Annotated in this window: 97 protein-coding genes and 1 riboswitch (1 of these 98 running past the window's edge); of the genes, 25 read left to right on the top strand and 72 right to left on the bottom strand. The window is 68.5% G+C overall.

Going from position 1 to position 115343, the window contains the following annotated elements:
* From EJJ38_RS04790 to EJJ38_RS04765, 6 genes are all read right to left on the bottom strand, one after another.
* On the bottom strand, positions 1 to 538 hold the 5' portion of the coding sequence (locus EJJ38_RS04790) for a branched-chain amino acid ABC transporter permease (protein WP_127088987.1). It extends 437 nt beyond the left edge of the window; the window shows 538 of its 975 coding nt (coding positions 1-538); its start codon is at positions 536 to 538; its stop codon lies off the left edge, out of view.
* A gap of 1 nt (position 539) precedes the next feature.
* The gene (locus tag EJJ38_RS04785) at positions 540 to 1445 is read right to left on the bottom strand and encodes a branched-chain amino acid ABC transporter permease (RefSeq protein ID WP_127088986.1); all 906 of its coding nucleotides are present in this window, start codon (positions 1443 to 1445) and stop codon (positions 540 to 542) included.
* 63 nt (positions 1446 to 1508) lie between these two features.
* On the bottom strand, positions 1509 to 2804 hold the full coding sequence (locus EJJ38_RS04780; RefSeq protein ID WP_245454114.1) for an ABC transporter substrate-binding protein: 1296 nt from the start codon (positions 2802 to 2804) through the stop codon (positions 1509 to 1511).
* A 130-nt stretch (positions 2805 to 2934) separates the two neighbouring features.
* Complete coding sequence (locus tag EJJ38_RS04775) at positions 2935 to 3912, bottom strand: LysR family transcriptional regulator (protein ID WP_127088984.1); 978 nt, start codon at positions 3910 to 3912, stop codon at positions 2935 to 2937.
* 63 nt (positions 3913 to 3975) lie between these two features.
* Positions 3976 to 4668: a class I SAM-dependent methyltransferase gene (locus tag EJJ38_RS04770; RefSeq protein WP_127088983.1), complete on the bottom strand. Its 693-nt coding sequence runs from the start codon at positions 4666 to 4668 to the stop codon at positions 3976 to 3978.
* Positions 4669 to 4676: 8 nt separating this feature from the next.
* A complete protein-coding gene (locus tag EJJ38_RS04765) occupies positions 4677 to 5819 on the bottom strand; it encodes a CaiB/BaiF CoA transferase family protein (protein ID WP_127088982.1) in 1143 nt (380 codons plus the stop codon).
* Positions 5820 to 6177: 358 nt separating this feature from the next.
* Between EJJ38_RS04765 and EJJ38_RS04760 the strand changes: the two genes are divergently transcribed.
* The 6 genes from EJJ38_RS04760 to EJJ38_RS04735 all read left to right on the top strand — a co-directional run bounded on the left by EJJ38_RS04760 (position 6178) and on the right by EJJ38_RS04735 (position 12752).
* The gene (locus tag EJJ38_RS04760; RefSeq protein ID WP_127088981.1) at positions 6178 to 7533 is read left to right on the top strand and encodes an MmgE/PrpD family protein; all 1356 of its coding nucleotides are present in this window, start codon (positions 6178 to 6180) and stop codon (positions 7531 to 7533) included.
* A gap of 55 nt (positions 7534 to 7588) precedes the next feature.
* Complete coding sequence (locus tag EJJ38_RS04755; protein ID WP_127088980.1) at positions 7589 to 8752, top strand: acyl-CoA dehydrogenase family protein; 1164 nt, start codon at positions 7589 to 7591, stop codon at positions 8750 to 8752.
* 15 nt (positions 8753 to 8767) lie between these two features.
* The gene (locus EJJ38_RS04750) at positions 8768 to 9616 is read left to right on the top strand and encodes an HTD2 family dehydratase (RefSeq protein WP_127088979.1); all 849 of its coding nucleotides are present in this window, start codon (positions 8768 to 8770) and stop codon (positions 9614 to 9616) included.
* The gene (locus tag EJJ38_RS04745) at positions 9610 to 10404 is read left to right on the top strand and encodes an HpcH/HpaI aldolase/citrate lyase family protein (protein WP_245454113.1); all 795 of its coding nucleotides are present in this window, start codon (positions 9610 to 9612) and stop codon (positions 10402 to 10404) included. Before EJJ38_RS04750 ends, EJJ38_RS04745 begins: the two co-directional genes overlap by 7 nt.
* A 240-nt stretch (positions 10405 to 10644) precedes the next feature.
* Complete coding sequence (serA, locus tag EJJ38_RS04740) at positions 10645 to 11913, top strand: phosphoglycerate dehydrogenase (protein WP_245454111.1); 1269 nt, start codon at positions 10645 to 10647, stop codon at positions 11911 to 11913.
* Between the two features lie 170 nt (positions 11914 to 12083).
* On the top strand, positions 12084 to 12752 hold the full coding sequence (locus tag EJJ38_RS04735; protein WP_127088977.1) for a TenA family protein: 669 nt from the start codon (positions 12084 to 12086) through the stop codon (positions 12750 to 12752).
* Between the two features lie 4 nt (positions 12753 to 12756).
* On the opposite strand, the gene EJJ38_RS04730 is transcribed toward EJJ38_RS04735, so the two are convergent.
* From EJJ38_RS04730 to wecB, 11 genes are all read right to left on the bottom strand, one after another.
* Positions 12757 to 13251: an RES family NAD+ phosphorylase gene (locus tag EJJ38_RS04730; RefSeq protein ID WP_127088976.1), complete on the bottom strand. Its 495-nt coding sequence runs from the start codon at positions 13249 to 13251 to the stop codon at positions 12757 to 12759.
* Between the two features lie 11 nt (positions 13252 to 13262).
* Complete coding sequence (locus EJJ38_RS04725; protein ID WP_127088975.1) at positions 13263 to 13613, bottom strand: antitoxin Xre/MbcA/ParS toxin-binding domain-containing protein; 351 nt, start codon at positions 13611 to 13613, stop codon at positions 13263 to 13265.
* Between the two features lie 76 nt (positions 13614 to 13689).
* Entirely contained in the window at positions 13690 to 14406 is a 717-nt protein-coding gene (locus tag EJJ38_RS04720) for a DUF6925 family protein (protein WP_127088974.1), read from the bottom strand.
* A complete protein-coding gene (locus EJJ38_RS04715) occupies positions 14403 to 15173 on the bottom strand; it encodes an ABC transporter ATP-binding protein (protein WP_127088973.1) in 771 nt (256 codons plus the stop codon). Before EJJ38_RS04715 ends, EJJ38_RS04720 begins: the two co-directional genes overlap by 4 nt.
* Positions 15170 to 16180, bottom strand: a complete 1011-nt coding sequence (locus EJJ38_RS04710) for a FecCD family ABC transporter permease (RefSeq protein ID WP_127088972.1) — start codon at positions 16178 to 16180, stop codon at positions 15170 to 15172. Before EJJ38_RS04710 ends, EJJ38_RS04715 begins: the two co-directional genes overlap by 4 nt.
* On the bottom strand, positions 16177 to 17043 hold the full coding sequence (locus EJJ38_RS04705) for an ABC transporter substrate-binding protein (RefSeq protein WP_127088971.1): 867 nt from the start codon (positions 17041 to 17043) through the stop codon (positions 16177 to 16179). Before EJJ38_RS04705 ends, EJJ38_RS04710 begins: the two co-directional genes overlap by 4 nt.
* A 7-nt stretch (positions 17044 to 17050) precedes the next feature.
* Positions 17051 to 19039 (bottom strand): TonB-dependent receptor plug domain-containing protein, encoded by a 1989-nt coding sequence (locus EJJ38_RS04700; RefSeq protein ID WP_127088970.1) that lies wholly within the window; start codon positions 19037 to 19039, stop codon positions 17051 to 17053.
* A 104-nt stretch (positions 19040 to 19143) separates the two neighbouring features.
* A riboswitch (cobalamin riboswitch) is annotated at positions 19144 to 19351 on the bottom strand.
* A gap of 50 nt (positions 19352 to 19401) precedes the next feature.
* A complete protein-coding gene (locus EJJ38_RS04695; RefSeq protein ID WP_127088969.1) occupies positions 19402 to 29121 on the bottom strand; it encodes an autotransporter outer membrane beta-barrel domain-containing protein in 9720 nt (3239 codons plus the stop codon).
* A gap of 152 nt (positions 29122 to 29273) precedes the next feature.
* Positions 29274 to 31382 (bottom strand): glycosyl transferase family protein, encoded by a 2109-nt coding sequence (locus EJJ38_RS04690; RefSeq protein WP_127088968.1) that lies wholly within the window; start codon positions 31380 to 31382, stop codon positions 29274 to 29276.
* Between the two features lie 52 nt (positions 31383 to 31434).
* Complete coding sequence (locus EJJ38_RS04685) at positions 31435 to 33681, bottom strand: hypothetical protein (RefSeq protein ID WP_127088967.1); 2247 nt, start codon at positions 33679 to 33681, stop codon at positions 31435 to 31437.
* A gap of 89 nt (positions 33682 to 33770) precedes the next feature.
* Complete coding sequence (gene wecB, locus EJJ38_RS04680) at positions 33771 to 34943, bottom strand: non-hydrolyzing UDP-N-acetylglucosamine 2-epimerase (protein WP_127088966.1); 1173 nt, start codon at positions 34941 to 34943, stop codon at positions 33771 to 33773.
* Between the two features lie 74 nt (positions 34944 to 35017).
* Between wecB and EJJ38_RS04675 the strand changes: the two genes are divergently transcribed.
* Positions 35018 to 36055 (top strand): DUF4434 domain-containing protein, encoded by a 1038-nt coding sequence (locus tag EJJ38_RS04675; RefSeq protein WP_127088965.1) that lies wholly within the window; start codon positions 35018 to 35020, stop codon positions 36053 to 36055.
* Here the strand turns inward: EJJ38_RS04675 and EJJ38_RS04670 are convergent.
* The 19 genes from EJJ38_RS04670 to EJJ38_RS04580 all read right to left on the bottom strand — a co-directional run bounded on the left by EJJ38_RS04670 (position 36049) and on the right by EJJ38_RS04580 (position 58392).
* Entirely contained in the window at positions 36049 to 38217 is a 2169-nt protein-coding gene (locus EJJ38_RS04670) for an NfrA family protein (RefSeq protein ID WP_164738409.1), read from the bottom strand. The genes EJJ38_RS04675 and EJJ38_RS04670 overlap by 7 nt on opposite strands.
* 193 nt (positions 38218 to 38410) lie before the next feature.
* On the bottom strand, positions 38411 to 39220 hold the full coding sequence (locus EJJ38_RS04665; protein WP_127088963.1) for an SDR family NAD(P)-dependent oxidoreductase: 810 nt from the start codon (positions 39218 to 39220) through the stop codon (positions 38411 to 38413).
* Between the two features lie 93 nt (positions 39221 to 39313).
* The gene (locus EJJ38_RS04660; RefSeq protein WP_245454110.1) at positions 39314 to 40306 is read right to left on the bottom strand and encodes a Bug family tripartite tricarboxylate transporter substrate binding protein; all 993 of its coding nucleotides are present in this window, start codon (positions 40304 to 40306) and stop codon (positions 39314 to 39316) included.
* A gap of 53 nt (positions 40307 to 40359) precedes the next feature.
* Positions 40360 to 41073, bottom strand: coding sequence for an SDR family NAD(P)-dependent oxidoreductase (locus EJJ38_RS04655; protein ID WP_127088962.1), 714 nt, complete (start codon positions 41071 to 41073; stop codon positions 40360 to 40362).
* 3 nt (positions 41074 to 41076) lie between these two features.
* Positions 41077 to 41859, bottom strand: coding sequence for a citryl-CoA lyase (locus EJJ38_RS04650; RefSeq protein ID WP_205666104.1), 783 nt, complete (start codon positions 41857 to 41859; stop codon positions 41077 to 41079).
* Positions 41856 to 43394: a class I adenylate-forming enzyme family protein gene (locus EJJ38_RS04645; RefSeq protein ID WP_127088961.1), complete on the bottom strand. Its 1539-nt coding sequence runs from the start codon at positions 43392 to 43394 to the stop codon at positions 41856 to 41858. The genes EJJ38_RS04650 and EJJ38_RS04645 overlap by 4 nt, the downstream gene beginning before the upstream one ends.
* Complete coding sequence (locus tag EJJ38_RS04640; protein ID WP_164738408.1) at positions 43394 to 44191, bottom strand: IclR family transcriptional regulator; 798 nt, start codon at positions 44189 to 44191, stop codon at positions 43394 to 43396. Before EJJ38_RS04640 ends, EJJ38_RS04645 begins: the two co-directional genes overlap by 1 nt.
* A gap of 283 nt (positions 44192 to 44474) precedes the next feature.
* Positions 44475 to 45263 carry a FadR/GntR family transcriptional regulator gene (locus EJJ38_RS04635; protein ID WP_127088959.1) on the bottom strand — a complete coding sequence of 263 codons (789 nt, stop codon included), beginning with the start codon at positions 45261 to 45263 and terminating at the stop codon, positions 44475 to 44477.
* Positions 45264 to 45380: 117 nt separating this feature from the next.
* On the bottom strand, positions 45381 to 46961 hold the full coding sequence (locus EJJ38_RS04630; protein ID WP_127088958.1) for a class I adenylate-forming enzyme family protein: 1581 nt from the start codon (positions 46959 to 46961) through the stop codon (positions 45381 to 45383).
* 52 nt (positions 46962 to 47013) lie between these two features.
* Positions 47014 to 47889, bottom strand: coding sequence for a MaoC/PaaZ C-terminal domain-containing protein (locus tag EJJ38_RS04625; RefSeq protein ID WP_127088957.1), 876 nt, complete (start codon positions 47887 to 47889; stop codon positions 47014 to 47016).
* On the bottom strand, positions 47886 to 48857 hold the full coding sequence (locus EJJ38_RS04620; RefSeq protein ID WP_164738407.1) for an NADPH:quinone oxidoreductase family protein: 972 nt from the start codon (positions 48855 to 48857) through the stop codon (positions 47886 to 47888). The genes EJJ38_RS04625 and EJJ38_RS04620 overlap by 4 nt, the downstream gene beginning before the upstream one ends.
* Positions 48858 to 48892: 35 nt before the next feature.
* Positions 48893 to 50152: an acyl-CoA dehydrogenase family protein gene (locus tag EJJ38_RS04615; RefSeq protein ID WP_127088955.1), complete on the bottom strand. Its 1260-nt coding sequence runs from the start codon at positions 50150 to 50152 to the stop codon at positions 48893 to 48895.
* A 39-nt stretch (positions 50153 to 50191) separates the two neighbouring features.
* The gene (locus EJJ38_RS04610) at positions 50192 to 51262 is read right to left on the bottom strand and encodes a phosphotransferase family protein (protein WP_127088954.1); all 1071 of its coding nucleotides are present in this window, start codon (positions 51260 to 51262) and stop codon (positions 50192 to 50194) included.
* A 73-nt stretch (positions 51263 to 51335) separates the two neighbouring features.
* Positions 51336 to 52547 (bottom strand): ABC transporter substrate-binding protein, encoded by a 1212-nt coding sequence (locus EJJ38_RS04605; protein ID WP_127088953.1) that lies wholly within the window; start codon positions 52545 to 52547, stop codon positions 51336 to 51338.
* A gap of 589 nt (positions 52548 to 53136) precedes the next feature.
* Positions 53137 to 54531 (bottom strand): dihydrolipoyl dehydrogenase, encoded by a 1395-nt coding sequence (gene lpdA / locus EJJ38_RS04600; protein WP_127088952.1) that lies wholly within the window; start codon positions 54529 to 54531, stop codon positions 53137 to 53139.
* Between the two features lie 3 nt (positions 54532 to 54534).
* A complete protein-coding gene (locus EJJ38_RS04595) occupies positions 54535 to 55800 on the bottom strand; it encodes a dihydrolipoamide acetyltransferase family protein (protein WP_127088951.1) in 1266 nt (421 codons plus the stop codon).
* A gap of 2 nt (positions 55801 to 55802) precedes the next feature.
* The gene (locus EJJ38_RS04590; RefSeq protein WP_127088950.1) at positions 55803 to 56816 is read right to left on the bottom strand and encodes an alpha-ketoacid dehydrogenase subunit beta; all 1014 of its coding nucleotides are present in this window, start codon (positions 56814 to 56816) and stop codon (positions 55803 to 55805) included.
* A 1-nt stretch (position 56817) separates the two neighbouring features.
* Entirely contained in the window at positions 56818 to 58062 is a 1245-nt protein-coding gene (locus EJJ38_RS04585) for a thiamine pyrophosphate-dependent enzyme (RefSeq protein WP_127088949.1), read from the bottom strand.
* Positions 58063 to 58107: 45 nt separating this feature from the next.
* The gene (locus EJJ38_RS04580; protein ID WP_127088948.1) at positions 58108 to 58392 is read right to left on the bottom strand and encodes a hypothetical protein; all 285 of its coding nucleotides are present in this window, start codon (positions 58390 to 58392) and stop codon (positions 58108 to 58110) included.
* Positions 58393 to 58565: 173 nt separating this feature from the next.
* Here EJJ38_RS04580 and EJJ38_RS04575 point away from each other — a divergent pair, with 173 nt between their 5' ends.
* From EJJ38_RS04575 to EJJ38_RS04555, 5 genes are all read left to right on the top strand, one after another.
* Entirely contained in the window at positions 58566 to 59036 is a 471-nt protein-coding gene (locus EJJ38_RS04575; protein ID WP_127088947.1) for an Lrp/AsnC family transcriptional regulator, read from the top strand.
* A 180-nt stretch (positions 59037 to 59216) separates the two neighbouring features.
* Positions 59217 to 60776, top strand: coding sequence for an acetate--CoA ligase (locus EJJ38_RS04570; protein ID WP_127088946.1), 1560 nt, complete (start codon positions 59217 to 59219; stop codon positions 60774 to 60776).
* Positions 60777 to 60814: 38 nt separating this feature from the next.
* Complete coding sequence (locus EJJ38_RS04565) at positions 60815 to 61972, top strand: FAS1-like dehydratase domain-containing protein (RefSeq protein ID WP_127088945.1); 1158 nt, start codon at positions 60815 to 60817, stop codon at positions 61970 to 61972.
* 301 nt (positions 61973 to 62273) lie between these two features.
* Complete coding sequence (locus EJJ38_RS04560; protein ID WP_127088944.1) at positions 62274 to 63239, top strand: Bug family tripartite tricarboxylate transporter substrate binding protein; 966 nt, start codon at positions 62274 to 62276, stop codon at positions 63237 to 63239.
* Positions 63240 to 63250: 11 nt separating this feature from the next.
* Positions 63251 to 64534, top strand: coding sequence for a CaiB/BaiF CoA transferase family protein (locus EJJ38_RS04555; protein ID WP_205666103.1), 1284 nt, complete (start codon positions 63251 to 63253; stop codon positions 64532 to 64534).
* A gap of 9 nt (positions 64535 to 64543) precedes the next feature.
* On the opposite strand, the gene EJJ38_RS04550 is transcribed toward EJJ38_RS04555, so the two are convergent.
* The 12 genes from EJJ38_RS04550 to EJJ38_RS04495 all read right to left on the bottom strand — a co-directional run bounded on the left by EJJ38_RS04550 (position 64544) and on the right by EJJ38_RS04495 (position 78315).
* On the bottom strand, positions 64544 to 65359 hold the full coding sequence (locus tag EJJ38_RS04550; RefSeq protein ID WP_245454109.1) for an IclR family transcriptional regulator: 816 nt from the start codon (positions 65357 to 65359) through the stop codon (positions 64544 to 64546).
* Positions 65360 to 65422: 63 nt separating this feature from the next.
* Complete coding sequence (locus EJJ38_RS04545) at positions 65423 to 66508, bottom strand: glycerol dehydrogenase (protein WP_127088943.1); 1086 nt, start codon at positions 66506 to 66508, stop codon at positions 65423 to 65425.
* Positions 66505 to 67281: an SDR family NAD(P)-dependent oxidoreductase gene (locus tag EJJ38_RS04540; protein ID WP_127088942.1), complete on the bottom strand. Its 777-nt coding sequence runs from the start codon at positions 67279 to 67281 to the stop codon at positions 66505 to 66507. Before EJJ38_RS04540 ends, EJJ38_RS04545 begins: the two co-directional genes overlap by 4 nt.
* A gap of 34 nt (positions 67282 to 67315) precedes the next feature.
* Positions 67316 to 68155: a carbohydrate ABC transporter permease gene (locus EJJ38_RS04535; RefSeq protein ID WP_127088941.1), complete on the bottom strand. Its 840-nt coding sequence runs from the start codon at positions 68153 to 68155 to the stop codon at positions 67316 to 67318.
* Positions 68156 to 68160: 5 nt separating this feature from the next.
* Positions 68161 to 69021: a carbohydrate ABC transporter permease gene (locus EJJ38_RS04530; RefSeq protein WP_127088940.1), complete on the bottom strand. Its 861-nt coding sequence runs from the start codon at positions 69019 to 69021 to the stop codon at positions 68161 to 68163.
* An 89-nt stretch (positions 69022 to 69110) separates the two neighbouring features.
* Positions 69111 to 70439 (bottom strand): ABC transporter substrate-binding protein, encoded by a 1329-nt coding sequence (locus tag EJJ38_RS04525; RefSeq protein ID WP_127088939.1) that lies wholly within the window; start codon positions 70437 to 70439, stop codon positions 69111 to 69113.
* A 64-nt stretch (positions 70440 to 70503) separates the two neighbouring features.
* Positions 70504 to 71598: an ABC transporter ATP-binding protein gene (locus tag EJJ38_RS04520; protein ID WP_127088938.1), complete on the bottom strand. Its 1095-nt coding sequence runs from the start codon at positions 71596 to 71598 to the stop codon at positions 70504 to 70506.
* Positions 71599 to 71635: 37 nt separating this feature from the next.
* Positions 71636 to 73150: a xylulokinase gene (gene xylB / locus EJJ38_RS04515; RefSeq protein WP_245454108.1), complete on the bottom strand. Its 1515-nt coding sequence runs from the start codon at positions 73148 to 73150 to the stop codon at positions 71636 to 71638.
* Between the two features lie 35 nt (positions 73151 to 73185).
* Positions 73186 to 74679 carry an FAD-binding oxidoreductase gene (locus tag EJJ38_RS04510; RefSeq protein ID WP_127088936.1) on the bottom strand — a complete coding sequence of 498 codons (1494 nt, stop codon included), beginning with the start codon at positions 74677 to 74679 and terminating at the stop codon, positions 73186 to 73188.
* A gap of 122 nt (positions 74680 to 74801) precedes the next feature.
* Positions 74802 to 75806 (bottom strand): LacI family DNA-binding transcriptional regulator, encoded by a 1005-nt coding sequence (locus EJJ38_RS04505; protein WP_127088935.1) that lies wholly within the window; start codon positions 75804 to 75806, stop codon positions 74802 to 74804.
* 82 nt (positions 75807 to 75888) lie between these two features.
* Complete coding sequence (gene ggt / locus EJJ38_RS04500; RefSeq protein WP_127088934.1) at positions 75889 to 77481, bottom strand: gamma-glutamyltransferase; 1593 nt, start codon at positions 77479 to 77481, stop codon at positions 75889 to 75891.
* A gap of 93 nt (positions 77482 to 77574) precedes the next feature.
* On the bottom strand, positions 77575 to 78315 hold the full coding sequence (locus tag EJJ38_RS04495; RefSeq protein ID WP_127088933.1) for a FadR/GntR family transcriptional regulator: 741 nt from the start codon (positions 78313 to 78315) through the stop codon (positions 77575 to 77577).
* 391 nt (positions 78316 to 78706) lie between these two features.
* Between EJJ38_RS04495 and EJJ38_RS04490 the strand changes: the two genes are divergently transcribed.
* Positions 78707 to 79690: a Bug family tripartite tricarboxylate transporter substrate binding protein gene (locus tag EJJ38_RS04490; protein WP_127088932.1), complete on the top strand. Its 984-nt coding sequence runs from the start codon at positions 78707 to 78709 to the stop codon at positions 79688 to 79690.
* A gap of 212 nt (positions 79691 to 79902) precedes the next feature.
* Positions 79903 to 80829, top strand: coding sequence for an MBL fold metallo-hydrolase (locus tag EJJ38_RS04485; protein ID WP_127088931.1), 927 nt, complete (start codon positions 79903 to 79905; stop codon positions 80827 to 80829).
* Between the two features lie 36 nt (positions 80830 to 80865).
* On the opposite strand, the gene EJJ38_RS04480 is transcribed toward EJJ38_RS04485, so the two are convergent.
* The 11 genes from EJJ38_RS04480 to EJJ38_RS04430 all read right to left on the bottom strand — a co-directional run bounded on the left by EJJ38_RS04480 (position 80866) and on the right by EJJ38_RS04430 (position 92692).
* Complete coding sequence (locus tag EJJ38_RS04480; protein WP_127088930.1) at positions 80866 to 81162, bottom strand: cupin domain-containing protein; 297 nt, start codon at positions 81160 to 81162, stop codon at positions 80866 to 80868.
* A gap of 83 nt (positions 81163 to 81245) precedes the next feature.
* Positions 81246 to 82043 carry an alpha/beta fold hydrolase gene (locus tag EJJ38_RS04475; protein ID WP_164738405.1) on the bottom strand — a complete coding sequence of 266 codons (798 nt, stop codon included), beginning with the start codon at positions 82041 to 82043 and terminating at the stop codon, positions 81246 to 81248.
* Positions 82036 to 83556: a class I adenylate-forming enzyme family protein gene (locus tag EJJ38_RS04470; protein ID WP_164738404.1), complete on the bottom strand. Its 1521-nt coding sequence runs from the start codon at positions 83554 to 83556 to the stop codon at positions 82036 to 82038. Before EJJ38_RS04470 ends, EJJ38_RS04475 begins: the two co-directional genes overlap by 8 nt.
* Before the next feature lies 1 nt (position 83557).
* Positions 83558 to 84757 (bottom strand): acyl-CoA dehydrogenase family protein, encoded by a 1200-nt coding sequence (locus tag EJJ38_RS04465; protein WP_127088927.1) that lies wholly within the window; start codon positions 84755 to 84757, stop codon positions 83558 to 83560.
* On the bottom strand, positions 84754 to 86037 hold the full coding sequence (locus tag EJJ38_RS04460; protein ID WP_127088926.1) for a TRAP transporter large permease: 1284 nt from the start codon (positions 86035 to 86037) through the stop codon (positions 84754 to 84756). Before EJJ38_RS04460 ends, EJJ38_RS04465 begins: the two co-directional genes overlap by 4 nt.
* Position 86038: 1 nt before the next feature.
* Positions 86039 to 86587, bottom strand: coding sequence for a TRAP transporter small permease (locus tag EJJ38_RS04455; protein WP_127088925.1), 549 nt, complete (start codon positions 86585 to 86587; stop codon positions 86039 to 86041).
* Positions 86588 to 86595: 8 nt separating this feature from the next.
* Positions 86596 to 87594 (bottom strand): TRAP transporter substrate-binding protein, encoded by a 999-nt coding sequence (locus tag EJJ38_RS04450; RefSeq protein ID WP_127088924.1) that lies wholly within the window; start codon positions 87592 to 87594, stop codon positions 86596 to 86598.
* A gap of 52 nt (positions 87595 to 87646) precedes the next feature.
* Positions 87647 to 88126: a MaoC/PaaZ C-terminal domain-containing protein gene (locus tag EJJ38_RS04445; RefSeq protein ID WP_127088923.1), complete on the bottom strand. Its 480-nt coding sequence runs from the start codon at positions 88124 to 88126 to the stop codon at positions 87647 to 87649.
* A gap of 143 nt (positions 88127 to 88269) precedes the next feature.
* Entirely contained in the window at positions 88270 to 89016 is a 747-nt protein-coding gene (locus EJJ38_RS04440; RefSeq protein ID WP_127088922.1) for an IclR family transcriptional regulator, read from the bottom strand.
* A gap of 194 nt (positions 89017 to 89210) precedes the next feature.
* Positions 89211 to 91244 (bottom strand): putative bifunctional diguanylate cyclase/phosphodiesterase, encoded by a 2034-nt coding sequence (locus EJJ38_RS04435; RefSeq protein ID WP_127088921.1) that lies wholly within the window; start codon positions 91242 to 91244, stop codon positions 89211 to 89213.
* Positions 91245 to 91486: 242 nt separating this feature from the next.
* Entirely contained in the window at positions 91487 to 92692 is a 1206-nt protein-coding gene (locus tag EJJ38_RS04430) for a CaiB/BaiF CoA transferase family protein (RefSeq protein WP_127088920.1), read from the bottom strand.
* A gap of 180 nt (positions 92693 to 92872) precedes the next feature.
* On the opposite strand from EJJ38_RS04430, the gene EJJ38_RS04425 reads away from it, so the two are divergent.
* On the top strand, positions 92873 to 93586 hold the full coding sequence (locus EJJ38_RS04425; protein ID WP_245454107.1) for an enoyl-CoA hydratase/isomerase family protein: 714 nt from the start codon (positions 92873 to 92875) through the stop codon (positions 93584 to 93586).
* A 2-nt stretch (positions 93587 to 93588) separates the two neighbouring features.
* Here EJJ38_RS04425 and EJJ38_RS04420 read toward each other — a convergent pair whose 3' ends face one another.
* Positions 93589 to 94350 carry an IclR family transcriptional regulator gene (locus EJJ38_RS04420; RefSeq protein ID WP_164738403.1) on the bottom strand — a complete coding sequence of 254 codons (762 nt, stop codon included), beginning with the start codon at positions 94348 to 94350 and terminating at the stop codon, positions 93589 to 93591.
* Positions 94351 to 94460: 110 nt separating this feature from the next.
* Between EJJ38_RS04420 and EJJ38_RS04415 the strand changes: the two genes are divergently transcribed.
* Positions 94461 to 95642 (top strand): acetyl-CoA C-acyltransferase, encoded by a 1182-nt coding sequence (locus tag EJJ38_RS04415; protein ID WP_127088918.1) that lies wholly within the window; start codon positions 94461 to 94463, stop codon positions 95640 to 95642.
* Between the two features lie 28 nt (positions 95643 to 95670).
* The gene (locus EJJ38_RS04410) at positions 95671 to 96432 is read left to right on the top strand and encodes an SDR family NAD(P)-dependent oxidoreductase (protein ID WP_127088917.1); all 762 of its coding nucleotides are present in this window, start codon (positions 95671 to 95673) and stop codon (positions 96430 to 96432) included.
* 21 nt (positions 96433 to 96453) lie between these two features.
* Here EJJ38_RS04410 and EJJ38_RS04405 read toward each other — a convergent pair whose 3' ends face one another.
* Complete coding sequence (locus EJJ38_RS04405) at positions 96454 to 97314, bottom strand: IclR family transcriptional regulator (protein ID WP_127088916.1); 861 nt, start codon at positions 97312 to 97314, stop codon at positions 96454 to 96456.
* Between the two features lie 143 nt (positions 97315 to 97457).
* On the opposite strand from EJJ38_RS04405, the gene EJJ38_RS04400 reads away from it, so the two are divergent.
* The 3 genes from EJJ38_RS04400 to EJJ38_RS04390 all read left to right on the top strand — a co-directional run bounded on the left by EJJ38_RS04400 (position 97458) and on the right by EJJ38_RS04390 (position 100974).
* Complete coding sequence (locus EJJ38_RS04400; protein ID WP_127088915.1) at positions 97458 to 98453, top strand: Bug family tripartite tricarboxylate transporter substrate binding protein; 996 nt, start codon at positions 97458 to 97460, stop codon at positions 98451 to 98453.
* Positions 98454 to 98638: 185 nt separating this feature from the next.
* Positions 98639 to 99724, top strand: a complete 1086-nt coding sequence (locus EJJ38_RS04395; protein WP_164738402.1) for a 3-hydroxyacyl-CoA dehydrogenase family protein — start codon at positions 98639 to 98641, stop codon at positions 99722 to 99724.
* A 65-nt stretch (positions 99725 to 99789) separates the two neighbouring features.
* Entirely contained in the window at positions 99790 to 100974 is a 1185-nt protein-coding gene (locus EJJ38_RS04390) for an acetyl-CoA C-acyltransferase family protein (protein WP_127088913.1), read from the top strand.
* 96 nt (positions 100975 to 101070) lie between these two features.
* Here EJJ38_RS04390 and arsC read toward each other — a convergent pair whose 3' ends face one another.
* The 5 genes from arsC to EJJ38_RS04365 all read right to left on the bottom strand — a co-directional run bounded on the left by arsC (position 101071) and on the right by EJJ38_RS04365 (position 104853).
* Positions 101071 to 101478, bottom strand: coding sequence for an arsenate reductase (glutaredoxin) (gene arsC / locus EJJ38_RS04385; protein ID WP_127088912.1), 408 nt, complete (start codon positions 101476 to 101478; stop codon positions 101071 to 101073).
* Positions 101475 to 102194, bottom strand: a complete 720-nt coding sequence (locus tag EJJ38_RS04380) for an aquaporin (RefSeq protein ID WP_127088911.1) — start codon at positions 102192 to 102194, stop codon at positions 101475 to 101477. Before EJJ38_RS04380 ends, arsC begins: the two co-directional genes overlap by 4 nt.
* Positions 102191 to 102553 carry an ArsR/SmtB family transcription factor gene (locus tag EJJ38_RS04375; RefSeq protein WP_127088910.1) on the bottom strand — a complete coding sequence of 121 codons (363 nt, stop codon included), beginning with the start codon at positions 102551 to 102553 and terminating at the stop codon, positions 102191 to 102193. The genes EJJ38_RS04380 and EJJ38_RS04375 overlap by 4 nt, the downstream gene beginning before the upstream one ends.
* 75 nt (positions 102554 to 102628) lie before the next feature.
* Positions 102629 to 103771, bottom strand: a complete 1143-nt coding sequence (locus EJJ38_RS04370) for an acyl-CoA dehydrogenase family protein (RefSeq protein WP_127088909.1) — start codon at positions 103769 to 103771, stop codon at positions 102629 to 102631.
* A 17-nt stretch (positions 103772 to 103788) separates the two neighbouring features.
* Positions 103789 to 104853, bottom strand: coding sequence for an acyl-CoA dehydrogenase family protein (locus EJJ38_RS04365; protein WP_127088908.1), 1065 nt, complete (start codon positions 104851 to 104853; stop codon positions 103789 to 103791).
* A 150-nt stretch (positions 104854 to 105003) separates the two neighbouring features.
* On the opposite strand from EJJ38_RS04365, the gene EJJ38_RS04360 reads away from it, so the two are divergent.
* Positions 105004 to 105816 carry a helix-turn-helix domain-containing protein gene (locus EJJ38_RS04360; RefSeq protein WP_127088907.1) on the top strand — a complete coding sequence of 271 codons (813 nt, stop codon included), beginning with the start codon at positions 105004 to 105006 and terminating at the stop codon, positions 105814 to 105816.
* 59 nt (positions 105817 to 105875) lie between these two features.
* Here the strand turns inward: EJJ38_RS04360 and EJJ38_RS04355 are convergent, their stop codons facing one another.
* From EJJ38_RS04355 to EJJ38_RS04330, 6 genes are all read right to left on the bottom strand, one after another.
* Positions 105876 to 106163, bottom strand: a complete 288-nt coding sequence (locus EJJ38_RS04355) for a DUF1330 domain-containing protein (RefSeq protein ID WP_127088906.1) — start codon at positions 106161 to 106163, stop codon at positions 105876 to 105878.
* Between the two features lie 161 nt (positions 106164 to 106324).
* The gene (locus EJJ38_RS04350) at positions 106325 to 107488 is read right to left on the bottom strand and encodes an ABC transporter substrate-binding protein (protein WP_127088999.1); all 1164 of its coding nucleotides are present in this window, start codon (positions 107486 to 107488) and stop codon (positions 106325 to 106327) included.
* 68 nt (positions 107489 to 107556) lie between these two features.
* Positions 107557 to 108330: an SDR family NAD(P)-dependent oxidoreductase gene (locus tag EJJ38_RS04345; protein ID WP_164738401.1), complete on the bottom strand. Its 774-nt coding sequence runs from the start codon at positions 108328 to 108330 to the stop codon at positions 107557 to 107559.
* A 113-nt stretch (positions 108331 to 108443) separates the two neighbouring features.
* Positions 108444 to 109880: an aldehyde dehydrogenase family protein gene (locus EJJ38_RS04340; RefSeq protein ID WP_127088904.1), complete on the bottom strand. Its 1437-nt coding sequence runs from the start codon at positions 109878 to 109880 to the stop codon at positions 108444 to 108446.
* A complete protein-coding gene (locus tag EJJ38_RS04335; RefSeq protein WP_127088903.1) occupies positions 109877 to 110377 on the bottom strand; it encodes a MaoC family dehydratase in 501 nt (166 codons plus the stop codon). The genes EJJ38_RS04340 and EJJ38_RS04335 overlap by 4 nt, the downstream gene beginning before the upstream one ends.
* Positions 110374 to 111597 (bottom strand): CaiB/BaiF CoA transferase family protein, encoded by a 1224-nt coding sequence (locus tag EJJ38_RS04330; RefSeq protein WP_127088902.1) that lies wholly within the window; start codon positions 111595 to 111597, stop codon positions 110374 to 110376. The genes EJJ38_RS04335 and EJJ38_RS04330 overlap by 4 nt, the downstream gene beginning before the upstream one ends.
* Before the next feature lie 99 nt (positions 111598 to 111696).
* Between EJJ38_RS04330 and EJJ38_RS04325 the strand changes: the two genes are divergently transcribed.
* From EJJ38_RS04325 to EJJ38_RS04310, 4 genes are all read left to right on the top strand, one after another.
* On the top strand, positions 111697 to 112602 hold the full coding sequence (locus EJJ38_RS04325; protein ID WP_127088901.1) for a LysR substrate-binding domain-containing protein: 906 nt from the start codon (positions 111697 to 111699) through the stop codon (positions 112600 to 112602).
* Positions 112603 to 112727: 125 nt separating this feature from the next.
* Positions 112728 to 113966 (top strand): CaiB/BaiF CoA transferase family protein, encoded by a 1239-nt coding sequence (locus tag EJJ38_RS04320; protein ID WP_127088900.1) that lies wholly within the window; start codon positions 112728 to 112730, stop codon positions 113964 to 113966.
* Positions 113967 to 114127: 161 nt separating this feature from the next.
* Positions 114128 to 114733, top strand: a complete 606-nt coding sequence (locus EJJ38_RS04315; RefSeq protein ID WP_127088899.1) for a bifunctional transcriptional activator/DNA repair enzyme AdaA — start codon at positions 114128 to 114130, stop codon at positions 114731 to 114733.
* The gene (locus tag EJJ38_RS04310; RefSeq protein ID WP_127088898.1) at positions 114730 to 115200 is read left to right on the top strand and encodes a PaaI family thioesterase; all 471 of its coding nucleotides are present in this window, start codon (positions 114730 to 114732) and stop codon (positions 115198 to 115200) included. Before EJJ38_RS04315 ends, EJJ38_RS04310 begins: the two co-directional genes overlap by 4 nt.
* Positions 115201 to 115343 lie beyond the last annotated feature (143 nt).

Here is a 115343-nt window from a genome sequence, read left to right as displayed (position 1 = left end):
GCGGGCTGCGCAGGTAGCGCCACACGAGATAGGCGGCGAGGAAGGCCATGGCGAAGGTCGAGTAGTAGAGCACCATGTCGAACTGCGCCCGGTCGAACGTGAAGCCGAACGCCGTGGGGCGGCGGATGCGCAGGCCGTCTGAGCCGCCCGTGAGGTGGAAGAACTTCTCCAGGATGGAATAGAGCACCATGGAGAAGGCAAGGTTCAGCATGCCGAAGAAGATGTAGCGGTAGCGAACCACGAACAGCCCCACCAGCAGGCCGAGCACCGCCGAGGTGACGACGCTGGCGGCGAGCAGGAGCGCGAGGTCTCCGCCGCCCATGCTGCGGCCGAGGAAGGCGACCGTATAGGCGCCGGTGGCGAAGAACATGCCGTGGCCGAAGGACACCTGCCCCGCCTGGAGCAGGAGCAGGAGACCCAGCACCGCCACGCTCTTGGCGAAGACGATGGCGAGGAAGGTCTGCGAGGAGGCGGCGAACAGCGGCACCGCCGCGAGAACCGCCACCAGCAGGACGAGAAGGATTGCGCGCAGGGCCATGTCAGATCTTCCGCAGCTGAGGCGCGCCGAACAGGCCGCTGGGACGGAAGATGAGCACCCCCACCATGAGGATATAGGGCACGAGAACCTCGAATTCGGGAGCGAGATAGACAGCCAGGGAGCGGCCGAGACCGATCATGAGCGCGGCGACGGCGGCACCCTCGATCTGGCCGAGGCCGGCGGTGGCGGCCACCGCGAAGGACAGGACGATCATCTCGGCGCCCATGCCGGGCATGAGCGAGGTGGTGGGCGCGGCGAGCGCCCCGCCCAGCGCCGCCAGCGTGGCGCCTGCGATGAAGGTGACGAAGTAGACCTTCTGGGCGTCGATGCCGATGGCGCTCGCCGCCTCCCGGTCCTCGGTCACGGCGAGGATCTGCGCGCCCGCCGCCGTGTGGCGCAGGAAGTAGCGCAGGCCCAGCAGCACGATCACCGCCAGCGCCGGCAGGAACAGCGTCTGGTAGGCGGTGTAGCTGATGCCGAACAGCGAGATGTTGCCCAGGAGCTGGAGCGGCTCGGACATGAAATAGGGCTGCACGCCCCAGATCAGCCGCTGCACATTCTCCAGGATCATGAAGATGGCGAAGGTGACGAGGATCTGGAGCACCTGCTCCTTGTCGTAGATGCGCTGGAGCAGCAGCTTCTCCATGAGCCCGCCCAGCACCGCGCCGATGAAGATCGCCGCCACGAACAGGGCCGGGAAGGTCAGCCAGGGGCTGAAGCCCGCCTTGGTCAGGAAGATTCCCGCGCTCACGGCCGTATAGGCGCCCAGCGCATAGAAGCTGCCATGGGCGATGTTGAGCACGCCCAGCACGCCGAAGATGAAGGTCAGCCCCACGGCGACGAGGAAGACCAGGGAGGCATAGGCCACGCCGTCGCAGACGGCGAGCACGATGGTGTCGAAGGACATGGGTTCAGCTTCCGATGCGGGCGCGGCGACATGGCCGCGCCCGTTGGGTCCGCGGGTCGGGGATCAGTCGGCGTGCTTGAAGGTATCGACCTTGATGTTGAGGATGTCGGGCTTCAGCCCGCTGATCCACGCCTCGGACTTCTCGCCCACCGCCGGCATGATCTTGGAGGCCGGGAAGATCATCATGTTGTCCAGCACGTCGAAATTATACTTCGGGGTGCGGATGGTGGTGCCCACCAGCTGGTCCTCGATGCCCTGGCCATCGGCCCGGATCTCGATGGGGCGGCCGAGCGCCTGGAAGGTCAGGCCCGGCATGGCCTTCGCCACCTGCTCATGGCTCGGCCACTTGCCGCCATTGGCCGTCACCGCCTTGGCATAGACCGCCTCCAGCGCGGAGAAGGCCTGGGCCATGTGGAACACCGGATAGATGGGATAGGCGCCGGTCTTCTGCTTGAAGGCGTCCATGAAGGTGCGGAACTTGGCGTCGCCGATGCGCTCGGGATGCAGGAAGTAATGGTCGCCGCGACCGCCCACGATCACGCCCTCGGGCAGGTCGTTGCCCAGGCGCTGGAGGGAGGATTCCGCCAGCGGCAGAACGAACTGCGAGGACTTGAACAGGCCGCGCTGGTTGGCCTGGCGCACGAAGGTGTCGAGGTCGCCGCCCCAGGAGGTGGAGAGGATCACGTCCGGCTTCAGCGCCAGCAGGCGCGAGACCTCGGTGGAGAAGTCGGCGGCGCCGAACTTGGGGAAGAACTCCGCCACGACCTTCACGTCGGGCTTCAGCACCTTGAGGGCCTGGGAGAAGATGGCCCAGCTGTCACGGCCCCAGGCATAATCCTGGTTCACCACGGCGATGGTCTTGAAGTCCGGCTTCACCTTCAGCAGGTACAGGAGCGGCGCCATCACTTCGGGGGTGGCGTTGGCCTGGGTGCGGAACACGTAATTATACTTGTCGTCTTCGAGGATGCGCTGGGTGCCGCAATCCCACATGAAGTTGACGACCTTCAGGTCCTCGGCGAGCGGGGCGATCTTGTTGCACACGCCGGAGGAGATGGAGGCGAACATCACGTCCACCTTCTGGTCCTGCACGAGGCGGCGATACTCGGTCATCAGGGTCTCGATGCCGGCGCCTTCGTCCACGAAGAACAGCTTCACCGGCACGCCCTGCACGCCGCCGCGCGCATTGATCTCGGACGCGAACATCTCGGCCGCGTCGCGGGCAGGTATACCAAATACAGACGCAGCACCGGATGTGTAAGTGGTGATTCCGATGCGCAGTTCCGCAGGCTTTTCTTGAGCCAATGCAGGAAATAGTCCGAGCAGCGACAGGCCCGCTGCCGCTGCCAAGCGACGTAGCATCATCGGTTTTCCTCCCAATTCGGTCTTGCGACCGCAATTCTTTCTTCCCGGTTTGGGAACCGGCGCATCTTGGTTTCCTGACCCTCCATCTCAAAAGACTATTTTAGCCTGGACGTCATAGCGAAAAACTCTATCGCACTGCACCATCTTCTTCGGCGATGGCTTCGTCCTGGCCGGGCGCGAGGCGGGCGGGCCATGCGCCCTCGCGCACCAGCCGGATGAGCATCACATGGGCCAGCTTCTCGATGGCCCGGACCGCGTTGGAGAGCGGGCGCGAGGAGGGGCGCACCAGGAACAAATCGCGGGACAGGACCGGCTTGCCCATGGGCCATTCGCGCAGGAGCCCCTGCTCCACCTCGGGCCGAATCGCCGCGCCGGGCAGGATCGAATAGCCAAGCCCGCCCGCCACCAGCAGCTTGATCTGCCCGTAGGTGTCGATGTCGATCACCGTGTTGAGATAGGCACTCTCCGACAAGGCCCGCTCCTCGATGAGATCGCGCAGGCCATGGCCAAGGCTGGGCAGGATAAGGGTGAGGCCCGCCGCATCGGAGAAGGAGACCGGCCCCTCCGGCGGGTGGGGCCGGTCCATGGGGGCGGCGGGGCCGAGCAGGCACAGATCCTCGGAGAGCACATGGCGCGCCTCCAGCGTGCGGTCGGAGACCGAGCGATAGAGGATGCCGAGGTCGATCTTGCCTTCGCGCAGCCAGTCGAGAACGAAGCCGCTCATGGCCTCCGCCACGCGCAGCTTGATCTTGGGATAGCGCCGCCGCGCCTCGCTGAGCAGCGGCACGCAGAGCATCTGGCTGACGGTGCCGGGCATGCCGAAGCGCACCTCGCCCTCCGGCTCCACCTGGCCGAGGCGCACCGCCTCGCGCGCCACCTCCATCTGGCCCAGCATGAGGCGCGCATGGCGCACCAGCGTCTCGCCCGCCTCGGTGGGGCGCACGCCCTGGGGGCTGCGGAACAGCAGTTCCACCCCGAGGTCGATCTCCATGTTGCGCACATGCTGGCTCAGCGCGGGCTGAGCCACGCGCAGCCGATAGGCCGCCTTGGAGAAGGACCCCTCCTCCACGATGGTCACGAAATACCGAAGCTGCCGCAGGTCCATAACCGGACGCACCCTCCCATAGACGTTTTGTCTATAGTCGAGCGCAGGTTGTCCGGCAAAAAGTTATGAGGGCGCAGTTCCCCGCTTCAGCAGCAATGCGGTGTGGGGCTGGTTGAGCCGGATGGCGCCGTCCTCAAGCGTGCCCCAGCGGGCCATGAGGGCGGCCACCTCCGGCGCCACCGCGCGCGCCACCGGCGCTCGCGCGGGGTCCACGGACACCACCTTGGCGAGGAACGCCTCCACGTCCGGGAAGCGCCGCACATCGTCATAGGTCAGGGACGCCGCGATGTGCATCTCCCCCGCCTCCATCGCCGCCGCGAGGGCGGCGAGCGCGGCGGCGCGGATGACGGTTTCATCCTCCACCGGCCGCATGGCCTCGAAGAAGGCCCCCTCCGCCAACGGCTCGATGATCAGAACCGGGCCGCGCGAGACCCGCAGCGCCTCGTGCAGCGCCCTGCCCATGGCGTCGAGCGGCACATGGTGGAAGGAATTGACGAAGATCGCCGCATCGAACGCGCCGTCTTCAAAGGGCAATGCCTCGCCCCCCGCCGCCTCGAAACGCGCGCCCGGCAGCGCGGCGCGGGCCGCCGCCACCGCCTCGGGCGCCGGATCGACGCCGCTCATGCGCGCCCCCTCCGCCGCCAGCCGCCCCGTGAGCACGCCGCCACCGCAGCCGATATCGAGAAGGCTGCGCCCCTCCAGCGGCCCGAGCCATTCGCGGATCACATCCAGCGCGGTGCCCGCGGGCCGTGCCATGGGCGCGCTCACTCTGAGGCTGCGAGGGCGGGCGCGAATTCCGCGCGCACCGCCGCTGTCTGGGCGCCCAGCGCGGGCACCGGCCCGAACTGGGGAAGGGTGTGGTTCACCAGCGCGCCGGGCGCGAGAATCCGCGCGGGGCCTGTGGGCGTGTCCACGGTCACATAGCGATTCTGGGGGTGCTGGGCCACGTCATCCATGGTGCTCACGCGACCATAGGCGATGCGCCCCTTCTCCAGCCGCGCCACCATCTCGTCGCGCGGATGGGCGCCGAACACCCCGTTGACGATGACATCCAGCGCCGCCCGGTTGGCCACCCGCGCGCTATTGCCGGCGAAGCGCACATCCGCCGCCACGGAGGCATCGCCCAGCACGTCGGCGCAGAAATTGGCCCATTCCCGCTCGTTCTGGATGGAGAAGAGCACCGCCTTCCCGTCCGCGCAGACATAGGCGCCGTAGGGGGCGATGGTGGGATGGTTGAGGCCCGCCCGGTCCGGCACCTTGCCGCCATAGGCGTACTGGAGATAGGGCACGTTCATCCAGTCCGACAGCGCATGATAGAGCGACACGGAGATGTGCCGCCCCTCCCCCGTGCGCTCGCGCCCGATGAGCGCCTGGAGCACCGCCTGGAAGGCCGTCATGCCCGCCGCGATGTCGCACACCGACACGCCGACGCGCGCGGGGCCTTCCGCATTGCCGGTGATGGAGGACAGGCCGCTCTCCGCCTGTACGAGAAGGTCATAGGCCTTCAGGTCGCGATACGGGCCTTCATCGCCATAGCCAGAGATGGAGCAGGTGATGAGGCGTGGATTGCGGCGGCGCAATTCGTCCGGAGCGAAGCCGAGCCGGTCGATGACGCCGGGGGCGAGATTCTGGATGAAGACGTCCGCCTGCTCCAGCATGGCGCCCAGCAGCGCCGCGTCGGCCGCGTCCTTCAGGTCCAGGCAGATGGATTCCTTGCCCCGGTTGAGCCACACGAAATAGGCGCTCTCGCCATGCACGAGGGAATCGTAGTTGCGCGCGAAATCGCCCTCCGGCCGCTCCACCTTGATGACGCGGGCGCCCGCGTCCGCAAGCCGCCCGGACACATAGGGCGCGGCCACCGCCTGCTCGACCGAAACCACGAACAGGCCTTCAAGATCATGTTGCATCTGGGCGACGTCCCCTGCGCTCTTCCCGCTCCCGGCCACCGGCATGGTGCGTGCCGGACTCCCGGAAATTATCGTTCCGGTGCAAGGTCGCCGCGCGCGGATCAGAATACAAATATAAGTGAAGCCTAGGTGGCATATGGGAATGTTATGGCGCCCGCCCGACCCGCGCCATAACTCAAGCCTCTGCGGGCCAGCGCAAAACGGTATTTCTGCTTTCCCCCCTTTGCTGCCAGTGTGAGCCTCCCTTTCTCCCGGCGGGAGACGGGCGCCTCCGCGCGGCCGCTCGGCTTTGCCCGTGCGCCGGAGCACCGCCCGCTCCGCTCCCGCCGAATGCCACGCACGCGGTGAGGTATTTGGAATGACGGACGAAACGCGCACGCTGGCCGCCTATGCGGCCGGGCTTCGCCTGGAGCATGTGCCCGCCGAGGTGGTGGCGCGGGCCGAGCGGCTGATCCTCGACTTCGTGGGCAATGTGGCGCGCGGCGGGGCCGAGGCGGAATCCTCCCCGGCCCTGCGCGCCTTGGTGAAGAAGGCCGGTTTCGACGGGCCCGGTCCCTGCACCGTCATCGGCGATACCCGCACCTATGCCCCCGCCGCCGCTGCTTTGCTGAACGGCGCCTTCGGCCATTCGCTGGATTTCGACGACACCCACGCGGAAAGCTCGCTCCACCCGAGCGCGCCCGTGGTCTCCGCCGCCTTCGCCGCCGCGCAGATGACCGGGGCGGACAGCGCCGACGTGGTGGCCGCCATCATCGCCGGCTATGAGGTGTGCTGCCGGCTCGGCGTCGCGCTCGATCCCGCCAAGCATTACGGGCGCGGCTTCCACCCCACCGCCACGGCGGGCACGTTCGGCGCGGCGGCGGCGGCCGGGCGCGTCATGGGGCTGGATGCGGATGCCATCGCCTGCGCCTATGGCGTCGCGGGCAGCCAGGCAGCGGGCTCGCTGCAGTTCCTGGTGAACGGCGCGTGGAACAAGCGCTACCAGGTGGGCGCGGCCGCCATGAACGGCCTCATGGCCGCGCTGCTGGCCGCCGAAGGCTTCAAGGGCGCCGCGCAGGCCATCGAAGGCGTGCACGGCTTCTTGAAGGGCTATTCGGACGACGTGGACATGGCGCTCGCGGTGCGCGACCTTGGCACCGTCTACGAGACCATGAAGATCGGCCTGAAGCCCTATCCCTCCTGCCGCTACACCCACGCCGCCCTCGACGGCCTTCTCGCCATGCGCACGCGCAACGGCCTGTCCGGCGCCGATATCGAGAAGGTGGAGATCGGCCTTCACCCCAACGGCATCACGCTCACGGGCGCACCCATCGATGAGAAGCGCCGGGCGCGCACGGTGGTGGCGGGGCAGTTCTCCATGCCCTTCACCGCCGCCGTGGCGCTGGACCAGGGCAGCTTCGGCTGGGACGATTACCGGCGCCTGGGCGATGCCGCCCTGGACGCGCTGGCGGACCGGGTGGAGGTGACCGCCGATCCACGCCTGGAAGACCGGCCCCATCCCTTCGGCGCGCTGCTGCGTGTCACCACCGCGAAGGGCGTGTTCGAGGCTGATATTCCCGACCCGTCCGGCGAGCCGGAAACCTTCCCGGACGATGCGGCGCTCACCGGCAAGTTCATGACGCTTGCCACCCCCGTCATGGGCGAGGCGCAGGCCCGCGCCCTCGGCGCGCAGATGCTCGCCCTCTCCACGGCCAAGCGCTTCGCGCTCGCCTGAGCCCGCCCGCACAGCGGCGAACGACAGAACGAAAAGACCCAAGGACCCCAGGATTATGCAGACCGTCGGAAGCGACCAGTTCCAGGACATCCGCGATGCGGTGCGCGCGCTGTGCGCCGAGTTCCCCGCCGAATATCACCGCAAGGTGGACGAGGAGCGCGGCTATCCGGAAGCCTTCGTGGACGCCCTCACCAAGGCGGGCTGGATGGCGGCCCTGATCCCCGAGGAATATGGCGGCTCGGGCCTGGGGCTCACGGAAGCCTCCGTGATCATGGAGGAGATCAACCGGGCGGGCGGCAATTCCGGCGCCTGCCATGGCCAGATGTACAATATGAACACGCTGGTGCGGCACGGCTCGGAAGCGCAGCGGCAGAAATACCTGCCGCGGATCGCCGCCGGCGAACTGCGCCTGCAGTCCATGGGCGTCACCGAGCCCACCACCGGCACCGACACCACCAAGATCAAGACCACGGCGGTGAAGAAGGGCGACCGCTACGTCATCAACGGCCAAAAGGTGTGGATCAGCCGCGTCCAGCACTCGGACCTCATGATCCTGCTGGCCCGCACCACGCCCCTGGCGGACGTGAAGAAGAAGTCCGAGGGCCTGTCCATCTTCATCGTGGACATCCAGGAGGCCATGAAGAGCGGGATGACGGTGCGCCCCATCCTCAACATGGTGAACCACGAGACCAACGAGCTGTTCTTCGACAATCTGGAAATCCCCGCCGAGAACCTCATCGGCGAGGAAGGCCAGGGCTTCAAATATATCCTCACCGGCCTCAATGCGGAGCGCACGCTCATCGCGGCGGAATGCATCGGCGACGGCTATTGGTTCATCGACAAGGTGACCGCCTATACCAAGGAGCGCACCGTGTTCGGCCGCCCCATCGGCCAGAACCAGGGCGTGCAATTCCCCATCGCGGAAGCCTTCATCGAGGTGGAGGCGGCGAACCTCATGCGGTTCGAGGCCTGCCGCCTCTATGACGCGCACCAGCCCTGCGGCACACAGGCCAACATGGCGAAATATCTCGCGGCCAAGGCCTCCTGGGAGGCGGCGAATGCCTGCCTGCAATTCCACGGCGGCTTCGGCTTCGCCTGCGAATATGACGTGGAGCGCAAGTTCCGCGAGACGCGGCTCTATCAGGTGGCGCCCATCTCCACGAACCTGATCCTCTCCTATGTGGCCGAGCATGTGCTCGGCCTGCCGCGCTCCTTCTGACGGGGACCTTTGCACATGAGCGAGCCCGAACGGCTGGACATCGACCATCTGCGCGGCTGGATCGGCCGGGAAGAGGTGGCGAGCGAGGTGCTGACGCCCGAGAAGGTGCGCCAGTTCCGCGCCACCTTCGACGCGGCGCCCGGCGCGCCGCAGCCGGGCGAGGCCGCGCCCCGCCTGATCCATTGGTGCCTCGCCCAGCCGGTGGCGCTCATGAGCGCATTGGGGCCGGACGGGCATCCCGCGCGCGGCGGCTTCCTGCCGCCCGTGCCCCTGCCCCGCCGCATGTGGGCGGGCGGGCATCTGGATTTCCACGACGATGTCCGCGTGGGCGACGTGGTGCAGCGCGCCTCGCGCATCGAGAGCGTGGAGGTGAAGGAGGGCCGCACGGGCACCTTGTGCTTCGTCACGGTGCTCCACCGCATCTCCGCCGAGGGCCGCCCCCTCCTCACCGAGCGGCAGGACATCGTCTATCGCGGGCTCGACGGCGCGCCCGCCAAGGCCGCCCCGGAACCCGCCCCGGCGGGTGCGCATGTGCGCGAAGTGGATGCCTCCGCCCCGCTCCTGTTCCGCTATTCCGCGCTGACCTTCAACGGCCACCGCATCCATTATGATTATCCTTATGTGACGCAGGTGGAGGGATATCCGGGCCTCATCGTCCATGGCCCCCTGCAGGCGACGTTGCTGCTGCGCCATGCGGCGGAGATCCACGGCGCCCCGCCCGCCCGCTTCTCCTTCCGGGGCCTCTCGCCTTTGTTCGACAACGCGCCCGTTTTGCTGAATGCGGACGCGACGGAGGTGGGCCTGAAGCTCTGGACCTCCAGGCCGAGCGGCCCGTTCGGCATGATGGCGGAGGCAGGCTGGTGAGCGCGCTCGCATTCATCGTTCCCCTGTTCGTCCCCGGCGACCGGCCGGAACGCTTCGCCAAGGCCGCCGCCGCCGCGCCCGACGCGGTGATCCTCGACCTGGAGGACGCCGTCGCCCCCGCCGCCAAGGACGCCGCCCGCGACGCGCTGCGCACGGACTTCACCGACCTGCCCGTGCTGGTGCGCGTGAATGCCGCCGGCACGCCGTGGCACGCGGCGGACCTTGCCGCCGTGGCGCGGCTGAAGCCCGCCGCCCTCCTCCTGCCCAAGGCGGAGACAACCGCCACGCTGGATGCCGTCGCCGCCGCCATCGGGCCGCATATCCCACTGGTGGCCCTGGTGGAGAGCGCACTGGGCCTTGCCAATGCCCGTGCGCTGGCCGCCCATCCGGCGGTAACGCGCGTGGCGTTCGGCTCCGTGGACTTCTGCGCGGACCTCGGCTGCGCCCATGTGCGCGAGGCGCTGCTCGCCGCCCGTTCGGAACTGGTGCTCGCCTCCCGCCTCGCCGGTATCGCCGCTCCGATCGACGGCGTGACCACACGCATCGACGACGGGGCCGAGGCCACCGACGATGCGCGCTATGCCCGGGACCTGGGCTTCACCGGCAAGCTGGCCATCCACCCCCGGCAGATCGCCCCCATCCGCGCGGGCTTCCGCCCCTCGGAGGCGGACATCGCCTGGGCCGAGCGGGTGCTGGCCAGCGGCGAGGGCGCCGCCGCCGTGGACGGCGCCATGGTGGACGAGCCGGTGCGCATCCGCGCCCGCGCCATCCTCGCCGCCCGCGCCTGACGGGCAAACCCGCGCGGCGCGCCTGTCCGGGCAAGGTGTTGCGCGCGAACATGACGCTGGGGCAACAGAGCCCCCGCCCGCCCGCATGCCACCCGCGCGTCGGCATGCCTGGACGTCGGCTGCAAAAACGCTAATTTCGCGCCGCCCCCGGGCCGTGGAATCCGGGGGCAGGATCAGCCGCAGCGGCTGGGCCGGGAAATCCCGTCCTGCCGCCATTCATCGCCGAAGGACGTCGGTATCGTGCACCACAGCCACATCCATGCGCCGCACCTCTCGCTCGCCAAGGACAAGATCCGGGTGCTGCTGCTCGAAGGCGTCAATGACAGCGCCGTCGAGCTGATGACGAACGCGGGCTACACCAACCTCACCCGGCTGCCCAAGGCGCTGGACGGCGAGGCGCTGAAGGAAGCGGTGAAGGGCGTCCATATCCTGGGCATCCGCTCGCGCACCCACATCACCCAGGAAGTCCTGGAGGCCGCCGACCGGCTGATCGCCATTGGCTGCTTCAGCGTGGGCACCAACCAGGTGGAACTGGACCCGTGCCGGGTGCACGGCATCCCGGTGTTCAACGCCCCCTTCTCCAACACGCGCAGCGTGGCGGAACTGGTGATCGGCGAGATCGTGATGATGCTGCGCCGCGTCATCACCCGCTCCAACGCCGCCCATGAGGGCCGCTGGGACAAGTCCGCCAACAACAGCCACGAAGTGCGCGGCAAGACGCTGGGCATCGTGGGCTACGGCAATATCGGCTCGCAGCTCTCGAACCTGGCCGAGGCCATGGGCATGCGGGTGCTCTATTACGATCACACCGACAAGCTGCGCCACGGCAATACCGAGGCCACCACCTCGCTCTACGATCTGCTGGGGCAGAGCGACGTGGTCACCCTGCACGTTCCGGAAACCGCCGCCACCCACAACATGATCGGCGCCGACGAGATCGCCGCCATGAAGGACGGCGCCTATTTCATCAACAATGCGCGCGGCACGGTGGTGGACCTCGACGCGCTGGCCGATGCGCTGAAGTCCGGCAAGCTGCGCGGCGCGTCCGTGGACGTGTTCCCCGTGGAGCCCGGCTCCAACAACGAGCGCTTCGTCTCGCCCCTCCAGGGCCTCGACAACGTCATCCTCACCCCGCATATCGGCGGCTCCACCGAGGAGGCGCAGGAGCGCATCGGCGCCGAGGTGGCCCGCAAGCTGGTGGATTACAGCGACACCGGCTCCACCATGGGCGCGGTGAACTTCCCGCAGGTCCAGCTTCCCGCCCGCCCCCTGGGCACGCGCTTCATCCATGTCCAGCGCAACGTGCCGGGCATGCTGGGGCGGCTCAACGAGGTTCTGGCGCGCCATTCGGTGAACATCGCCGCGCAGTATTTCGAATCCTATGGGGACGTGGGCTACGTGGTTCTGGACGCCGACGCCTCGGCGGCGGACACCCAGGCCGTGCTCTCGGACATCCGGGCGCTGGACGGCACCATCCGCGCCCGCCTGCTCTACGAATACAAGCTCTGAGCCTTTCGGCGCGGTGGCCTTAGAGTGTTTCAGCCTTTCATGGAGACGCTGAAACACTCTATCTCTTTGTTTTTTACGCATTTCCTTCACGCGAACCGCTTCACACTTCGCTCGGAAATGCTCTAGGTCCGCCGCGCTGGCCTTGAAGACATCTGCTCCCGGAGGGGTCCATGGACGTGTTCGACCGGCTCAAGGCCGCCCGCACCGAGGACTGGGCCGATTATGTGGACCATCCCTTCGTGCGCGCGCTCGGCGACGGCACGCTGCCGGAAGCTGCCTTCCGCGCCTATCTCGTCCAGGACTATCTGTTCCTCATCCAGTTCGCCCGCGCCTATGCGCTGGCCGCCTATAAGAGCCGCACCCTGGCCGACATCCGCGCGGCGCAGGATGGGCTGGCCGCCATTCTCAGCGAGACCGAGCTGCATGTGCGCCTGTGCGCCCGCTGGGGCCTGACGCGCGCGCAGATGGACGCCGCGCACGAGCATCAGGCCACCGTCGCCTATACCCGCTTCGTGCTGGATTGCGGCGCGGCGGGCGACCTCTTGGACCTGCATGTGGCGCTGGCGCCCTGCGTGGTCGGCTATGCGGAAATCGGCCGCGCGCTGGCCGCTAAAATCCCCGGCGGGCTCGACACCCACCCCTATCGCGACTGGATCGGGGAATATGCGGGAGACGGCTATCAGCAGGTGGCCCAGGCCGCCCGGCGCCATCTGGACCATCTCGCCGCCCGCGCCATGACCGAAAGCCGCTTCGCGGACCTCGCGTCTCTTTTCGGCGCCGCCTCCCGCCTGGAGGCCGACTTCTGGCAGATGGGCCTCGATCTGGCGGCGAAAGACTGACGCCTCACCGTGTCAGGCGCCCTTCGTCATCCACCAGAATGAGCTGATGCGGCGCGGCTCCCCAGGCCCATAGGACGAGGTTCACATCCTCCGGCCGCGCGCCACGCGCGAAGCTGGGCACGCGGAGGCCGTGATACCCCTCGCTCATGAGGCGGCGGGCAAGAGCCTGCGTGCGCGCCTCGCCCTTGTTCCGCATCTGGTCGCGCCAGGTAGAATCGGCGAGATCGGCGGGCGTCATGCCTACTGAATGCAGTACCTGCGGATCACAGCCATCCAGCACGGCGGCGATGTCCGCGTCGTAGCAGACCAAAGTGGTGGGCTGGAGATCGCCCACCTGATTGGCCTCCCGGATCGCCGTGAGAATGGAGAGCGACGTATAGAGCGCGGGCACGCCCTTCGGATTGAAGCGCCCGCCATAAAGCGCCGCGCCTTGCCCCGACAAGGGCTCGCGCGCATGGACTGGATTGAGGGCCCGATAGAGCTTGCCCCGATAGCGCATGCCGGACCGCCTCAGGCGTGGATGCCCGCATCCACCGCGTCGATATAGTCCAGCACCTCGTCCGCCCGCCCCGCCCGTACCAGCAGCATGGCGGTCTGGCCGGAGAAGCCGGGCAGCGGCTCGGAGCGGTACCAGGCATAGGCAAGCAGGGTAGAGCCGAAGCGCGGCTCCACCTTGTTGATGATCTCCACCATCTCGCGCAGGCGCCTTTGGGTGCGGTCCGAGCGCACCCTATCCTTGCGCTGCACCGCATCGCGCCCAAGACCGGCGGTGCGGGCGATCTCCTCGCTGGTGGTGCGGAAGGCGTCGGCCATCTTGCGCGGCGCGAACAGGCCCTGATCCGCATATTGCGCGAGTCTCATGACCTTCTCCTTTCCCGATAACCACAAAATCTGACGCAATATAGCGCCAGATGATGCGGCACTCAAGATTGTCTCCTCACGCCCGCCCCATCCCGCCATCATGGGGCGGATGGATGGAGAGGCAGGGGACCAGTCCTTCGGGGATGGGAATGCTCGCCGCATGGGTGCGCCGGTGGGCGAGGAGCTTGGGGAGCACATGGGTGTGCGGCCCGTCGGGGCTGCGGCCGTCCGGCGGGGGAATGGGCTGGTAGACTTCGATGCGCCCCAGCGCCGACATGAAGACCCGGTGCGGCTGGTGGGCGATCACGGCGCCCATGAGGCCGGGGGCCGCGAACATGTCCTGCCCCTCCACCGCCCGCAGCGCGGCGATGAGGTCCGGCACGCCGGTGCGCACGCAGGCTTCCACGGCGCCAAGGCCGATGCCCAGGTCGAACAGCACATGGCCCCGCTCCGCTTCGCGCAGAGCGTCCCCGTCCGGCCCCAGCTCGGTGATGACGGCACGCCCCGCCCGTGCCGCCTGGATCTGCGGCAGGCAGCAGGCGAGTGCGCGCACGCGCCGGGCCTCGTGGCGCGAGGGCATCTCGTAATCGATGAGGACCGCATCGGGATGCGCGGCGATGCGCAGGCCGCCCCGCTCCGTCACCACGTCGAGCCGCCCCTCGCCCTCGGCGATATCCACCGGCTCGTCCGGCGCCCGCACGAATTCCGCGATGCCGCCGAACACGCCGAGGCTCCATCCCGTGCGCGGGTCCAGCGCGGCCAACCGCAGGCGCATAAAGGGGGTGTCGGTCATGGCTTGTGCTCCGCATCGCTCCGGCGCCAGGGCAGGATGAAGGGTTCGCCCTGGCGCGTCCCGGTCTCCACCGTCACGCCATAGGCATCGCGCACCCGCTCCGGCGCGAGGACCAGATCGGGAGCGCCCTCCGCCACGGCGCGGCCGCCTTTCATGAGAAGCAGACGGTCGCAGAAGCGGGCGGCGAGGGTCAGGTCGTGGAGCACGGTGATCACCGTCGCCCCGCCCCGGGCCGCGTCGCGCAGCGCTTCCATGACTTGCAATTGATGGTAGGGGTCGAGGGCCGCCACAGGCTCGTCCGCCAGAAGCACCGGCGCCTCCACCGCCAAAGCCCGCGCCAGCAGGACCCGCGCCCGCTCCCCGCCGGAGAGCGAGCCGGTGGTGCGCCCGCGCAAGGGAAGCACGTCCGCCGCCGCCATGGCCCGTTCGGCGGCGGCATCCACCTCGGCCGGGCCGTGCGGCAGGCGGCCGAGCGCCACCACCTCCTCCACTTTCATGGGCCAGTGGATGCGCCCGTTCTGGGCGAGATAGGACACCGCCCGCCCGAATGTCCGCCGGTCCAGGGCCGCCGCCGGTCGTCCGTCATAGGTGACCACACCCGCCGCCACCGGATCGAGCCCGCACAGGGCCCGCAAGAGGCTCGTCTTGCCCGCGCCGTTGGGGCCGATCAGCCCCAGCATCGCGCCCGGCCGGGCGGTGAGGGAAAGGTCCCGCACCACGATGGCGTCGCCCCGGCGCAGCGTCAGGTCTTGGGCGGCGAGGATCATTCCCCCTCCATCTTCAGGCGCCGCAGAAGCAGGAGGAAGAAGGGCGCGCCCAGGAGCGCCGTGACCACGCCGAGCTTCAGCTCCGGCCGCGTGGGAATGAGCCGCACGAGGATATCAGCCCCCAGCGTCAGCGCCGCCCCGGCGAGGCCGCTCACCAGAAGCAGGCGGCCCGGCCGGTGCCCCACCAGGGGCCGCATGAGATGGGGCACCACCAGCCCCACGAAGCCGATGGCCCCCGCCACCGCAACGCTCGCCCCCACCGCCGCCGCAGCGCCCCCCACCACCAGAAGGCGGGTGCGCGGAAGCGAGAAGCCGAGGCTCTGCGCCGTGTCCTCGCCCAAGGTGAGCGCGTCCATGGCCCGGCTGGTGGCGAGCACCAGGATCCAGCCCAGCACCATGAATGGCAGGGTCAGGGCCACATGCTGGAGGCTGCGATCGGAGAGCGAGCCCATGAGCCAGAAGACCACTTCCAGCGCTGCATAGGGGCTGGGCGAAAGGTTGAGCGCCAAGGCGGTGAGCGCGCCCGTGAGGCTGTTGAGCGCCACGCCCGCGAGGATCAAGGTGGCCGTGCCAGCACCGCGCCGCGCCAGCACGAGAAGGAAGGCCGTGGCGAGCCCCGCCCCCGCCAGCCCGCCCAAGGGAAGGGCCAAAGCGAAAGCCGAAGACAGGCCGAAATAGAAGGCCAGCACCGCCCCCAAAGCCGCAGCGCCCGAAACGCCCACCACGCCGGGATCCGCCAGCGGGTTGCGCATGAGCCCCTGGAGCGCCGCGCCGGTCACGCCCAGGCTGAAGCCCACCGCCGCCCCGAGAATGGCGCGCGGCAGGCGCAGCTCGGCCAGCACCATGGCCTCCAGGCTCGGCCGCCCGGCCATAAGGTCCGCCAAGGCATGGGAGATGTCGAAGGGAACCGGGCCGATGACCAGGGATGCGGCCATGAGCGCGAGGATGAGGACACAGAGGCCCAGTGCGAGGCCGGTCATGGGAATGCCGGTCGTGGCGCGCGTCATTGCACGGGCCTTTCGCGGGTTGTCGCCCCGCGCACTGCGATCTCGCGCGCGGCCTTCACCCGCGCAGCAGCGAGGAGCCGGGCCGCTTCCGCCAGCTCCGGCCCGGCGCAGGCCCACAGGCGCGGGGGCAGCGCCACCACGCGGCCCTCCTGCGCGAAATGCGCCAGCGCCGGATGGCGCAGCAATTCGTCCGCCAGGGAGGGGGGCGAGTCCGGGGAGGCATTGATCACGAGCATGTCGGGATCCGCCGCCACCACATCCTCCAAAGTGAGCTGGCCCATGCGGTCCGGCGAGAGGCGCGCGGCGAGATTGTCGAAACCCGCCGCCGACAGGATTTCGTCCGCCAGCGAGCCGCGCCCGGCGGCAAAGCCGTTGGGGCGCAGGACGATGGCCGTGGGACGACGGGCTGGCGGCGGCGGAAGGTCGGCGAAGGCCTGCTTCATCTGCGCCACCATGGCCGCTCCGCGCTGGGGAACGCCCAGGCGGTCGGCCACCTCCTCAATCTGGGCATAGGCCTCCGCCAGGGTCGCGGGCACGCTGAGTTCCAGGATCGGCACGCCGAGCCGATGCAGCATGGCGCTGGTGGTGCGCGTGGTGAAGGCGCCTGTGAGCACGAGGTCCGGCTTCACCGCCGCCACTTCCTCCGCCAGCCCGCGATTGACCGGCACATCCTGCGCCAGCGCCGCCACGTTGGAACCGCGCGGGTCCCGCGCGAGCCAGGTGACGGACGCCACCTGCCCCTTGTCCAGGAGACGCAAGGCCAGCTCGTCGCCGCACAGATTGAGCGAAGCCACCCGCTCGCCCGCCTGCGCGGGAGCACAGGCGAGCAGGAGGCAAGCCGCGAGCAGGCCCGTTTTCGTCATGCCCACCTCAATAGGTGAACTTCACGCCGCCATAGGCGCCGAAGCCCGGCGCCAGGAAGCCGTTCGGATTCTCGTAGGTCTGGTCGAACAGATTGTCGATGCGCCCGAACAAAGTGGCGTTGGGCATCCAGGCATAATTGGCCGCGAGGTTCACCACCGTGTAGCCGGGCTGGTCGATATAATCGCTGGTGAGGCGCACGATATCCCACCAGGCCGAGGCATAGATGAGCGTCGCGGAAAGGTTGAGCTGGTCCGTGGGGTTCCAGTCGGCGGTCACGCTCACCTTGTTGTTGGGCCGCCGCAGCGGCGTGCACGAGGTGAAGGTGAGCGGCGCGCAGGCGGCACCGAAGGACGTGCCGGCGGGCATGTAGCCCACCACATACGTGTAGGTGTAGTCCACCCGCAGCTTCAGCCGGTCCGTCACCTGCATGGCGATGAAGGTTTCCGCGCCCTCCGTGGTGGCGTCGGAGATGTTGACGTTTTGGTACGTCACGGGGTCGTAGCTGATGAGGTTGGTGATGTCGTTGTGGAAGTAGGTGGCGCCGAACGTCACCTTGCCCCCGAACACCTCCTGCTCGAAGCCGATGTCGTAGCCCGTGCTTTCTTCGGGCTGCAGCTCCGCATTGCCGTAGAGCGGCGCATAGAGCTGGTAGAGGGTCGGTGCCTTGAAGCCGGTGCCGTAGCTGCCCTTCAGCGTCGTTCCCGTCTCGGGGATCAGCATGCCGGGCGCGATGCGGTAGGTGGTGTGGTCGCCGTAATCGTCGTTGCTGTCATAGCGGATATTGGCCGCGCCGAAAAAGCGCTCGCCGAGCTTGGTCTGCCATTCCGCATAGACGCCCGTGTCGCCGGTATTGGCCTCGATGCTGGTATATTGGGTGGAGGAGGTCATGGCCTCGTTGCGCCGCTCCACGCCCGCCAGCAGGTTCTGCCCCGGCGCGAAGGCGTAGTTGGAGCGCAGGTAATAGATCTGCCGGTCCCCGTCATACTGGCCGTTCACCGAGGTGTTGGGGCCGTAAGTGGGGTTCGAGGTATTCATGGCGCTCACGCCGAACGTGGTGGCGAGCGCGCCGTCCAGCGCCGTCCACACGCCCTCCCCCTTGGTGAAGAACATGCTGTTGAAGGTGGTGGAGCGCTCGGGCGCCGGAATCGCCGAGAAGAAAGGCGGGGGGTAGATGTCCGGCGTGTAGGAGAGCTGGCTGTCGATGTAGCGGGCCACGAAATTCAGGGCGAGATCGTCCGTCACCTGAAGGTCGAGGCGGGTCGAATAGGTCCAGTTGTCATAGGCGTTGGGATTGTTGGGATAGCCCGGCGGCAGCAGGCCGGGGGGCGTCACGGGAATGTCCGTGGACGAGAAATGGGTGACGTTGAACGAGTAGCCGAGCCGGTCCGTGGAGCCGCTCACCGCCGCCGCCTGGTTGAAGGTGCCCATGGCCCCGCCTTCCACGAAGGCGAAGAATTTCGGCGGCCCCTCGCCCTTCTTGGTGGTGACGGAGATCACGCCGCCAATGGCGTCGGACCCGTAAAGGCCGCTCTGCGGACCGCGCAGCACTTCAACGCGCGCAAGGTCGGTGGCGAGCAACTGGCCGAAATCGAAGGCGCCGTTGGGCGAGGAGGGATTGCCCGCGTCGATGCCGTCGATCAGCACCTTCACATGGTTGGAATTGGTGCCGCGGATGAAGACCGAGGTCTGCCCCCCCGGCCCGCCGGTCTGCACCACATTGAGGCCCGGCAGGGATTGCAGCACCTGGGGAACGGTGCGCAGCTGCTGGCGCTCGATATCCTCGGACGTCACGACGCTCACCGAGGAGGCGATCTGACTGGCGGGGGTCGGGATGCCCGTGGCGCTCACCACGATTTCCGGCAGGTCGGACGTGGAACCGGAGGCGGTTCCCGACGCCGCCTGCGCCAGGACGGCGGTGGAGGTGGTGGCGAGCAGCAATGCGGAAAAAGCAGCGTGAACCGCCGGGCGGGCGGAAGACATCAGGCGGGAAGACATATCGGCCTCGGCGGGACGAGTGGTCCGTCACCGCGAACGAGGCTCCGTGCGACCACTTGGCCGCCTGGAAACCACCATCAGGACACCCCGCCCAACGTGCTCGCGCGTGACCACGGCTGACGGCAGGTCTCCTGGCTCGCGGGTCGGTGTCCGGTTCGTCGCCTTCCCAGGCCGAGGCCCAGTGGCTGATGACGATGGACTCGCCGCTTACAGTTGCGGGGGCAGCCATGGCTTCGGCAAACACCCCGAAGGGGGTCACCTCACCACATTCCCTTTTGATCCCCTAGGGGAACCGTCACGGGCACACTAAGCGCGCCGCGACGGCCGGGTCAATGGTCCGTCCCTGCGACAGAGGCGTCTGATTACCACCGCACGCGGAAGCTGGCGGAGGCACCTACGGTGGAATAGCCCTCCGCGAGTTGCGCATCGAAGCCCGCCGAAAGCGCGGTGTTGGGTCCGGCCAGGAACTGGATCCCCGCATGCAGGTCCGCCGCATTGCTCACGGTGGGAATGGCCGTACCCGAGAAGGCGATGCCCGGCAATTCCGCGAAGCTGCGCGGCACGTCCCGGTTCGGGCTGAAATCATGCATCCAGGCGGCCCGCAGATAGGGCGCCACCTGCTGCCCGCTGGCGGTCGTCCAGCGCCCGTCCAGTTGGAAGCCCATATAGAGCGGCAGCGCCGTGATCGTCGTGCTGTCGTAGGAGAGGCCGCGCCCAAGGGTGAACATCTCCGAGCCAGCGCCGAGCCAGAGCTGGGTCGGCTGGAAGGCCACGAAGGGCGTGAAACTCGCGCCGGTCGCCCCCAGCGCGAAGCTGTAGCCCGCCTCGATTCGCCCGCCCAGCACCGTGCCGTCGAAACCGCTGTCCGTGGCGAGGTTCAGGTTCAGGCTGTAGAGGTTGCGGTCGAGATTGGCGCTGCCATAGCCCGCGCTGGCGATGGCCGACACATAGGCCGGGCCGGCCTGATAGAGGCCGTACAGGTTGAAGCTGCCATAGCTGGTGGAAACGTCCGCCCCATAGGCATTGGCGGAAATGCCGGTGGTGGAGAAGCTGACCGCGGCGCCCGCCAAAGCCGGCATGCTCGTCAGTTCGCCGTCGATACCCACGAGGCCGCCCAGCGTCGAGCCCGAGAGCCCGCCGCCGGTGGTGAGGCTGCCCATGGGCGTGCCCCAGAAATAGCGGCCGCCCGTGCCCGCCGCCTGCTCCGAACCGGAGCCGCCGGCCGAAGCCGCGTATCCCAGCACGGTGGAGGCCGGCCGCAGGCCCGTGCGCCACTGGTCCATCTGGGTGGTGATGCCCGCCATGGCCGCCGAGGCGGCGTTGATCATGGTGGTTGGAACGAGGGAGACGGCGCCGCCGCCCACGGTCTCATAGGATTGTTCGAGGCCGGCCACGGTCGTCACGTCCAGCAGCGCCGGGACGATGGTCTCGAACAGGGGAGAGGAACCCCGTGTCTGGATTTCCCCGATGAGCGCACCGGTGGCGAGCCCCCGCGCGGAGAGGCCGAAGGGCGTGAAGTCGATGGTGGTGCCCAGGCTCAGCCCGCCGCCGATCTCCGCGAGGGAGAAATCGAGGATCGCAGTATCGCCCAGCGCCACGAGGTTCGAGGTGGTGAAAGTCCCGAGCACGCTCAGGAAGGGCGTGTCGTAATGGCCCGGCATGGCGCGGGCGGGGTTGTAGACCATGCCCAGCACGCCGCCGGAGAGACGGGCATCGCCATTGATGACGAAGCTGTCCGACTGGCCGGAGAGCTGGTCCGCCCGGATCCCGAGCACGCCCGTGCCGGTCTGGACGAGGCTGCCATTGATGGTGGTGGTGCCCAGCGCCGAGAAACCGCTGCGCAGCATGCCGGCATTGGTGAACAGGTTGCTCGTTCCGCCGAGATCCAGCGAGGAGCCCGCCCAGATGGTGCCGCCCGAGAGGTTGGTGAGCGAATTGACCGCCCCCGGCGTGAGCGACAGGTTGCCCACGATGCTGCCGCCCGTGACCACCTGGGCAAAGCCCGTCAGGGTCTTGACGGCGAGGCCGTCCGCGCCGTCCAGGGTGGAGATGGTGCCGTAGGAATTGATGTAGGTCTCGGTGCCGTCGCTGACGACGCCGATGCCGCCCACGCCGCCGGTGATGCTCGATCCCGCGGCCATGTTGAGGATGGGATCGCCGTTGCCCTGCATGTAGATGCCGGTGCCCCCGCCGCCCGGCGCGGTCACCGAGCCGCCGCTCTCAAGGCTCACGAACACCTTGCCGGAGGCGGTGAGATTGCCCGCCACGAACTCCATGGAGGTGCCGTTCATCACGAGGCCGCCGCCGTCGCTCACCGACTGGGCGATGACGCCGTAGGTGTTGGTCCCGCTGGCGACGATGGGCGCGCTGACATTCACCGTGACCGCGCCGCCGGAGCCCGATCCGCCGCCCGCGCTATAGGAGAGCGCCATGTCGTTGCTCACCGCCACGCCACCGCCGCCGCCGATGGACTGGGCGAGAACGCCCACCGAATTCGTGCCGCTGGTGGTGATCGAGGCGCCCACATTCACCGTCACGCTGCCGCCGTCGCCGCCGGAGCCGGAGCCCGCGAACTTGACCGCCGATGTGGCGCGGCCGAGGCCGCCGCCGCCGCCGATGGACTGGGCCACGATGCCCAGAGCCGCTTGGCCGGTGGTGGTGATGCTGCCGAATGTGGAGACGCTCACGTCTCCGCCGCTGCCGCCCGCGCTGCCGCCCAGGGTCAGCGTGTAGGCCCCCACGGTGGCGAGGCCGCCGCCGCCACCGATGGACTGCGCCACAACGGCATGGGCGAGCATGCCGGCGGTGGAAATGCTCGAGCCGCTGAGGGCGGACACGACAACGCTGCTGCCGCTGCCGCCGGACGCACCGCCCAATGTCACGGTGCCGCTGGAGGAGACGCTTTCCTGGCCGTCCGTGGGCAGGCCGGCCAGACCGCCGCCGCCGCCGATGGACTGCGCCACCAGCCCCATGGACCGGACGCCAGAGGTTGTTACGGGACCTCCAGCAACCAGCGCGACGACATCGCCATTGCCGCTCACCGACCCGGTGGCGCCAAGTGTGATGGTGTGTTCCGTGGTCAGCGAACTGGAGCTGCTTCCGATCATCACCACGCCGCCGAAGCCGCCGCCGCCGGCGATGGACTGGGCGACGACACCGTAGGATTCCATGCCCGTCGTGGCGATCGCGCCGTTATTCTGAACGGAGATCTGCTCCGCATCGCCACCCGACCCGCCGCTGCCACCCAAGGAAAGCGTGATGCTGCTGGAGGCGGTACTGCCGGAGACCGACGCCGCACCCGAAGCCACGCCGCCGCCGCCCGCGATGGATTGCGCGAGGACGGCAGGCGCGAAGGCGCCGGTCGTGTAGGTCGCCATGGAATTCACGACGTCGACCGTGCCGCCCGAGCCGCCATCGCCCCCGCTGCCACCCAGCGAAAGGCCCGCCGCATAATTGGCGGTGCCACTGCTATTGGACGCGGACGCCATGACCTCGCTGGTGCCGCCCGCGCCGCCACCGCCGCCGATGGACTGGGCCAGGAGCCCGATGGCACCGACCCCGGATGTGGAGGTCTCGGCATCGTCGGTGGTGACGCTCACCGCGCCGCCGTCGCCGCCGCTGCCCCCCGTCCCGCCGAGCGAGAGTGCGAGGTTCGCCTGGCCGCTGCCGGTGCTGCTGCTATTGCTCGCGCCGCCCACGCCGCCGCCGCCGCCCACGGACTGCGCCAGGAGGCCATAGGCATAGGCGCCGTTGGTAGAAAGCGTGGTCGCCGCCGAAGGGCCGGTGAAGGTGAGGGAGACCGCGCCGCCGTTGCCACCCGATCCGCCCGACCCGCCCAGGGACAGGGTGGCGTTGAAGTTGCTGCCTCCCGTGCTGCCCCCTCTGGAGGAGCCGCCCACGCCGCCGCCGCCGCCCACGGACTGCGCGAAAATGCCCGTCGCGCTGGTGCCATAAGTGAGCACCGAGCCCGTGGCGCTGACGGAAACCTGCCCGCCCGCACCGCCCGAACCGCCGCTGCCGCCAAGGCCGAGCGCGAGGGCATAGGTGCCGTTGGTGGCGTTGCTGGTGGAGGCACCGCCCGTGCCACCGCCGCCGCCCACCGACTGGCCGAAAATGCCGACGGACTGCACGCCCGTCGTGGTCACGGGCGCCGCGATCGTAATCGAAACGGTGCCGCCGCCGCCGCCGCCGCCGGCGGTCCCGCCCAGCCCCATGGACAAGGCCGCGCCGTCCTCTGCGGTGGATGACGTGCTGCCCCCCGAGGTGGAGGCCGTATTATCGCTGCCGGACGAACTGCTGCTGGCGCCCGTGGCGGAGTTGGTGACCGCGCCGCCATTGCCGCCGCCGCCGCCCACGGACTGGGCGAAGACACCGTAGGAATTGGCGCCCTGCGTGGCGATTCCGTAGAAGTCGTTGACGGTGTTGGGCGCGGTCACCGTCACGGTCACCGTGCCGCCCGCCCCGCCACCGTCGCCGCTTCCGCCGAGGCCGAGCGACAGGGCCAGCGGACCGCCGGACGAGGTGGTGCTGGAGGCCGAGCCGCCACTGCCGCCGCCGCCGCCCACCGACTGCGCGAAGAGCGCCGCCGAATTGGAGCCGGACGTCTGGAGCGTGCCGCTGCTGGTCACGCTCACGCCGCCGCCCGTGCCGCCCGAGCTTCCGTTTCCGCCCAGCGCCAGGGAGGCGCTGTAATTGCCCGCCGAGCTGTTGGTGGTGCTGGAGCCGCCATTGCCGCCGCCACCGCCCACCGACTGCGCGAAGATGGCCGGAGATTGGTCACCGGGCGTGACGAGGGTGGTCGTGCCGGTCATGTTCAGGCCGGTGACGATGGCATATTGGTTGGTGACGTTGACGGAATTGCCGTCACCCGCCGTTCCCCCGCCGCCGCCAAGGCTCATGGCCAGCGAATAGCCCCCGCTCGTGCCCGCCTGACTGCCGGACTGCCCGCTGGAATGGCCAGCCGCCGACGTGGTTTCGCTGCCGGTCGCCTCACCGGACGTGCTGCCCGTCGCGCTGGTGCTGGGGCCGCTGCTCGTGCTCGATCCCGGCGCGGTGGCCGACGCGCTGCTGGAGCCGCCATTGCCGCCGCCGCCGCCCACCGACTGGGCGAAGATGCCCGCCGCATTGGAGCCGACCGTGTTGAGATAGGCGGCGACCGAGGAGCCGGCATTCACCGTGACGGTGCCGCCCGTGCCCCCATCCCCGCCCGAGCCGCCGAGGCTCATGCTGATGGCGGCCTGTCCGCCGCTGCCGGCCGTGCTGGAAGAGGAGCCGCCCGTGCCGCCGCCGCCGCCCACGGACTGCGCGAAGATGCCCGCCGCCTGGAGGCCCAGCGTCTGGATATAGCCCGTGGAGGTCACGGTGACGGCACCGCCCGTCCCGCCCGTGCCGGCACCGCCGCCCAGGCTGAAGGACGCCGCATAGGAGCTGCCGCTGGCATTGTTGGAGCTGGAGCCGCCCGATCCGCCGCCACCGCCCACCGACTGGGCGAAGATGGCCGTGGACTGGTCGCCAAAGGTTAAGATGGACGAGCCATTCGCCACCGTCACGCCCGCGCCGTTACCCCCATTGCCGGCGAAGCCACCAATGGTGACGGATGCCGAAGTGCCGTCGGTGGCGCTGCTGCTGCCGTTGGACGGGCTGCTGCTGGAGGCGCCGGAAACCGCCGAGCTGACATTGGTCGCCACCGAGGCTGCGCCCGAGCCGGCGATGGAGGTGACACCGCCCGAAAGCTCTTCCCCGCTGCCCGCATTCGTGGTGCTGGAGGCCGCCCCGCCATTGCCGCCGCCGCCGCCGATGGACTGGGCGAGAATGCCGTAGGACAGGGCGCCATAGGTCGCCAGCGTGCCGCCGCTGGTGACGGAAACGCTTCCCGCGGTGCCTCCGCCATCGCCATAGCCGCCGATGGCGACGCCTGCCGCATAATCGTTGCTGGAGGCGGTGGCCTGGGTCCAGCCGCCATTGCCGCCGCCGCCGCCGATGGACTGGGCGATGATGGCCGAGGAATGCTGGCCGGACGTGAAGATGCCGCCGCTGGTGACATTGGCATTGCTGTTGAGGATGACGCTGCCGCCGTCTCCCCCGCTCGCCCCGCCCCCGCCGATGGCGACGGAAACCGCCGTGGTGGAGGCGATGGCATTGGCATCCGCCGAGCCGCCATTGCCGCCCGAGCCGCCGATGGACTGGGCGATGAGCCCCGCCGACTGGTCGTAGGATATACCCGACACGCCGGTCTGGACGACGCCCACCTGCGTGAGCGTGACAGTGCTCCCGGCCCCGCCCGAAGCGCCCGAGCCGCCGATGGCGACGGAGGCCGCATAGCCGGACGTCTGCGAGTCCGTCCCTGACAGGCTGAAGGCGCGGCTGGACCCGCCATTGCCGCCTGCCCCACCGATGGACTGAGCGAGGACACCGGTGGCGCCGTATCCGGCCGTGATGATATCCGCCGCCGTGACGGTGACGGTCCCGGCATTCTGGCCGGACCCGCCGCCCCCGCCCGTGGCGCCCGCGCCGCCCACGGACACCTTGGCATCGCCGCCGCCCGTGGAGCCCGAGCCCGCTATGGCGAAGCCGCCATTGCCGCCCGAGCCGCCAATGGACTGGGCGAGAATGCCGATGGACTGGGCGGCATTGGTGGCCACGGTGCCGGAAGCGGTGACGATGACCGCGCCGGAGCCGCCCCCCGAGCCGCCGCCCCCGCCCACCGTCACGTCGGTCGCGAAGACGACGGCACCCGCCGCCCCGGCGCTGAAGCCGCCATTGCCGCCGGAGCCGCCGATGGATTGCGCAAGGATGCCCGGCGAGACGAGGCCTGTGGTGGTGGTGGTTCCGTTGGCCGTCACCTGGACGGTTCCGGTGACAGAACCACCCGAACCGCCGGTGCCGCCGATGCTCACGGGGGCGCTGGCGCCGGTGCCGAGCGAGCCCGCGAAATCCCAGCCGCCATTGCCGCCGGACCCGCCGATGGCCTGGGCGATGATGCCGGCGGACTGGTTGTAGCCGGCCGAGGACACGTCCTGCGTCGCGATGGTGACGCCCGTGGCGGTGCCGCCCGCCCCGCCGCCCGCGCCCAGGCTGACCGCGGACGAGAGGTCGTCTCCCAGGCTGCCGGATACGGCGAAGCCGCCATTGCCACCCTGGCCACCGAGGCTCTGCCCCACCACGCCGGGCGAGAAGGGGCCGTTCATCTGGATCGAGGCGTAAGCGGTGACGCTCACCGCCCCGGCCGTGCCACCGGCCCCGCTGCCCCCACCGAGATCGAGGGTGCCGGACGCGGAGCCGGAGAAATCCCCGCCCACCGCGAAGCCGCCATTGCCGCCGCCCCCGCCGATGGACTGGGCGAGAATGCCCGGCGCAGTGCCGCGCGCCTCGGTTCCATAAGAGCCCGTATTGGCGAAGATCTCGCCATAGCTGGTGACGCTTACGCTCCCGGCCGAGCTTCCCGCCCCCGCAGCGCCGCCGACGCTGAAACTGAACGCCGCGTCGCCGGACAGGTCGCCCGAGGCCACGAAGCCGCCATTGCCGCCGCCGCCGCCGATGGACTGGGCCAGCAGCACGGGCGCGCCGCCGTAATTGGAGGTGAGCTTTCCGTAGTTCAACACCGTGACGGCGCCGGCCGAATTGCCGCTGCCGCCCGCGCCGCCCACCGTGATGCCGGCGGATGCGGAGATGCCGAGATCGGCATTGATGCTGAAGCCGCCGGACCCACCGCCGCCGCCGATGGACTGGGCCACGATGGCGCTGGATTCCGGGCCGTTGACGGTGATGTTCGCCGATCCGTAGCTGTCGCTAACCGTCGAATTCTGGTTGTAGACCCAGACGTTTCCGGCCGCGCCGCCGGACCCGCCCTGACCGCCCACGGTGAGGCTGCCGGAGAAGCTCCCCGCATCCACGGAGACGGTGTTGCCGCCCGCGCCGCCGCCGCCGCCGATGGCCTGGGCGAGAATGCCGTGGGAGCGCTCTCCGTTGGTGTTGATGATGCCGCCGGAATTGTCGGCGATGACGGAGGTCGCGAGACCGCCCGATCCGCCGCTGCCGCCCACCGTGAGGCCGAGCGAGGAGCCGGTGGAGACGTTCGCCGTCACGCTCGTGCCGCCCACGCCGCCGCCGCCGCCGATGGACTGGCCCACGAGGCCGTGGGAATCGTCGCCCTGGGTCAGGATGCTGACGCCGTTGGTGCCGGTATAGACATCGCTGCCGTCCCCGCCGGACCCGCCCTTTCCACCGAATCCGAGGGTGAAAGAGCCCTCCGTCGAACCGGACAGGGACACGGCATAGCCGCCCGAGCCGCCGCCGCCGCCGATGGACTGGGCGACGATGCCCGGGGAGCTGTCGCCTGCCGTGGAGATAAGCGACGTGCCCGCCGGGCCGCCGATGGTCTGCCAGCCGGTGAAGGTGATGGTGCTGCAGGCGCCGTTACTGCCGGAATTGCCGGAATAGGTGTTGCAATTGACCCCGACCGGGCTGCCGGCCCCGCCGCCGCCCCCGGAACCGCCATGGGCAATGGCGGCCGAAACCCCGTCCGTCAGGTCGAAGGAAACGCTGCCGCCGCCCGAGCCGCCGCCGCCGCCCACGGACTGGGCGAGGATGCCGCCGGAATTGACCTCAGACGTGGTGATGTTTCCGGTATTGCCCACGAAGATGCCGGAGCCGCTGCCGCCGTCGCCACCCGTGCCACCCACGGCGAGCGACACGCCCGCCACCAGGGAGGCCGAGCCCGACAGGCCGAACCCGCCCGCGCCGCCGCCGCCGCCGATGGACTGGGCGAGAATGCCGTAGGAGCCGCCCGCCGAGGTGGGCGTGCTGCTTCCGTTGCAGGCGCCCGTGCACAGGTCGCCATAATTGATGACGGCCACCTGGTTGCCGCTGCCGCCATCGCCGCCGGACCCGCCGAGCGCCACCGCGAGACCCGGCGCACCGGAGAAGGCCATGCCGCCCGAACCGCCCGCGCCGCCCAAGGACTGGGCGAAGATGGCGGCGGCCGAGCCGCCCGTGGTGGTGATGCTGGAATAGTTCAGCACCTCGACGGCCGAACTGTAGCCGGCCGGACCGCCGGAGCCGCCGAGCGCCACAAGGCCCGCCGCCACGCCTGCGTTTCCGCCGCCGCCGCCCACGGACTGGGCATAGATGCCGTAGGCGCCCGCGCCGGTGGTGGTGAGCGTCGCCGTGGAATTATACCCGTTCATCACCCAGACTTGGCCGGCGTCGCCGCCATATCCGCCACCGCCGCTGACGCCGCCGAACCACCCGTCCGCGTTGCCGCCGTCGCCACCGCTGCCGCCGATGCTCTGGGCGAAGATGGCCGTGGTCTGGGAGGTGATGGGCGCGAAATTGTAGAGGAGGATCTCATTGCCCGTGCCGCCCGCGCCGGCCGCCCCGCCATTGCCGCTGCTGATGGGGCTGTCCTCATTGCCGCCATTGCCGCCCTGGCCGCCGATGCTCTGCGCCCATATGCCGTAGGAATTCGACCCCGTGGTCGTGATGGACACATAGTTCTCTATGAAGACCTCACTGGCGCTGCCGCCCGCGCCACCGCCGCCGCCCTGGAAGCTCAGGGAAGACGTGCTGCCGCCGTTGCCGCCCCGCCCGCCCTGGGAGATCGCCACGATCCCCGTATAGGTGAAGGTATAGGTGCCGGTCTGGCTGTTTGTCTGAACCTCCACATAGCCGCCTGCGCCGCCTGCGCCGCCCGGATAGCCGCCGAAGCAGTCGGCTCCGTCGCCGCCATTGCCGCCCGTCCCTCCGGTCGCCGTGGCGAGGATCATTGTGTCGGCATAGGTGGCGCCGGAGCTGAGACCCGTCGTGAAATAGATGGAGGATTCATTCGCCGCGCCGCCGGCAGCGCCGCTATAGGGCCGGTAGTAGCAATTGACCTCGTCCTGGCCGCTGCCGCCGGTCGAGCCCGTCTGCTTGTCCGACGCGAGAGTGCTGCCGCCGATGGAGGGCGCCGTGGATTGGGCCGCGGCCGGGCGCGTGAGTGCCCCGACTGCCGCCGAGGCCAGCAGAAGGCACAGGATGCTAGAGAGCCCGCCGCCGGAGCGCCGAGCGACGGGGAAGGATTCCAACGCGACCGAACGCGCCACGCACACGCCGTTACCCATGCGACCCGCTGCCCCCGCCCGTGGCCATGGCGGCGCCTATGCGCCCGCTATGCCGCAAAGGCACTTTGGACATATGGGCTCAGGCTATCAATGTCGCTTTTTGGTTCCTTCGGGACGAATGGAGGATTGGCCGCTCAGGCCGCCACCAGGGCGCGCTGCCGTTCCAGGCCCCGCCGGAGGGCTTCAGGCGTCACCACGCCGCGATGGAGCAGGTGTTCGCCGATGCGTCCGTCCCGCTCGGGCTGGTAGTCCAGCATGGCCGCCTCGAAGGCCGCCCGCTGCACCAGGCCCTGCTCGATCAGCACGTCGCCGAGAAGGGGCGGCGCGGCCTGGGCACTGAACGTTTCGGCCGCGCCGGTGAGCATGCGCAGGGCCGCCGCGATCTCGCTTTCGCGGGCGATGCACTGGACCGGCGCGCGCCCGAGAACGGTGGCTAATTCCGCTTCGGCCGCCGGGCTGAGCGGGCCGCCCACCGCCACCCGCGGCGCGCCGGCTTCGTCCGGTCCCATGGCGATGCAGCGGTGGCGCACGCAGAGGGCGAGCGGGATCGAACTGCCGTGAGCTTTCACCTCATCAGGCGTCAGGAACACGCGCGGCATGTCTTCCTGCGCCGCCAGCGCCTCGGCCAGGGTGTCGTCGTCCAGCCAGCCCTTCGCCAGCAGCAGGCGGCCGAGCGGAAGCTGGACTCCCGGCTGTTCCTCCAGGGCCCGGTCCAGCTTGTCCTGGTCCACCGCCTGCCAGGAGCGCAGCAATTCGCCGATGCGCGCGCGCCGCTTGGCCAATTGCTCGGTGGTGGGGAATGCGTGGGTGGTCTTGTCCCAGGTCACGCGGGTGCCGAACAGAAGGGAGGAGATGAACAGCTTCCAGGCCCGGGCGGCCGCCATGAAGTTCACCGCGTTCGCCACCACCATGCGCGGCAGCGAGAGCAGCCCCTGCTGCCAGCCATAGGACCGGCCGACGAAATAGACCCGCTGCACCACGCGCAGCGAGAGCGCGATGAAGTTGAAGAACAGGACAAAGGACATGAAGGCGTTGCCGGTGAACAAGGGCGGGAAGCGCTCCATCCCGTAGCCCAGCTCCGACGCGATGAAGAAGCCGAGGAAATTCAGCAGCACGAAATAGGCCAGGATCGACACCAGCGAGGTGACGATGGACTTGCGGTCCCGGAACAGCAGGTACTTGGTGGCGAAGGAGCCCGGCCAGCCGAGCTGCACCCAGCTCTGCAGCGCGATGCCCAGCGTCCAGCGCGCCTTCTGGCGATAGGCGGCGCGGAACGTGTCGGGGAAGAATTCCCGCACGCACAGCGGCATGGAGATGGTGGCCTCGGTGTCCTTGGAGGTCAGCCAGCGCTTGCGGATGACGCGGTACTGCACCGGGAAGCGCACGAAGATGGACTGCATGCCCTGGCGCGTCAGGCGCAGGCCGATGTCGTAATCCTCGGTGAGGCTTTCGGTGTTGAAGGGCTGGTTTTGCGTTTCCGCGCACAAGGCCAGCAGCGCCTTGCGGGAGAAGCAGGTGCCCACGCCCGCGGACGGCACCATGCCCGAGAGGCTCTCGCGCACCGGCAGGTCCTTGGCGTGCCACTCGGCGAACTCGTCCATATAGGTGCCGGCCACCAGTTCGTACCAGTTCCGCTCCAGCGACATGACCGGGATCTGAACCAGTTCCTTGCGGTGGACGAGATAGTTGAAGAGGTGAAGCTCCAGCGGGTGGATCACGTCCTCGCAATCGTGCAGCACCACGCCCGCGAACTCGACGTCGTGGCGCTGCTCGTAGAGGAAGATGGCCTGCACCACCCAGTTGAGGCAGTCCGCCTTGCAGGTGGGGCCGGGATGGGGAACCTCCACGCGCTGAAGCTGCTTGAAGCGCCGCTTCATGCGCTCCACTTCGTCGATGGTCGCCTGATCGTTGGGATAGGTGCCCACGAAGATCTGGTAGTTCCGGTATTCCAGCGTCCCCACCATGGTGTCCAGCATCACCGCGATGACATTGGCCTCCATCCAGGCGGGCACCATGATGGCGATGGGCTTCTCCGGCTGCTCCTTCAGCATCTGCGGGGTCAGGGGGCGATAATTGGGCGCGCGCTTGATGGTGAGCGCGCGGATCACCTCGCGGGTCCAGTAATAGCCGTCGATGAACAGGTCATCGATGCTCGACAGCATGATGAGGATGGCGACGATCGCCGCCACCCATTCCAGCGTGACGTAATAGAAGGCGACCGGATAGAGGAGGAGCGCGCTCATGCCCACGCCCCTCCCCCGGTTCCATCAGCCGCCAAGGTCACTCCCGTCTTCATCAGTGGCCCGACTGGTTCCGGCGACGCGCCGCGCGCGCCCGCAGCAGCAGCAGCACGAACAGCAGGATCCCCACGCCCACCGCGATGGGCCCCCACATGCCGCGCTCCAGCCAGGCTTTGCGCAGATAGTCCATGGGGCGGTCGGCAACCGCCGCCACCGCGCTCTGGGTGTTGATCTGCGCCACGGTCCCGCCGGCGTCGATCACCGCCACATCGCCGGTGCCGAGCTGGAAGGCCGCGGCCGAGGCCGGGCCGCTGCCGATGGTGCGATAGTCGAGCCCCACCTTGCCGGCGGCGGACACGGCCTGGATCACCGCCAAGCGGTCGAGGCCCGCCACATCGAGCACCGGCTGATCGTCACGGCCGGTCAGCACCAGCCGCTCGCCGTCCAGGCGCACCTTCTGCTTCGCGCCCTCCACTGCCACGTCGAAGGCGAGGAAGTTGGCGGACGGCACATGGGCGGCCCCGTCCTTGGCCACCACCAGGCGGGCCTGCTCGGGCGAGACGCCGGTAGCCGCCACCAGCGACACGAGGCGCGACAGGCTCTTGGACGGAGCGCGGCCATAGGCGGGCGGCACCACCAGATCCACCGGGCCCGACAGGCGCGCGATGACGCCCACGAAGTCCGTGGAGGTGGCCTCGGTGTCCGCCACGAGGCGGCTTGAGGGGAGCACGGCCACCGGATAGGCCTGAGGCGTCTCGCGGCAGCGGTCGCCCATGGGCTGGCGCTGGAACGACACGCGCAACACGTTCACCGGCGCGAGGGCGTAGAAGGGAATATCGACGGAGAGATGCTCGGGCGACCCGTTCGCGTCCATATTGCGCGCGCCCAGCAGATAGTCGTTGAGGAACACCGACGCCACGGGCCGCGAGGTGGCCGCGCCCGGCGCCGCCGCGAGGTCGAGGTCGAGCCGCGAGGGCAGCCCGCCGCCGGACACCGCCTTGCCGAGATCGAAGGTAGCCGTCCAGTCGCCGCGCACCATCACGTCGAAGCTGCCGGGAACGCCGCCAAGCCGCGAAATGGGAATGGAGCGCACATCGCCCGGCACGGTGGGGCGGGCCACCGCCACCTTCACCGCCGCCGTCTGGAGCGTGCGGCGCCACGTATCGGAGAGTATGCCGGCCGCCGGCGCACCCGCCGCCGCGTCCACCACGATCACGGACCGGCCGCCCAGCATGGCGATGCGCAGGTTGCGGCCAGCGGGGTCGGCCTCCGCAGTGAAGCTGGAGGCGCGCCACGCCTCGAAGGCGGAGGACGCCTCCGGACCACGGGCGGCGATCTGGGTGCGCAGCGCATCGGCGGCGGCGGTCAGCGCGCCGCGCAGCGCGTCGTCGGAGATGACGATGTCCGCGCCGATGGGACCGCGCCCCGCGAACATGAGGAGCGCGCCCAGCTCCGCCGCGTCGGCGATCTTGTGACGACCGCCCGACGACAGCGCGGCGAAGGCGGGAATCCCCTTCAGCGCGGCCGGAATCTCCAGCCCCGCGAGGTCCACTTCGGCGCCCACCTGCGGCAGGGTCACGAAGGCCACGCGCTTGCTCGCCCGCTCCAGCACCGTGCCGATGCGCCAGGCGGCGTCATAGCTCTGGTCCGGCAGGGCGCCGGGCGCCAGCAGCACGCGGGTGGTGGGCGGCAGGGCCGTCCAGCCCGTGGCCAGATCCCGCACCGCGTTGCGGTCATAGCTGTAGGTCAGGCGGGTGGTGGGCAGCACCTCCAGCACGTTGCCGATGGAGCGATCATCGAAGCAAAGCTGCTCGGCCACCATGGACGCCCAGGCGACACCGAGCTGCACGAAGCCGGAACTGCGCGGCGCATCCGCCACCGCCAGCGTCACCGAGGCGTCGCCCCGCGCGGATGTGGGGGAGCTTGCCGACTGGGGCGTGCCGTCCACCGAGGCGACGAAAGAGGTGCGCCCGCCATCCCCGCGCAGATAGCGCGCATCCAGCGCGATCACCCCGTCGCGGATGGGGACACCGGCGGGAACCGGCAGGAAGAGGGTCCGGCGGGCATCGGTGCCCGAGAGATTGATGGGCTGCTCGATGCCGAGATCCGACAGAGCCACCGAGACCGAGACATCGCCGTCCGACAGGGCCTTCAGCGCGTCGGGCAGGGTTTGCGTGGCGGCCGGCGCTGGCGCGCCGCCTTGCGCGAAGGCCGGCTGGGCAAGGACGAGGCCGAGCGCTGCAAGCGAGGCCGACGCGGTGGCCCGTGCGAAGGTGGTGAAACTGGTCATACGCGCGCTCATGTTCTGTCTCTCCTCCCGCGGCCCGGCCCGGTGGCCGCAGTGGCGGTTGGATCCTCTTGGATACAGCCGAAATTGCGACTTTAACTTGCTCATCGGCCCGTCCCCCACTCCTGAAGCTCGCGGGCACGCAGGGGATCGAACGGTTCCGGATCGCGACCCGCCAGGGCCGCGACGATGCGTCCGCACGCCTGCCCGTCGCCATAAGGATTGGTGCGGCGAGCGAAATGCGCGTATCGCTCGCCGTCGTCAAGCAGGGCAGCGACCGCACTGGCGATCCGATCGGCATTCGTCCCCACCAATTCCACGGTTCCCGCCGCCACCGCCTCAGGCCGCTCCGTAACATCACGCATCACCAGGACCGGCTTGCCGAGGGAGGGCGCCTCCTCCTGCACGCCGCCCGAATCGGTGAGCACCAGATGGCTCCGGCGCATGAGGTAGACGAAGGGCAGATAGTCCAGCGGGGGAATGAGATGGACGTTGGGCAGGCCGTCCAGCAGGCGGTGAACCGGCTCGCGCACGTTGGGGTTGAGATGAACGGGATACACGATCTCCACGTCCGACCGCGCCGCGATGCGCGCCAGCGCCTCGCAGATGGCGATGAAGCCACCGCCGAAATTCTCGCGCCGGTGTCCGGTCACCAGCACCAGCCGCCGGGTGGGATCGAGGAAAGAGAAGTCCTGTTCAAGGGAGGCATGCAGGGCGGCATCCCCATCCATGCGGGCCACCGCCAGGAACAAGGCGTCGATGACCGTGTTCCCCGTCACATGGATGCGACCCGACAGGCGCTCGGCGCGCAGATTGTCGGCGGCGACGGGAGTCGGCGCGAACAGGAGGCCGCACAGGCGGTCGGCCACCTGCCGGTTCATCTCCTCCGGCCAGGGCTGGGCGAGGTCATAGGTGCGCAGGCCCGCTTCCACATGGCCCACGGGAATGCGGCGATGAAAGGCGCACAAAGCCGCCGCCAAAGCGGTGGAGGTGTCGCCATGCACCAGCACCCTGTCCGGCTGGGCGGCCTCCAGCACCGGATCGAGCGCGGCCAGCACCCGGCCCACCAGGCCGTTGAGCGTCTGGTTCGGCACCATCACATCCAGGTCGTAATCGGGAGTGATCTGGAACAGCGCGAGCACCTGGTCCAGCATGGCCCGATGCTGGCCCGTGACGCAGACAAGGGAGGTCAGACCGGACTCCGCCTCGATCGCCTTCACCAGGGGCGCCATCTTGATGGCTTCCGGGCGCGTGCCGAACACCGACAGAATGCGCATGATCCCCTCTCCCTCCCCTGCCCGGCATTGGGCCGGGCTCTCCCTTTCACCATCCAGAGTAGAACAAGGATGGCATGACATCTTCTGAACACAGGATCCAGGCCGGCATCAAGCCTGCTTCAGCGCGGGGCCTGCACCACGCAACCGGACGCCGCGCCGTCATGGCGGGGCTGGCGGGCGGGCTGCTCCTGTGCCTTGCCGGCTCGGCGCGCGATCCCTGGCGGCTGGCGCGCCCCTTGGATGGCTCCTTCATCCAGCCGTGGCGCGATGACCTTTCCCTGTCCAGCACCAAATGGGCGGAACGGGTGGCCGACGCCCGGCGCCTCGGATGCCCCGACCTCATCCTGCAATGGACCCGCCACGGCTCCGACTACACCCTGGACGGCGACCTGCTTGTGCGGCTGCTGGATTTCGTTCTGGCGGCGGGCTGCCGCCTCCAGCTGGGCTTGCCCTACGACCCGGATTATTGGGCGGTTCTGGAGGGGCGCGGCGCCCGCACGCGCGCCGCTTTGCTTGCCGCCGCGTCCGAGGAATGCAAGCGCTTCATGGCGGCTGCGCCGTTCGCCGGTCATCCGGCCTTTGCCGGCTGGTACATGCCCTATGAGCTGGATCAGGCGAGCTGGGCGAAGCCGGAGGATGTGGCGGCGCTGGTCGCTTTCCTGCGCGACGTGCGGCAGGCGGGCGGGGACACGCCCATGGCCTTCTCCTGCTTCCACAGCCGCAACGATCCCGGCCGCACGCTCCTCGACCTGTGGCGCGCTCTGCCCCCGGATCTCGGCCTGCGCCCCATGATCCAGGATGGAGTGGGCGTGTTCGGCCTCTCCAATTACCGGCTGCTCGCCCCTCTGTTCGCCCATCTGCGCGCCTTCGGAATACCCTTCGACGTGGTGGTGGAGCTGTTCGCGCAAAAGCCCGCGGATCATCTCGAACCCGGCGCCTTCGCCGCCGATGCCGCCCCTTTCGCGCGCCTGTCCGCGCAACTGGATCTGGCCGCCGCAAGCGGAGCGGAACACCTCATCGCCTTCGCCCTGCACCCCTACATGACCGGCCCCGCACCCGGGGCCGGCCAGCTTCTGGCCTCTTACGGTCGAGCCTTAGCGTTGGATCAGTAGGAGACGAAGGCGCTCGCGAACACGCCCTCCGCGCGCGCATCCCCGGCGAGGCGCCAGCGATATTGGAGCGTCAGGTCGAGATAGGACATGGGGGCGGTATATTCGCCCTCGCGGAACCAGAAGCGCAGGTTCGCCCCCGGCCCCGCCCCCATCGCGCCCGGCGTCGCCAGCACCGAGTCATAGGCGCCGCCGATGGCGAGGAAGGGGGTGAAGACGATGCGGTCGCTGATGGGATCGAGCCGGTAGGAGCGCCCGAGCCGGGCCTCGAAATTGCCGATGGTCTCGGGATTCACGGCGAAATAGTCGCCCTCCCCATAGACCTGCCAATAGAGCCAGTCCGGCACGTCCACGCGCAGATCGGAGCCGTCGCCCGTGGAATAGGCGACGCGGAACAGCCAGTCGGTGCGGGCATATTGGCCCACCGGGAAGAGGTGGCTGATCTCCAGCACCAGATTCTGGTCGGTCAGCGGCTTCCAGCGCGCGCCCACGCTGCCCTGGACGGTATCCCACCCGGTCGCGCCGTCATTCTCGTCGTAAAGGGTCTCGAAGGCGCGGAAGAACAGCTCGAACAGCGCGCCGTTGCGATAGCCGATGACCGGCGGGCGCCAATAGAGTTCCACGCCCGCCTGGATGGAATGCCCGACCCCGGGCGGCGGGGCGAAGACCGTGCTGGGCATGACGCCCACCGCGCCATAGCTCACCGAAGAATAGACGCCCCAGCTGCGCTCCATGTCCGCCACTTCGCGCTTGATGCCGAACACGGTCTGGGGCGGCAGCGAGAGCGTGCCCGCGCGGTTGGCGTCGATGGCGTCCTTGAAATAGGCGATGGCCTCCTCATTGGCCACTTCGCGCTTGGCCACATAGGCGGCATCCAGCAGAGCCGGACCGCGCAGCTCGCCAAACGCCTTGGCCCGGTCGAAATAAGCGAGCGCCTCCTGGTCCGCCCCCACCTGATTGGCGAGATAGGCCACATCCAGGGGCGGGAAAGAGACGAACACTCCCGCCGACATGTCGGTGAGGAAGCGCTGGTGCGCCTCGTCCTTGCGCTTCAGCGCCACCAGTTCGCCGATGGCGCCGCGCTCCATGGTGGCGCGGTCGCCCGCCGAGCGGGCGGTGGCCGAGCCCAGCTCGAAGGCGGCGAGCGCATCGTCGTGGCGCTCCAGGGCCTGGAGCGCGAAGGCACGGCGGGCCGCCACGTCATAGCTGCGCTCGCGGGCGAGAGGCGCGAGCGCGTCCAGCGCCCGCTGGGGATCCTTGGCGGCCTGGGCGGCATCCGCCAGCGACAGCCGGGCATTGCGCGCCTCGGCGGCGGGCAGGCTGCCCTCCCGGAGCGCGGCGGCGAAGTCCTGGGCAGCCAGGGCCTGCCGCCCGAGCTTCTGATAGGCATAGGCCCGCTGCACCAGCAATTGCGCCTTGCGCGGCACGCGGGCAAGCGCATCGCCCGCGGCCTGCACCGCCTCGTTGAAGCGCCCGGCGGCGGACAGCGCATTCACCAGAAGTAGGCGATAGGCTTCGTCCTGCGGCGCGGCCGCCACCGCCTCGCGGGCGGCGGTCACGGCAGCGGCATAATTCTTGGCGGCGAACGCCTTGTAGGCCGCATCGGCCGCCGCATAGGCCGCCGCTGACGGGGCACTCGCGGAAGCGGACGCCTGGGGAGCCGGCGCCTTGCCGCCGGGCGGCGGCGGGGGAGCCTGGAAATCCACCTCGCGCGGGCCGGACGGCTGTGCGGGCGCCACGGCGGGCGGCGCCGGTGCGGGGGTCGCCTGCTGGGGCGCCGCAGGTTGGGGCGCGGCAAGTTGGGGGGCCGCAGGTTGGGCGGGCGGCTGAACCGGCGCGGGCGGCGGGGGTTTCAGCCGGTCCGCGATCTCGGTCTCGCGCTCGGCGAGGCGCGGGTCGCGGATGTCCATGGCCTGGGCCTGACGCACCGCCGCCTGTGCCTCGGCGATGCGCCCGCCCGCGATGAGGGCATCGATAAGCAGGAGGCGCCAGCGCACCACTTCGGGATTGATGGCGAGCGCGGCGCGCACCTTGTCCGCCGCCTGCCCGTAATCGCCGGCCGCGAAGGCCTTGTAGGCGTCGTCAGCCAGGGTCCAGGCAGGACCGCTCACATCCTGGGCGCGGCCGGGCCCGGCGGGCGCCAGGGCCAGGGCCAGGGCCAGCATGGACGCCCCCGCCCACCGCCGCAGGAGCGGGGCGGCACGTTTGGATACATCATTGCGAATCGCGACGGTCATGGTGCTGACCGTGCGCGAACGCGGTTAATCCAGGGTTAAGGTTAACTTGCCATTTCTCAAGTCATAGCAAGGGGTAGGAAGGTTTTCCGCTGCCCCAGCAGGCAATGCCCGGGCCCTGTCCTCAGGCCTCCGGCCGGCGGGTCGTGGCGGCCAGCCCGCCATCCACCAGAAGCTCGGTGCCGGTAATGTAGGAGGCCCTGTCGGAGGCCAGGAACAGCGCCGCCTCGGCCACGTCGAAGGCGGTGCCCATGCGGCCCAGCGGGCACTGGCCGGCCCGCCGGGCCTTCATGGCGGCAAGGTCAGCCCCGTCATAGGCGCCCGCTACCGTCTTCTCGATGCGCGGCGTGTCGATGAGGCCGGGCACCACCGTATTGGCGCGGATGCCGTACGGCGCATTCTCCACGGCCAGCAGGCGCAGATAATGGATGAGCGCAGCCTTGGTGGCGCCATAGGCCAGATGGGGATAGCCCACCTCGCGCAGACCCGCGATGGAGGAGGTGGCGAGGATCACCCCCGCCTTCTGCGCGCGCATGGCGGGCAGGACCGTGGTGGCCGCCACATGCAGCGCGGTGAGGTTCGCGTCGCTGATGCGCCGCCAGTCGGCCCCGGACGTCTCCACGGACGGCCCGGCCTTGCCGATCCCCACGTTGAAATACAGCACGTCGATGCGCCCGAACGTATCGAGCGTGCGGGTGAGACAGGCGATGAGCGCCGCGTCGTCGGACACGTCCACTGCTTCCGCAATCCCCTCCCCGCCCCCGGCGACGATCAGGTCGCGGGTTTCCTGCGCGGCGGACAGTTCGCGATCCGCCACCACCACGCGCGCGCCTTCCTTTGCGAAGGCGACGGAGATGGCCTTGCCGATGCCCCAGCCCGGCCCGATGGAGCCGCCGCCGAGCACGACCGCGACGCGATCCTGAAGTTCACCCATGACCTCTTCCCTGCCCTGTTCCCTGACCTGAACCGAACTTAAGCGTTCGCGGGGCGCGCGCATCGGCACGCGCCCCGCGAACCGCCCGCATCCTCACTCCTTGGGAATCTTCGCCTCTTCGATGACGGCCTTCCACTTGGCAAGTTCGGCAGTCACATGCTTGGCGAGCGCGTCGGGCGCACCGCCTTCCACGATGCCGCCGCCATCGGCGATGAACTTCGCCATTTCCGGCTTCTTCAGCAGGTCGTTCACCGCCGTGTTGACCTTCGTGACGATCTCCTTCGGCGTGCCGGCGGGGGCGAACAGGCCGAACCAGGCGGTGGCCTCGAACTTGGAGAGATCCGCGCTCTTGGCGGCCTCGGCGATGGTCGGCAGGTCCGGCGCCAGCGGCGAGCGCTTCTGGGTGGTCACGGCCAGCGCCTTCACGCGGCCGGCGGTCACCTGGGGATAGGCGGAGGGCATGTTGTCGAACATGAGGTCCGTCTGCCCGGCCACCACGGAGGTGAGCGCCTGGGAGCTTCCCGGGAAGGGAATGTGGGTCATCTGGATGCCGGTCTGCGCCTTGAACATCTCGCCCGACAGATGCGTGGAGGCGCCGATGCCGGAGGAGGCGAAGTTCAGCTTGTCCGGGTTGGCCTTGGCATAGGCGATCAGCTCATCCACCGAGTTCACCGGCAGGTCCTTGCGCACCACCAGGATGTTGGGGATGGAATCGATCCACACGATGGGCTCGAAGCCCTTCACCGGATCGTACTTGGCGGCATTGCTGAGATTGGGCGCGATGCCGTGGGAGGAGACCTGCCCGAAGAACAGGGTGTAGCCGTCCGGCTTGGCGGCGGCGGCCACCGTGGTGCCGAGAATGCCGCCCGCGCCCGCGCGGTTGTCCACGATCACCGGCTTGCCCAGTTCGTGGGTCAGCCCTTCCGCGATCTTGCGCGCCAGCAGGTCGGTCGCCCCGCCCGCCGAATAGGGGACGATGATGGAGAGCGCGCGCGTGGGCCAGTTGGGCTCCATCTGCGCGGCGGCCGGCGTGGCGCAGGCGGCGACCGCAATGGCGGCCATGGCGTATTTCAGGCGTCGAAGCATGGTTTCCCTCCCTTGGGATTTTGGTTTGGGTTGTCGTTTGAAAACGGCTGGGCTCAGGCGAGGCCCACGGTCATGCCCCCGCACACATAGAGGACCTGCCCGGTGACGAAGCCCGCGCGCTCGGAGGCGAAGAAGGCCACCGCCTCCGCCACGTCCTCGGCGGTGCCGAGACGTCCCACGGGCACCCCGTCGATGATGGCCTTGGTGCGCGGGGAATCGGGCGGGTTCACCGCCTCGAACAGGCTGGTGCGGATGGGCCCCGGCCCCACGGCGTTCACCGTGATGCCATGGCGCCCCAGTTCCAGCGCCCAGGTGCGGGTCATGCCGTGCAGCCCCGCCTTGGTGGCGGCGTAGGCGGTGCGCAATTCCTTGCCCAGGGCCGCCCGGCTGGAAATGTTGACGATGCGTCCGAGCCCGGCCGCCTTCATGGCGGGCAGCACCGCCTGCGCGCACAGGATGGGGGCCTTCAGATTGATGGTGGAGACCGCCTCCAGGCTGTCCGTGGTGGTGTCCTCCAGGCTCGCCGGATTGACGATGCCCGCATTGTTGACGAGCCGCGTCACCCGCCGCCCTTCCACCGCCTTCGCCAGAACGGCGCGGGTGGCGTCGAGGTCGCGGAAGTCCGCCTGGAAGTAGGTGTCGAGCGCGTCATGCTCGGGCGGCACCACGTCCACCACGAGCACGCGCAGGCCATCCTCAGTGAGGCGGCGGGCGATGGCGGCGCCGATATTGCGGCTGCCGCCCGTGACCAGTGCGAAATCGCTCATGGCTCAGGCCTCGTAGGGGATGGTCTTGTCCACCAGATCCCAGATGAAGCGGGCGCTGGGGCGCTCGCGCTCTTCCGCGATATGGGCGACGAGCCCGGCGGTGCGGCCGAGCACCGAGAAGCCGCGCATCAGGTCCACCGGAATGCGCATCTCGCCCAGCAGCGCGGCCACCGCGCCCGTGGCGTTGATGGTGATGTGGCGGCGTGCCTTCTCATCCACCACCTCGGACAGGAGCCGCAGCGCCTTCAGGTATTCCCCATCCAGGCCATTCTCCGCGCCGATCTCCAGAAGGCGCAGCGCGCGCGGATCGTCCGGCTTGTGCAGGTGGTGGCCGAAGCCCGGCATGAACACCTTGCGGGCCTTGTGGTCGTCCACCAGCGCCTCGGCGAGCGCGCGGCGGCCCTCGGGCGGGGCGGCGACGACCTGCGCCAGGAGGCGGGCATTGTTCTCCACCGTGCCCACGAACTGGCTACCGACCGCCATGAGGCCCGCCGCCACGGCGCCCTGGAGGTTCTCCGGCGCGCTCATATAGATGGAGCGGGTGGCGATGGCGCTCGGCGTGAAGCCGTGCTCCATCATGGTGATGAGGATGACGTTCATCACCCGCAACTCGCCCTCGCCGATCTCGCGGCCGAGGATGTGCGCCATGGCCTCGCGCACGAAGTCAGGCTGGCTACCCGGCTTCAGGATGTCGTCCACGAGGCTCTTCTCGCGGTAATAGACGGCATCGAGGGTGTGATGGCTGAGGGCCGTGGTCGGCGTCTTCATGCTGGGGCCGGAGGTCATGAGCGCACCTTTTCCTCTTGTTCGCCTTGCTCGGTCTCGCGGGCGACGTGGTCGTCCACCAGCGCCTGCTTCTGGAGCTTTCCGTAATTGTTGCGCGGCAGACGGTCGTAGACGGCGATGGTCTTGGGCGCCTTCACCGAGCCGAGCCGGTCCTTCACGAAGCGGATGATCTCCTCCGTGTCGGCGGTCATCCCCTCGCGGAGCTGGATCGCGGCATGGACGGATTCACCCCACTTGTCGTCCGGCACGCCGAACACGGCGCAGTCCGCCACCGCCGCGTGCTCGGCGATCACCGGCTCCACGTCCACGGGATAGACGTTGAAGCCTCCGGTGATGATGAGGTCCTTGGAGCGGCCCTTCAGATAGAGGAAGCCGTCTTCATCGAACTGGCCGAGGTCGCCCGTATGGAGCCAGCCGTCGATGATGGTCTCGGCGGTCTTCTCGGGCTGGGCCCAATAGCCGGTCATGAGCAGGTCGCCGCGGATCACGATCTCGCCCAGCTCGCCCTGAGGCAGGATCGCGCCGTCCGCGTCCATCACCGCCACGCGGGTGAGAATGGTCTCGCGGCCCACGGAGGCGCGCTTGTCCGGGTCGGTCAGGTCCTGCGCCGAGATCATGGTGGCGATCTGCGGGGCTTCCGTCTGGCCATAGGTGGAGGCGATGCGCGGCCCGAACACGGACTGGGCCTCGGCGATGGCGTCGGGGCGCATGGGGCCGGCGCCGTAGACGAGGTTGCGCAGCTGGTCGAAATTCGCCCGCCGGGCCTCGGGAAGCTGCATCATCATGTAGATGACGGTGGGCGGCAGGAAGGTGGTGGAGATGCCGTCTTCCGCCAGCGTGCGCAGCACTTCTTCGGGGCGCGGCTGGTCCTTCAGCACCAGCGTGCCGCCGCTCGCGAAAGTGGGCAGCAGATAGGTGGAGGTGCCGTGGGTGATGGGCGCGCTCGCCAGCAGCCGGTCACCCTGCTCCAGGCCCCAGGCGAGGATCTGGGTGATGATGTTGGTGTTCCAGGCCCGGTAGGGCTGCATCACGCCCTTGGGCTTGCCCGTGGAGCCGCCCGTGAACTTGATGGCCTGCGTGGCATCCAGCGGCAGCGCGTGGAAGCGGGGCGCCGTGCCCTCATGGGCGCGCACGAGGCCGCCCGTGGTATCCGCTCCGCCGATCGGATCGGACACGATGAGGCGCGCGCCGGTGCCTTCCACCAGATGCCGGGACTTGGCGTCCACGATGACGATGCTCGCCTGGGTGAAGGTGACGCTTTCGCCGATCTCGGCCGCCTTGTTCTTGGGATAGAGCGGCACCCAGACCTTGCCCGCCGCCAGCACTGCCACCCAGGCGGCGATGTGCTCCAGATGGTTCAGGCAGCAGATGCCCACGCGCGAGCCGGGGGTCGGGTCGAGGGCCTGCAGGCCAGCTGCGAGCGCGGAGGCGCGGGCGAGAAGCTCGCCATAGGCGAAGCGCTCCTCGCCGAACTCGACCGCGATCCGGTCCGGCGTCCGGGCGGCCTGGCGGTAGAACAGGTCGATGGGATACATCAGGCGATATCCATGGCTGTGAAACCGGCCGCGCGAACGGCCGTGTGGAGCACCCGGGCGACGTCCCTGCGCCGCTCGGGATTGAGGCGGGAAATGGTGTTGGTGAGCGACGCGGCGCACACCAGCGCGCCGGTCTCGGAGAAGAGCGGCAGGCCCACGGCGCCGATATCCGGGATGATCTGGGCGTTGAAGGCGTAGCCCGTGACGGTGAAATCCGCGCAGGCGTCGCGCACGAAGTCGGCGGTCAGCGTCCCGTATTTGCGGTAGCGCTCGCTCTCGCGCCGGATGATGGCTTCGCGGTCCTCCTCCGGCTGCGCGGCGAGCAAGGCGAGGCTCGCGGCGCCGGCGCCCAATGGGCGGCGCGAGCCCACTTTCAGCGTGTTGAGGAGAATGTCGGATTCCCCTTCCACCACGTCCACGCACAGCGCTTCGCCGCGCGAGACCACGGACAAAGTGGCGATGCATCCGACCTGCGCCTGCACCGCCTCCAGCACCGGCCGCAGGCGCTTGCGCAGGGCCAGGAATTCCAGGTCGCTGCCGGCGCGGGCAACGATCTCATAGGGCATGATGCCCAGGTGATAGAGCTTGGTGTAGGGATCGAAGCTCAGGAAGTCCTCGTCCACCAGCACCGCCATGAGGCGATGGGCGGTCGCCACATGGATCCCGGCGCGCTTGGCGGCGGAACTCAGCGTGATGCCGTTGCGCCCCCGCTCGGCGATGACCGCGAGCAGGCCCAGCGCCTTGGAGAGCGAGGACCGGGCTGCATCCGGTGGCAGCTTTTCCGCCAGGGACGACACATTCACCTCCCAGGAAACCGTCTTCTTTTGATTGAGAGGAACCATAGCGCCGAGGTCCGGCCTGTCCACGCCGATTTATCACCCTGCGATATTTTGTTTTTCATTAGATGAGAAACATCCCGGAATGCGGGAACCCGCCCAAGCAGCCACGCGCACGTCGGCGCGCCATGGCCGAGGCGATGACCGCAGGGGAAATCCAATGATGATGGGATGAATGAAGGCGCAGGCGAGCGGGCGGAGCCTCGAAAGCCCCCGCCGGCACAACCGCTCCAGAGCGAAAGCCCTAAGGCGTGCTTTTCAGGTCTTCCGCATAGGCGCGGTCGATGGGCTGGTCGATGGATTTGTTGATCCGCTCGAAGCCCTTCTTCCAGTCATTGATGTGCCGGCGCATCCAGAGCGCGGCGTCCGCCTTGTCCTTGCGGCGCAGGGCATCGACGATGGCGGCGTGGGCCTGCACATTGCGCTGCGGCGCCTCCGCATTGCGGCGGAACAGCATCTCGGTAGTGGGGAAGAACAGCTTGTTTTCCGGCTCGCGGGCGAACTGAAGCACCCGGTTGCCCGCGCCCTTGGAAAGCAAGGCGTGGAACTCGATATCGAGCAAGGCAAGCTGCGCGGGCTTGGCGAGGGCAGTGCGCGAGCGCTCCAGATTGTCCTCCAGCTCGGCAAGGCCCTCCGGCGAGATACGCTCGGCGGCCAGTTCCGCCACCATGGTCTCGATGGCCATGGTGGCCTCCCACAGCTCGCGGAACGTGATCTCGTTCAGCACGAAGGCGCGGCTCACATCGCTCACGAAGCTGTCGTAATGGGGCACGGCGGCATGGAGGCGGCGCTTGGAATCGCGCCGGATCAACCCGCTCTGCTCCAGCAGGCGGATGCCCTCGCGCACGGTGGAGCGGTTGACGCCGAACTGCTGCACCAGCTCCGCCTCGGTGCCGATGGCCTCGCCCGGCCGCACCTGGCCGGAGACGATCTGCTGCTCGATGGCATCCGCCACCAGCTTATATCCCGGCGCGATGGTGATGGGCTTGAACACCCGGGAGCCGGACCTGCCGCCCTTGACCTCCGCTTTCATGGTGCTGACCGCCCTTCCTTCAGACCAAGCCGGAAACATCCCGGAACGGTTTCCGCCGGGCATCCCACCTGATCCGATCAGCCTCTAATCCGCCTGTCGGACAATGTCGAGCCGCGCTCATGCGGGGGCGCCCGCCACCGCGCGGCTGCGCAGCTCGGCTTTCAGCACCTTGCCGTTGGCGTTGCGGGGCAGGCCGTCGCGCAGGAAGGTGATGCGGTCCGGCACCTTGTAGTCGGACAGGCGGGCGGCGCAGAACAGGCGCAGGCTGTCTTCGGCCACCCCCTCCTTCGCCGTCACGAAGGCGGCCACGCGCTCGCCCAGCACCGGGTCGGGATAGCCCACCACCGCCGCCTCGCTGACGCCGGGATGGTCCACGATCACGCTCTCCACCTCGGCGGAATAGACCTTGTATCCGGCGCGGTTGATCATGTCCTTCTTGCGGTCGAACACCTTCAAATAGCCCTCCGCATCGATGGACCCCACATCCCCGGAGCGCCAGTAGCCGCCCGTGAAGCCCGCCGCGTCCGCCTCCGGATTGCGCCAATAGCCCGGCACCACGGAGGCGCCCGCGATCCACAATTCGCCCGCCTCCCCCGGCGCCACCTCGCGGCCCGCTTCGTCCATCACGCGGATATCGGCGCAAGGCAGCACCTTGCCCACGCAGTTCAGCCGCTCCATGGGGGCATCGGCGGGCAGGATGGCCACGGGCGAGGTGGTCTCCGTGGAGCCGTAGACGTTGAACAGGGTGAGCGCCGGGCTCTTGGCCTTCAGGCGCAGCGCCACCGGTTCTGGCATGGGCGCACCGCCGAAGGCGCCGACCCGCCAGCTCGACAGGTCGAAGCGGTCGAACTCCGCATCCAGCAGGCACAGGCTGTACATGGCCGGCACCATGAGCGTGGCGCTCGCCCGCTCGCGTTCCGCCAGTTCCAGGAAGGCGCGGGCCTTGAACTGCGCCATCATGATGAGGCACGCGCCCGCCGACAGCGCCGTATGGATCACCCCCACCAGCCCCGTCACATGGGCGCAGGGCACCGCCAGCACCACGCGATCGGAAGATGTCAGCCCCAGCGCGCCGCGATAATGCAGGCAGGAATGGATGACCCCGAAATGGGTCAGCACCGCCCCCTTGGGCCGCCCCGTGGTGCCGGAGGTGTAGAGGATGCAGAAGGGGTCGTCCTCGTCCAGCCGCGCCGGGGGCGCGCTGTCCCCGCCGTCCCGCAACAGCGCCTCATAGCTGTCGGCACCGGGCACGGCGGCGCCCACCACCACCGTGTGGCGCACGCTTGCCATGTCGGCGGGCGCGGGCACCTGACCGGCGCAGCTTTCGTCATGGAGCAGCAGGGCCGCCTCGCTCTGGGTCAGGGCATAGGCGATTTCCGGGGCGCGCTGGCGGATGTCCATGGGCACATGGATGGCGCCGAGCCGCCCGCAGGCGAGCGAGACTTCAATCACTTCCGGCCGGTTGCCGATGAGCGTCGCCACCCGGTCGCCCTTGACGATGCCACGTCCGCGCAGGCTCGCCGTAAGCCGGTCCACGGCGGCATCCAATTGGCCATAGCTGATGCGCCGCTCGCCGGCCACGAGGGCTGGCGCGTCCGGGGCGTCAGTCACACGGGCGCGGAACATGGCATCCACAGTGGCGGGGCGCTCCGCGAAGGTGGGCACGAGCCGCCCGAAATGGACCTCGCGTCTGATCATGGCTTCCTCCTCGATCGTCTTTTCGGCTCCCGCGCATTCGAGGCGCAGGGCGTCAGCGGTCCGTCAGCAGGGCGATGCCCTGGTCCATCACCACGCGGTCGTCCACCAGCGCGCGGAAGCGCGTCTCCTGGCCGTCCGCCCAGATTTCCGTGCGCACCGCCTCGCCGGGAAAAACCGGCGCGGTGAAGCGCGCATCCATCATCACAAGGCGCGTCGGGCTTCCCTGCGCCACCGTCTCCACCAGCGCCCGGCCCACCACGCCATAGGTGGCGAGGCCGTGCAGGATGGGCCGGGGAAACCCCGCCGCCCGTGCCATCTCCGGGTCCGCATGAAGCGGGTTCAGGTCGCCGGACAGGCGGAAGATCAACGCCGCGCGGAGCGAGGTGGCGCGCGTCACCACATGGTCCGGCGCCCGCGCGGGAATGAGGGAGGGCGCGCGCGGCGGCCGGGGCGCGGGCGTGGCCTCGAACCCGCCATCGCCGCGCGCCAGCACGGTCTGCGTCACCCGCGCGAGGGTCCGCCCGCTCTCCACGTCGTTTATGTCCCGCCGGCTTACCACCAGCGCGCCGCGCTCAGTGCCCAGATCCTCCACCGTGATCACGCCGCCCTCCGCCGTGACACGGCCTTCGGCGGGCAGCGGCGCCAGGATCTCGATGCGCTCAGCCAGATGCACCACGCGGCTCGCATCCAGCCCCGTGTCCAAATCGCGATACCAGAAGCCCGGATAGGCCATGAAGCTCGCGAAGGTGGGCGCCACGGACAACCGCTCCTCCAGGAGGAAGCCGAGCTGCCCCTCGTCCAGCGGGTCGTCGCCATAGCCGATGCCCAGCGCATAGAGGATGCAGTCGCGCGCGCCATAGGCGTGGGTGATCGGCGGGAAGCGCAGCGCCCGCAGCCGGTGGGGATCGAAGGCGCGCGCCCGGCTCACGGCTCCAGCACCACCTTGCCCACGGTCTGCCGACCCGCCAGGGCTTCGAGCGCGCGGGGCGCCTCGGCAAGCGGGAAGACATCGCGCACCAGGGGGGCGATGGCGCCCGCTTGCTTCAGGGCGAACAGGTCCGCAAACACCTGCGCCACCCGTTCGGGATGGTGGCGGCGATAGTCGCCCCAATAGACGCCCATGGCGGCGGCATTCTTCAGCAGCAGGCGGTTGGAGGGCAGTTCGGCGATGCTGCCGCCTGCAAAGCCCACGATCACCAGCCGCCCGCCCCAGGCGAGACAGCGCAGGCTGTCCAGGGCCACCTTTCCGCCCACGGGATCGACGACCACATCCACCCCTGCCCCGCCAGTGATCTCGCGCACCCGCTCCACCAGCGGCTCGGTGCTGTAGTCGATGGCATGCTCCGCCCCCATGGCATGGCACAGGGCGAGCTTCTCCGCCCCCGCCGCCGTGGCGATGACGCGGGCACCCCAGTGGCGGGCCAGTTGGATGGCCGCCGACCCGACGCCGCCCGCACCCGCATGCACCAGCACCGTCTCGCCCGCCTTCAGCCCCGCCCGGTCCTTCAAAGCGAGATGGGCGGTGGGGTAGATGACCGGCAGTGCCACCGCCTCGCGGATCGGGAAGTCATCCGGCACCGCCTCCGCTCCCAACGCGGGAATGGCGGCGAATTCGGCGAAGGCGCCCTTGTCCAGCAGCGCGCAGATGCGCTGGCCCACGCGGAAGCGACCCTGGGCGCCGGTCTCGACCACGGTGCCCACCACCTCGATGCCGGGGATGAACGGGGGCAACGGCTTCACCTGATACTTGCCGCGGATCATGAGCGTATCGAGGAAGTTCACCCCCGCCGCCTCCACCCGCACCACGCATCCCTCGGGAGAGGCGACGGGAATGGGGCATTGGGTAAAGGACATGGCTCCGTCCTCGGTGATCTCCTCTACCAGCCATCCGCGCATCGCCATCTCTCCGTTTTCAGTGCTCTCACGGGCGCTCAGGCGTGGGCCGCGGGCGGCACCAGATAGGCCGCCCCCTCGCCCCGCCGGGCCTTGCTCTTCTTGATTTCCGCCCGCGCGATGGTGCGCAGATGGACTTCGTCCGGCCCGTCAATGAAGCGCAGCGCCCGGCCCCACGTCCAGAGGAAGGAGAGCGGCGTGTCGGGGGTGAGGCCCATGGCGCCGAACACCTGGATCGCCCGGTCCACCACCTGTGTCTGAACCCGCGCCGCCGCCACCTTGATGGCGGAAACTTCCAAGCGCGCCGCCTGGTTTCCAGACGTGTCCATGAGCCATGCGGCCCGCAGCACATAGAGGCGCAACTGGTCGATCTCGATGCGCGACTGGGCGATCCAGTCCTGGATGTTGGCATAGTCCGAGAGGGTGCGGCCGAAGGTGCGCCGCTCCTGGGCGCGCTCCAGCATCAGGTCGAGCGCCAGTTCGCACTGGCCGATGGTGCGCATGCAATGGTGCACCCGCCCCGGCCCAAGCCGCGCCTGGGCGAGCGCGAAGCCCTGCCCTTCCTGGCCCAACAGGTTGGCGGCGGGCACGCGCACATTCTCGAACACCACCTCGCAATGCCCCTCCGGCGAATGGTGGTGCATGATGGGCACGTCCCGCACGAGGCGCAGGCCGGGCGTATCGAACGGCACGATCACCATGGAATGGCGCGCATGGGCATCGGCATCGGGGCGCGGGTCCGACAGGCCCATGACGATGACGAAGCGGTTATGGGGATGCTTGGCGCCGGTCATGAACCATTTGCGCCCGTTGACCACATAATCGGAGCCGTCGCGAACGATGGTGGTCTGCAGATTGGTGGGATCGGAGGAGGCCGTGTCCGGCTCGGTGATGCCCACGCAGGACCGGATGCGCCCTTCCAGCAGCGGCAGCAGCCATTGCGCGCGCTGGTCCGGCGTCGCGAACAGGTGCAGCAGCTCCATGTTGCCGGTGTCGGGGGCGTTGCAGTTGAACACCTCCGCCGCCCAGGGCACCCGGCCCATGATCTCCGCCAGCGGGGCATATTCCAGATTGGTGAGGCGCGTGCCCGGCTCGTCATCGTGCAGTTGCGGCAGGAACAGGTTCCACAGCCCGTCCTCATAGGCCTTTGCCTTCAGGCGCTCCACGATCTCCAGGGGATAGCGCCCCTCCTCGCAGGCGTGGTGCCACGCGGTGTTGGCGGGCAGGACATGGGCGCGCATGAAATCCTGAAGGCGGGTGCGCAGCGCCTCCACCTTCGGCGAATAGGCGAAATCCATCCTCGCAATCCTCTTTTGCTGTCCGGGAGCGGCGGGCGCTCAGCGCGCCCCGCCGTCGATCAGCGCCACCGCGTGGCGCGCGAAATTCTGGGAGAGCCGCCCCACCGCCGCCGCCTCGCCGGAGGCCGCGTTTCCCTGCTGGGCGCGGGCCGCGATGCCCTCGAAAATGACCGCGTAGCGGAACAGGGCGAAGATGCGGTGGAAGGCGCAGAAGCGCTCCGCCTGCCCGCCCGCCGCGCCGTACCAGCCGAGAAAGTCCTCGCGGTCGGGCAAGTCGAGGCCCGCCAGATCAAGGCCGAGCAGGCCGCCATACTCATCCGGGCGGGTATCCCAGGCGACGCCGAAATGGGCGATGTCGGCCATGGGATCGCCGATGGTGGACAATTCCCAGTCCAGCACCGCCACCACGCGCGGCTCGGTGGGATGGATCATGAGATTGCCGATGCGGAAATCCCCATGGACGATGGTCGCCTCGCCCCCTTGCGGGAAATGGCGCGGCAGCCAGTCGATGAGGCGCTCCACCTCGGGCAGGTCGCGGGTGCGCGACGCATGCCACTGGCGCGTCCAGCGGGCCACCTGCCGCTCGAAATAGCCGTCCGGACGGCCATAATCGGACAGGCCCGCCGCGCGCCAGTCCACCGCATGCAGGCGCGCCAAGGTCTCGGCGGCCGAACGGTAGATGGCGCGGCGCTCCTGGGGCGCCGCATCGGCGAGGTCGCACGCCGCGAACACCCGCCCCTCCACGCGCCCCATCACATAGAAGGGCGTGCCGATGACCGAGCGATCCGCGCAGAAATGCACCATGGGCGGCACCGGCACGTCACTGCCCGCCAGCGCCGCCTGGATGCGGTGCTCCCGGTCCACCGCATGGGCGGAAGGAAGCACCTCCCCGCCCGGCTGCTTGCGCAGCACCAGCCGGTGGGTGGGGCTGTCCACGAAGAAGGTGGGATTGGACTGCCCCCCAGAAATATAGGTCACCGAGACGGGCCCGGAGAAACCGGGAATGGCGGCGGCCAGATGACGCTCCAGCGCGGGAATGGCGAGCCGGGGCGGCGCGGGGGCAACGGGGCCCGTGGGAACAGCGGGGCTCATGGGAGCGAGAGCGGTCATGGGATGCGGGCCGTCATAAAGTCTCGATGGTTCGGGCCCGCGCCCGGCCGGGAAAGGCCGGGCGCGGGACGGGTCAGCTCTTCACCAGCGGGCATTCGCTGCGCGAGAGGGGGCGGAAGGCTTCGGCCGCCGGAATGGTGCGCAGGATCTTCAGATAGTCCCACGGACCCTTGGATTCTTCCGGGGTCTTCACCTGCGCCAGATACATGTCGTGGATCATCCGGCCGTCGGGGCGGATGGAGCCGTTGCGGGCGAAGAAGTCGTCGATGGGCAGTTCGCGCATCTTGGCGGCCACCACGTCGCCCTCGGTGGAATTGGCCGCCTTCGCCGCGCGCAGATAATGCAGCACCGCCGAATAGACGCCGGCATGCAGCATGGTGGGCTTGCGATTGCCGCCCACCCGGGCCGACCAGCGGGCCGCCCAGGCGCGGTTGCGCTCGTCCATGTCCCAGTACCAGCCGTCCGTGAGCAGCAGGCCCTTGGCCTGGTTGAGGCCCAGCGCATGGATGTCGGTGATGAAGATCACCATGGCGGCGAGGCGCTGCTTGCCGTTGGCAATGCCGAACTCGTTGGCCTGCTTGATGGAATTGATGAGGTCCGCGCCGGCATTGGCGAATGCGATGACATCGGCGCCGGAAGCCTGCGCCTTCAGCAGGAAGGAGGAGAAGTCGGCATTGTTGAGCGGGTGGCGCACCGAGCCGAGCACCTTGCCGCCATTGGCGACGACCACTTCGCTGGCGTCGGTCTCCAGCGAATGGCCGAAGCCGTAATCCGCCGTGATGAAGAACCAGGTCTTGCCGCCCTCGGCCACGACGGAGCGGGCGGTGCCGTTGGCCATGGCGTAGGAATCATAGACCCACTGGAACGAGGTGGGCGAGCATGCCTTGTTGGTGAACACCGTGGACGCCGAGCCGGTATTCAGCAGTACCTTGTTCTTCGCGCGGGTGATCTCCTGAACCGCCAGCGCGATCGCCGTGTTGGGCGTATCGACGATGGTGTCCACATTCTCCTCGTCGATCCATTTGCGGGCGATGTTGGCGCCCACGTCGGCCTTGTTCTGGCCGTCGGCGGACACGATGGAGATGGGCTTGCCGTTGATGGTGCCGCCGAAATCCTCCACCGCCATCTTCGCGGCTTCGATGGAGCCGACGCCAGTGAGGTCGGTATAGACGCCGCTGAGATCGGTGAGCACGCCGACCTTCACGCCCCGCGCGGGAATCTCCGCCGCCGCAGGCACGACGAAGGCCAGCGCCGCGCCAAGGGCGCACGCCAAGACACGTTTCATCGGATTTCCTCCCAGGTTTTCTTCTTTGGGCATGATTTTCATGCCGTCCTATTGTCGGACAAACGGATTATCTGCTCCATCTTGCGCGCCTGTCAACCGCGCGCCGTGGCGTGGGACGGGGCGCCGCGGAACGCGCCAAGCGGCCCGTGTACGGGCGCCGCCGAGACAGTTTTCTTAAGGAGGGATGATCCTGCTGGCACAGGCCGATGCGTCACCGGCGGCCGCATGGAACAGAATCCCCGATTTACGGAAAGGATTCTATCCCTCGGCGTTCATCCTTAAGCCGCGATGCGCTTTTGATGGGAGGAGACGCCGATGGCTGATGCCCCAAGTGTTGGACACGCCATCCATTCCGTCGAAAGTGATCACGCGCCCACGCTGTCCGCGCTCCTGCTTCCGGGATCCGGCAGGCGGGCAGTCGGCACCGGGTCTGCAGTGCGCAGATCCGAACGTGACGCCAACCCGTCCCAGGAGACCCAGGGCATGCGGCTGTGGCGCCTTATCCTCCTCAGCCTGCTTATCCTGGGCGGCGTGGCGGCAGGTTTGAACACCTGAGCGCGCAGCCTCACGGCGAAATCGAGCGCAACGTTCAGTGCCGCGCGGAGCCGCCCGAAAGCGCAGCCAAGGCGGCCTCGTGGAAGGCTTCACCGAGAGTCGGGTGGGCGTGGATCATGCCCGCCACATCTTCCAGCCGCGCGCCCATCTCAATGGCGGTGACGAACGCGGCGGACAATTCGCTCACATGGGCGCCCACGGCCTGAACCCCCACGATCACATGGTCCTCGCGCCGGGCCACCACGCGCACGAAGCCCGCCGGAGCATCGAGGGTGAGCGCCCGGCCGTTGGCGAGGAACGGGACGGTGCCCACCAGCGCCCGCTCCGGCGCGCCCGCCTCTTCCGGTGAGAGGCCAACGACGACGATCTCCGGGTCGGTGAAGCACACGGCGGGAATGACGAGGGGATCGAAGCGGCGGCGGTGGCCGGCCACGATCTCCGCCACCATCTCGCCCTGCGCCATGGCCTTGTGCGCCAGCATGGGCTCGCCAATCACATCGCCGATGGCGAACACGCCGGACATGGAGGTGCGGCACTGGTCGTCCACCAGGATGCGCCCGTCCTTCACGTCCACCGCCATGGCCTCCAGGCCGAAGCCCTCCAGCCGGGGGCGGCGGCCTACGGTGCTCAGCACCAGATCGGCGGGCACCTGGAAGGGCGTGCCGTCCGCACCCTCCACCGCCAGCGCCCCGTCCGTGTGACCGAGCGCGCGGGCGGAGAGGTGGAGCGAAATGCCGTGCCGCTCCAGGGCGCGGCGCACCGGCTCGGTAAGCGCCCGGTCATAGAGCGGCAGAATGCGGTCCTGCCGCTCCACCACGCTCACCGAGACGCCCAGCTTGGCGAAGGCGATGCCCAGTTCCAGCCCGATATATCCCGCCCCCACCACCGCGAGGCACTCGGGAAGCGCGGAGAGGGAGAGGGCCTGCGTGGAGGAGACCACCCCGCCGCCGAACGGCAGCGCAGGCAGTTCCACGGGCTCGGAACCGGTGGCGAGGATTACCGCCTCCGCCGCGATGGTGAAGGCGCCCTCCCCGGTCTCCACACGGCAGGTCTTGGCGTCGCTGAACACCGCCCGGCCCGCCAGATGGCGCACCTTCGCCCGGCGCAGCAGCCCCGCCACCCCATCCGCGAGGCGCGTGACGATGCCGTCTTTCCAGGCGCGCGTCTGGGCGAAATCCATGCTGGGCGTGCCCGCGCGCAGCCCGGCAGGGTCGGTCCCCTCCGCCGCCGCGCGCAAATGGGCGAAACGGGTGGCCACCTCGATCAGCGCCTTGGAGGGGATGCAGCCGCGCTGCAGGCAGGTGCCTCCCAGCCCGCCCTCATCCACCAGGATGGTGTCGATGCCCAATTGTCCCGCGCGGATGGCGGCCACATAGCCGCCCGGCCCGCCGCCCACCACCAGCAGGCGCGTCTTGAGAGGGGTGGTCATGTCTCACTCCACGAACAAAGTGGCGGGCTGCTCCAGGAAGGAACGCAGGCGCTGCACGAATTCCGCCGCCACGAAGCCGTCCACCACCCGGTGGTCGAAGGAGGAGGAGAGGTTCATGATCTTGCGTGGCACGAAGCCGCCGCCCTCCACATAAACGGGGCGCACGGCGATCTTGTTGACGCCCACGATGGCCACTTCCGGTGCATTGATGACCGGCGTTGTGGCGAGCCCGCCCAGTGCACCGAGGCTGGTGATGGTGAGGGTGGAGCCAGTCAGGTCCTCCCGCCCGCTGCGTCCCTCCCGCGCCGCCTCCGCGAGCGCGGCGATGGCGGTGGCGCAGGCCCACAGGTCCAGGCGCTCCGCATGGCGCAGCACCGGAACGACGAGCCCCGCGGGGGTCTGGGTGGCAATGCCCACATGCAGCGCCGCATGCTTGCGCAGCACGCCCGCCTCGTCGTCATAGCGGGCATTGAGGCCGGGAAACTCCGGCAGGGTCCGCGCCAGCGCCCGCACCAGGAAGGGCAGCAGCGTGAGGCGCGGGCGCGCCTTTCCGTGGCGCGCATTCAGCGCCGCGCGCAGATCCTCCAGCGCGGTCACGTCCACTTCCTCGATATAGGAGAAATGGGGGATGCGCCGCTTGGTGTCCTGCATGCGCTCGGCGATCTTCCGCCGGAGGCCGATGACCGGCATCTCCTCCACTACATCCTCCGGCGGCGCCTGAGGCCGGAAGACCTCGCCGCCTGTGAGCGCGCGGTCGAGATCGGCATGGGTGATGCGCCCTTCCAGCCCGCTGCCCGCCACGAACTGGAGCGGCACACCCGCCTCATAGGCGCGGCGGCGTATCGAGGGCGCGGCCAGCGGACGGGTGCCCGGCGCCCGGCGCGGCGCGGGCGGCGGATCGGCGGAAACCGGTGCGGAAACGGACACGGGCGGCGGCGGCGGCTCCACGGCCACCTCGGCGCGCGCGGGCTCCGGGGGCGGGCTCGGAGACGGAGCCGGAGCCGCGACGGACACCTCGCCCCCCTCCCCGTCCGTCTCGAACACCAGCAGTTCGGAGCCCACCGCCACCGTCTCCCCGGGGGTGGCATTCAGGGCCACGATGCGGGCGGTGACGGGGGCGGATATCTCCACCGTCGCCTTGTCGGTCATCACGTCCACCAGGGGGGAATCCTCGCGGACCACCTCCCCCACCTTGACGTGCCAGGCCGTGACCTCGGCCGTGGCGATGCCTTCGCCGATGTCCGGCAGCTTGAAGCTGATGCGGCCCATGCTCAGTCCTCCATGACGCGGGCGAGTGACGCCGCGACGCGGGCGGGGCCGGGGAAATAGTGCCATTCGAGGGCGTGCGGATAAGGCGTGTCCCAGCCGGTCACGCGCTGCACCGGCGCCTCCAGATGGTAGAAGCAGGCTTCCTGCACCAGGGCGGCCAGCTCGCCGCCGAAGCCGCCCGTGCGCGTCGCCTCGTGCACCACCACGCAACGCCCGGTCTTCTTCACCGAGGCGGTGATGGTTTCCATGTCCACGGGCATGATGGTGCGCAGGTCGATGACCTCGGCATCGATACCGCTCTCCTCCACGGCGGCCAGCGCCACATGCACCATGGTGCCATAGGCGAGAATGGTGACGTCCGCACCCGGCCGTACCACCGCCGCCTGGCCCAGCGGCACGCGGTAATGCCCATCCGGCACCTGCGCGCGCGGGTCGTCGCCCCAGGGGCGCACCGGCCGGTCATGGTGCCCGTCGAAGGGGCCATGATAGAGCCGCTTGGGCTCCAGGAAGATGACCGGGTCGTCATCCTCGATGGCGCTGATGAGCAGGCCCTTAGCGTCATAGGGATTGGACGGGATCACCGTCTTCAGCCCGCACACATGGGCGAAGATGGCCTCGGGGCTCTGGCTGTGGGTCTGGCCGCCGAAAATGCCGCCGCCATAGGGCGTGCGCACCGTGAGCGGGGCGGTGAACTCGCCGCCGGACCGATACCGCAGCCGCGCCGCCTCCGAGATGAGCTGGTCGGTGGCCGGATAAATGTAGTCCGCGAACTGGATCTCCACCACGGGCCGCAGGCCGTAGGCGCCCATGCCCACGGCGGTGGCAACGATGCCCGCCTCGGCGATGGGCGTGTCGAACACGCGCCGCTTGCCGTACTTGCCCTGGAGGCCCTGCGTGCAGCGGAACACGCCGCCGAAGAAGCCCACATCCTCGCCGAACACGAGCACGTCGGGGTCTTCCGAAAGCATCACGTCGAGGGCCGAATTGATGGCCTGGACCATGGTCATCGCCGGCATGTCACACCCCGAGTTCCTGGCGCTGGCGCCGAAGGTGCCAGGGCATTTCCTTGAAGACGTCGTCGAACATGGTGGCCGGGCTATGGGCGGGGCCGGTGCCCAGCGTGCCCAGCGCCTCCGCCTCCTGGCCCGCGCGGCGCACCTCCTCCCGCATCTCCTCCTCAAGCGCCGCGTGGCGCTCGGCCGACCATTCCCCGATGGCGACGAGATGGTCGCGCAGCCGGTCGATGGGATCGCCCAGCGGCCACAGGCTTTCCTCGCCCGCGGGCCGGTACTTGCTGGGATCGTCGCTGGTGGAATGGGCGGAGGCCCGGTAGGTGAACAGCTCGATGAGGGTGGGGCCGCCATTGGTGCGGGCCCGGTCCGCCGCCCAGCGCGTGGCGGCATAGACGGCGAGGAAGTCGTTTCCGTCCACCCTGAGCGCGGGCATGCCGAAGCCCAGGCCGCGCGCGGCGAAGGTGGTCGCCTCCCCGCCCGCAATGCCCTGGAAGCTGGAAATGGCCCACTGATTGTTGACCACGTTCAGCACCACGGGCGCGCGATAGACCGAGGCGAAAGTGAGGGCATGGTGGAAGTCGCCTTCGGCCGTCGCCCCGTCGCCCACCCAGGCGGCGGCGATGCGGTCGTCACCCTTGTAGGCGGAGGCCATGGCCCAGCCCACGGCCTGGCTGTACTGCGTGCCCAGATTGCCGGAAATGGAGAAGAATCCGGCTTCCTTGCTGGAATAGAAGACCGGCATCTGCCGACCCTTCAGGCGATCTCCGGCATTGGAATAGACCTGGCACATCATGTCGGCGAGCGGCCAGTCGCGGGCGACCAGAAGGCCCTGCTGGCGATAGGTGGGAAAGCACATGTCCTCGCGGTTCAGCGCGAGGGCCTGGGCCACCGCCACCGCCTCCTCGCCCGTGCACTTCATGTAGAACGAGGTCTTGCCCTGGCGCTGGGCGCGGACCATGCGCTCGTCATAGGCGCGGGTCAGCACCATGGCGCGCAGCCCCCGCCGCAGGGTCTGCGGGTCGAGCCTCGGGTCCCACGGGCCCACCGCCCGCCCGTCCCCGTCCAGCACTCGGATCAGGCCATAGGCCAGCTCCCGCGTCGCCTCGGCGGGCGCGTCGATGTCCGGGCGGGGCAAGGCACCCGGTTCGGGAATGGCGAGGCCGCTGAAATCGGGCGCATCGCCGGGGCGACGGGCGGGCTCGGGAATGTAGAGGGCGAGCCGTGGCAGGTTTCTCGGGGCGTCGGTCATGGCCATCCTTGAAGGGCGACGGGAACGGTGCGCAGGGCGAGCCGCTCAGCAGGCGGAGCGCAGGGGCAAGGCGGTGGCGAAGGGGCCGGGCTCGGGCATATGGCCCGTGACCATCTCCGCCGTGCTGACGCCGACGATCTGGCCCATGCGCACTGCGATATGGCGCGCCGCCTCCTCGCCGCAGGCGTCGTAGCTGAGATGGACGAGGAACCCCTCCTCGCGCCGCGCGGTCTCCAGTTCCAGCATGTCCACGTCGAGCCGGCGCAGCAGGTCGAGCGCGCGAATGGCCGCATCGACGCTCTGAACCTTCATGCAGAGCCGATATGCCATGGCCGATCCTCCCGTTCGCTTGCTCATTGACGGGAGATCCTATCGAGGTTCCGGCGTAATTTTTTCCCGTTCTTTTTGGCGAGACGTATTATTATGGAAGGATCAAGTGTCTGACAGACGATATGCAGATGCTTCTTCCGCGCATATCAATTCGACGGGAAAGGCGTGCTCCCATGCAGAAGGACAAGGGCATCGACGAGATCGACCGCCGCATCCTGCGGGCCCTGCGCAAGCAGGCCCGGCTCACCAACCAGGAACTGGCGGAGAAGGTGGGCCTGTCGCCCAGCCCCTGCTGGACGCGGGTGCGCCGCCTGGAAGAGGCGGGCTATATCGAGAATTACGTGGCGGTGCTGAACCAGCGCCAGCTCGGGCTCGGCGACATCGTCATCATCGAAGTGACGCTGGACCGGCACGACGAGGACCAGATCCAGCGCTTCGGGCAGGCGCTGGCGGATTTGCCGGAAGTGCTGGAAGCCTATCTAACCACTGGAGAATACGACTATTTCATCAAGGTCGCGGTGGACGGGACGGCCGGCTATGAGCGCTTCCTGCGCGAGCGTCTCTACAAGGTCCCCGGCATCCGGCACAGCCGCTCCTCCTTCGCCCTGAAATGCCTCAAGCGGGAATTCTCCCCCGCGCCCTGACCCCTCTTCCATTCCGTTTTTCCACCCCGCCGCATCCCCTGGCCCGATATGGAAACCAGGGAGCGGCAGGTGTCCGAATGCGGAAATTACTGTTGTATATAGACAACAATTTTGTATATTGACAACAAATTGCCACCTCCCGATAGATCCTCCCACAACAAACAAACGGGAGGATGCGCCATGTCGAAACTGTCGGAGAGCACGAGCTATGCCTTCGCGCAGGCGAGCTTCTCCCCCCAGCGCCTGTGGGAATTCTTCGACGGCACGCCGGACGCCTTCAACATCGCCCACGAATGCATCGACCGGCATGCCGACAGCGACCGCCCGGCGGTGCGCATCGCCCATGCGGACGGACGGGACGAGGTCGTCACCTTCCGCGAAATCTCGCAGGCCTCGTCTCGCTTCGCCCATTGGCTGGAGGCCAACGGCGTGGAGGCCGGCGACCGCGTCGCGGTGATGCTGGACCCCTCCCCGGCTTTCTATGCCTCCATCTTCGGCGCCATGAAGCGCGGCGCCATCGCCGTGCCGCTGTTCACCCTGTTCGGCCCGGAAGGGGTGCGGCTGCGGGTGGGCGACTGCACGCCGAAGATCCTCGTCACCTCGCCCGACAAGGCCGCCGCCACCGAGGGCCTGGAGGGCACGCGCGTGGTCTTCCCCGGCGCCAATTTCACCGCGGAACTCGCCGCCTATCCCGACACCTACACGCCGCGCACCCGCGCCGATGATCTGGCGCTGTTCCAGTACACGTCGGGCACCACCCGAGAGCTTCCGGCGGCGGTGAAGCACACCCACCGCGCCATCGTGACGTTGATGATCGCCGCCCTCTACGGCACCGGGCTGCGGCCGGGCGACGAGTTCTTCTGCCCCTCCTCCCCCGCCTGGGGACACGGGCTCGCCCACGGCACGCTGGCCCCGCTGGCGCTGGGCATCACCACCGGCACCTTCTGCGGCCGGTTCGATCCCGTGCGCCTCATGAAGGCGCTCCAGGACTATTCCATCACCAACCTGTCAGCCGCCGCCACCCATTACCGGATGATGCGGGCGAGCGGGGAAGCAGGCCGCTTCCGCTTCGCCATCCGCAAGCTCTCCTATACGGGCGAGCCCATCGACAGCGAGACGCTGCGCTTCATCGACGAGGTGTTCGCGGTGCCGGTCTGCTCCATGTACGGCACCACGGAAGTGGGCGTCGTGCTGGTGAACTATCCCGGCGCGCCCGACTTCCCCGTGAAGCCCGGCTCGCTCGGCAAGGCGGTTCCCGGCATGGAAGTGGAGGTGCAGGGCCCGGACGGGCGCCCCTGCCGGACCGGCGAGACCGGCGAGATCAAGGTCCTGCGGCGCGGCGCCTGGGTGCCCACCAAGGATCTCGGGCGCATCGACGAGGACGGCTATTTCTACCATGGCGGCCGGGCCGACGACGTCATCATCTCCGCCGGCTGGACCATGAGCGCGGTGGAGATCGAGGACGTGATGCTCAAGCATCCCCAGGTCCGCGAAGTGGCCGCCATCGGCGTGCCGGACGCCGTGCGCGGACAGGTGGTGAAGGCGTTCGTGGTGACCCGCGATACAGGCGACGACAGCCTCGCCCGCGAGCTTCAGGACTTCACCCGCGCCCGTCTCAGCCAGCACGAATATCCCCGCCAGGTGGCCTTCGTGCCCGAGCTGCCCAAGACCCCCGCCGGCAAGATCAACCGCAAGGTCCTGCGCGACGCCGAAGCCGCGCGCGCCGCCGCGCTGGCCTGATTTCCCCAAAGCAAGAGCGAGAAGAGAGGACGTCCATCATGTTCGCCGAAACCCTAGCGGAGCCGGCCATCCGGCACTTCCCCAAGATCACCGATGCCGCGCTGGACGAACTGCGCGAGCGCATGGGGAAGAAGATCGAGAATACCGCCGAGCCGTGGTGCTATGAGGCCACGCGGGACAATATCCGCCACTATGCCCACGGCATCGGCGACGACAATCCGCTCTGGTGCGATCCCGATTATGCCAAGCAGAGCGTGCTGGGCGGCCTCGTGGCGCTGCCGAGCTTCCTGTTCACCACCAGCCGCATCATTTCCGGCTATGTGGGCGGCCTGCCGGGCGTGCATGCCATGTGGTCGGGCGCCGACTGGCGCTGGCACCGCTGGGTGAACCGCAACGAGACGATCCGCACCGAGGCGTGGCTCTCCGACCTCGTGGAGCACGAGACCACCTTCGCCGGCCGCGCCATCCGGCAGGTCTATCATGTGAATTTCTACGGCGAGAACGGCGACCTCGTCGCCGACGCCGAGAGCTGGTGCTTCCGCACCGACCGGGACGCGGCCCGCGAGAGCGGCAGCAAGTACACCGCCGTGAAGGCCCGCCCGCCGCGCCGCTACACGGACGAGGAACTGGACCGCGTCTACCGCCTCTATGCGGAGGAAGAAGTGCGGGGCGCGACGCCGCGCTATTTCGAGGACGTGCAGGTGGGCGACAAGCTGCCCACCATGGCCAAGGGCCCCATGACCGTCACCGGCTTCGTCGCCTTCGCGCAGGGCTGGGGCGGCCTCTATATCCGCGCCAACAAGCTGGCCTGGCAGCAGGTGAAGAACCATCCGGGCCTCGGCATCAAGAACCGCTTCGGCATCCCGGACTGCCCCGAGCGGGTGCATTGGGAGCCCGAGATGGCGCTCATGGTGGGCGCGCCCGGCGCCTATGATTACGGCCCGGAGCGCTGCTCCTGGCTGACCCACCATGTCACCAACTGGATGGGCGATACCGGCTTCCTCGCCCGCGCCCACAGCAAGCTGCGCCGCCACAATCCGGAAGGCGATCTCCTGTTCATCGACGGCACCGTCACCGCCAAGCGGGTGGAGAACGGCCGTCATGTGGTGGAGATCGAGCAGTCTGCCGTGAACCAGGACGGCGAGCTGTCCGTGCTGGGCGGCGCCACCGCGGTGCTGCCCTCGCGCAGCGCCTGACCCTCGCCGCCCCGGCCGCCGCACGCCAAGGCCGGCCGGGGCGTGTCCCTTTCGCGAGAGCCATGCCGGCGGCTGCCGCCGGGATGCGAGAGCGCTTCCGAGCGAAGTGTGAAGCGGTTCGCGTGAAGGAAGCGCGTAAAAACAGAGAGATAGAGTGTTTCAGCGTTTCCATGAAAGGCTGAAACACTCTTGAACCGAAGCCCGGCCGGCAGACGCCAAGGCCGCCGGGCGGCGGTGTGACGAACCAGAACACCACCCAAGAACAACGCTCGATACCAATATCGATGCTGGAGGAAACGACATGAGGAGGAGAAGCTTTCTCGCCGGCTCCCTCGCGGGCCTTGCCGCGGGCGCGCTGGGCATGCCCACTGCCCGGGCCGACGGCTATCCCACGCGCCCGGTGCGCATCGTGGTGGCCTATCCGCCCGGAATGGGCACGGACGTGTTCGCGCGCCGCTTCGCCGATTATCTGCAGCGCACCCTCGGCCAGCCCTTCGTGGTGGAGAACAAGCCGGGTGCCGGCGGCAATATCGGCACCTCCATGGTCTCCCGCGCGGATCCCGACGGCTACACCTTGCTGTGGGGCACCAACGCCACCTCGGCCATGAACGAATATCTCTACACGCATCTCGGCTACGACCCGGTGAAGGATTTCGAGCCGGTGGCGCGGGTGGTGAGCTTCGGCATGGTGCTCTATGTGCGCCAGAACTCCCCCATCCGCTCGTTCGCCGACCTGCTGGCACGGGCCAAGGCCGGGCAGGTGGACGTGGCGGTGCCTAGCACCACCGCGCGCGCCGTGCTCCAGATGGTGCGGGCTGCGTCCGGCGGCGACTTCTACGCGGTGCCCTATTCGGGCAGCGGGCAGGCGCTGGCCAATGTGCTGGGCGACCAGATCCCCGTGGCGCTGGACACCGTGACGGCGACGCTGGGCGCCATCCATTCCGGCCAGGCGCGGGCGCTCGCCATCTCCCTGGGCACCCGCTCCGCGAGCCTGCCGGACATCCCCACCTTCCGCGAGGCGGGCCTCGACGTGCAGGCGGAAGCCTGGAACGCCTGCTATGCTCCGCGCGGAACCCCGGCCGGGATCGTGCGCATCCTCAACAAGGCCATCAATGCGGGACTGGAGGATCCGGCGCTGCGCGCCGCCATCATCAAGGACGGTGCCGAACCCACCGGCGGCACGCCGCAGCAACTGGCGGCGCAGGTGGACACGGACAGGGCGAAATGGGGCCCGGCCATCAAGAGCCTCAACCTGACCATGCAGTGAGGGAGCCAGGGATGGAGCGTTTGGACGCGGGAAAGGCCGCCGTCATGGACACCGCAGAGCACGGCCATGCGGCGGCGAGCCGCCCGCAGGCCCGCTGGCCCGGACCCTTGTCCGGGCTGCGGGTCCTCGATTTGACCCGCGTGCTGGCGGGCCCTCTCGCCACCCAGTTCCTGTGCGACCTCGGCGCCGAGGTGCTCAAGATCGAGCCCCCCGGCCGGGGTGACGAGACGCGCGGCTTCGCCCCCTTCGTGGGGGGCGAAAGCCACTATTTCCTCAGCCTCAACCGGGGCAAGAAGAGCCTCGTGGTGGACCTCGCCACGCCCGAGGGCGCGCAGATCCTGAAAGACCTGTGCGCCACCGCCGACGTGGTTATCGAGAATTTCCGCCCCGGCGTCATGGAGCGGTTCGGGCTCGGCGCGGATGTGCTCATGAAGGCCAATCCACGCCTCATCTATTGCGCCATTTCCGGCTTCGGCCTCACCGGGCCGCTGCGGGACATGCCCTCCTTCGACATCGTCGCCCAGGCCATGACCGGGGTCATGAGCATCAATGGCGAGCCCGGCCGCGCGCCGCAGAAGCTGGGCCTGCCGGTGGGCGACATGTCCGGCGGCTTCTTCGGCGCCATCGCCATCCTCTCCGCCCTCGTGGAGCGGGCGCAGACCGGACGCGGGCGGCTCATCGATGTGAGCCTCTATGACGGCACCATGTCCATGCTGGGCTATTTCGCCCAGCTTGCCTTCGTCAACGGGGAGGATCCCGCGCCGGCGGGCTCCGCCCATGCCACGGTCGTGCCCTATGGCAGCTTCGCAGCCAGTGACGGGGCCATCATCATCGCCTGTCTCGCCGACCGCTTCTGGCCCAAGCTGTGCGACGCCCTGGACATGCCCGCCATGGGCCGGGACCCGCTTTACGCCACCATGGCGGACCGGCGCGCCCGGCGCGACGAGATCGAGCCGCGCATCGCGGAGGCCATAGCGCGCGAGAGCGTCGCCCATTGGCGCGCCGTGTTGGACGCGCACGATGTGCCGCACGCGCCCTTGCTGGGCGTCACCGCCGCCCTCGGCCATCCCCAGGCGCGGGCACGGGAGATGGTGGTGGATGTGGAGCACCCCACCGCCGGGCGCCTGCGCCTGCTCGGCCGCCCCATCAAGTTTCCAGGCTCCCCCCAGGCACCGTTGGAGGCCCCGCCCCGGCTGGGCGAGCACACGGCGGAGGTGCTGAAGCGGGAACTGGGCCTGACGGACGCCCAGGTGGCCGGGCTCACGGAACGCGGCCTCATCAACCGCACCGGCTGAAAACGCCCGTCAGAAGGCGGCGAGGCGGCGCGACAGCTCGTCGGCGTTGCGCTTCAGCTCTTCGCCCAGCGCCTCGTGTCCGCTGCGGCGCATCTGGTCGCTCACACCAGCGGCCACCAAAGCGTGGCTCATGCGGCCGTGCACCAGCACCGGCGCCGCGACGATGGTCACGCCCGCAATGTAGTGCCCCTCATCCACCGCATAGCCGAGGCGGCGGCACGCCTCCACATCGGCGCGCCAATCCTCCAGCGCGGGCGGGTTCTGCCAGCGCAGCACCTTGAAGCGCTTGTCCAGTTCGGCGCGCGAATAGCCGCCGAAGGCAGCCACCAGCCGTCCCGTGGCGCTGATCAGCGCGGGATAGCGGCTGCCGAGATCCGCCTCCAGATGCAGCGCCTGGCTCGGCCGGGCGATAGCCACCACGATCATATGGTCGAGGCTGGCCGCCTCCACGCCGATGGCGGTGATGGAATAGCGCTGGCTGATCTCGTCCAGCGCCGGCTCCACCAGCTTGCTGAAAGGATCGTGCCGCAGCATGCCCCGCGCCAAGGCGACGATGCCGCTCGCCAGCCGGTAGCGCTTGGTATGGGGGTCGAAGGCCACCATTTCCTCGGCCACCAAAGCGCGCATGATGTGCAGGCAGGTGCTGGGGATGAGGCCCAGCTGGCGCGCGATGGCCTGCACGCCGAGCGGCGCCTCGCTGCGCGACAGGAGGCGCAGGACGGCGATGGCGCGGGTGACGGCCGGCACCTGGCGCACAACCATGCCCGGCTGGGCTTCGTCCTTCCCCGCCGGGCCCGCGCCCGCCTCGTCGTCGTCTTGCATCATCACACGGCGATAGCGCGATCCCGGCGGGCGGGCAACTGGCGCGGCTGCGCCCGGCCCGCCCCTTCAGCCGCGCGCTGCCGCCCTGCGCGAGAGGGTCGCGAAGGCATCGGTCAACACCTGCGGCGACAGGGGCTCCACGAAGTTGCGGATATAGGGCGCGGTGTCCCAGGAAACCTGGACGATGCGCGCTACCGCCGCGCCGTCGGAAACGCCGAAATCCTCCAGCGCACAGGGCAGTCCGATCCGGCGGTAGAAGGCGATGAGATCGTCCATGAAGGCTTCATCCCGCCCCTCGGCGAGAAGCTGCACCAGCAGCCCCAGCGCCACCTGCTCGCCATGGAGCGCCCGCGCGACGTCCGGGACGGTGGAGAAGCCGCGCGTGAGCGAATGGGCGATGGAGAGGCCCCCGCTCTCGAAGGCAAGCCCCGACAGCAGGATGGTGGCTTCCACCACCCGCTCCACCGCCGGGCAGGCGGTGTTGCGCGCCACCGAGGTGAGCGCCGCCTCCCCGTCCGCCCGAATGGCGGCGTAGCAGGCCCCGGCGATGGTCACGGCAAGGTCCGTGGGGCGGGCCTTGAAGAAATTGAGCCCTCCGGCGCGGGCACACTGCTCCACCTCGAACTTCTTGGAGAGGGCATCGCCGATACCCGCCACGAAGAAGCGCGCGGGCGCCTGGACGATGACGGATGTGTCCACCAGCACCGCATCGGGATTGGCGGACATGAGCCGCACTTCGCTCAGCACATGGTCCGGCGTGTAGAGCACGGCGAGGCGCGAGGTGGGGCTGTCATTGGAGGCGATGGTGGGCACGATGATGATGGGCAGGCCCAGCGCCATGCGCACGCCCTTGGCGGTGTCGATGGCCTTGCCGCCGCCCACCCCGATCACCACGTCCGCCCCCGCCGCCCGCGCGGCCTGCGCCAGCGCATCGATGTCCTGCGCCGTGCATTCGCCGGAGAAGGCGGCGAAGGTGGCCGCCTCGGCTTCCGCCAGTTCACGGCGCAGCCGGTCGCCCAGCAAGGTCGTCACGACGGCGTCCGCCACCACGAACGGGCGGCGGCCATGCAGGCGGGCCAGCGCCCCCAGCTCCGAAAGAGCTTCCGGCCCCTGGATGTAGCGGGCTGGCGCCCCGAACGCGCGAAGGCTCATGTATCCCCCCAGTGGAAGTCCCGCTTGCCCCCGTCCATGCAGATGAGGGCGCCGTTGATGAAGGCCGCCTGGGTAGAGCACAGGAAGGCGACCAGCGCGCCCACCTCCTCCGGCTGGCAGAAGCGGCCCATGGGATTCTGGCCCGTGATCACCGCCCGCTTCTCCGGCGAGAAGGTGGCGATGAATTCCGTGGCCACATAGCCGGGCGCGATGGCGTTCACGGTGATGCCGTCTCCGCCCACCTCCTTCGCCATGGTGCGGGTGTAGCCCAGCACGCCCGCCTTGGCGGCGGAGTAATTGGTGACGCCCGGCCGCCCGCCGCCGGTGACATTCATGGAGGAGGTGTTCACGATCCGCCCGAAGCCGCCCGCGCGCATGAGGGGCACGGCATGCTTCGAGCACAGGAAGGTGCTGCGCAGATGGGTGCGCACGATGATGTCGAAATCCTCGACATCGAGATCCTCGGCCTTGCGCCCCAGATGTCGCCCGCCCGCGCCCGCATTGTTCACCAAGATGTCGAGCCGCCCGAAGGCGGCGCCCGCAGCACGCACCACCGCCTCGGCCCCCGCCGTATCGGAGACATCGCCGGGCGCGGCGGCGGCATCGTGGCCCGCCTGCCGCAGATCCTCGACGCAGCGCGCGGCGCCCTCCGGGTCGATGTCGTTGATGACGATGCGCGCACCCTCGGCGGCGAGCGCCAGCGCTTCCGCCCGGCCGATGCCGCGCGCCGCGCCGGTGACGAGGGCGACCTTGCCCTCCAGGCCCAGATCCATGGCGTTCTCCCAGTCTTGTTTTTGTTATCGGACCTCAGCCCTTCACCGCGCCCGCCCCGAGCCCCTGGATGAAATACTGGCTCAGCAGCGCGAAGGCCCCGAACAGCGGCAGGGCGATGAGGGTGGAGCCCGCCATGATCTCTCCCCAGCGCAGGTCGAAGGAGCCCACCATGGAGGCAAGGCCCACCGGCACCGTCTTGTTGGCGTCGGAGCCGATCATGATCAGGGCGTAGGTGTAGTCGGTCCAGGACAGCAGGAAAGAGAAGATGGCCACCGTGATGAGCCCCGGCAAAGAGAGTGGCAGCACCACCCGCAGGAAGGCGCCGAGCCGCGTGCAGCCATCCACCATGGCCGCCTCCTCCAGCTCGAACGGCATGCTCTTGAAGAAGCCCCAGAGGAACCACACGCCCAGCGGCAAGGTGAGGGTGAGGTGGGAGACGATGACGCTGGTCAGCGTATCGCCGAGGCCGATCTTGGCGAAGATGGAGAAGAGCGGGATGGCGATGAGCAGCGGGGGGAACATGTAGGCATAGAGCATGGCCCCCACGATGAGCCCCTTGCCCCGGATACGATGGCGGGTGACCGCGTAGGCGATCATCACCGAGAAGACCATGGTCACCACCACCGTCACCACCGCCACAAAGAGCGAGTTCATGAACTGGGAGGGATAGTCGGTCAGTTCCAGGAGGTTTGAATAATATTCCCAGGTGAGCGGCCCCGGCACCAAGGAGGTGGAGTGCAGCAGCGCCTGCGGCGCGCGCGTGGAGGACACCACCATCCAGTAGATGGGGAAGGCGGAATAGACCGCGATGACCAGCGCCGCGACATAGAGCGCGATGCGTCCGGCGGCGGAGCGGGGGAGCGAACGGGACATGGGTGTCACTCCGTATCCAGCGGGAACAGGCGGAAATAAATGAACACAGCCACGGACAGGATGGCGAAGGAGATGGTGGCCACCGCCGCCCCGCCGCCGATGTCGAACTGGCCGAACGCCTGCTTGTAGGAGAGGATGGCGAGGTGCTCGGTCGCCCCCACCGGGCCGCCCTGGGTGAGCAGCCAGATCACGTCGAACTTGTTGAACATCCAGACCGCGCGCAGCAGCACGATGACGGTGAGGATGGGCTTCAGCATGGGCAGCGTGATGTGGAAGAAGCGCTGCACCGCATTGGTCCCGTCCACCTTGGCCGCCTCATAGAGGGAGGACGGCACGGTCTGGAGGGCGGCGAGGAAGGTCGTGGTGACGAAGGGCGTCCACATCCACACGCTCACCAGGATCACCGACGCCATGGCCGCGCCCGGGCTCTCGAACCACTGGACCGGCGGCAGGCCGAGGGCGGCGATCACCTGGGTGAGCACGCCGATGGAGCCGTCCACCATCCATTTGAAGGTGAGCACCACCACCACGGTGGGCAGCAGATAAGGCAGGATGGACAGGCCGCGCACGATGTTCCGGCCGGGAAAGACCTGGTTCAGGACCAGCGCGAACCCAATGCCCAGGACGACCTGGAAGATGATGGTCCCGAACGCATAGATGAAGCCATTGATGAGCGCCCGCCAGAAGATCCACTGCGACAGCATGCGCGCATAATTGTCGAGGCCCACCCAGCGGGGGGCGCCGACGAAGGAATCCATCTGGTAGAAGCTCAGCGAAACCGCATAGACCACGGGCGCCACGATGAGCAGCGCCGTGACCGCGAGGCCGAGGAACAGGAAGGAATAGATGGTCGCTTTCGAGCTCACCGGCGGCGCCTCGCTGAAGGTGGGTGGAGAGCGCTCCGCCGGTCCCCTCCCCGTCCCGCGCGGAAGGGGAAAGGGACCGGCGGCGGCCGTCAGGAGGCGATGACCTGACGCATCCGGTCGGCCGCCGTCTTCACGCATTCCGCGGAAGACATGCCCTTCAGCACCTTGTTCTGGAGCATTTCCGGGAACACGAACGCCTCGAAGATCTTGCCCGGCTTCAGGCTCGGCGCCGGACCCTGGGTGTCGATGGAGGTGAGGATCATGTTCTTGTCGGTGAGGAACGACTTCATCATCTCCACCGCCCCGTTATGCTTCTCGATGAGTGGATGGGCCCGCCAGCGGGCATCGTCATAGACATCGAGGCGCGGCGGCTGGAAGTGCAGCGGGGCCGTGTGGAGGAAGTTGATGTACTGGTTCTCCGTGAACCAGGCCATGAACTTCATCGCCTCGTCCGACTGCGGGGTCTTCAGCACCACCCAGCCGTCATAGCCATGGTTCACCGCCTGATGCTTACCGGTGGAATCCATGTAGGGCATGATGCCGTACTTGTCGGCGAGCGTGGGATTGTTGCGCTCCAGCGTCTCGATCATGCGGCCCGCATAGGCGGAATGGGCCACCTTGCCGGAGGTGAAGTTGGAGAGCACTTCGCCGAAGCTCGCCTGGCTCGTGCCGGAGGGCATGGTCTTGTAGAGGTCGCCGAAGAAATCGAGATAGCGCGTGGCGCGCGGTCCCATGTCGGCATTGTCGAAGATGATGTTCCACTTGTCGTCGAACAGCTGCACGCCCTCGGCCCACATGAAGCCCGGGGAAAGCCAGTTGGTGGCGCCGTTCGAGCCGATGGGAAAGAGCGAGCCGGACATGCCGTCGCCGTTGAGCGCCTGGGAATTCTTCAGGAAGCCATCCCAGGTCTTGGGAACCTCCAGCTTGTTCTTCTCGTAGAGATCCTTGCGGTAATAGACCCAGGCGAGATTGTAGTCGTAGGGATACCAATAGACCTTCCCGTCCAGCGGGAAGAGGATGTTCGGACCCCACTTGTACTTGTCGGTGAGCACGTTGAGCGGCATGAGATGCCCCTCGCTCGCCAGGATGAGCACATGGCCCACGAAGGCGAAGGTGGCGATGTCATAGGGCGTGCCGCCGCGCAGCGAGGTGGTCACCTTGGTGAAGATGCCGTCCAGCGGCACGGAATCCACCACCACCTTGGTGCCGGTCTGCTTCTCATATTCGGCGGCCGCCACCTTCAGCGCGCGAATGCTGTCGATGGAGGTCTCCGCATTCAGGAAGCGGATGGTCTTGCTGCTCTGCGCCCGCACCACCGCCGGCGCGGCGAGCCCGCCCGCGGCGATGCCGGCGACCAGCGCGCCCGTCCCCTTCAAGAGGCTGCGGCGCGAGACGCCGCCCGTCTTGTCCTCGTCCATGGCTCTCTCCTCCCTGTCCCGTCCAAGTTTTCCGGACGTGGTTGATTTGCTTAGGTCTTCGATGTCACGCGGCGGGGCGTTGACCCTCCCGCGCGCCGGCCCGGTTCAGCCGGGCGCCGGTCTCTTTCAGGAAAACGTGCAGGCGATCCGGCCGGAACTGCACGGGCAGCGTAGTGCCGTGGCTGATAGCGTCGGAGCGGTCCATGAGGACGCGCAGGCGCACCCCATCCACCTCGCCGATGCACAAGGTCTGCGCGCCCAGTTGCTCGATGACCGAAACCTGGAACGGCCGGGCGCCGGGGCTCTCCGCGACGCCCACATGCTCCGGGCGGATGCCCAGCACCACGGCGCTGCCCTCCCCCGCCTCCACGTCAGGCGGCAAGCCCACCTGCAGGTCGCCGCACCGCACCGTCCGCCCGGAGACATGCCCCTCCACGAGGTTCATCTCCGGCGAGCCGATGAAGCCAGCCACGAACAGATTGGCGGGCCGGTCATAGACCTCCAGCGGCGCGCCCACCTGCTGCACATGGCCGTCGCGCATGATGAGGATGCGGTTGGCCAGCGTCATGGCCTCCACCTGGTCGTGGGTCACATAGATCATGGAGGTGCCCACCTCCTGATGCAGCCGGGCGATCTCCTCGCGCATGCGCACCCGCAGCTTGGCGTCGAGGTTGGAAAGCGGCTCGTCCAGCAGGAACACGTCCGGGTCCCGCACCAAGGCGCGACCCAGCGCGACGCGCTGCATCTGGCCGCCGGACAATTGCTTGGGCTTGCGCTCCAGATAGGGATCGAGCCCGAGCATCACGGAAGCCGAGCGCACCCGCCGGTCGATCTCCGCCTTGTCCATCCGCCGCATGCGCAGGCCGAAGGCAAGGTTCTCGTAGATGGTCTTGTGCGGATAGAGGGCATAGTTCTGGAACACCATGGCGATGTTCCGGTCCTTGGGCTCCAGGCGCGTCACGTCGCGCCCGCCGATCTCGACGGTGCCGGTGGTGATCTCCTCCAGCCCCGCCACCATGCGCAGCGTGGTGGACTTGCCGCAGCCCGAAGGCCCGAGGAAGACGACGAACTCACCGTCGCGGATGTCCAGATCCACCCCATGCACCGCCACCGTGGCGCCATAGGCTTTGCGGACCTGTTTCAGCCTGACCTCGGCCATGTCTCCTGCTCCCGCTGTGGCGCCGGTTTGCCCGGCGTCAGTGTCCGCGCACGAAGGCGTGGATCTTGTGATTGAGCGGCGCGAGCGCCGCCTGAATGTCGCAATAAAGGGCGTGCCCCTCGGCATAGCGCGCGGCCCGCGCCGCATCCGGCACGGCGCGCGAAACCACCTGCACCACCTGCGCCGCCGCCCGCTCGTCGGCATAGGCGCGGACGCCCACGCCCGCGATGAGCGCCGCGCCGAAGGAGGCTTCCGCCACCGCCGGAAGCTCCACCTCCACGTCCAGGACGTCGGCGACGATCTGGCGCCACAGGGCGCTGCGCGCCCCGCCGCCGGTGAGGCGCGCGGTGGAGAAGTCGAGCCCCTTCGCCCGCAAGGCCAGAAGGCAGTCCTTCAGGGAATAGGCGATGCCTTCATACAGCGCCCGCACGAAATGGCCGGACCCGTGATTGAAGCCGATGCCCACGAAATCGGCCCGCAGCAGCGGGTCCCAATGGGGGCTGCGCTCGCCGTTGAGATAGGGGTGGAAGAACAGCCCCTCCGCGCCGGGCGCCACGGCGGCGGCGCGCCGGTCCATCTCGTCGAACACCGCCGTGCCGTCCTCGCCGGGGCGCTTGAAGAAGCTGTCCCGCAGCCATTTATGGGCGGACGCGCAGGAATTGGTGGCGGCGATGACGTACCAATGCGCGGGAATGACGTGAGGATAATTGATGACGGTGAAGTCCGGCCGAGCGGCGGGCGTCAGCACGCTCACGGTGGCCGCCGTCGCCAGCTTCACCACGCCCAGCCCCTCGCGCACCATGCCCGCGCCATAGGTCTCGGCGGCGGTGTCGGACGTGCCGCAGACCACCGGCGTGCCCGCCTTCAGCCCGCAGGCGCGCGCGGCCTCCCCCGTCACCTCGCCCACCACCGTGGTGGGCGTGACGATGGGCGGCAGCGTCTCCATCGGCCAGCCGATCATGGCGCACAATTCGGCGGACCATTCATTGGTGCGGGCGTCCGCCATCAGCGTGCCCACGGCGTCGATATGGTCCGTCTCCCAGGTGCCGGTGAGGCGGGAGCGGAGCCAGTCCTTGGCCACATAGAGCCGCTTCACGCGGGAGAAGGCGTCCGGCTCGTTCCGGCGCAGCCACAGCATCTGCGGCAGCGTCCAGGTGGGATTGGCGCGGTTGGCGCCGATCTCCAGGATGCGGGCGTCGGCCTCGGCGCGCAGCATCTGGGTCTCGGCGCCGGAGCGCTGGTCGTTCCACAGGATGGCGGGGCGGATGACGGCGCCGTCCGCATCCTCCAGCACCTGGGTATGGGCGCCGGCCGAGAAGGAGACGGCCGCCACCTCGCCGGGATCGGCGCCCGCCGCCGCAAGGGCACGCGGCACGGTCTCGCAGATTGCGGCCCACCATTCATGGGGATCCTGCTCGCTCCAGCCCGGATGGGGGGCATGGGTCGCCACCGGCGCGGACGCCTCGCCCGCCAGCGTGCCGTCGAGACGGATGATGCTGGTCTTGAGCGATCCGGCGCCCAGATCGATGCCCACGAGAAGCTCACGCGCCACGGCAAGCCTCCGTCCACCGGCACGAGACGGCGTGGTCAGTCATGGTGCACGTCCACCGCGCGCGGGGCGGGACGCAGGCCGAGCTTTCCGGGGTTCATGAGATTGTCCGGGTCCAGCTTGTCCTTGATGGCCTGGAGGACGCCGAGCCCCGCCCCCAGCTCGCGGGCGAGCCAGGGATTGCGGAACACGCCCACGCCGTGATGGTGCGCGATGGAGCCGCCATGGTCGAGCGTGAGGCTCTGGATCGCCTCCCACAATTTCGCGTGCAGCGGCAATGCCTGCGCCTGCTCCATCGGCGGCAGGCGGATGGTCATGTACTGGCACGCCCCCTCGGGATAGATGTGCGACCAATGGGCGCCGAAATGGATCTGCGGATAGATCTCCCGCGCCGCCGCCGCCATGGCCGCATACATGCCGGGAAGGGCGGACCAATTGCCCGTCACCTCGATGGTGTCGTTGAAATAGCCGGCCGCCTGCCATTTCTGGGAAAAGGCCACGTAACGATTGGTCTTCCAGTGATGGAACGGGCCATCGGGCGCCACCTTCCCGCCTTCCTGCGCGCAGATGGCGAGGGCCGCCTCCTGCTCCGCGCTCACCATGGGCTCAGAGCCGGAAAAGACCAGGATGGCGAGGATGGGATGGGTGCCGAACACCTCCAGCCCCTCGGTCCGCTCCACGCTTTCCGCCTGGTCGTAGATGCGGGCGATGGTGGGGCGCAGCTCGGCCTGCATGATGCGGCGCGCGCTGTCCCAGGCGGCCTGGAGCGAGGGGAAGGCCAGCACCACGCCGCGCTCGATCTCCGGCTTCTTCCAGATGCGCAGGGTCAGCTCGGTGATGATGCCCAGCGTGCCTTCGCTGCCCACCAGAAGATCGCGGATCGAAGGGCCCACGGAGCGGCGCGGCAGGGGTGCGATGTCGAGCGGCGTGCCGTCCGGCAGGATGGCCTTCAGGCCCACCACGATGTCCTCGATCTTGCCATAGCGCGAGGACGCCTGCCCCCCGCCCCGGCAGGCGGCCCAGCCGCCCACGGTGGAAATCTCGATGGACTGAGGCAGGTGCCCACAGGTGAAGCCTTCCGCATTCAGCGCGGCCTCGAAGACGGCCCCGTTCATGCCCGCCTCGACGGTGGCGAGGCCGTTCACCGCATCCACGGAGACCATGCGGTCGAGCCGCCGCAGGTCCACCATCACCTCCTGCGCCAGCGGAATGGCGCCGCCCAGCACGCCCGAGCCGTTGCCGTAGGGAATGATCTGGATGCCGTGAGCGCGGGCATGGCGCACGATGGCGGCCACCTCGGCGGCTGAACCGGGGCGCACGGCAAGGCGCGGCAGCACGCCGGCAAGCCGCCCGGCCCGCTCGCGGAAATTGGCGAAGGGAAGCCGGTCATGGGCATAGGCGCGCCGCCCGTCCGCATCGGCGATCACGTTGTCGGTGCCGACGATGGCGGCGAGCGACTGCGCGAGCGCGGAGGTGGCCGCGTCCGTGGTCTCGATATCCTTCGGAGCGTCGGCGATGGCAGGGCCGGTCATATGCACCTCTCCCAGTGAGAGGCTGCCGTCAGAAACTCCATCTTGGCATCCTCCCATATTGTTATTGAACAATCGTTTGTTCAAAGCTGTCAGAGAAAGCCCTCCCCGTCAAGCGGGCGTGTTCAGCGGGGAACGGGAGCGGTGGAGCGGCGCACGATGAGGTCGCCCGGCGGCAGCGGGGCGACGGGGTCCGGTGTCTCGCCCGCCAGTGCCTGGATGAGCAGCGTGGCGGCGACGCGACCCATCTCCTCGGTGGGCATGGCGACGCTGGTGAGGGCCGGATAGAGCATGCCCGCCACGGGGGCATCATGCAGGCCGATGACCGACACATCCTCGGGAATGCGCAGGCCCGCCTCGTGGAGGGTGGCCATGGCACCGGCGGCGGAGATGAGCGTTGCCGCGAGCACCGCCGTGGGACGCTGCGGCAGCAGCGCACGCATGGCCTCGGCGCCGCCTTCCGCCGTATAGCCCGCCACCGCCACATGGCTTTCGTCATAGGCGATCTTGGCCGCCGAAAGTCCGTCGCGATATCCCTGGAGGCGCTCGCGGGCATTGAAGCCGCCCGCGCGCCCGGCCAGATGGACGATGCGGCGGTGCCCGAGCCCCGTCAGATGCTCCACCGCCTTGCGTGCCGCCGCCCGGCTGTCCAGCACCACGGAAAGGGGCGCGCCGGGCAGGATGCGGTTCATGAGCACGAAGGGCACGCGCGCGCTGGCCAGGTCCGTGCGTAGCACCTCGTCATCATCGAGGCTCGCCACCAGCAGGCCGTCCACGCGGTTGGTCTGCGACATCTTCGCGATGGTGGTGGCGGTGGCGCCGGGCTCGCGGTGGGAGATGAGCAGAGAATAGCCGAGCCGCGCCGCCGCCAGTTCCGCGCCGCGAATGGCGGAGGCGAAGACGGGATTGTCCAACTGCGGCACGACGATGCCCAGCGTGTCCGTGCGCTGGGTGCGCAGGCCCCGCGCCAGCGGGTTGGCGAGATATTGCATCTCCCCCGCCACCTTCAGGATGCGCGCCCGGGTCTCCTCGCGCACCCTCTGGGTGGCTTCCCCGCGCAACACGCGGGAAGCGGTGGACATATCGACCCCCGCCGCCCGCGCCACATCCGCCAAAGTCACGCGCGCCATGCCGCCTCGGTTCGCTCGCCGCAATCGTCACGGGCCATTGTATGGCGCGGCAACCGTCCGGACGGCAAGGGGCAGCCGCGGTTCAGTATCCTAGGGCGCAGCCGTCCTTGCGCGGATCGGACCCGCCGAACAAGACGCCCTTGTCCCAGTCGATGGCGATGGCCTGGGCCCCGCCGATGGGCAAGGGCGGCGTCACCACCTTGAGGCCGCGCGCCTCGAAGGTCGCGCCCACCTGCGCGCGCAGCCGGGCTTCCATCTCCACCTCGTCGCTGCCGGGCTTGGGAAACAGGCGCGGCAGCTCGGCCGCGGCCTGGAGGTCGAGCCCATGGTCCAGCACCGCCGAGAGGAAATAGGCGTGCCCCATGGCCTGGTAATGCCCGCCCATCACGCCGAAGGACAGGGTGACGCGATCACCCTCCGAGACCATGGCCGGGATGATGGTGTGCAGGGGCCGCTTGCCGGGGGCCACCGCATTGGGATGGCCCGCCGCCAGCGAAAAGCTCTGCGCGCGGTTATGGAACAGCACCCCGGACTTCGGCGCCATGAGTGCCGAGCCGAAGGCGTTGAAGATGGAGTTGATGAAGGAGACCGTATTCCGGTCCTTGTCCACCACCGAAATGTAGACCGTGTCCTTGTGCTCGGTGGCATCATCCACCGTCAGGGGGTGCACGGCCCGCGACAGGTCGATGCGCGCGGCGAGGCGGTCTGCGAGCGCATCGGAGAGCAGATACTCCACCGGCACGGCGGCAAGGCGCGGGTCCGCGAGCGCGGCATCGCGCTCCGCATAGGCAAGGCGGGTCGCCTCGGTCTTCACGAACAGGTCGTCGGCATCCAGCGCGTCCGTCTTCAGGGCGAAGCGGGAGAGGATGTTCAGGATGAGCAGAGCGATGATCCCCTGCCCGTTCGGCGGGCATTCATGGACCGTGCGACCGCGATAGGTGGTGGAGATGGGCGTCACATATTCCCCAGCGACGGCGGCGAAATCCTCCAAAGCGTGGAGGCCGCCGACGCTGCGCAAATGGTCCACCATGTCGACGGCGACATCGCCCCGATAGAAAGCCTGCGGCCCTTCGCGGCCGATCTGCTCCAGGGTCTGCGCCAGCTTCGGCTGGTGCAGGACGGTGCCGATGGCGGGCGCCTCCCCGTCCACGAGGAAGGTGGAGCGCACGCTCGGATCGCGCCGGAGCAAGTCCAGATTGATCTTGATGTCGAAGGCGACGCGGGGCGTCACGGCGAAGCCCTCGCGGGCCATGCGGATGGCCGGGGCGAGCAGTTCGGACAGGCGCATGCGCCCATGGTCCGCCACCAGCCGCGCCCAGGCATCCACCGCGCCGGGCACGGTGACCGCGTGCGGAGAATGCCGCTCGATGGCGCGGATGCCCTGCGCCTCATACCAGGCGAGCGTGGCGGCAGCAGGCAGGCGGCCGGAGCCGTTGAAAGCGACGATCCGGGTGGAGCCCTCCGGCGCATAGAGCGCGAAGCAGTCGCCGCCGATGCCGGTGGAGCCCGGCTCCACCACGCATTGCACCGCGCAGGCGGCCACGGCCGCATCCATGGCGTTTCCACCCGCTTTCAGCACCTCGATGGCCGTCAACGTGGAGGCGGGATGGGACGTGGCCGCCATGCCGTGGGTGCCGACAGCCAAAGAGCGGCCGGAAGTCTCGAAATCTCTCATCGCAATAGGCTCGTCCTTGACTGCGTTTCAGGTCCCGGCGGCTTCGAACGGGACACGACGGCCGCCACGCCGTGCCGTGGATGGAAACCGCGCCTACAAGGCGAAGCGCAGGGAAATGAGGGAGAGGTGCTCGCGCAAAAGGCGCCGGGCGAGGTCCGCGTCCCGCGCCTGCAGCGCCGCGATGATGGCCTCGTGCTCGCTCTGGTATCGATGCCAGCGATCCCAGTCGAAGCGGCTTTCCTTCAGATGGATCCAGCCCGGCTGCTGGCGGGCAATGGTCATGAGGTCGGCGAGCGCCGTGAAGAGCGGGTTTCCGGTGGCCCGGCAGAGCGCGCCGTGAAAAGCCGTGTCCACCGCCTCGGTCTCGCGCCAGTCCTTCGCGCCCCGGCTGTTCAGGACAAGGCGGGCGATGGAATCCAGCGCCTCGTCTGAGGCGGACAGGACCAGCACATCGGCCAACTGCGGCTCTACCAGGGAGCGGAACTCCATCAACTGGGACGGAGAGGGGCGCACCGGCAGCCCGCCGAACAGATTCCCCTCGCGCACGGCCCGCGCGACAAACGTGCCCCGCCCCACCTGTCGCGAGACGAGACCGGCGCGCTCCAGATTGTCCAGAGCCGAGCGCACGGTGGCGCGGGAGAGGCCCACCTCCTCCGCAATCCGCCGCTCCGTGAACATGCGGCAGCCCACCGGCAGGTCGCCGGAGCGGATGGCGGCCTCCAGGCGCTGCTGAAGCTCCCGGCCCGTCGCCGCCTTCTGAACGAGCAGCCGCGCCATGGCCTCCTCGGCCCGATCCGCCGCGTCACCCGCCGTCACGCCGTTTTCAACCGCCATGCAGTCCTCCGCCTTGCCCAACTTTTCCCCATGCCATGCACGAAGATTGGGCGAACCAAATCTGAGCCATTGCGCCGATTGGATCAATATGCATTAATTTTATCTTCTTTATCGAAAATGATATGCGACAGATGCGTGAATCGGGGCTTGATGTTGTCACCATTGATTTCATAAGCTCGATTCATATCACGATGGTTTGGCCCATTCCGCAAATCGCTCACCGAGCTTTCGGTTGGACCTTACCTGATGAATGGAAGAAGTCCAGATTGGTCTATGCCAATTCCTCCGGTCATCGCCCGCTTCCGCGGGATCGCATCTTGGCCGCGTAACGCACGCCGCCCCGAACGGGCGGGACGATATCGACCCCTGACGAGATAGCGGGAGCTGCTGAATGAAGATGATCAAGACGATCGGCCGTTACACCCTGGCGGGCCTCGCCTGCGCGGTGCTCGCCACCGGCGGCGCCCTGGCCCAGACGGCCTATCCCGAACGGCCCATCACCATGGTGGTGCCCTATCCGCCGGGCGGACCCAACGACATCGTGGCCCGCAGCATCAGTGAGGAGATGGCCAAGGCGCTCGGTCAGCCGGTCATCATCGACAATCGCAGCGGCGCGGGCGGCAATATCGGCACGGCCTATGTGGGCCACGCCAAGCCGGACGGCTACACCCTGCTGCTGGCGGCCACACCGCTGGTGGCCAACCCCTCGCTCTATCCGGACGTGAATTACGACCCCTTCAAGGATCTCACGGGCGTTGCCATGGTCTCCATCGCGCCCCTCGTCCTGGTGGTTCCGACCGCGCTTCCCATCAAGAGCGTGAAGGAGCTGATCGACTATGCCAAGGCCAATCCGGGCAAGCTGAACTTCGGCACCGGCGGCGCGGGCACGGGCCTGCATCTGGCCGCCGAGCTGTTCATGAACGATACTGGCGTCTCGATGACCCACATCCCCTACCAGGGCAATGCCCAGGTGATGCCGGACCTGCTGGCGGGCCGCATCGACGTGCTGTTCAGCGCCATGGGCACCGCCCTGCCGCACATCAAGAGCGGCGCGCTGCGGGCCCTGGCGGTGACAACCAAGGTGCGCTCGACGGTGCTGCCCGACATCCCCACCATGGAGCAGGCGGGCGTGCCCGGCTTCGAGTTCGGATCCTGGTATGTGGTCTCCACCACGGCGGGAACGCCGGAGCCCATCCTCCAGAAGCTGAACACCACCGTCGTGGACATCATCAAGACGCCCGAGGTGCAGGCCAAGTTCGACAAGCTGAGCGCGGTCGCCATGCCCTACACGCTGGCGCAGACCAACGCCTACCTGAAGGACCAGTACGACCTCTGGTCCAAGATCATCAAGCAGCGGAACATCTCCGCGAAATAACCGAAGCGGCCCCACGCCGCCGACGGGCATCCGGGCGCGAGAGCCTGATCCAATCAGGTTGAAACAACCTGATTGGTGAATCAGTCTCTAAGTCATTGATAGAGAGCGATTCACGATCCACTTTGAAGCCCCGAAGGCTTCAAGGTGGATCGATCGCACTCTGGCACCGGCGCGCGGATGCCTTTTTCCGTTACGGACAAAAGGGATGAAGCATGACCAACTCCCCCGAGGCTAAGAGCAATCACGCCCCCCTCACCTTTACGCATCTGGGCGCCGCCGGCTGGTCCATCACCGATGGGAAGACGGTGATCCTGATGGATCCCTACCTGTCGCGCGTGCGCTTCCAGGGCCGCCGCTTCGGCCCCGCCGACGCCACCACGGTGGAGGGCGACACCCGTCCCCTCATCAAGATGACCGACCCGCCCATCTACGACACGGCCTTCATCGACGCCCAGGTTCCCAAGGCGGACTACATCCTGGTCACGCACAGCCATTTCAACCATTGCATGGACGTGCCCTACATCGCCCGCAAGACCGGGGCGAAGATCATCGGCTCGGAGAGCACCATCAACGTGGCGCTGAATGGCGAAGTGCCGGACGACCAGCTCTATGCGGTGAAGGGCGGCGAGGATTATGCCTTCCCCGAGCTGAGCCTGCGGGTCATTCCGAGCCTGCATTCGGCCCTCTCCTGCAAGCTCTATCGCGACTTCGGGACGGTGCAGAATATCGACCGCCCGCTGTGCCTGGACGAATATGTGGAAGGCGGCACCTTCGGCTATCTGCTGCGCTTCGCGGGCCGGGAAATCCTGCTGTTCGGCTCCATGAACTATATCGAGCGGGAAGTGGAAGGGCTGCGCCCGGATGCGGCCTTCATCGCCTCCTCGTCCCCGCGCCTGGAGATCCACTCCTACACCGAGCGGCTCATGCGCGCGCTCGGCAATCCCCGCATCGTGGTCGCCACCCATTGGGACGACCAGGGCCTGCCCTTCGGCGCGAGCCAGGAGCGGGCGCTGGCGGGCACGAAGAGCTTCATCGACGAGGTGAAGGCGGTGGCCCCGGACTCCCGCATCGTCGTGCCGCTGCACTTCGAGCCGTTCGTGTGGGACGCCGACGACCAGATCCGCGTGGTCAAGGGCTGAGCCAACGGCGCCCTCCTCGCGGAGGGCGCCATCCCATCAGCGCTTGAACTCCACCTCGATGAAGGCCATGGGCGCGTCGCCGTCATTCTTCACATCGTGCTTGACGCCCTTGGGCCGGATATAGCTCTGCCCGGCTTTCAGCTCGGTGCGGGTGACGACACCGTCCATTTCATAGGCCATGACCGCGTCGGTCATCATCACCACCGCATAGTCCATGCCGTGCTCGTGCCAGCCGGTGGTGGCGCCGGGCTCGAAATCCCAGCGGGTGACGCGGGCCCGCTCATCCTCCGCGAGCAAGGTCGGGACGGCGGGAATGGTGCAGGCGAAAGGCATTGGATCTCCAGCGGGTTAGATCAGCCGAGGCGAACGGGTCCGCGGCATCATTCATGCCAGAAGAAACGCCCCGCCGGAACGCCTCAGCCCTCCACCTCCGCCATCCAGCGGTCGAGATGCTCCGCCTCCTCCTGCGGCCGCGCGAAGGGCAGGCCGTGGCGCATATGGGGAACGACCCGCAGGCGGCAATTGGGCACGATCTCCTTCAACTCCGCCCCGTGCAGGACCGGAACGAAGGGACTGGAATCGGGCAGCACCACGGACATGGGGAAAGGCGCGGTGCGCAACGCCTCCGTGAGATCGGACACGGCGAGCACGCCGCCGAGACCGAGCGCCACATGGGGCCGCGTGCGGGCCTGTTCGGCCTCAAACCAGTCCAGCGCCGCCGGGTCGCCGACACCCGGCAGGAAGCGGTTCGCCATCATGCGACGGCTCCAGCCCTGGGGGCCGCCATCCGCGAACTGGTCCTTCCAATAGGCCAGCTCCCCAAGCCCCTTGCCCTTGAAAGAGGCATTGGAGATGGAGACCGAGGCCACCCGCTCCGGGCGCGCCAGCGCGGCGGCGAGCACGATGGTGCCGCCCATGGATTCGCCCATGAGATGGACCTTGCCGGAACCGGCCTGGTCGGCCACCTCCCACAGGTCCTCCACCATTTCCGCCATGGACCAGACATGGTCCTGCGGGGGCACCACGGAGCGGCCGAAGCCGCGCATGTCGAAGCGCACCATGGGCCGATGCGCGGCGATGACGGGCACCCAGCCCGCCCAGATATCCATGGACGTGCCGATGCCGTGATTGAACACCACCGGCAGGGCATCCCTGGCCCATGGCGGGCGGATATCGTCGATCCGGAACACAAGTCCGCGTGCGGTCTCAGGCATGTTCGCGTGCCTCCAGGTCCACCACGCCGTCCGCATTCTCCTGAAGCGCGCGGCGCTGGATCTTCTGCGTTTCCGTGCGCGGGATCGCGCCGACGAACTGCACGTAGCGGGGCAGCATGAAGTCCGCGACCCGCCCCTTCAGGAAGGCCCGGACCTCGCCGGGGGCGAAGGCGCGGCGCGCCACCACCACGGCCTTGATCTCCTCGCCGAAGATGGGATCGGGCACCGCCACCACGGCCGCATCGTCGATCTCCGGGTGGTTCAGCAGCGCCGTCTCCAGCTCGAAGGGCGAGATGTTCTCGCCGCCGCGGCGGATGATCTCCTTCAGGCGGCCGAGGAAATAGAGATAGCCGTCCTCGTCCATCACGCCGGCGTCGCCAGTGTGGAACCAGAAATTGCGCGAGGACTCCCAGGTGGCCTTTTCATTGGCCCAATAGCCGAGCAGCAAGGTGAAGGGCTCTATGGGCCGCACCACGATCTCGCCCGGCGTGCCCGGCGGCAGGAGGCGGTCGTCCGGGTCCATCACCCGCACCTCCACGTCCGGGCGGGACTTGCCGCAGGAGCCGAAGCGATAAGCCTCGCTGGTATTGCCGGTCACCCAGCCGCCCACCTCGGTCATGCCGTAGAGTTCATGCGGCTTGATGCCGAAGCGCTCCTCCATGGCCCGCCAGACTTCCTGCGGGCAGCCCCCGCCCACGCAGCGGGTAAGGGAATGGTCGAAATTGGGCTCGGTGCGCCGCGCCATGAGCATGGCGAGCACGGTGCCCACATAGGTGAACATGGTGCAGCCGAAGCGCTTGGCATCCTCGAAGAAATTGCTCACCGAGAATTTCGGGCGGACCACCAGCGTGCAGCCCACCTCCAGCGCCGACATCACCGCATACATTTGCGGGTTGGTATGGAAGAGCGGGAGAAAGACCATGATGCGGTCGCTCTCCACGATATTCAGCGCACGCGACATCCAGCGCCCGCTGGCCAGGAACGCCTCGTGGCAGTTCAGCACGCCCTTGGGCAGGCCCGTTGTGCCGGACGTGTAGATGATGCTCATGGGGTCCGAGCCCTGCCCCTCATAGGGCGCGTCGGGCTCCAGGGCGCGGGCGGCGGCGAACAGGTCCGCCTCCCCGTCGAAGACGATGAGGGTCCGCCCCTCCAGAACCGGCTCCAGGTCGGCGCGCTTGGCCTCCAGGATGGAGCGCTCCACCAGCACCGCCTTGGCCTCGCACTGGCGCACCGAATAGCGCAGCCCCTCCCCCACGAGGCCGGTATTCAGCGACACCGTCACCGCCCCGATATTGGCAAGGCCGAACCAGGCCACGAGGAAGGCCGGGCGGTTGCCGCACAGCAGGGCCACATGGTCGCCCTTGGCGATGCCGTGGCCGCGCAGGAAGGCGGATGTACGCAGGGAGAGGTCGCACACCTCTCCCCAATTGAGGCTCACATCATCCGACACCACGGCGGGGGCGTTCGGACGCAGCCGGGCCTGGAGGATCAGCTTGTCGGTCAGGGTGGTCATGTCAGGCGGATTTCTTGAGGCTCTGTGCGCCCGAGGCGGTATTGAGGAATTTGGCGATGGTGTTCTTGAGGATCTCGTTGGAACCGCCGGCGATCTCATAGGCCTTCGCGTCGCGCAGATAGCGGCCGAAGGGGGCGTTCTCCATGATGCCGTAGGCGCCGCAGATCTGGGCCGCCTGGGTGGCGACGGCGGTGGCGACCACGCACGCCTTCAGCTTGGCCTCGCTGCCCCAGCGAGGCACCTGCTGCTTGGAATCCAGCGCCTCGGTCGCCCGGTAGATCAGCAGCCGCGCCGCGTCGATCTCCGTCAGCATGTCGGCGAGGTACCACTGGATACCCTGGAAATCGAGCACGCGCTGGTCGAAGGCGATACGGTCACGGGCGAACTGGAGCGCACCCTCGAAAGCCGCGCGCGCAATGCCCAGGCTGATGGCCCCGGCCAGCGTGCGCGAATGGTTGAGCACGCTCGCCGCCTGCCGGACGCCCTTGCCTTCCTCGCCGATCAGATGGTCCGCCGGCAGGTGCACCTCATCCAGCACCACATTCATATGCGGCCCGTTGCGCAGGCCGAACGTGGCGGAGTTGCGCCCCTCATAGATGGACACGCCCTTGGCCTCGCGCGGCACGGCGAAGACCGATACGCCCTTGTCCGTCTCCGCCAGGATGATGAACAGCTCGGCGGCCGAGCCGGAGGTGATGAAGTGCTTCTCACCCTTGATCACCCATTCATCGCCGACCTTGCGGGCCTTGGTGTCCAGCTTGCGGATGTCGCTGCCATGGGCCGCCTCGGTGAGGGCATAGGAGGAGAGCAGACCCTGCGCGAAGGCAGGGAGATAGCGCTGCTTCAGGCTCTCCTCGCCGAACAGGCGGATCATGGTCTGCGCCTGGAAGATGGTGATGAGCGAGACGCCCACCGCCGCGCTGCCCACCGCCAGTTCCTCGCACACCGCCGCAGCGTGGGAATAAGACAGCCCCTGCCCACCGAACTCCTTCGGCAGGACCACGGTGCTGAAATTCTGGCGGGCGAGATCGCGCATGATCTCGACCGGGTAGACATCCTCCCGGTCGATACGGTCTCCTTCCGGCGTGACCACACGGGCCACATAGGTGCGCAGGCGAGCGACATAGCTCTCCTCCACCAGCGCGGGCCAGAGGGCGCCGGTATCCACCGGCAGCACCTCGTTCAGAACAGCCTCGGTCATTTGCCGTATTCCATGGTGTGCGGAAGCCACGTCGCCAGCTCCTGCCAGTAGGCGACCACGTACATCATCAGAACCATCAGGATCACGTAGGGGATGATGGCCTTGGCCATATGCTCGAACGGGATCTTGCCGATCTGCGAGACGGTGAAGAGGTTGATGCCCACCGGCGGGGTGATCTGCGCCACCTCGATGGCCAGCACCACGAAGATGCCGAAGGCCAGCGGATCCATGCCGATGGACATGGCCACCGGATAGAGGATCGGGATGGTGATCAGCATCATGGACAGGGCTTCGAGGAACATGCCCAGGATCAGATAGAAGACCACCATCACCGTGACGGTGCCAAAGAAGCCGAGACCGGACGAGGCGATCAGCTCGGTGATGGCCTGCGGCACGCGGGTGACCGTGAAGAAGCTGGTCATCAACGCACCGAACGCCACGAGCATGAAGATCATGACCGAGGCGTGGGTGGCGGTGAGACCCGCTTGGTAGAATTGCCGCCAGCCCAGCGTGCGGGTGAGAAGGCCCACGATGACCGTGTAGGCCACGGCCAGCGCCGCCACCTCGGTCGCCGTGGCGATGCCCGAATAGATGCCCGCGAAGATGAGGATGGGCAGCAGCAGGATCGGCCCCGCATCCAAAGTCGCGCGGATGATCTGGCCGGCGCTCACCGGCTGGGCATTAGGGTCCTTCGGGTTCACGGCGATGGTGTAGAGCGCCATGAGGACCGCCAGCAGGATGCCCGGCACCACGCCCGCCACGAACAGCGCGCCGATGGACTGGTCGGTGAGCACGCCATAGAGCAGCAGCGCGATGGAGGGCGGAATGAGGATGCCCAGCGTGCCGCCGCCGGCGATGAGACCGCCGGAACGGGCCAGCGGATAGCCGTTGCGGGTGAGCACCGGGATCGCCACGAGGCCGATGGTAGCGGCGGTGGCGACGCTGGACCCGGAGATGGCCGCGAAGATGGCGCAGGCGATGACGGTCGCCACGCCGAGACCGCCCCGGAGGCCGGAGACCAGCGAGGCCGCAAAGGCGAACAGACGGTCCGAGAGCCCCGTCTGCTGGAGCAGCGTGCCCGCCAGGATGTAGAGCGGCACCGCCAACAGGACGAAGCTGTTCAGCGAGTTATAGGCAGTGAGCGCAGCGTCCTGGAGCAGGTCCGTGCCGCCCATCAGGTAATTGCCCGCCACGGCGCTGACCGCCATGGCGACGAAGACCGGAACGCTGGTGGCGAGGAGGATGAGGAAGAAGCCGATAATGCCGAATGCGAGGGTCATGTCAGATCACCTCTCCGGCGCCGGACTTGTCACGGAAGGCCGCGCCCAGCGTGAACACCATGATCAGGTCCCGCAGAATGGCGAGGATGAGCAGCACGCCGCCGAGCAGCAGCAGGCCCTGGAGCAGCCACATGGGCACATGCAGGATGGTGGAGGTGGTGAAGTTGAGCATCCAGGAGAAGGACACCAGCAACCACGCGCCGTAGGTGAACCCCACCGCGAAGGCGAGCGAGACCAGGAGCGCGAACACGTCGAGCACCTTGCGTACGCCTTCCGGGCAAAGGTCGCGCACGAAGGTAACGCGGAAATGCCCGTCCACATTCTGCGTCGCGCCGATGCCGAGGAAGGCCATGGCGATCATCAGGTAGATGCTCACTTCGGCCGCCCACAAGGTGGGGAGGCCGAAGGTGCGCAGGATCACGTCATAGGTGACGGTGATGGCGAGCAGCCACACCACGAGGGTGGAGAGCGCCCCGCCGAGATCGCCCAGGCGATCGAGGGTCTTCACCACGGCGCCGGGCGCCGTGGTTTGTTCCGTTATCCCGGTCATGTGTCCGCTCAGTCCTTCGGCTGGATCAGCGCCGCCACGTCGGGGCTGAGCTTGGCGAGGGTGGACTTGAGCAGCGGCGCGGTGGCCTTCTGCCAGGCGGCGAATTCCGGCATGTCCGGCTTCAGGATGGTCACCTCCAGGCCGCGATCGCGATACTGCTTCGTCAGGTCGTCGATCTCGGCCACGATGGCCTTGCGGTTGGAGTGGCTCGCCTCGTCCACCGCCGCGATCAGGGCCTTGCGCACGTCGGCGGGCAGCTTGTCCACCCACGGCTTGTTGGCGGCCCAGCCCATCATGGTGGTGCCGAGGAACGAGGCCGGGACGAGGACGTACTTGGAGACCTCGTACATGCGCTGGCTGTCCACGCCCTGGAAGCCCAGGATGGCGGCGTCCACGGTGCCGTACTGCATGGCGGAGTAGACGTCCGCGAAGGGAATGGTCACGGGCGAGCCGCCGAAGGCGCGCACCGCTTCCGCCTGCCCTTCCGAGAAGACGCGGACCTTCTTGCCCACGAAGTCGGCGGGGGTCTTCAGCGGCACTTTCGAGACCACGGCGGGCGGGCCGAGATCCGCGAGGCCGAGAAGGGTCGCGTTCTTCTCGGAAAACTTCTTCTGGAGCACCGACATAAGCCCGTTGGGCTTGTCGATCAGCGTGTCCAGCTCGGCCATGGTGAGGCCGGTGGGCGCGTCCATGAACTTGGTGTCCGGCACCGTGCCGGACCAGCCGTTGACGGTGATCCAGCCGAACTTCACCTGGCCCATGGGAATGCCGACCGGCATGTCCTTGTCCTGGGCCAGTTGGCCGCCCGGGAAATGCTGGAAGGTGACGGTGCCGGAGGGGGCCTTCTTCAGCGCCTCCTCCAGCGCCGGCACGAACTGGCGCACGCCGATATGGTTCGCCCCGCCCCAGGTGGCGAGGGGGACCGTGGTCTGAGCCACGGCGGGCGATGCCGCAATGGCCGCCGCCACGAGGGCGGCGGGCAGGCAAAATGTCTTCACGAACAGCATGTTTCTTCCTCCCAATTATTGGTTGTTCCGGCGGTGTTCCGCCTGGTTCCCGTCAGTCTTTGAAGGACTTCACCATCCGCGTGACGGTGTAGGTGAGCGGGATCTCACCCTTCTGGTTCACCACATTGACGATGGCGGTGACGATGCCGCGGCCCGGCTTCGAGGTGGGGCGGGCGGCGGTGCACTCGCATTCCACATGGAGGGTGTCGCCCGCGAAGGTGGGGCTGTTGACCTTCAGTTCCATGCCCAGGAAGGCGAGGCCGGTATGCTGCATCACGGACTGCATGAGCAGCCCTTCGGCGAAGGAATAGACCAGCGCGCCGGGGGCGAGGCGGCCTTTGATGAGCGACTCGTTTTCCAGATAGTCGAGGTTGGTGAACAGCACTTCGAGCATGCCGGTCACGCACACGAAATTCGTGATGTCGGCATCCGTCACCGTCCGCCCGACCGTGCGGAAACGACGGCCCACGGTCCAGTCCTCGAACGGAATTCCAAGCCCCACATAAGGCAGATCACTCTTCGGCGCACCCATACCTTCGCGTCCTTCCCAATCGATCATTTGTTCATGATCATGGATCATTGATACACAGACATGAACAGATAGATCAAGGCGCAAAGACGCGCGCCGGCCGGCACAGCGCCGCACCAACCCCAGCAAGCACTTGAAATTAAATGTTATTTTACGCGCGAATCCGCCTTCACATAGGCGGCGATGGCGTCGCGCGCTTCCGTGACAAGGGTGTCCACCAGCCCTTCGAGGCGATAGGCAGGCCCGGCAACCAGCAGGCAGAAATGCCGGTCGGGCAAGGGCAGCGGAATGGCGACGCCCAGCAGGTCGGGCGAATAGCCGTTATTGTTGAAGAACCAGCCGCGGGCCTGGGAGATGGCGATCTCCTCCTCCACTTCCTGCCTGTTCATCAACGAGGCGGCGGCGAAGCGCTCATACTCGGCCTTGTCGAGGATCGTCGCCCGCTCGCGCGGGGAAAACAGGGAGAGGATCGCCCGCCCCGCCGCTGTGGCGTAGAGCGGAACGCGCTGGCCCACATGGGCGAAATAGCGGATGGGATTCTTCGATTCCACCACTTCCACGAACACCGCGCTGGTGCCGGACGGCGCGGCGAGGATCGCGGTTTCCCCGGTGCGGGCAGCAACCTGCTCCACCATGGCCTTCAGGGCGTCGGAGACGGGCGCGGCGGCGACGATGACCTCCGCCAGCTTCAGGAGGCGCGGGGTCGGGTAATAGCCGGAGCGGTAGCGCAGTTCGTAGAGATAGCCGGCCTTGCTGAGCGTCTCGATGAGATTGAAGGTGCTGGAGCGCGGCCAGCCGAAATGGTCGGCGATCTCTGACAGCGTGGCCGGCGACTTGCGCTCCGCGAACAGCTCCAAAATCTGCAGCGCGAACGCAACCTGCTTGACGATCATCGACGATCCATCCCGGGCCTAGCCATCAGGGGCGGGACCATATCGCAGGGGCAGCGGCGATTTCAATGAGCGCGCGCCTCAAGAAAAAACAACAAGATCATCTGGGACGGCCAACGTATTTCAAGGCCCGGACGCGCGCAGGACAGTCATTAGGCCCCCACCCCGTCCGCGCTCGCAGCACGGGCGCCCCAGGCTCAGACGGGCTCGCAGATATCGACGGTGGCGCTCACCTGCCGCGCGGGCCGCCCCAGCAGGAAGCCCTGCACCTCCAAACAGCCCTCGGCTTCCAGCAGCGCCAGTTGCTCGTCCGTCTCCACGCCTTCCGCCAGCACATGGATGCCGAGGCTGCGGCCGAGCGTCAGCACCGCCCGCAGGATCGCCAGCGCGTCCGGACTTCCCGCGATGTCGCGCATGAAGGAGCGGTCCAGCTTGATGCGCTGGACCGGAAAGGCGCGCAGCGCGTCGAGGGAGGAATAGCCGGTGCCGAAATCGTCGATGGCCACCGTGACGCCCAAGGCGCTGATGTCGGTGAGCGCGGCGATGCAGTGGGCACGGTCCTCGATGATGGCGGTCTCGGTGATCTCCAGTTCCAGCCGCGCCGGGTCGAGGCCGCTCTGCTCCAGCACTTCGGACACGAGGCGGGGGATGTTGCCGTGGGCGATCTGCACCGGCGAGAGGTTCACCGCCACCCGGTGGCTTCCCGACCAGGACAGCGCCTCGCGGCAGGCGGTGCGCAGCACCCATTCGCCGATGGGCAGGATGAGCCCGCTTTCCTCGGCCAGCGGGATGAAATCGGCCGGGGAGATGTAGCCGCGCGTCGGGTGGCGCCAGCGCACCAGCGCTTCATAGCCGATGACCGAACGGCCTCCGGGGCCCCCTTCCGAAGGCTGGAGGCGGGCCTGCAATTGGTAATGCAGCTCGAACTCGTCCCGCTCCAGGGCGCGCCGCAATTCCAGCACCAGTTCGCGCCGCGCGCGGGCCGCCTCGTCCATGGACGGCTCGTAATAGCTCACGCCGCGCGCCGGATCGGCCTTGGCCCGATACATGGCGAGGTCCGCATTGCCCAGGATCCGGGCCGGGCTCTCGCCGTCCTGCGGATAGAGCGAGACGCCGAAACTGGCATGGGGCAGCACATCGCAAGACCCGATGCGCACGGGGCTCGCCAGCACCGATTCAAGCCGGCCGATAAAGCCCTCCACCTCCCGCCCGGGCGGCAGCGGCGCCACGGCGGCGAATTCGTCGCCGCCCATGCGGGCCAGGAATTCGCCGTCCTTCAGCACGCCGCGCAGGCGGTGGGCCAAAACGCGCAGCATCTCGTCGCCGCCGTCATGGCCATGCACGTCGTTCACCGCCTTGAACTTGTCGAAGTCGATCACCACCAGCGCGAACCGGCGCCCTTCGGACTTCGCCCGCGCCAGCTTCACGTCCAGGAAGCGCGTGAAGCTGTTCCGGTTCGGCAGCCCCGTGAGCGGATCGCTGAGCGCCATCTCGCGCAGCGCGTCCATGGCCTTCTCGCTCACATCGGAATCGATCATGTGGCTGGCGACGCCCGTTGCCGCGATCAGCAGCGCCCCGCAGGTGAGCGCCATGGCGAGCCCCTCGAAGTCCGCCCCTTGCTCGTGGAGAGAGCCGAACGGCACCACGGTGAGCGCCCCCATGCCGGTGAAATGGAGCGCGAGGACGCAGGCGACGAACGCCACCACCGCCAGGACCGGGCGATGGCGCGCCTCGCTCCAGAGCATGAGGGTGGAGAGCCCCGCCGCCAGCACGAGGGACAGCGCCACGTAGAGCGGATCCCAGGCCAGGAACCCGTCGATACGGTAGGCGAACATGCCCAGATAGTGCATGGCCGAGACGGACAGCCCCAGAAGCAGCCCCCCCGCCAGCCGCAGGCTCGTGGTGCCCTCCAGTGCAAGGCGGAAGGCGAGCGCGGCTCCCGCGATGACCACGATCAGCGAGGCGACGGTAAGAAGCGGCTCGTAGCTGGCGGGCACGTCATTGCGATAGGCCAGCATGGCAATGAAATGGGTGCACCAGACCGAGCACCCGGCCGTGACAGCCGCAAGGAACAGCCAGCCGGTCCGCTGCCGCTCCATGCGATGCCGGGCGCGATGGTACAGTTCAAGCGCCGCCCAGGCCCCGCTTCCGCAAACCACAACTGCCAGAGACAAGAGCCAGAGATTGTGCTCTCCCGTCAGGCACGCCACCACACGCATCGCCTTCGCCACCACGGCTCCGCCACGAAACACCGTCAGTGAGGAACTCTGACACCGTCGCAGGGGTTCACATAGCAATACGCACGTATCGGTATTTCGGATGTATCCATCGTGTAATCGGCGGAGATTAACGAAGGGTTGTTGCCGGGCGGTAACACGATTACCTCCAGCTCGAGCACGTTTATCAGTCAACCGTCTCACGAATTGAGCGGGAGAGGCCGACGCCTCCCGCTCGCACGGTCAAGCCACCAGCCTCAGGCGGCAGCGGCCCCGCTGGCGGCGCCCTGGGCGATCAGCGCATCGATCTCCCCCTCGGACAGGCCCGCCTCGGAGAGGACCTGCCGCGTGTGCTCGCCGAGACGGGGCGCGGGGCGTGTCGCTTCCGGCTGGGTCTGCGACCAGGTGCTGGCGGGCTGCATACGGCGGATGGCGCCCTCCGTGGGGTGCGTCTCCTGCCCGAAGAAGCCGATCGCATCGAGGTGCGGATCTTCCAGGATGGAATGGAGGTCGTGGAAGGGCGCGAAGGGAATGTCCGCCGCCTCCAGGAAGGTCTCCCACTCCGCCGTGGTGCGATGGCGGAAGATCTCCGCCACCTCGCCATAGAGGTCGTTGATGTGGCTGTTGCGCGTGCCCATGTTGCGCAGGCGCGGGTCGGAATCGAACGCCTCCGCGCGGCCGAGCGCCGCGTAGAAGCTGCGCCATTGCTTGTCGTTATAGAGCAGCGCGCAGATATAGCCGTCGCTGGTCCGGTAGGGGCGGCGATGCTTGGTGAGAAGGCGCGGATATCCGCCCCCGTCCAACGGCGGATCGAAGGTGAGCCCGCCCAGATGGTCGGCGGCGATCACGCTCACCAGCGTCTCGAACATGGGCACGTCCACCCGCTGCCCCTCGCCGCTCTTGGCGCGGTGGACCAGGGCGGCGCAGATGGCGCCCACGGCCGCGAGGCCCACGATGCGGTCGGCGATGGCGGAGGGCACATAGCGCGGCCCCTCCTCGCTCACCTGCGCGATCAGCCAGGGAATGAGGCTCGCGCCCTGGATCAGGTCGTCATAGGCCGGGCGCGCCGCATAGGGGCCGTTCTGGCCGTAGCCGAACATGCCCGCATAGATGATGTCGGGCCGCGCCGCGCGCAGGTCCTCATAGGCCAGGCCCAGCCGCGCCATGGCCTGGGGGCGGATATTGTAGGCGATGACGTCCGCGCCCTCGGCCATCTTGAGCAGCGCCGCGCGCCCGCCCTTGCTCTTCAGGTCCAGCACCACGCTGCGCTTGGAACCGTTGGCGTTCAGGAACAGCCCGCCCATGCCGGGCGAACGGCCGGGACCGATGAGGCGCACCGGGTCTCCGGCGGGCGATTCCACCTTGATGACGTCGGCGCCCATGTCTCCCAGCATCTGGGTGGCGGACGGCCCCATCATCACGGTGGTGAGGTCGAGGATTCGGATTCCGGAGAGCGGGCCCACGGTCGTTCCATCCCTGTTTCGGGTCGCGGCGGCGGGCGGCCCCCGCTTTTACCACGTCCGCCGCTATGGCCCCCATATGGGCGCGGGGGCGGGCGGCTGGACTTTCAAGGTGCTAAAGGACATGGTGTTTTTCGTCAATACGATGAAAATAATCACATATATGATAATTGGAGACGAGACGTGCCTCGCCTGATCCGTGTCGAGCGCCAGGGACCGGCGGCCATCATCACCTTCCAGCGTCCGGAAGCGATGAACTCCTGGACGCAGGCCATGCGGGCCGAAATCATCGATGCCATGGCGCAGGCGGACGCCGATCCCGCGGTGCGCGCCGTCATCTTCACCGGCGCCGGACCGCGTGCGTTCGGTGCGGGCCAGGACCTGAAGGAGCCCGGCCCCACCCTTGCCGAGGCGGATGCCTGGATCGACCAGTGGGCACGCCTGTTCGGCACGCTGCGGGGCCTCTCCAAGCCCAGCATCGCCGCGCTGAACGGGGTGGCGGCGGGCTCGTCCTTCCAGTTCGCCCTCATGGCGGATTTCCGTGTCGCCCATGACGGGGTGCGCATGGGCCAGCCGGAGATCAATTCCGGCGTCGCCAGCGCCATGGGGCCCTGGATCATCCGCGAGATGCTGGGCCCGGCCTATGCCACGGACCTCTGCCTCTCCGGCCGCATCATGGGCAACGAGGAATGCCGCCGGCTCGGCCTGTTCAACCGGGTGGTGACGGCGGAAGAGGTGGTGCCGGAAGCGGTGCGCCTCGCCGGGGAATTGGCCGCCAAGCCGGAGCGGGCCATGGGGCTCACCAAGGCCCGGCTGCGCGGCTTCGGCGATGCCGGCTTCCGGGAGGCCATCGACCTGTGGCGCGCCATGCTGCGCCAGACGCTGGAGAGCGCCTGACGCTATTCCGGCAGGTAATGGGCGATCTTGGCGCGCATGAGGGCCACAAGCTCGCCGGTGCGCTCCATGAGCAGCGAGGACAGGCCGCCAATGCCCAGCGCCACGGGATGGTCCCGCCCGCCGCCGGGCAGCAGCACGCACACGATGCCCGCGCCCGGCGCGATGCGGTCCACGGAACGGGAATAGCCGTCGCGCCGGATGGCCGTCACTTCCGCCATGACCACGCCGAGCGGCACGGTCTGGCCGTCGGGACGCAGGCTCGCCGCCCGCTCCACCTTGCGGGCGATCTCCGCATCGTCCATGGCGGAGAGCAGCATCAGCCCCAGGCCCGAAGCCTCGATGGGCCGGGTGGTGCCGCGCGGAATATGCAGGCGCATGGGATTGGTGGCGGGGATCGCCTCCGCATAGATGGCGTTGCAGTCGCTGGGAATGCCGAGGAGGATGGTCTCGCCGGTCTCCTCGCCGAGATCGTGCATAAGCTGGTGGATGCGCCCGTCCGTCACCCGTGCGTCCAGCCAGCGGCCGAGCATGGCGACGCGGGCGGTGGGCAGGACCTTGCGCCCGTCCGCCTCGGCCAGGTACCCCTGCTCGATCATGGTGCGCACCAGCATGGAGGTGCTGGACTGGGGATAATCGAGGGCCCGCGCCAGTTCCGAGACGGTGGTGGAGCGCTCGATGGAGGCGAAATATTCCAGCACCTCCAGCACCCGCAAGGCGGACTTCACAGGGGTCTGGCCACCCTTGGCGCTGCGGGGTCTGGGCATACGGATCTCCGCCCCTTTAATCCTATACATGATTAAAAAAATCAAGTTGACGAACAATAGCTCGCCTGCATGTTTCACGCACGGTTTTCAGGGCCGCAGGAGGAAAAGCCATGGACAAGGATCCCATCGTCATTGCCGGTGCCGCACGCACGGCCCTCGGCGCGTTCCAGGGCGCGTTCAAGGACATGGGCGCCCCGGCGCTCGGCGCCATCGCCGTGAAGGCCGCCATCGCGCGCGCCAAGGTGGCGCCTGAGGACGTGGAAGAGGCGCTCCTGGGCTGCGTGCTCTCGGCCGGCATCGGCCAGGCCCCCGCGCGCCAGGCGGCGCTCGGCGCGGGCCTGCCCCAGTCCGTGCCCTGCACCACCGTGAGCAAGGTGTGCGGCTCGGGCATGAAGGCCCTGATGCTGGCCAACGACCTCATCGCCGCCGGCAGCGCCAATATCGTGGTGGCGGGCGGCATGGAGAGCATGTCCAACGCGCCCTATTTGCTGGACCGCGCCCGCGCGGGCATGCGCCTCGGCCATGGCCGGGTGCTGGACCACATGTTCCTGGACGGCCTGGAGGATGCCTATGACAAGGGCCGCCTCATGGGCACCTTCGCGGAGGACACCGCGCAGCATTACCAGTTCACCCGCGAGGCGCAGGACGCCTTCGCGATCCGCTCCCTGGAGCGCGCCCGCGCGGCGGCCGAGCAGGGCCGGTTCGCCTCTGAGATCGTCGCCGTAACCCCGCCCAAGGGCGTGGCTGTGGAGGCGGACGAGCAGCCCCGCACCGCGCGGCCGGAGAAGATCCCCACCCTGAAGCCCGCCTTCCGCGACGGCGGCACGGTGACGGCGGCCAATTCCTCGTCCATCTCGGACGGCGCGGCGGCCCTCGTGCTCATGCGCCTGTCCGAGGCGGAGAAGCGCGGCGCCACCCCGCTCGCCATCCTGCGCGGCCATTCCGCCCACGCCCAGGCCCCCGCCTGGTTCACCACCGCGCCGGTGGCCGCCATCACCAAGCTGCAGGACCGGCTCGGCTGGACCGCGAAGGACGTGGACCTCTACGAGATCAACGAAGCCTTCGCGGTGGTCACCATGGCCGCGCAGAAGGATCTGGGCCTGCCCGACGAGAAGGTGAACGTGCATGGCGGCGCCTGCGCGCTCGGCCATCCCATCGGCGCCTCGGGCGCGCGCATCATCGTGACGCTGCTGGCGGCCCTGGAGACCTACGGCCTCAAGCGCGGCATCGCCTCGCTCTGCATCGGCGGCGGGGAAGCCACCGCCATCGCCGTCGAGCGGCTGCCGTCCTGATTTCGGCCCCCTGAAGGAGACCCGCATCATGCAGGTGAAGGACATTCCCGCCATCGTCACCGGCGCCGCCTCGGGCCTGGGCGAAGCCACCGCCCGCGCGCTGGCGGCGGCCGGCGCGAAGGTGGCGCTGCTCGATCTCAATGCCGAGCGCGTCGGCGCCGTGGCCAAGGAGATCGGCGGCATCGGCATCGGTTGCAACGTGACGGACGCCGCGAGCGCGGAAGCCGCCGTGGACGCGGCACGCGCCGCCCACGGCCCGGCCCGCATCCTGGTGAATTGCGCGGGCATCGCCCCCGCCGCCAAGGTGGTGGGCCGCAAGGGCGTGATGCCGCTCGACCAGTTCCGCACGGTGATCGAGGTGAACCTCATCGGCACCTTCAACCTGCTGCGCCTCGTGGCGGCGGGCGCGGCGGAACTGGAGCCCCTGGAAGGCGGCGAGCGGGCGGTGATCATCTCCACCGCCTCCATCGCCGCCTATGAGGGGCAGGTGGGGCAGGCGGCCTATGCGGCTTCCAAGGCGGGCGTGGTGGGCCTCACCTTGCCGGTTGCGCGCGAGCTTGCGCCGCTGGGCATCCGGGTCTGCGCCATCGCGCCGGGCCTGTTCGGCACGCCCATGCTGCTGGCCATGCCGCAGGAGGTGCAGGACAGCCTCGGCGCCTCCGTGCCCTTCCCCTCGCGCCTCGGCCTGCCGGAAGAATATGCCAGCCTCGCGCTGCATATCCTCTCCAACCCCATGCTCAACGGCGAGGTCATCCGCCTCGACGGCGCGCTGCGCATGGCGGCGAAGTAAGAGGGTCCGGCAACACGCCCGTCAGCTATTGACGTCCGGCAGCGGGGGGATTTCCGCCCGCTCGCCTCCCCCCAGCGGCTGCGCCCCGCGCGCCACCAGCGCGGCGCCCAGCGCCAGCGCCTCCTCCTCCAGAATGGCCACCAGCCGCGCCCGGCGCGGCGCGCGCATGCGCTCGCTGATGGCGGCGATGGACAAGGCGGCCAGCGGCTGGCGGTGCTGGAGGCCGCGCACCGGCACCCCCACCGCGCACATGCTTTTCAGCACCTGCCCGTCATTGAAGGCGTAGCCCTCCTCCCGGCTGCGGCGCACCAGCGCCAGCACGCTCTCCGCGATCATGGCGGGATTGGCCGGGAAGCGGCGGGCATTGCGGGCCACCATGTCCTCCATCTCCGCGCACGGCATGAAGGCGAGCAGCGCCAAGGCGCCCGCGCCGATGCCGAGCGGGCGGCGGTCGCCGATATTCAGCGTCAGCGCCTTGATGGGGAATGTTCCCTCCTGCCGGTCCACGCAGATGGAATCGGCCCCGCTGCGGATGGAGAGGAACACCGTGTCCTCGGTCTGCTCGGCGATGCGCACCAGATGCGGCCGGGCCAGTTCCCGCAGGTTGAAGCGGTTGATGGAGGCCGAGCCGAGCGCCAGGAAATCCATGCCCAGGAAGAACATGCCGCTGGCGGGATGGCGCTCCACGAACCCCTCGGCGCGCAAGGCGCCGATGATCCGGTAGAGGGTCGAGCGGTTGAGGCCCGAGGCATCCTGAAGATCCTGGAACGACACGCCGCTGGCATAATTGGTGGAGGCGAGGATGCGCAGCACGCGCAACGCCCGCTCGATGCTCTGCGTCCCCTCCCGCTCCGTCCCCGGCTTGGCGGCGCGCCCCGGCATGGTTCGTTCCACTATTTGAGACGATCAGTTCACATTGTGAGAATAACATCGTAGCTGCTTGGAATGAAATGCTTTCCTCTCCAAAGCGGGGGCGCGAGTCCATAAAGTGGGCGCAGAAAAAAACATATTGGGGAGGAGATACGATGAGCCTTTTGAAAACGACGTTCGGCGCCCTCGTGACGGGTGCCGCCATGATCGGCGCGGGACTGCTGGCAGCGGCGCCCGCCGCGGCGCAGGCCACCGACTACCCCACCCGCCCCATCCGCCTCGTGGTGGGCTTCTCGCCCGGCGGCCCCACCGACATCGTGGCCCGCCTGCTGGCCTCGAACATGGGCGCGACGCTCGGCCAGAACATGGTGGTTGAGAACAAGCCCGGCGCGAACAGCAACATCGCCGCCAACGAAGTGTCCAATGCCCGGCCCGACGGCTATACGCTGCTCTACAATACGTCCTCCATCGCCATCAGCCCGGCGCTGTACAAGAACCTGACCTATGACGTGAAGAAGTCGCTGACCCCGGTGGGCCTCAGCGCCAACGTTCCGATCGTGCTGGAGGTCAATCCCAAGCTGCCGGTGAAGGACATCAAGGAGTTCGAGACCTACTTCAAGCAGGAGCAGGGCAAGGGCACCTATTCCTCCACGGGCAACGGCTCCATCACCCAGCTCGCCGCCGCTTCCGTGCTGAACAAGCTCGGGGTCGAGGCCGTCCACGTTCCCTATCCCGGCAGCGCCCCGGCGCTGGTGGACCTGTCGGGCGGCGTGGTGGACTTCATGGCGGACACCGTGAACTCCTCCCTCCCCTTCCTGAAGGACGGGCGCCTGCGCCCCATCGCCGTCACCAGCAAGGAGCGGCTCGCCGTTCTGCCGGACGTGCCGACCCTGCGCGAGCTGGGCCTGCAGGATGTGGAAATCGGCGCGTGGCAGGGCATCATGGCCCCGGCCGGAACGCCCCAGCCCATCATCGACAAGCTGAACGCGGCGCTCCAGAAGGCGCTGAAGGATCCGGCGGTGCTCAAGGCCCTGGCCCAGCAGGCCACCGATCCACTCGGCGGCACCCCCACCGAATACGGCAAGTTCCTGGACAGCGAGATCGAGCGCTTCAACAAGCTGGTGGCGCAGAACAAGATCCAGATGAATTGATCCTCTCCTCCTGAGGAACCTCCAAAGGGCGGCCATTCGGCCGCCCTCTTTTCGTTACGGCATTTCAAACGCCGAAATAGAACCTCATTGCATAAGCGCGCCGCTCCACCCATGAGAGGCGCAAGCCGTGTTCCTCACCCGCCCCGCGCACATCGCCGGCGGGCGCCGTTATGTCAGGAGACCCCATGCCCTCCATGAAGCTCGCAGTCATCGGTTCCGGCATGATGGGCGGCGGCATCGCGCTGGACGCGGCGCGCCACGGCCTGACCGTGACCGTCTATGACGCGCGCCCCGAAGGCGCCGCCCAGGTGCGCGAGCGCGCGGCCTCCGTCTATGGCCGCTGGGTGAAGTCCGGCCGCATGACCGAGCAGGCGCGGGACGAGGCCCTTGCCCGCCTCTCCGCCGCCGCCTCCCTCGCGGACCTTGCGGGCAGCGACGTGATCGTGGAAGCGGTGTTCGAGGACCTGGCGGTGAAGCGCGACGTGTTCGCCGCTTTGGCGCCTTATGTGGGCGCGGACACCATCGTCGCCACCAATACCAGCGCGCTGCGGGTGTCGGACATCGCACAGGGCCTGCCCTTCGCGGACCGGGTTCTGGGCCTGCATTATTTCTCCCCGGCGGAAATCTGCCCCCTGGTGGAGGTGGTGCGCGCCACCGGGACCAGCGCGGTGACCCTCGCGCGCGCCGACGCCTTCCTGGCGGCCACGGGCCGCACGGCGCTCGCCTGCGCCGACGCGCCGGGCTTCGCCATCAACCGCTTCTTCTGCCCCTATTACAACGAGGCCACCCGCATCCTGGCGGACGGCATCGCCACGGCGGGCGAGATCGACACCGTAGCGCGCGAGCGCCTCGGCATCGCGGCGGGGCCGTTCCTGGTCATGAACCTCATCGGGCCGCGCATCGCCAGCCACGCCATGGCCAATCTCGCGCCGCTCGGCCCCTTCTATGCGGCGAGCGACCTGCTGATGGCGCAGGGCCGCGCGGGCACCGCCTGGGAAACCATCCCCGACGCCGCCCTGCCCGCCCGCGCCGACGAGATCGCCGACCGGTTGGTGGCCGCCATGGGCATTCCCGCGCTGGAACTGGCGGCGGCTGATGTGGCCGACCCGGCCCGCACCGATACGGGCGCCGTCATGGCGCTGAAATTCGGCAAGGGGCCGTTCTCCCTCATGCGGGAATGGCCGCAGGAGCGGCTCTCCGCCGCCATTGCCGGCCTGTGCCGGCGCGACGGCCATCCGGAGCCGACCCTCGCGGTTGCCGAGCCGGCGTGATAGCAGCGGTGCGCGGGCCGCTCCGCGCGCCGGATAAAGGTCCCGTCCCTTCAAGGAGAAACGCCATGTCCGACACTGAAGTCGTCTTCCTCTCCGGCGCCCGCACCGCCATCGGCAGCTTCGGCGGCACCTTGAAGGACGTGCCGCCCACCACGCTCGGCGCCCATGCGGCCAAGGCCGCCATCGCCCGCGCGGGCATCGCCCCCGAGGATGTGGGCACGACCGTGTTCGGCAACGTCATCCACACCGAGGCGCGGGACATGTATCTCTCGCGCGTCGCCGCCATGGAGGCGGGCGTGCCGAAGGAGGCCCCCGCCCTCACCGTGAACCGGCTCTGCGGCTCCGGCCTCCAGGCGATCATTTCCGCCGCCCAGTCGGTGAAGCTGGGCGATGCGCAGATCGCGCTCGCGGGCGGCGCCGAGAGCATGAGCCGCGGCGGCTACCTGCTGCCCCAGGCCCGCTGGGGCCAGCGCATGGGCAGCGCCCAGGCCGTGGACATGATGGTGGGCGTGCTCACCGACCCCTTCGGCCATGGCCATATGGGCATCACGGCGGAGAACGTCTCGGCCCGCTACGACATCACCCGCGAGGCGCAGGACGAGACCGCCGTGGAGAGCCACCGCCGCGCCGCCCATGCGGTAGCGGAAGGCCGCTTCAAGGAGCAGATCGTCCCCTATGAGATCGCCGGCCGGAAAGGCACCGTCTCCTTCGACACGGACGAGCATTTCCGGGCCGACGCGACGGTCGCGGACATGGCCAAGCTGCGCCCGGTCTTCAAGAAGGACGGCACGGTGACCGCAGGCAATGCCTCCGGCATCAATGACGGCGCGGCGGCGGTGATCCTCGCCGACGGCGCCACCGCCCGCGCCCGTGGCCTCGCGCCGCTGGCGCGCCTCGTCTCCTACGGCCTTGCGGGCGTGGAGCCCTCCGAGATGGGCATGGGGCCGGTTCCGGCGGTGAAGATCGCCCTGGACCGCGCGGGCCTCACGGCCGCCGACCTGGACGTGATCGAATCCAACGAGGCGTTCGCCGCCCAGGCCTGCGCGGTCTCCCGCCAGCTGGGCCTCGATCCGGCCAAGGTGAACCCCAATGGCGGGGCCATCGCGCTCGGCCATCCCGTGGGCGCCACCGGCGCGATCCTCACGGTGAAGACCCTCTATGAGCTGAAGCGCACGGGCGGCCGCTATGGCCTCGTCACCATGTGCATCGGCGGCGGCCAGGGCATCGCCATGATCGTCGAGCGCCTCTGAAACCCGTTCGGCCCCGGTCTGACCGGGGCCGATTGAAGTTTCTGCGGTACCGCACGCATTAAAGGCCCGTGAGCTTGGCTCGCGGGCCTTTTTGCATCACGGCTTCACCACCTCGCCGTCTTCCTTGGTGAAGCTGTCGGGCTTGCGCTCCAGCAGATCCAGCACCCGCTCGGACGGGCGGCAGAGACGCACGCCGAGCGGCGTCTCCACGATGGGCCGGTTCACCAGGATGGGATGGGCCACCATGGCGTCCAGGAGCGCGTCGTCGCTCACGCCCGGCTCCAGCAGCCCCAGTTCGGCGGCGGGCGTGCCCTTCTCCCGCAGGATGTCGCGGGCGGTTCCGCCCATGGCCCCCACCAGATGCTCCAGCAGCGGGCGTGTCCAGCCGGTCTTCAGATATTCGACGACGGTGGGCGCATAGCCCGCAGCCTCGATCATGGCCAGCGTGTTGCGGGAGGTTCCGCATTTTGGGTTGTGGTAGATGGTGATGGGAAACGCGGTCATGCGCCCTCTTCCTCCTGTTGGAAAAGCCACCCGCTGAGCACCAGGGCGAGCCCTGCCCCACCCAGCTGCGCGAGGATGAAGACCGGAACGCTTTCGGGCGCGATGCCGGCGAACGTATCGGTCAGCGCGCGCGCCAGCGTCACGGCCGGATTGGCGAACGAGGTGGACGCGGTGAACCAATAGGCGGAGGTGATGTAGAGCCCCACCATGGCCGCCGTCGCCTCCGGGCGGACGTGCACCGTGCCCAGGATCACCACCACGAGGCCGAACGTGGCGACGCACTCGGACAGGGCTTGCGCGGCGCCTCCGCGCATGGTGGCGGAGACCTGGAACGGGCTCTCGCCGAACATGAGATGGGCGAGCCAGACGCCCAGCACCGCCCCCACCACCTGGACCGCCATATAGGCCGCAGCCCGCCTTGGCGCGATCTCGCGGCGAAGCGCGAAGACCAGCGTCACCGCCGGATTGAAATGGGCGCCGGAGACCGGCCCCAGCAGGGTGATGAGCACCGCGAGGCCCGCCCCCGTCGCCAGGGTGTTGGCCAGCAGCGCCAAGGCGACGGTCCCGCCCGCCAGCCGCTCGCCCATGATGCCGGAGCCGACCACGATGGCGAGCAACAGCGCGCTTCCCATGGCCTCCGCCGCGAGGCGCCGGACCAGGCCGGGCGTCGCGCGGATGCGCGGCGTCGGGATCGCGGCGGCCGTGGCATCGGTCATGCCGCCCCTCCCCTCTCCGGGGTGCAACAGGCCGTCGCACGGGCGGCCATCGCGACCGGGGCGCACAATTCCGGGTGCCCGCCGCAGCAATCCTCCAGCAGATAGACCAGCAACTCCCCCATGGCGGCGATGTCCGCCACATAGATGATGGAGCGCCCCCGGCGCGCACCCATCACGAGCCCCGCCTTGGAGAGGATGGCGAGATGGCTGGACAGGGTATTGGCCGGAATGTCCAGCGCCCGCGCCACATCCCCCGCCGCCACGCCCTCCTCGCCCGCCTTCACCAGCAGGCGGAAGATGGCGAGGCGGCTGTCCTGCGCGAGGGCCGAAAGGCGGTCGATGGCGATATTCGATTCCATAATTCCAGATATATGGAATTATTAAATTTAGCAACATCCTTCACGACCGCGCCCCGGAGGGCGCGGTCGCGTGGGTCAGCGCAGCCCCAGTCCGCGCGCGATGATGCCGCGCAGGATTTCCCGCGTGCCGCCCCGGAGCGAAAAGGATGGGGCGTTCAGGGTCGTATAAGCGAGCACGTTGAGGAAGCTGGACGTGGAGGCGAGCGAGGGCTCGCCGGACACCAGGCGCCGCGCGATCTCGGGGATCTCCTGCTCGAACAGCGCGCCGAGATCCTTCACCACGGCGGCATCCAGCTGCGGATCCTGCCCCGCCTGGAGCATGCCCGCCACGGAGGTGGAGAGCCGCCGCAGCACGATGAGATGCGCCACGAGCCGCCCCACCGCCTCCTGCGCCGCCTCGCGCGGGTCGTCGGCCAGGACGCGCACCAGCTCCTTCAGCAGCGTGAAGGAGGAGAGGAAACGCTCCGGCCCGCTGCGCTCGAAGGCCAGCTCGCCCATCACCTGCTTCCAGCCATCGCCGGGATTGCCCAGGATGCTGTCGGCGGGCAGGAACACGTCCTCGAAATGCACCTCGTTGAAATGGTGCGCCCCGGCAATGTCCACGATGGGCCGCACCGTGATGCCCGGTGTCTTCATGTCCACCAGGAACTGGGACAGCCCCTCATGCCGCTCGCCCGGCGCGGTGCGGGCCAGCAGGATCATGTAGTGGGCCTCATGGGCATAGGTGGTCCACAGCTTGGTGCCGGAGACGCGGTAGCCGCCCTCCACCGGCTCGGCGCGGGTGCGCGCGGCGGCAAGGTCCGAGCCGGAGCCCGGCTCGCTCATGCCGATGCAGAAGAAGCACTGGCCCGTGGCGATGCGCGGCAGGATGTCCGCGCGCTGCGCCGCGCTGCCATAGCGCAGCAGCGTGGGGCCGCTCTGCCGGTCGGCAATCCAGTGGGCGGCCACCGGCGCGCCGGCGGCCAGCATCTCCTCCAGCACCACATAGCGGTGGAGCGCGGTGCGCTCATGGCCGCCATAGGCTTTCGGCCAGGTCATGGCGATCCAGCCGCGCTCACCCATGCGGCGGGAGAAGTCCGCGTCGAAGCCGATCCAGGACTGGGCGCGCTCCAGCGGCGTGCGGGTGGCGATGGTCTCGGCGAGGAAGGCACGCACCTCCGCGCGGAGCGCCTGCGCGTCCTCGGGCAGTTGCGCGGGGGGGAATTCGAAATGATGCATGATGGATCCGTGCGAAATCAGGCTGCGGCGATGAAGGGCCAAAGGTCGTCGGCGCCCCGGCGCAGCACGTCCGCGCCGAGCCGGCGGCTCCAGACCGCCTCGTTGCCGAACTCCTCGCGCCAGGCCCACAGCCGCTTGGTGAGGAAATGGAGCTGGTGCTCATAGGAGAAGCCCATGGCGCCGTGCATCTGGTGGGCAATGCCCGCCGCGATGCCCGCCGCCTCGCCCGCCCGCACCTTGGCGGCGGCGATGGGGGCGAAAGCGAGGCCTTCACCCAATGCCTGCGCGGCGAGCCCAGCCGCGCCGCCCGCAGCCGCGGTCTGGGTGGCGAGGATCGCCACCTGCTGCTGCACCGCCTGGAACTTGGAGAGGGTACGTCCGAACTGCACCCGCTCGCCCACATAGGTGGCGGTCAGTTCCAGCACCGTGTCCAGCGCCCCGGCCAAGGCGATGGCGCGCACGGCGGCGCCCATCCGCTCCGCCTCGGCCGGCCCGAAGGGGCTTTGCGTCACCGCGTCGGCCTCCAACAGGAGATCGAAGGCCACGTCGTCGCGCGGCTCGCGGGCGATGTTCTCGCCGGGCGTAAGGGTGCCCGCGCTGAGCGGCACGCAGGCGAGGCGCCCAGCCCCGTCTTCCTCGCCCACCACCACCAGCGACTGCGCGTTGCGCCCATAAGGCACGCGGGCAGCGACGCCGGACAGCCGCCAGCCCGCGCCCTCGCGCCGAAGGGACAAGGACCCGCTTGTGGCGGCAAAGGTGAGGATGCCCTCGCCCAGCTCCCGCCCGCCCGCCACCAGCAGGCGGTTGGCAAGCATGGTCTCCGCCAAGGGCAGCGGCACCGCATGGGCGCCCGCGAGGCGGATGATGGCCGCGCAGCCCTCGGCCCCGAGGCCGACGCCCCCCGCCGCCTCGGGCACCATGGCGAGCGTCAGGCCCGCCTCTTCCGCCGCCGTCCAGAAGCCGGCCGGAAACGCGCCCTCTTCCGCCGCGGCGGACAGTGCATGGGTCATGTGGTCGCCGAACAGCCGCGATGCGGTCTGTGCCACCAGGGAATTCAGGTCGTCGGTATTCTGATCGTCCATTGGCCCGTCCGGTCCTCCCACGCTGTTTTGCCCCGTGAAAGGGCTTTATTTCATCAGATGAAATGATATATCATGGAATGAATTTAGCATGCCGAGCCCCGGATGCAACGGCTTCCCGCGTCCGCGACACGGCAATGGAGGGGAAATCCCATGGCGTCCTACAAGCCGGTGGCGGCGGCGCTGCGCGTCCTGGACGTTCTCGCGGCGGTCAACCGCCTCAACAAGAAAGCGAGCGTGGCGGAGATCCATCGCCGCACCGGCATCGACAAGGCCACCATCGTGCGCATGCTGGAGACGCTGGCCCATGCGGGCTATCTGGTGCGCGATGCCGACCAGACCATCTACCAGGTGACGGGCAAGGCCCTCAGCCTCTCCACGGCCTTCGACCGGCACACCGTGGTGGGCACCATCATCGCGCCGCTCATGTCCGAGTTCCGCGTGGCGGTGGGCTGGCCGTCGGACGTGGCGCTGTTCGACACGGACGCCATGCTGGTGATCAAGTCCTCCCGCGAGGGCGAACCCTTCTCCTTCAACCGCGCGCCGGGCTTCCGCGCGCCCATGGCGGGCACCAGCCTGGGCCTTGCCTATCTCGCCTTCTGCCCGGAGCCGGAGCGGGCCGCCATCCTCGCCCGCATCGCGGCGGACACCGGGGACACCACGCCCTGGTCGCGCCTCGTCCAGGAGCCCGCCCGCATCGCGCGGCGGCTGGAGGAGGTGCGCAGCCGGGGCTATGCCACCATGGACGAGACCTATTCGCGCATCGAGTATGAGGGGCGCATCGCCAGCATCGGCGTGCCCATCATGACGGAGCGCGAGCTGTTCGCCTCCATCAACATCATCTACCTCACCAGCGCCCTCTCACCCCAGGCCGCGCGCGAGACGCTGCTGGGCCCGCTGAAGGACGTGGCGGCCCGGATGGGCACGGCCCTCGCCGAGAAGGCGGCGCCGGGCATCCAGCTGTAGGGCGACCGGCGCGGCACCGTTTCCCGTTTGAAACGGGCCCGCGCCAATCGGATCCGGCGTCAGACGCCTTCCACCGCCACGATCTCCACATGGGCCGCCCCGGCGCGGGCGTCACGGGCGAGCGTGTATTCGGGCGAGTGGAAATAGGCCGTGGCCGCCGCGAGGGACGGGAATTCCACGATGACGTTGCGCGCGCGGGACGGACCTTCCAGCGCCTCATAGAGGCCGCCGCGGGTGAGCACCGTGCCGCCATGGGCCTTCATGGCCGCCGTGGCCAGCGGCACATAGGCCGCGTACTTCTCCGGGTCGATCACGTCGATGCGGCCGATGACATAGCCTTTGGGCATGAGCTTCTCCCTGACGCTGTTCCGGGCCGGGCCTGACACAGCCCGCCTCAAGCGCATTCACATAAACAAAAGGAGCGCTTCGGGCTCGTATGAAACCCCGAAAGCGCTCCCATGATTGATGTGGGGCGGCGCGTCCCTTCCGGAATGCGCCGCCCCACATCTCACTTCTTCAGCAGCGGGCAGGCGCTCTCGCCGGCCGGGCGGAACGCCTGGTCGCCGGGCACGATCTCGCCGATCTCGAAATAGTCCCACGGGCCCTTGGACTGCTCGGGGGTCTTCACCTTGGCCATGCGCACGTCACGCAGCAGGCGGCCGTCCACCCGCAGCTTGGCGTCCTTGGTCATGAGGTCGTTGACCGGGGTGTCCTTCATCTGCTTCAGCACCGCGTCCGTATCGGTGGTGCCGGCGGCCTTCACGGCCTTCAGATAATGCAGCACGCCGGAATAGTTCATGGCCTGCGCCTCGCTCGGCGGGCGGCCCGTGCGCTTCTTGAAGCGCTCGGCGAAGCCACGGGTGGCCTCGTCCTGGTCCCAATAGAACACCGTGGAGATGGTGGTGCCCTGGGTGGCCTTCAGGCCCACGCTGTGCACGTCCACCAGCAGCAGCGCCATGGCGGCGGGAACCTGCTTGGCGGTGAAGATCTGGAATTCCTGGCCCTGCTTCAGCACGTTCTGCAGGTCCGACACCGCGCTCGCCACCGCGATGACCTTCGCGCCCGACGCCTGCGCCTGCAGGAGGTAGGACGAGAAGTCGAGGGTGTTGATGGGATGGCGGATGGAGCCCACCACCTTGCCGCCATTGGCTTCCACCACGGCGCGGGTGTCGTTCTCCAGCGCATAGCCGAAGGCGTAGTCGGCGGTGATGAAGAACCAGGTGTCGAGGCCCGACTTCACCATGTGGGCGGGCGCCGCGCGGCTGAACTGGTAGGTGTCGTAGCCCCAGTGGAAGCTGTTGGTGGTGCAGCCCTTGCCGGTCAGCTCGGAGGTGGCCGCGCCGGTGGCGATGGTGATGCGGTCCTTCTCCTTGGCGATGCGCTGCACGGCGAGGCCGACCGCGGAATTGCCGAGGTCCACGATCAGGCGGACATTGTCATTGTCGAACCACTTGGAGGCCGTGGCCGCGCCGATATCGGCCTTGTTCTGGTGGTCGGCATGAACCAGCTCGATCTTGCGGTCGAGCACGGTGCCGCCGAAATCCTCGATGGCCATGCGGGCGCCTTCCACGGAGCCCATGCCCTGGGTGTCGGCGAGCGCGCTCGACATGTCGGTCAGCACGCCGATGCGCACCGGCCCGTCGGCCGCCTGCGCGGTGGTGGCCAGGCCCATCAGGCCCAGCGCGGCGATGGTTGTCTTGAGCGTCACGTTATCCTCCCTCGAATTGTTTGCTTGATGGTTCAGGCGAGCAGGCCGCCATCCACCGGCAGGAAAGCACCGGTGATGAAGGACGCCTCGTTGGACAGCAGGAACAGGGCCGCATAGCCCACTTCCTCAGGCCGACCGGCGCGCCCCATGGCGGTGGTGGAGCCGAACTTCTTCACCAGCTCTTCGCGATCCAGGCCCTTGGTGGTCACCTGGTCCTTGCGGTCCACGAACTCGCGCGCCATGGGCGTGTCGAACGGGCCGGGGCAGACGGCGTTCACGCGGATGCCCTGGGAGGCGTAGCGCTTGGCCAGACCCCGGACGAGGCCGATGACGCCCGCCTTCATGCCCGAATAGATGGGGCTGAAGCTGGAGGCGGACATGCCGGAGGTGGAGGCGGTGAACAGCACCGAGCCGCCCTCGCGGGCCCGCAGGTGCGGCAGCGCCGCGATGGTGGTGGCGAGCTGCGAACGGATGTTGAGGTCGAGGGCGAGATCGAAGTCCGCCCAGTCGAGATCCTCAACCGCCGCCGGGCCGGGATGGCCGAGATGGTTCCACAGGAAGTCGATGCCGCCGAACTGGGACACGGCCTGGGTGACGATGTCTTCCGCCGCCGCCATGTCGCGCAGGTCCGCGCCGATGGCGAACGCCGTGCCGCCGGCGGCGCGGATCTCTTCCGCCACCTTCTCCGCACCGGCCGCATCGCGGTCCACCACGCACACCTTGGCACCTTCGCGCGCCAGCAGCAGCGTGCCCGCCCGACCCATGCCCGAGGCCGCCGCCGTGACGATGCCGGCCCTGTTCTGCATTCTCATTGTGACGTACTCCCTCACGCGGCCCGGGGCCGCTATTGCTGTGTTTCGCGGCCGGAGGCCGCTTCATTCCGGCGCGCGGCGGTGCCGCCTGCGCACCTGTGAGCGTCTCAGCCCTGCGGGACCGGCGCCTTCACCACCACCGTCTGGGTGTTGGTGTATTCCAGCAGCCCCTCCATGCCGTTCTCCACGCCGATGCCGGACTGCTTGTGTCCGCCGAAGGCGCTGTGGGGCGAGAGGAAGCGGGTCTCGTTGATCCAGACCGTGCCGCAGTCGAGCTGCTCGGCGATGGCGGCGGCGCGATCGAGATCACGCGACCACACCGAGCCGCCCAGGCCGTATTCGGTGTCGTTGGCCCGGCGCACCACCTCGTCCACGTCCGTGAACTTCAGCAGCGGCAGGACCGGCCCGAACGCTTCCTCGGCCACCACCGGCGCGTCGTCCGGCGGGTTGTCCACGATGGTCACGGGGATGAAATAGCCGGGCCGCGCATGATCCACGTCGCCGCCCGCCAGGAAGGTGAGGCCCTGTTCGCGGGCGCCTTCGATGAGCTTGCACACGCGCTCGAATTGCGGGCGGTTCTGGATGGGACCGAGCTGGGTGCCCTGCTCGGCGCCGTCGCCCACCTTCACCGTGGCGGCATAGTCCACCAGCGCGGCTGAGAAGGCGTCATAGATGTCCGCATGCACATAGAGCCGCTTCACGGCGATGCAGATCTGCGAGGTGTTGGCGAAGGCGGCCCAGAACAGCTCGCGCGCGGCGGTGGGAACGTCCACGTCCGGCAGCACGATGGCGGGGTCGTTTCCGCCAAGCTCCAGGGTCAGCCGCTTCAGGGTCGGCCCGGCGGCGGCCATGATGCGCCGCCCGGTCTGGGTGGAGCCGGTGAAGGCGATCTTGTCGATGCCCGCATGCTCGGTCATCCAGGGGCCGAGTTCATCGGCGCCGTTGATGATGTTCAGCACGCCGGGCGGCACGATGTCCTTGAACAGCTCGCCCAGCTTCAGCGTGGTGAGCGGCGTGAAGGGCGAGGGCTTGAGCACCAGCGTATTGCCGGTCACGAGCGCGGCCACCACCTTCCACATGGACAGGGTGATGGGGAAGTTCCAGGGCGCGATGGCCCCCACCACGCCGATGGGTACGCGGCGCGTCACCGAGCGGCGCTCCGGCCCGTTGATGGTCTCCACCACCGGCAGCTCGAAGCCCGCATGCTCGGCGCACCAATAGGCGGCGCCGCGCAATTCGCGCTCGGCATCCGCATGGGGCTTGCCGTGCTCGCTGGTGAGCAGGCGGGTAAGCGGACCCAGATTTTCCAGGATGCATTCGCCCATGCGGCGGATCATGTCCTGCCGCTCCGCCATGGGGCGGGCGCGCCACGCCGGGAAGGCGCGACGGGCGGCATCCACCGCCGCGTCGAGCTGGGCGCGGGAGGCGGCCGGGGCCTGCGCGATCACGCGCTCGCTCGCCGGGTTGAGCACGTCCATGGTGGACGTGCCGGCGACGCTCGCGCCGTCGATGGTGAGGGTGAAGTCGGTGTCGAAGGCGGTCATTGGGCAGCCCCTTCGGCGCCCTCGGGCGCACCCGCCAGCAGGCGCTTGGCGGTGTAGGTCATGACGTTCACGCTGTCCTGGTTGAACACCTCGATGATGGAGGTGACCACGGCACGCCCGCTCTTGGAGGTGGGGCGGATGTCCGTGACCTCCACCGTCGCCCAGATGGTGTCGCCCACGCGCACCGGGGCATGGATGCGCTGCATCAGTTCCAGCATCGCAAGGCCCGTGCCCTGGATCATGGACTGGAGGATGAAGCCTTCGATGAGGGCATAGGTGAGCGCGCCGGGAATGGCGCGGCCCTTCATGGCGACGCCGTCGAACTCGGCATCGATGAAGATGGCCTCCAGCATGCCGGTGGTCGAGATGAAGCTCACCAGGTCCGTCTCGGTGACGGTGCGGCGGAAGGTGCGGAACTTCTGCCCCACATGCAGGTCCTGCCAGTGGAAGCCCTGGCCGAGGCGCGGGAGGCTGGCGTGGGTGGTATCGGCGGTCATGCTCCGGCTCCTTCAGGTGTGCGTGCGGCCGTGCCTTGGTTCAGCAGGGCCTCGATCTCGTCCTCGCGCAGGCCCGCCTCCGCCAAGATGGCGCGGCTGTGCTCACCCAGGCGCGGGGGCATGGCGATATCGGGGCGTTCGCCGTCGAATTTCAGCGGCACGCCCGGAAAGCGAAGCGTGCCCATGGCAGGATCCTGCCGGGTGGCGAAGAAGCCGGTGTCGCGCAGATGCACGTCCTCCACCACGTCTTCCAGGCTCGCCACGGGCGCGGACGGGATCTGGAGCCGCGCGCTCGCTTCCATCCAGGCGGCGGTGGTGCGCTCGGCCACATGGCCGCCGGCCACCTCGTAGAGGGCATCGATGTTGCGGGTGCGCGCCGCGATGTCCGTGAAGCGCGCATCGTCCGCCAGCTCCGGCCGGCCCACTTCCGTGAAGAAGGCGCGCCAGTGCTGGTTGGTGTAGGGCATCAGGCAGATATGGCCGTCCAGGGTCCGGTACGGACGGCGCCATGCGGCCAGCACGCGGGGATAGCCGAGGCCGCCACGCGGGGGATCGAAATGGTGGCCGTAGAAGTGCTCCACCAGATTGAACGCCACCATGGATTCGTACATGGGGATCTCGACGAAGCCGCCCTGCCCCGTCCGCTCGCGCCGCAGCAGCGCCGCCATGATGCCGTTGACCGCGAACAGGCCGCTGGTCTTGTCGGCGGCGATGGTGGGGAAATAGCGCGCCTCGCCCGTCTGGGCCTGGGTGATGGCGGCAAGGCCCGACATGCCCTGGACCGTGTCGTCATAGGCCGGGCGCCCGCCATAGGGGCCATCCACGCCGAAGCCGTGCAGCCCCGCATAGACGAGGCGCGGATTGCGGGCCAGCAGTTCGTCCGGCGTGATGCCGAGGCCCACCAGCTTCTGCGGCCGCATGGAGTGCATGAACACGTCGGCGCCATCCACCAGCGCAAGGAGCGCGGCGCGCGCCTCAGGTCGCTTCAGGTTCAGCATCACGCTGCGCTTGTTGCGGTTCACGCCCAGGAACAGGGCCGCCATGCCCGCCTCGGCGGCAGGTCCGGTATGCCGGGTGGAATCGCCTTCCGGCGGCTCCACCTTGATCACGTCGGCACCGAGATCGCCGAGCATCTGGCCCGCATAGGGACCCATCACCACCGCAGTGAGATCGAGCACGCGAATGCCCGACAGCGGCAGCGAGGCTGCGCGCACGTCCATTCAGACGTTCCTCCATATTCTTCGTTGCCTGGAGGCTAGCAGGCAATTTCGTTCGCAACTAATATCATTATCAAAGAAACCTATATCGGATGGATATCAATGGAACTGCGCCAATTGCGTCAGTTCGTGGTGCTGGCGGAGACCCTGAACTTCCGGCGCGCGGCGGAGCGGCTCCACATGGCGCAGCCGCCGCTGTCGGTGTCGCTCCGCAAGCTGGAGACGGAACTGGGTTCCGCTCTGTTCGAGCGCACCACGCGGGAGATGCACCTGACCGCCTTCGGGGCGGTGTTCCTGGACCGCGCCCGCCGCACCCTGTTCGAGGCGGACCAGGCGCTCCAGGCCGCCCGCGCCGCCAGCACAGGCGAAGAGGGGTCGCTCACCATCGGCTTCGTGGGCACGGCCATCTACGGTGTTCTGCCGCGCCTCATCCCCGCCTATCGGGCGGCCTTTCCCCGCGTGGAGCTGATGCTGCGCGAATCCACCTCCACCGAAATCCTCTCCCAGATCGAGAAGGGCACGCTCAATCTGGGCATCGTGCGCGCGCCCCTCGCCCAGACCACGGCCGCCATCATCGAACCCATCGAGAAGGACCATCTGGTGCTGGCCATTCCGCGCAGCCATGCTTTGGCGCGGCGGCGCAAGATCACGCTTGCGGACCTGCGGGACGAGGACTTCGTCTCCTACTCCTCCAGCACGGCGCCGGGCCTTCACACCATGGTGGTGTTCGCGTGCCAGCAGGCGGGCTTCATTCCCAATGTGGCGCAGGAGGCGACGCAGGTGCTCACCATCATCAGCCTCGTGGAAAGCGGGCTCGGCATCGCGCTGGTGCCGTCCATCACCACCCGCGCCAACCATGAGAAGGTGCAGTTCCGGCGCCTGCCGGAGCTGGAAGGCGCCGCGCCGCTCTCCCTCGCCATCGCCCATGTGCCGGACTGGGAGACGGCCGCCGCGCGCTGCTTCCGCGCGCTCGCCGCATCCCACATGGTCAACGTGGCCCGGCCATAAGGGGCGAAGGATTGGTTCATCCCGTGAAATGATAATTCATTTACTTGGCCGTGCCGGATTGGCAGACCTTCTGGCCCGCAGCCGAGATAGGCATTGCGGCCAGGATGTCAGAAACAGGATTTGCGATGACGCCCCCCTCCTCTCTCCCCGCCGGCGCGCTGTCGCATCTGCGCGTGCTCGACCTCTCCCGCGTTCTGGCGGGGCCGTGGGCCAGCCAGATTCTCGGTGATCTCGGGGCGGACGTGGTGAAGGTGGAAGCGCCCAACGGCGACGACACGCGCACATGGGGGCCTCCCTTCATTCCCGATGCGGACGGCAATCCGGGCGATGCGGCCTATTTCACCGCCTGCAATCGCAACAAGAAGTCCATCACCATCGATTTCGCCAAGCCCGAGGGCGCCGAACTGGTGCGCCGCATGGCGGCCGAGGCGGACATCGTGGTGGAGAATTTCAAGGTGGGTGGCCTGAAGCGCTACGGGCTCGATTATGAGAGCCTCAGCGCCATCAATCCCGCGCTCATCTATTGCTCGGTCACGGGCTTCGGCCAGACCGGCCCCTATTCCCACCGGGCGGGCTACGACTTCCTGATCCAGGGCATGGCGGGCCTCATGAGCATCACCGGCCAGCCCGACGGCCAGCCGGGCGCGGAGCCCATGAAGGTGGGTGTCGCCACCTGCGACCTGTTCACCGGCATGTATGCGGCCGTCTCCATCCTCGCCGCCGTGACGCACCGTGCACGCACGGGCATCGGACAGCATATCGACTGCTCGCTGTTCGACAGCCAGGTGGCCATGCTGGCCAACCAAGCGGCCAACTGGCTGGTGGGCGATTTCGTGCCCAAGCGCATGGGCAACAGCCACCCCAATGTGGTGCCCTACCGGGTGTTTCCCTGCGCGGACGGCCACGTCATCGTCGCCTGCGGCAATGACGGGCAGTTCCAGAAGCTCTGCCTCGCCTTGGGCCGGCCGGACCTCGCGCAGGATGCGCGGTTCAAGACCAATGCCGGGCGCGTGGCCGATCGCGTGGAGCTGGAGGAGACGCTGACGCAGATCCTGTCCGCGCGGCCCCAGCGGGACATCATCGCCGCGCTGGAGCAGGCGCAGGTGCCCTGCGGGCCCATCAACACCGTTCCCGATGTCTTCGCCGATCCCCACAGCCTCGCGCGCGGCCTGCGCGTGGAGCTGGAGCGACCGGACGGCACGGTGCTGCCCGGCGTCGCCTTCCCCGCCCGCCTCAGCCAGACCCCCGCCACCTATCGCAGCGCCCCGTCCCCGCTCGGCGCCGATACCGGCGCGGTGCTGGAAAACTGGCTGGGACTGGACGCGGACGCCGTCGCGCAGTTGAAGCGGGACGGGATCGTCTAGACCGCCTCGCCAGTGAAGCGATCTGACAGCAGATAGCGCCATGGCCGGGCTTGTCCCGGCGATGGCACCCTGAAAGGCCGGAAGCCGTCCGACCGGTTGTTTTCGGACCTCATCATCGCTCCCAACTCGCATTGCCGGATCACCGCTCCTACGGTGGCGGAATGCTCGACTTCGCCGCCCAATACGAAGCCTTCAGACAGCGGGACCCGACCTGGGACGGGGTGGTGTTCGTCGCGGTCAGGACGACCGGCATCTATTGCCGGCCGGTCTGCCCGGCCCGCACGCCGCTGGCGCGCAACGTCAGATTCTATCCCAGCGCCGCCGCTGCGGAACATGGCGGGTTCAGACCCTGCCTGCGCTGCCGACCCGAGACAGCCCCGTTCTGTCCCGCCTGGAAGGGAACGAAGACCACCGTCGAGCGCGCGCTGCGCCTGATCGAGGACGGCGCGCTGGACCAAGGCAGCGTGAACGCGCTCGCCGAGCGGCTGGGGGTGGGCGCGCGTCATCTGTCGCGGCTTTTTGCTGAACACCTCCACGCGACGCCGCTCCAGGTCGCTCTCTCGCTTCGGATCCGCCGCGCCAAGCTCCTCCTGGACACCACGGATCTGCCGCTCCAGCATGTTGCCGAACGCGCGGGGTTTTCCAGCGCACAACGCCTGAGCGTGGTGTTCAAGCGGCTCTATGGCCGGCCGCCCTCGGCCCTGCGGAAGAAAAGACCGGCCCCGCCGGCCAAACGAACCCCACCCCACCGACAGGTGCCAGCATGACGGTGAAAACCTATGGCACCGTCAGCGAAGAAGACCGCAGGCGCATGACCGGCCTCGAATTCGTCCAGGGCCTCGCAAGCGGCGAGCTGCCGCTCAACACCATCGCGCAGACGCTCGGCTATGACGTGGCGGAGGCGGAGACGGGGCGCGTCCTGATAACGCTGACACCCACCGGCGCCCATCTCAACCCGGCCGGCACGGTGCATGGCGGCCTCACGGCGACGCTGCTGGACAGCTGTATGGGACTGGCCGTCCAGTCCACCCTCGACAAGGGCGTCAGCCAGACGACCCTCGAATTCAAGATTTCCCTGGTCCGCCCCATCACGCCCGAGACCGGGGAAATCAGGGCCGAAGGCAAGGTCCTGAATTGCGGCCGCCGCATCGGCACGGCCGAGGGGCGTGTCGTGGACAGCCGTGGCCGCCTCCTGGCGCACGGCACCACGACCTGCCTCATTTTCCCGAGCTGAGGGGCAGCCCTCCCGCCTAGGTGACATACCCATAAACGGGATTCCCAGCGGAGCGTTGTTTTGATTCACTGATCTCAACCCTGGAGGTTGAGATGGCGCGCTTTGACCTGACGGATTTCGAGTGGTCGGTGATCGCACCGCTT

This window comes from Aquabacter cavernae, assembly GCF_003993795.1.
Lineage (GTDB): Bacteria > Pseudomonadota > Alphaproteobacteria > Rhizobiales > Xanthobacteraceae > Aquabacter > Aquabacter cavernae.
This window is presented reverse-complemented; position numbering and strand designations above follow the sequence as displayed.

Coding starts and splice junctions, on each gene's coding strand:
- EJJ38_RS04785 (WP_127088986.1), bottom strand. CDS start 1,445: ATGTCCTTCGACACCATCGTGCTCGCCGTCTGCGACGGCGTGGCCTAT.
- EJJ38_RS04780 (WP_245454114.1), bottom strand. CDS start 2,804: ATGCTACGTCGCTTGGCAGCGGCAGCGGGCCTGTCGCTGCTCGGACTA.
- EJJ38_RS04775 (WP_127088984.1), bottom strand. CDS start 3,912: ATGGACCTGCGGCAGCTTCGGTATTTCGTGACCATCGTGGAGGAGGGG.
- EJJ38_RS04770 (WP_127088983.1), bottom strand. CDS start 4,668: ATGGCACGGCCCGCGGGCACCGCGCTGGATGTGATCCGCGAATGGCTC.
- EJJ38_RS04765 (WP_127088982.1), bottom strand. CDS start 5,819: ATGCAACATGATCTTGAAGGCCTGTTCGTGGTTTCGGTCGAGCAGGCG.
- EJJ38_RS04760 (WP_127088981.1), top strand. CDS start 6,178: ATGACGGACGAAACGCGCACGCTGGCCGCCTATGCGGCCGGGCTTCGC.
- EJJ38_RS04755 (WP_127088980.1), top strand. CDS start 7,589: ATGCAGACCGTCGGAAGCGACCAGTTCCAGGACATCCGCGATGCGGTG.
- EJJ38_RS04750 (WP_127088979.1), top strand. CDS start 8,768: ATGAGCGAGCCCGAACGGCTGGACATCGACCATCTGCGCGGCTGGATC.
- EJJ38_RS04735 (WP_127088977.1), top strand. CDS start 12,084: ATGGACGTGTTCGACCGGCTCAAGGCCGCCCGCACCGAGGACTGGGCC.
- EJJ38_RS04730 (WP_127088976.1), bottom strand. CDS start 13,251: ATGCGCTATCGGGGCAAGCTCTATCGGGCCCTCAATCCAGTCCATGCG.
- EJJ38_RS04725 (WP_127088975.1), bottom strand. CDS start 13,613: ATGAGACTCGCGCAATATGCGGATCAGGGCCTGTTCGCGCCGCGCAAG.
- EJJ38_RS04720 (WP_127088974.1), bottom strand. CDS start 14,406: ATGACCGACACCCCCTTTATGCGCCTGCGGTTGGCCGCGCTGGACCCG.
- EJJ38_RS04715 (WP_127088973.1), bottom strand. CDS start 15,173: ATGATCCTCGCCGCCCAAGACCTGACGCTGCGCCGGGGCGACGCCATC.
- EJJ38_RS04710 (WP_127088972.1), bottom strand. CDS start 16,180: ATGACGCGCGCCACGACCGGCATTCCCATGACCGGCCTCGCACTGGGC.
- EJJ38_RS04705 (WP_127088971.1), bottom strand. CDS start 17,043: ATGACGAAAACGGGCCTGCTCGCGGCTTGCCTCCTGCTCGCCTGTGCT.
- EJJ38_RS04700 (WP_127088970.1), bottom strand. CDS start 19,039: ATGTCTTCCCGCCTGATGTCTTCCGCCCGCCCGGCGGTTCACGCTGCT.
- EJJ38_RS04690 (WP_127088968.1), bottom strand. CDS start 31,382: ATGAGCGCGCTCCTCCTCTATCCGGTCGCCTTCTATTACGTCACGCTG.
- EJJ38_RS04685 (WP_127088967.1), bottom strand. CDS start 33,681: ATGAGCGCGCGTATGACCAGTTTCACCACCTTCGCACGGGCCACCGCG.
- wecB (WP_127088966.1), bottom strand. CDS start 34,943: ATGCGCATTCTGTCGGTGTTCGGCACGCGCCCGGAAGCCATCAAGATG.
- EJJ38_RS04675 (WP_127088965.1), top strand. CDS start 35,018: ATGACATCTTCTGAACACAGGATCCAGGCCGGCATCAAGCCTGCTTCA.
- EJJ38_RS04670 (WP_164738409.1), bottom strand. CDS start 38,217: ATGCTGGCCCTGGCCCTGGCCCTGGCGCCCGCCGGGCCCGGCCGCGCC.
- EJJ38_RS04665 (WP_127088963.1), bottom strand. CDS start 39,220: ATGGGTGAACTTCAGGATCGCGTCGCGGTCGTGCTCGGCGGCGGCTCC.
- EJJ38_RS04660 (WP_245454110.1), bottom strand. CDS start 40,306: ATGCTTCGACGCCTGAAATACGCCATGGCCGCCATTGCGGTCGCCGCC.
- EJJ38_RS04655 (WP_127088962.1), bottom strand. CDS start 41,073: ATGAGCGATTTCGCACTGGTCACGGGCGGCAGCCGCAATATCGGCGCC.
- EJJ38_RS04650 (WP_205666104.1), bottom strand. CDS start 41,859: ATGACCTCCGGCCCCAGCATGAAGACGCCGACCACGGCCCTCAGCCAT.
- EJJ38_RS04645 (WP_127088961.1), bottom strand. CDS start 43,394: ATGTATCCCATCGACCTGTTCTACCGCCAGGCCGCCCGGACGCCGGAC.
- EJJ38_RS04635 (WP_127088959.1), bottom strand. CDS start 45,263: ATGAAAGCGGAGGTCAAGGGCGGCAGGTCCGGCTCCCGGGTGTTCAAG.
- EJJ38_RS04630 (WP_127088958.1), bottom strand. CDS start 46,961: ATGATCAGACGCGAGGTCCATTTCGGGCGGCTCGTGCCCACCTTCGCG.
- EJJ38_RS04620 (WP_164738407.1), bottom strand. CDS start 48,857: ATGCGCGGATGGCTGGTAGAGGAGATCACCGAGGACGGAGCCATGTCC.
- EJJ38_RS04615 (WP_127088955.1), bottom strand. CDS start 50,152: ATGGATTTCGCCTATTCGCCGAAGGTGGAGGCGCTGCGCACCCGCCTT.
- EJJ38_RS04610 (WP_127088954.1), bottom strand. CDS start 51,262: ATGACCGCTCTCGCTCCCATGAGCCCCGCTGTTCCCACGGGCCCCGTT.
- EJJ38_RS04605 (WP_127088953.1), bottom strand. CDS start 52,547: ATGAAACGTGTCTTGGCGTGCGCCCTTGGCGCGGCGCTGGCCTTCGTC.
- lpdA (WP_127088952.1), bottom strand. CDS start 54,531: ATGACCACCCCTCTCAAGACGCGCCTGCTGGTGGTGGGCGGCGGGCCG.
- EJJ38_RS04595 (WP_127088951.1), bottom strand. CDS start 55,800: ATGGGCCGCATCAGCTTCAAGCTGCCGGACATCGGCGAAGGCATCGCC.
- EJJ38_RS04590 (WP_127088950.1), bottom strand. CDS start 56,816: ATGCCGGCGATGACCATGGTCCAGGCCATCAATTCGGCCCTCGACGTG.
- EJJ38_RS04585 (WP_127088949.1), bottom strand. CDS start 58,062: ATGACCGACGCCCCGAGAAACCTGCCACGGCTCGCCCTCTACATTCCC.
- EJJ38_RS04580 (WP_127088948.1), bottom strand. CDS start 58,392: ATGGCATATCGGCTCTGCATGAAGGTTCAGAGCGTCGATGCGGCCATT.
- EJJ38_RS04575 (WP_127088947.1), top strand. CDS start 58,566: ATGCAGAAGGACAAGGGCATCGACGAGATCGACCGCCGCATCCTGCGG.
- EJJ38_RS04570 (WP_127088946.1), top strand. CDS start 59,217: ATGTCGAAACTGTCGGAGAGCACGAGCTATGCCTTCGCGCAGGCGAGC.
- EJJ38_RS04565 (WP_127088945.1), top strand. CDS start 60,815: ATGTTCGCCGAAACCCTAGCGGAGCCGGCCATCCGGCACTTCCCCAAG.
- EJJ38_RS04560 (WP_127088944.1), top strand. CDS start 62,274: ATGAGGAGGAGAAGCTTTCTCGCCGGCTCCCTCGCGGGCCTTGCCGCG.
- EJJ38_RS04555 (WP_205666103.1), top strand. CDS start 63,251: ATGGAGCGTTTGGACGCGGGAAAGGCCGCCGTCATGGACACCGCAGAG.
- EJJ38_RS04550 (WP_245454109.1), bottom strand. CDS start 65,359: ATGATGCAAGACGACGACGAGGCGGGCGCGGGCCCGGCGGGGAAGGAC.
- EJJ38_RS04545 (WP_127088943.1), bottom strand. CDS start 66,508: ATGAGCCTTCGCGCGTTCGGGGCGCCAGCCCGCTACATCCAGGGGCCG.
- EJJ38_RS04540 (WP_127088942.1), bottom strand. CDS start 67,281: ATGGATCTGGGCCTGGAGGGCAAGGTCGCCCTCGTCACCGGCGCGGCG.
- EJJ38_RS04535 (WP_127088941.1), bottom strand. CDS start 68,155: ATGTCCCGTTCGCTCCCCCGCTCCGCCGCCGGACGCATCGCGCTCTAT.
- EJJ38_RS04525 (WP_127088939.1), bottom strand. CDS start 70,439: ATGGACGAGGACAAGACGGGCGGCGTCTCGCGCCGCAGCCTCTTGAAG.
- EJJ38_RS04520 (WP_127088938.1), bottom strand. CDS start 71,598: ATGGCCGAGGTCAGGCTGAAACAGGTCCGCAAAGCCTATGGCGCCACG.
- EJJ38_RS04510 (WP_127088936.1), bottom strand. CDS start 74,679: ATGACCGGCCCTGCCATCGCCGACGCTCCGAAGGATATCGAGACCACG.
- EJJ38_RS04505 (WP_127088935.1), bottom strand. CDS start 75,806: ATGGCGCGCGTGACTTTGGCGGATGTGGCGCGGGCGGCGGGGGTCGAT.
- ggt (WP_127088934.1), bottom strand. CDS start 77,481: ATGAGAGATTTCGAGACTTCCGGCCGCTCTTTGGCTGTCGGCACCCAC.
- EJJ38_RS04495 (WP_127088933.1), bottom strand. CDS start 78,315: ATGGCGGTTGAAAACGGCGTGACGGCGGGTGACGCGGCGGATCGGGCC.
- EJJ38_RS04490 (WP_127088932.1), top strand. CDS start 78,707: ATGAAGATGATCAAGACGATCGGCCGTTACACCCTGGCGGGCCTCGCC.
- EJJ38_RS04485 (WP_127088931.1), top strand. CDS start 79,903: ATGACCAACTCCCCCGAGGCTAAGAGCAATCACGCCCCCCTCACCTTT.
- EJJ38_RS04480 (WP_127088930.1), bottom strand. CDS start 81,162: ATGCCTTTCGCCTGCACCATTCCCGCCGTCCCGACCTTGCTCGCGGAG.
- EJJ38_RS04475 (WP_164738405.1), bottom strand. CDS start 82,043: ATGCCTGAGACCGCACGCGGACTTGTGTTCCGGATCGACGATATCCGC.
- EJJ38_RS04470 (WP_164738404.1), bottom strand. CDS start 83,556: ATGACCACCCTGACCGACAAGCTGATCCTCCAGGCCCGGCTGCGTCCG.
- EJJ38_RS04465 (WP_127088927.1), bottom strand. CDS start 84,757: ATGACCGAGGCTGTTCTGAACGAGGTGCTGCCGGTGGATACCGGCGCC.
- EJJ38_RS04460 (WP_127088926.1), bottom strand. CDS start 86,037: ATGACCCTCGCATTCGGCATTATCGGCTTCTTCCTCATCCTCCTCGCC.
- EJJ38_RS04455 (WP_127088925.1), bottom strand. CDS start 86,587: ATGACCGGGATAACGGAACAAACCACGGCGCCCGGCGCCGTGGTGAAG.
- EJJ38_RS04450 (WP_127088924.1), bottom strand. CDS start 87,594: ATGCTGTTCGTGAAGACATTTTGCCTGCCCGCCGCCCTCGTGGCGGCG.
- EJJ38_RS04445 (WP_127088923.1), bottom strand. CDS start 88,126: ATGGGTGCGCCGAAGAGTGATCTGCCTTATGTGGGGCTTGGAATTCCG.
- EJJ38_RS04440 (WP_127088922.1), bottom strand. CDS start 89,016: ATGATCGTCAAGCAGGTTGCGTTCGCGCTGCAGATTTTGGAGCTGTTC.
- EJJ38_RS04420 (WP_164738403.1), bottom strand. CDS start 94,350: ATGCCCAGACCCCGCAGCGCCAAGGGTGGCCAGACCCCTGTGAAGTCC.
- EJJ38_RS04415 (WP_127088918.1), top strand. CDS start 94,461: ATGGACAAGGATCCCATCGTCATTGCCGGTGCCGCACGCACGGCCCTC.
- EJJ38_RS04410 (WP_127088917.1), top strand. CDS start 95,671: ATGCAGGTGAAGGACATTCCCGCCATCGTCACCGGCGCCGCCTCGGGC.
- EJJ38_RS04405 (WP_127088916.1), bottom strand. CDS start 97,314: ATGCCGGGGCGCGCCGCCAAGCCGGGGACGGAGCGGGAGGGGACGCAG.
- EJJ38_RS04400 (WP_127088915.1), top strand. CDS start 97,458: ATGAGCCTTTTGAAAACGACGTTCGGCGCCCTCGTGACGGGTGCCGCC.
- EJJ38_RS04395 (WP_164738402.1), top strand. CDS start 98,639: ATGCCCTCCATGAAGCTCGCAGTCATCGGTTCCGGCATGATGGGCGGC.
- EJJ38_RS04390 (WP_127088913.1), top strand. CDS start 99,790: ATGTCCGACACTGAAGTCGTCTTCCTCTCCGGCGCCCGCACCGCCATC.
- arsC (WP_127088912.1), bottom strand. CDS start 101,478: ATGACCGCGTTTCCCATCACCATCTACCACAACCCAAAATGCGGAACC.
- EJJ38_RS04380 (WP_127088911.1), bottom strand. CDS start 102,194: ATGACCGATGCCACGGCCGCCGCGATCCCGACGCCGCGCATCCGCGCG.
- EJJ38_RS04375 (WP_127088910.1), bottom strand. CDS start 102,553: ATGGAATCGAATATCGCCATCGACCGCCTTTCGGCCCTCGCGCAGGAC.
- EJJ38_RS04370 (WP_127088909.1), bottom strand. CDS start 103,771: ATGCATCATTTCGAATTCCCCCCCGCGCAACTGCCCGAGGACGCGCAG.
- EJJ38_RS04365 (WP_127088908.1), bottom strand. CDS start 104,853: ATGGACGATCAGAATACCGACGACCTGAATTCCCTGGTGGCACAGACC.
- EJJ38_RS04360 (WP_127088907.1), top strand. CDS start 105,004: ATGGCGTCCTACAAGCCGGTGGCGGCGGCGCTGCGCGTCCTGGACGTT.
- EJJ38_RS04355 (WP_127088906.1), bottom strand. CDS start 106,163: ATGCCCAAAGGCTATGTCATCGGCCGCATCGACGTGATCGACCCGGAG.
- EJJ38_RS04350 (WP_127088999.1), bottom strand. CDS start 107,488: ATGGGCCTGGCCACCACCGCGCAGGCGGCCGACGGGCCGGTGCGCATC.
- EJJ38_RS04345 (WP_164738401.1), bottom strand. CDS start 108,330: ATGCAGAACAGGGCCGGCATCGTCACGGCGGCGGCCTCGGGCATGGGT.
- EJJ38_RS04340 (WP_127088904.1), bottom strand. CDS start 109,880: ATGACCGCCTTCGACACCGACTTCACCCTCACCATCGACGGCGCGAGC.
- EJJ38_RS04335 (WP_127088903.1), bottom strand. CDS start 110,377: ATGACCGCCGATACCACCCACGCCAGCCTCCCGCGCCTCGGCCAGGGC.
- EJJ38_RS04330 (WP_127088902.1), bottom strand. CDS start 111,597: ATGGACGTGCGCGCAGCCTCGCTGCCGCTGTCGGGCATTCGCGTGCTC.
- EJJ38_RS04325 (WP_127088901.1), top strand. CDS start 111,697: ATGGAACTGCGCCAATTGCGTCAGTTCGTGGTGCTGGCGGAGACCCTG.
- EJJ38_RS04320 (WP_127088900.1), top strand. CDS start 112,728: ATGACGCCCCCCTCCTCTCTCCCCGCCGGCGCGCTGTCGCATCTGCGC.
- EJJ38_RS04315 (WP_127088899.1), top strand. CDS start 114,128: ATGCTCGACTTCGCCGCCCAATACGAAGCCTTCAGACAGCGGGACCCG.
- EJJ38_RS04310 (WP_127088898.1), top strand. CDS start 114,730: ATGACGGTGAAAACCTATGGCACCGTCAGCGAAGAAGACCGCAGGCGC.